At 61.1% G+C, this 81548-nt stretch carries 74 protein-coding genes and 1 pseudogene; 43 read left to right on the top strand and 32 right to left on the bottom strand.

Annotated elements, in window-relative coordinates:
* Positions 1-521, bottom strand: a 521-nt coding sequence (locus D0550_RS26175) for a LysR substrate-binding domain-containing protein (protein ID WP_116812151.1), incomplete at its 3' end; no start/stop codon positions are given.
* Between the two features lie 181 nt (positions 522-702).
* Here D0550_RS26175 and D0550_RS26180 point away from each other — a divergent pair.
* The gene (locus tag D0550_RS26180) at positions 703-1524 is read left to right on the top strand and encodes an MBL fold metallo-hydrolase (RefSeq protein ID WP_161966056.1); all 822 of its coding nucleotides are present in this window, start codon (positions 703-705) and stop codon (positions 1522-1524) included.
* Positions 1521-2363 (top strand): MBL fold metallo-hydrolase, encoded by an 843-nt coding sequence (locus D0550_RS26185; RefSeq protein WP_116812153.1) that lies wholly within the window; start codon positions 1521-1523, stop codon positions 2361-2363. Before D0550_RS26180 ends, D0550_RS26185 begins: the two co-directional genes overlap by 4 nt.
* Before the next feature lie 22 nt (positions 2364-2385).
* On the opposite strand, the gene D0550_RS26190 is transcribed toward D0550_RS26185, so the two are convergent.
* Entirely contained in the window at positions 2386-3840 is a 1455-nt protein-coding gene (locus D0550_RS26190) for a hypothetical protein (protein WP_116812154.1), read from the bottom strand.
* 96 nt (positions 3841-3936) lie between these two features.
* On the opposite strand from D0550_RS26190, the gene D0550_RS26195 reads away from it, so the two are divergent.
* The 11 genes and pseudogenes from D0550_RS26195 to D0550_RS26245 all read left to right on the top strand — a co-directional run bounded on the left by D0550_RS26195 (position 3937) and on the right by D0550_RS26245 (position 17762).
* On the top strand, positions 3937-4722 hold the full coding sequence (locus D0550_RS26195) for an energy transducer TonB (RefSeq protein WP_116812155.1): 786 nt from the start codon (positions 3937-3939) through the stop codon (positions 4720-4722).
* Between the two features lie 553 nt (positions 4723-5275).
* Positions 5276-5716: pseudogene (locus D0550_RS36165) on the top strand (TonB-dependent receptor plug domain-containing protein); the annotation flags it as partial.
* Positions 5717-6503: 787 nt separating this feature from the next.
* Complete coding sequence (locus D0550_RS26205) at positions 6504-8237, top strand: TonB-dependent receptor domain-containing protein (protein ID WP_161966058.1); 1734 nt, start codon at positions 6504-6506, stop codon at positions 8235-8237.
* 193 nt (positions 8238-8430) lie between these two features.
* Entirely contained in the window at positions 8431-10155 is a 1725-nt protein-coding gene (locus tag D0550_RS26210) for a DUF1588 domain-containing protein (RefSeq protein WP_161966059.1), read from the top strand.
* Positions 10156-10173: 18 nt separating this feature from the next.
* Complete coding sequence (locus tag D0550_RS26215) at positions 10174-11508, top strand: DUF1552 domain-containing protein (RefSeq protein ID WP_116812159.1); 1335 nt, start codon at positions 10174-10176, stop codon at positions 11506-11508.
* 18 nt (positions 11509-11526) lie between these two features.
* The gene (locus D0550_RS26220) at positions 11527-12858 is read left to right on the top strand and encodes a COG4315 family predicted lipoprotein (RefSeq protein ID WP_116812160.1); all 1332 of its coding nucleotides are present in this window, start codon (positions 11527-11529) and stop codon (positions 12856-12858) included.
* 31 nt (positions 12859-12889) lie between these two features.
* A complete protein-coding gene (locus tag D0550_RS26225) occupies positions 12890-13951 on the top strand; it encodes a hypothetical protein (RefSeq protein WP_153067355.1) in 1062 nt (353 codons plus the stop codon).
* A gap of 29 nt (positions 13952-13980) precedes the next feature.
* On the top strand, positions 13981-14838 hold the full coding sequence (locus D0550_RS26230; RefSeq protein WP_116812162.1) for a creatininase family protein: 858 nt from the start codon (positions 13981-13983) through the stop codon (positions 14836-14838).
* Positions 14839-14889: 51 nt separating this feature from the next.
* Positions 14890-15993, top strand: a complete 1104-nt coding sequence (locus D0550_RS26235) for a DUF1028 domain-containing protein (protein ID WP_206606554.1) — start codon at positions 14890-14892, stop codon at positions 15991-15993.
* Between the two features lie 120 nt (positions 15994-16113).
* Entirely contained in the window at positions 16114-16599 is a 486-nt protein-coding gene (locus tag D0550_RS26240; RefSeq protein WP_116812163.1) for a hypothetical protein, read from the top strand.
* Between the two features lie 83 nt (positions 16600-16682).
* Positions 16683-17762, top strand: a complete 1080-nt coding sequence (locus D0550_RS26245) for a PQQ-dependent sugar dehydrogenase (protein WP_116812223.1) — start codon at positions 16683-16685, stop codon at positions 17760-17762.
* Here D0550_RS26245 and D0550_RS26250 read toward each other — a convergent pair.
* Entirely contained in the window at positions 17707-18642 is a 936-nt protein-coding gene (locus tag D0550_RS26250; RefSeq protein WP_116812164.1) for a helix-turn-helix domain-containing protein, read from the bottom strand. The genes D0550_RS26245 and D0550_RS26250 overlap by 56 nt on opposite strands.
* Before the next feature lie 299 nt (positions 18643-18941).
* On the opposite strand from D0550_RS26250, the gene D0550_RS26255 reads away from it, so the two are divergent.
* From D0550_RS26255 to D0550_RS26285, 7 genes are all read left to right on the top strand, one after another.
* Positions 18942-21872, top strand: coding sequence for a TonB-dependent receptor domain-containing protein (locus D0550_RS26255; protein ID WP_116812165.1), 2931 nt, complete (start codon positions 18942-18944; stop codon positions 21870-21872).
* Between the two features lie 109 nt (positions 21873-21981).
* On the top strand, positions 21982-22254 hold the full coding sequence (locus D0550_RS35200) for a hypothetical protein (RefSeq protein ID WP_116812166.1): 273 nt from the start codon (positions 21982-21984) through the stop codon (positions 22252-22254).
* A gap of 34 nt (positions 22255-22288) precedes the next feature.
* Positions 22289-23917, top strand: a complete 1629-nt coding sequence (locus tag D0550_RS26265) for an NAD-dependent malic enzyme (RefSeq protein ID WP_116812167.1) — start codon at positions 22289-22291, stop codon at positions 23915-23917.
* Positions 23918-24065: 148 nt separating this feature from the next.
* On the top strand, positions 24066-24551 hold the full coding sequence (locus D0550_RS26270; RefSeq protein WP_116812168.1) for a hypothetical protein: 486 nt from the start codon (positions 24066-24068) through the stop codon (positions 24549-24551).
* Positions 24552-24778: 227 nt separating this feature from the next.
* Positions 24779-25045 (top strand): energy transducer TonB, encoded by a 267-nt coding sequence (locus tag D0550_RS26275; RefSeq protein WP_116812169.1) that lies wholly within the window; start codon positions 24779-24781, stop codon positions 25043-25045.
* 9 nt (positions 25046-25054) lie between these two features.
* Complete coding sequence (locus D0550_RS26280; protein WP_116812170.1) at positions 25055-25285, top strand: hypothetical protein; 231 nt, start codon at positions 25055-25057, stop codon at positions 25283-25285.
* A gap of 242 nt (positions 25286-25527) precedes the next feature.
* Positions 25528-26118, top strand: a complete 591-nt coding sequence (locus tag D0550_RS26285; RefSeq protein ID WP_153067356.1) for a hypothetical protein — start codon at positions 25528-25530, stop codon at positions 26116-26118.
* Positions 26119-26140: 22 nt separating this feature from the next.
* On the opposite strand, the gene D0550_RS26290 is transcribed toward D0550_RS26285, so the two are convergent.
* Entirely contained in the window at positions 26141-27745 is a 1605-nt protein-coding gene (locus tag D0550_RS26290) for an amidase (RefSeq protein ID WP_414717345.1), read from the bottom strand.
* Between the two features lie 424 nt (positions 27746-28169).
* Here D0550_RS26290 and D0550_RS26295 point away from each other — a divergent pair, with 424 nt between their 5' ends.
* Positions 28170-31247: a TonB-dependent receptor gene (locus D0550_RS26295; RefSeq protein ID WP_161966060.1), complete on the top strand. Its 3078-nt coding sequence runs from the start codon at positions 28170-28172 to the stop codon at positions 31245-31247.
* Positions 31248-31319: 72 nt separating this feature from the next.
* Here D0550_RS26295 and D0550_RS26300 read toward each other — a convergent pair whose 3' ends face one another.
* The 5 genes from D0550_RS26300 to D0550_RS26320 form a co-directional block, all read right to left on the bottom strand.
* A complete protein-coding gene (locus D0550_RS26300; RefSeq protein ID WP_116812174.1) occupies positions 31320-33614 on the bottom strand; it encodes an FdhF/YdeP family oxidoreductase in 2295 nt (764 codons plus the stop codon).
* Between the two features lie 185 nt (positions 33615-33799).
* The gene (locus D0550_RS26305; RefSeq protein WP_116812175.1) at positions 33800-34261 is read right to left on the bottom strand and encodes a hypothetical protein; all 462 of its coding nucleotides are present in this window, start codon (positions 34259-34261) and stop codon (positions 33800-33802) included.
* Between the two features lie 47 nt (positions 34262-34308).
* Positions 34309-35517, bottom strand: a complete 1209-nt coding sequence (locus D0550_RS26310; RefSeq protein ID WP_153067357.1) for a hypothetical protein — start codon at positions 35515-35517, stop codon at positions 34309-34311.
* Positions 35518-35522: 5 nt separating this feature from the next.
* The gene (locus D0550_RS26315; protein ID WP_116812177.1) at positions 35523-36029 is read right to left on the bottom strand and encodes a hypothetical protein; all 507 of its coding nucleotides are present in this window, start codon (positions 36027-36029) and stop codon (positions 35523-35525) included.
* Between the two features lie 29 nt (positions 36030-36058).
* The gene (locus tag D0550_RS26320; RefSeq protein WP_116812178.1) at positions 36059-36691 is read right to left on the bottom strand and encodes a helix-turn-helix transcriptional regulator; all 633 of its coding nucleotides are present in this window, start codon (positions 36689-36691) and stop codon (positions 36059-36061) included.
* Positions 36692-36891: 200 nt separating this feature from the next.
* Here D0550_RS26320 and D0550_RS26325 point away from each other — a divergent pair, with 200 nt between their 5' ends.
* The 5 genes from D0550_RS26325 to D0550_RS26345 are packed head-to-tail and all read left to right on the top strand — an operon-like array spanning position 36892 to position 40042.
* On the top strand, positions 36892-37212 hold the full coding sequence (locus D0550_RS26325) for a hypothetical protein (protein WP_116812179.1): 321 nt from the start codon (positions 36892-36894) through the stop codon (positions 37210-37212).
* Positions 37213-37240: 28 nt separating this feature from the next.
* Positions 37241-37810, top strand: coding sequence for a hypothetical protein (locus tag D0550_RS26330; protein ID WP_116812180.1), 570 nt, complete (start codon positions 37241-37243; stop codon positions 37808-37810).
* Position 37811: 1 nt separating this feature from the next.
* On the top strand, positions 37812-38726 hold the full coding sequence (locus tag D0550_RS26335; RefSeq protein ID WP_116812181.1) for an ATP-grasp domain-containing protein: 915 nt from the start codon (positions 37812-37814) through the stop codon (positions 38724-38726).
* 12 nt (positions 38727-38738) lie between these two features.
* Positions 38739-39155: a hypothetical protein gene (locus D0550_RS26340; RefSeq protein ID WP_116812182.1), complete on the top strand. Its 417-nt coding sequence runs from the start codon at positions 38739-38741 to the stop codon at positions 39153-39155.
* Entirely contained in the window at positions 39152-40042 is an 891-nt protein-coding gene (locus D0550_RS26345) for a tyrosinase family protein (protein WP_116812183.1), read from the top strand. The genes D0550_RS26340 and D0550_RS26345 overlap by 4 nt, the downstream gene beginning before the upstream one ends.
* 40 nt (positions 40043-40082) lie before the next feature.
* On the opposite strand, the gene D0550_RS26350 is transcribed toward D0550_RS26345, so the two are convergent.
* The 4 genes from D0550_RS26350 to D0550_RS26365 are packed head-to-tail and all read right to left on the bottom strand — an operon-like array spanning position 40083 to position 43555.
* Positions 40083-40691, bottom strand: coding sequence for an ABC-type transport auxiliary lipoprotein family protein (locus D0550_RS26350; protein WP_116812184.1), 609 nt, complete (start codon positions 40689-40691; stop codon positions 40083-40085).
* The gene (locus D0550_RS26355) at positions 40688-41587 is read right to left on the bottom strand and encodes an MlaD family protein (protein ID WP_161966061.1); all 900 of its coding nucleotides are present in this window, start codon (positions 41585-41587) and stop codon (positions 40688-40690) included. The genes D0550_RS26350 and D0550_RS26355 overlap by 4 nt, the downstream gene beginning before the upstream one ends.
* Positions 41588-41597: 10 nt before the next feature.
* Positions 41598-42407 carry an ABC transporter ATP-binding protein gene (locus D0550_RS26360; RefSeq protein WP_116812186.1) on the bottom strand — a complete coding sequence of 270 codons (810 nt, stop codon included), beginning with the start codon at positions 42405-42407 and terminating at the stop codon, positions 41598-41600.
* A gap of 2 nt (positions 42408-42409) precedes the next feature.
* Positions 42410-43555 carry an MlaE family ABC transporter permease gene (locus D0550_RS26365; RefSeq protein WP_116812187.1) on the bottom strand — a complete coding sequence of 382 codons (1146 nt, stop codon included), beginning with the start codon at positions 43553-43555 and terminating at the stop codon, positions 42410-42412.
* 411 nt (positions 43556-43966) lie between these two features.
* Between D0550_RS26365 and D0550_RS26375 the strand changes: the two genes are divergently transcribed.
* The 3 genes from D0550_RS26375 to D0550_RS26385 all read left to right on the top strand — a co-directional run bounded on the left by D0550_RS26375 (position 43967) and on the right by D0550_RS26385 (position 46788).
* A complete protein-coding gene (locus D0550_RS26375) occupies positions 43967-44437 on the top strand; it encodes a hypothetical protein (RefSeq protein WP_153067358.1) in 471 nt (156 codons plus the stop codon).
* A gap of 93 nt (positions 44438-44530) precedes the next feature.
* Positions 44531-46129 (top strand): endo-1,4-beta-xylanase, encoded by a 1599-nt coding sequence (locus D0550_RS35660; protein WP_206606555.1) that lies wholly within the window; start codon positions 44531-44533, stop codon positions 46127-46129.
* A complete protein-coding gene (locus D0550_RS26385) occupies positions 46114-46788 on the top strand; it encodes a hypothetical protein (protein WP_116812190.1) in 675 nt (224 codons plus the stop codon). Before D0550_RS35660 ends, D0550_RS26385 begins: the two co-directional genes overlap by 16 nt.
* Positions 46789-46826: 38 nt before the next feature.
* On the opposite strand, the gene D0550_RS26390 is transcribed toward D0550_RS26385, so the two are convergent.
* From D0550_RS26390 to D0550_RS26400, 3 genes are all read right to left on the bottom strand, one after another.
* On the bottom strand, positions 46827-47381 hold the full coding sequence (locus D0550_RS26390; RefSeq protein ID WP_161966062.1) for a cytochrome P460 family protein: 555 nt from the start codon (positions 47379-47381) through the stop codon (positions 46827-46829).
* Between the two features lie 225 nt (positions 47382-47606).
* A complete protein-coding gene (locus tag D0550_RS26395; RefSeq protein WP_116812192.1) occupies positions 47607-48371 on the bottom strand; it encodes a LytR/AlgR family response regulator transcription factor in 765 nt (254 codons plus the stop codon).
* Entirely contained in the window at positions 48368-49474 is a 1107-nt protein-coding gene (locus D0550_RS26400; protein WP_116812193.1) for a sensor histidine kinase, read from the bottom strand. Before D0550_RS26400 ends, D0550_RS26395 begins: the two co-directional genes overlap by 4 nt.
* Positions 49475-50066: 592 nt before the next feature.
* Here D0550_RS26400 and D0550_RS26405 point away from each other — a divergent pair.
* Positions 50067-50639 carry a c-type cytochrome gene (locus tag D0550_RS26405; RefSeq protein ID WP_275129286.1) on the top strand — a complete coding sequence of 191 codons (573 nt, stop codon included), beginning with the start codon at positions 50067-50069 and terminating at the stop codon, positions 50637-50639.
* Between the two features lie 10 nt (positions 50640-50649).
* Here D0550_RS26405 and D0550_RS26410 read toward each other — a convergent pair whose 3' ends face one another.
* The 8 genes from D0550_RS26410 to D0550_RS26445 all read right to left on the bottom strand — a co-directional run bounded on the left by D0550_RS26410 (position 50650) and on the right by D0550_RS26445 (position 58682).
* Positions 50650-51453, bottom strand: a complete 804-nt coding sequence (locus tag D0550_RS26410) for a quinoprotein dehydrogenase-associated putative ABC transporter substrate-binding protein (protein WP_161966064.1) — start codon at positions 51451-51453, stop codon at positions 50650-50652.
* A complete protein-coding gene (locus D0550_RS26415; RefSeq protein WP_116812196.1) occupies positions 51450-52031 on the bottom strand; it encodes a c-type cytochrome in 582 nt (193 codons plus the stop codon). The genes D0550_RS26410 and D0550_RS26415 overlap by 4 nt, the downstream gene beginning before the upstream one ends.
* Positions 52009-53877 carry a methanol/ethanol family PQQ-dependent dehydrogenase gene (locus tag D0550_RS26420; RefSeq protein WP_116812197.1) on the bottom strand — a complete coding sequence of 623 codons (1869 nt, stop codon included), beginning with the start codon at positions 53875-53877 and terminating at the stop codon, positions 52009-52011. The genes D0550_RS26415 and D0550_RS26420 overlap by 23 nt, the downstream gene beginning before the upstream one ends.
* Positions 53878-53980: 103 nt before the next feature.
* Complete coding sequence (locus D0550_RS26425) at positions 53981-54424, bottom strand: hypothetical protein (protein ID WP_116812198.1); 444 nt, start codon at positions 54422-54424, stop codon at positions 53981-53983.
* The gene (locus D0550_RS26430; RefSeq protein ID WP_116812199.1) at positions 54421-55053 is read right to left on the bottom strand and encodes a cytochrome c oxidase subunit 3; all 633 of its coding nucleotides are present in this window, start codon (positions 55051-55053) and stop codon (positions 54421-54423) included. Before D0550_RS26430 ends, D0550_RS26425 begins: the two co-directional genes overlap by 4 nt.
* Entirely contained in the window at positions 55046-56986 is a 1941-nt protein-coding gene (gene ctaD, locus D0550_RS26435; RefSeq protein WP_116812200.1) for a cytochrome c oxidase subunit I, read from the bottom strand. The genes D0550_RS26430 and ctaD overlap by 8 nt, the downstream gene beginning before the upstream one ends.
* Positions 56983-57945: a cytochrome c oxidase subunit II gene (coxB, locus tag D0550_RS26440; RefSeq protein WP_116812201.1), complete on the bottom strand. Its 963-nt coding sequence runs from the start codon at positions 57943-57945 to the stop codon at positions 56983-56985. The genes ctaD and coxB overlap by 4 nt, the downstream gene beginning before the upstream one ends.
* Complete coding sequence (locus D0550_RS26445) at positions 57942-58682, bottom strand: cytochrome c oxidase assembly protein (protein ID WP_116812202.1); 741 nt, start codon at positions 58680-58682, stop codon at positions 57942-57944. Before D0550_RS26445 ends, coxB begins: the two co-directional genes overlap by 4 nt.
* A 526-nt stretch (positions 58683-59208) precedes the next feature.
* Between D0550_RS26445 and D0550_RS26450 the strand changes: the two genes are divergently transcribed.
* Positions 59209-59793: a hypothetical protein gene (locus tag D0550_RS26450; protein ID WP_206606557.1), complete on the top strand. Its 585-nt coding sequence runs from the start codon at positions 59209-59211 to the stop codon at positions 59791-59793.
* 29 nt (positions 59794-59822) lie between these two features.
* Here the strand turns inward: D0550_RS26450 and D0550_RS26455 are convergent, their stop codons facing one another.
* Positions 59823-60644, bottom strand: a complete 822-nt coding sequence (locus D0550_RS26455) for an IclR family transcriptional regulator domain-containing protein (RefSeq protein ID WP_116812204.1) — start codon at positions 60642-60644, stop codon at positions 59823-59825.
* 149 nt (positions 60645-60793) lie between these two features.
* On the opposite strand from D0550_RS26455, the gene D0550_RS26460 reads away from it, so the two are divergent.
* The 8 genes from D0550_RS26460 to D0550_RS26495 all read left to right on the top strand — a co-directional run bounded on the left by D0550_RS26460 (position 60794) and on the right by D0550_RS26495 (position 68399).
* Complete coding sequence (locus D0550_RS26460) at positions 60794-61603, top strand: citryl-CoA lyase (protein ID WP_116812224.1); 810 nt, start codon at positions 60794-60796, stop codon at positions 61601-61603.
* A gap of 18 nt (positions 61604-61621) precedes the next feature.
* Positions 61622-62773 carry a CaiB/BaiF CoA transferase family protein gene (locus D0550_RS26465; RefSeq protein ID WP_116812205.1) on the top strand — a complete coding sequence of 384 codons (1152 nt, stop codon included), beginning with the start codon at positions 61622-61624 and terminating at the stop codon, positions 62771-62773.
* Between the two features lie 23 nt (positions 62774-62796).
* Positions 62797-64998: a TonB-dependent receptor gene (locus tag D0550_RS26470; protein WP_116812206.1), complete on the top strand. Its 2202-nt coding sequence runs from the start codon at positions 62797-62799 to the stop codon at positions 64996-64998.
* Positions 64999-65023: 25 nt separating this feature from the next.
* Positions 65024-65560 carry a VOC family protein gene (locus tag D0550_RS26475; RefSeq protein ID WP_116812207.1) on the top strand — a complete coding sequence of 179 codons (537 nt, stop codon included), beginning with the start codon at positions 65024-65026 and terminating at the stop codon, positions 65558-65560.
* Between the two features lie 15 nt (positions 65561-65575).
* A complete protein-coding gene (locus D0550_RS26480; RefSeq protein WP_116812208.1) occupies positions 65576-66727 on the top strand; it encodes a cobalamin-independent methionine synthase II family protein in 1152 nt (383 codons plus the stop codon).
* Positions 66712-67542: an alpha/beta fold hydrolase gene (locus D0550_RS26485; RefSeq protein ID WP_116812209.1), complete on the top strand. Its 831-nt coding sequence runs from the start codon at positions 66712-66714 to the stop codon at positions 67540-67542. The genes D0550_RS26480 and D0550_RS26485 overlap by 16 nt, the downstream gene beginning before the upstream one ends.
* Before the next feature lie 15 nt (positions 67543-67557).
* Positions 67558-68121, top strand: a complete 564-nt coding sequence (locus tag D0550_RS26490; protein WP_116812210.1) for an NADPH-dependent FMN reductase — start codon at positions 67558-67560, stop codon at positions 68119-68121.
* An 83-nt stretch (positions 68122-68204) separates the two neighbouring features.
* Positions 68205-68399 carry a DUF1059 domain-containing protein gene (locus D0550_RS26495; RefSeq protein WP_116812211.1) on the top strand — a complete coding sequence of 65 codons (195 nt, stop codon included), beginning with the start codon at positions 68205-68207 and terminating at the stop codon, positions 68397-68399.
* Positions 68400-68411: 12 nt separating this feature from the next.
* On the opposite strand, the gene D0550_RS26500 is transcribed toward D0550_RS26495, so the two are convergent.
* From D0550_RS26500 to D0550_RS26525, 6 genes are all read right to left on the bottom strand, one after another.
* Complete coding sequence (locus tag D0550_RS26500; RefSeq protein ID WP_116812225.1) at positions 68412-69332, bottom strand: ketopantoate reductase family protein; 921 nt, start codon at positions 69330-69332, stop codon at positions 68412-68414.
* A gap of 351 nt (positions 69333-69683) precedes the next feature.
* A complete protein-coding gene (locus tag D0550_RS26505; RefSeq protein ID WP_116812212.1) occupies positions 69684-70385 on the bottom strand; it encodes a 2OG-Fe(II) oxygenase family protein in 702 nt (233 codons plus the stop codon).
* Positions 70386-70394: 9 nt separating this feature from the next.
* Positions 70395-70880 carry an adenosine-specific kinase gene (locus tag D0550_RS26510; RefSeq protein WP_116812226.1) on the bottom strand — a complete coding sequence of 162 codons (486 nt, stop codon included), beginning with the start codon at positions 70878-70880 and terminating at the stop codon, positions 70395-70397.
* A 77-nt stretch (positions 70881-70957) separates the two neighbouring features.
* Positions 70958-72463 (bottom strand): type I glutamate--ammonia ligase, encoded by a 1506-nt coding sequence (gene glnA / locus D0550_RS26515; protein WP_116812213.1) that lies wholly within the window; start codon positions 72461-72463, stop codon positions 70958-70960.
* A gap of 37 nt (positions 72464-72500) precedes the next feature.
* Complete coding sequence (locus tag D0550_RS26520; protein WP_116812214.1) at positions 72501-73415, bottom strand: ATP adenylyltransferase family protein; 915 nt, start codon at positions 73413-73415, stop codon at positions 72501-72503.
* Between the two features lie 175 nt (positions 73416-73590).
* On the bottom strand, positions 73591-74085 hold the full coding sequence (locus D0550_RS26525) for a substrate-binding domain-containing protein (RefSeq protein ID WP_322109791.1): 495 nt from the start codon (positions 74083-74085) through the stop codon (positions 73591-73593).
* A gap of 332 nt (positions 74086-74417) precedes the next feature.
* On the opposite strand from D0550_RS26525, the gene D0550_RS26530 reads away from it, so the two are divergent.
* The 4 genes from D0550_RS26530 to D0550_RS26550 all read left to right on the top strand — a co-directional run bounded on the left by D0550_RS26530 (position 74418) and on the right by D0550_RS26550 (position 80659).
* On the top strand, positions 74418-74750 hold the full coding sequence (locus D0550_RS26530) for a hypothetical protein (protein ID WP_116812216.1): 333 nt from the start codon (positions 74418-74420) through the stop codon (positions 74748-74750).
* 586 nt (positions 74751-75336) lie between these two features.
* Complete coding sequence (locus tag D0550_RS26540; protein WP_161966065.1) at positions 75337-76935, top strand: peptidoglycan recognition protein family protein; 1599 nt, start codon at positions 75337-75339, stop codon at positions 76933-76935.
* Positions 76936-76952: 17 nt separating this feature from the next.
* Positions 76953-77432 carry a globin family protein gene (locus D0550_RS26545; protein WP_153067359.1) on the top strand — a complete coding sequence of 160 codons (480 nt, stop codon included), beginning with the start codon at positions 76953-76955 and terminating at the stop codon, positions 77430-77432.
* 155 nt (positions 77433-77587) lie between these two features.
* A complete protein-coding gene (locus tag D0550_RS26550) occupies positions 77588-80659 on the top strand; it encodes a glycosyl hydrolase (protein ID WP_206606559.1) in 3072 nt (1023 codons plus the stop codon).
* A gap of 78 nt (positions 80660-80737) precedes the next feature.
* On the opposite strand, the gene D0550_RS26555 is transcribed toward D0550_RS26550, so the two are convergent.
* Positions 80738-81097 (bottom strand): hypothetical protein, encoded by a 360-nt coding sequence (locus D0550_RS26555; protein ID WP_116812221.1) that lies wholly within the window; start codon positions 81095-81097, stop codon positions 80738-80740.
* Positions 81098-81548 lie beyond the last annotated feature (451 nt).

Consider the following 81548-nt stretch of genomic DNA (forward strand, 5'->3'; position numbering starts at 1 on the left):
GGCTCGGAGATGTGTATAAGAGACAGGTCGTTGGGTTCGGCCAGCGGCCGGCGTGCGTCGCTCATTAGTGAAGGCGCGCAGACCGGAAATACCGGCGCATCCATGAGTCGCTCAGCCAAGACGTCCGTGTAGCCACCGGGCCCGTAGCGGATGCTGACATCGATGCGGTTGCGGACGAAATCGGTGAGCTCGTTGCCGGTCTCGATGCGTAACTTGACGTCGCGGCAGTCTTGGTGAAACCGATGCAGTCTGGGCGCGAGCCATTTGGCGGCGAAGGATTCCATGGTGCTGATGCGCAGATCGGCTGCGATCGGCGCTGTCGCCTTTTCCAATGCCAGATCGAGCTGCCCAAACAACTCGCGCAGCGACGCAGCCAGCCTTTCGCCTTCGGCGGTCAGTTCGACCGAGCGGAAGGCACGACGAAACAGCTGCACCCCGAGATAGGCCTCGAGACGTTTCACCTGTTGGCTGACTGCCGCCGGAGTGACGAACAGTTCCGCGGCAGCTGCTTGGAAACTCAAGCTGCGCCCGGCTGCTTCGAAAGCCCGCAGAGCGTTGAGCGGGGCAGGGTGACGGGGCTTCACGGTCGTTGGAGCTTGCCTGTCAAGTTAGTTTTCCTAACGTAGCTGCGAAAAATATCTCGTTTGTCGGCGCCGCGCGGCATTGGCAATGATGAGCCCATCGACAGCGAGGGCAGTCATCATGAGATTCGAAGAGCTGGGTCCGAACGTACTGATGTTCGTCGGCGACGACTACGAGTCGGTCGCCACGGCATTTCTCGACGGCAGTGACGTACTGCTGGTCGACTCGCTCGCCAGCGTGGCAGATGCGCGCTGGTTGCATGGCGTCCTGTGCGGGCAAATGGGCAAGACTGTGCGTGCAATCGCGGCGACTCACTTCATGAGCGACCACATCGCCGGCATGACACTGTTCCCGGATGCACTGACGATCGCACACCGACACTATCGCCAGACTTTCCTGTCGCAGAATCAGCGGGTCGATGAGCTCTACCGCGAGCCGCAAGTGGTCTTCGACAGCACCATGAAGCTCCGTTGGGGTCAGCACGAGCTGCACTTTCTGCACAATCCCGGCAAGACCATGGACCACGTCAGCGTGGACGTGCCCACGGCCGACCTGGTCTGTGTGGGCGACAACATCGTCGGCAACATAGTCTATCTGTCGAAAGCAGATCCAGTGCTGATTCGGACAGCCATCGGTCGGATACGGCAACTCGGTAGAAGCACGATCATCGGCGGGCACATGGGCAGGTTCTCTGCCGCTGTCCTCGACAACGCGATCCATTATCTGGACCGGTTGCGGGAGGCCGTTATCCGCATCCGTGTCGGCGCGCCGCTGCACGAGGTCGCCGATCGTATTGCCTCGATTGCCATCGAAACCTGTGTGGCGCCATCGGTCGAGCCGGCGTCGTTCGAGCGCCAATGGCATCAGAACAATCTGAAGGTCATCGTCGAGCAGTCGGTCTTCGCGCTCGACGCTTTCGCCTCGCAAGCAGGCAACGCATGAACAAGCACATCCGGCGGCGGGAATTCCTGTCGGCTTGCGCAGGTCTGGCGGGCACGGTGATGTTTCCTGGCAGTCGCGCTGTCGCGGCAGGCAATTCAGGGGGCTTGCGCATCCAACGGTTGGCGTGGGCGGGGATTCGTTTGCAGCTTCCGCAGGCGACCTTGTTCATCGATCCATTGATCAATCCCGACGAGTGGGGAGCCGCGCTCAAGGATCCGCTGATTCCCGTCGACGATGCGATCGGCGATACGTATGTTCTGATCACTCACACTCACGGCGATCATTTCGACGCGAAGGCCGCCGCAGCTGCGCTCTCTAAGGGGGGTGTCCTCGTACACCCGGCAGGAACGAATCCGCTGCCGATTCCGCAAGGTGCGCGCGTTCGACCGAGTGCGCCGTGGGAGCCGCAACTGCTTGGCGACTTCACTGCCACCGCGGTCCCCGCATCCGATGGCTACGGCGACCCGCAGTCGTCCTGGGTCGTGTCTGCGGGCGACCGCCGCATCTTTCATGGCGGCGATACGCTGTGGCACGGTCACTGGTGGCGCATCGGTCGCCAGTTCGGTCCATTCGACGCTGCATTTCTGCCGGTCAACGGCGCGCGTTTCGGCTGGCGTCAGCCGGTCAGCGGCCAGCCCGGCGTGCTAACTCCGGAGCAGGCAGTGGCGGCAGCAACCATCCTGGGCGCGCGCCGGCTGGTGCCCATTCACTACGGAGTCTCGGGCATCCCCGAATATGAGGAGGTTCACGATCCGGTCGGCCGGTTGCGCGAAGCCGCCGACAGGAAGTCGATCGAAGTCCAGTCGCTGGAGCCAGGTGAGTGGCTGGACTGGAAGTAACGAAGAGAGCGCAGGTCGGCGATCACTGTGCACCGTTGCCCAGACCGTCCAAGGCAACGGAGACTGCGTGCGAGATCTTCGTTTCGTCGAGCAGCAGCTTCTCGGGCGGGATTCGGTCGAAATCGCCGTTGATGAACAGTGCAGTCAACTCAATGCCGCCGCGCTTGGAATACAGATGCTGCCCCGAGACATCATCCATGCGGACCAGCAGCGACAGCGCTCTTTGCACGCCGGTATAGGGTTTGCCGTTCCAGCCAGCGGCCGTCGCGAACACGCTTTGTGAGGTTCCATCCCAGGTTGCGTTGCCCTGCAGATCGTACGATGCGCCGACGCGGGTGAACTCCGCGGTCATGATGGCATCCACCGCATGTGTTTCTTTCAGTTGCTGGCTCAGGATTGCATCGGCCGCTTTGGCTTTGTCGGAGAGGGTCTTGCCGGTGATCGGGTCGTAGATGCCGCCGACCTCGGTGGCGGCCGCCTGGGCGGCGCGTGTATAGACGCTGGGCGCAATCACGCGGAAACCCAGCTGTGCCAATCGCTCGCTCAGTTGTTTCTCATAGCGCGCCTTGACCAGTGAGTCGAGCGGGTGTCCCGTGGCGTCGACCGGCTTGAGCGCGACGGTCATGACCTGTTCTTTGATTTGTGCGCCGGACGCGGACGCGGGCAACGCTTCCTGCTCCGCCATGGGCAAAGTGCTGCGGGAAGGGCGCTTGCTGGTAGCTGTGCCGGAGAACTGTCGTATCGGCTCGCGCGAGCCTTTCTGAGTCAGCGGCCAGACGATGACATCGACCGCACGCTGCAGCCGGCCGACATCCTGGAGCGTCGCGGGCACATCGACATCGACAAACTTCTTGTTGACCAGCGCAACGGTCGCGGCGATGCCGCCGTATGCCTCGTAGATGGGTTGGCCCTCGACATTGAAGACCCCGATTTTGAGCGAGATGACGCCGAGGCGCCCGCTGTCGTGGATGCCGAAAGCTCGGTCGAGGCCCGAGAACAAGCCTTCTTTGGCGATCACATCTTCGACCACCCCATCCCAGGTAACGCGCTTGGCGTCCTTGAAAGGCACCTGCCGCGGCTCTAGATGGGCGCGAATGAATCCTCGCACCTGCAGGCGCTCCTGCAATGCCTCAATCGTCCGGCCGATGATCACCTCCCGAACCGGCTCCTTTACGTCACCGGTCAGTGGATCGAACCAGCCGCCGACGATGCCGCGGTATTCGTTCTCGACCGACTGATAGACATCCACGCCGTGGACCTTGAATCCCGCCTTGGTCAACGCCGCGGCGAGCTCGGTGTCGATGCTCGTCGCGATCGACTCGGCACCCTCGATGCTCGGTGCCACCAGGCTTGGCAGCACTGCGATGACCGGCACGGCGTCTCGCAGCTCCTGCGGCGGAACATAAAATTGCGCGTGCGCCGATGGACCGGCCATGGTCAACAGCCACAGCGCCAACATTCGAAACAAAGCACGCATACAGCAGGTCCCTGTTGATGGCGGCGATGTTTATGTCACAAATTTCGGCCGCCGCAGCCGCTACTATGCAATGCTGCAACGATCAGGGAGAAAATAATGAGAACGGCATCAAGATTGCTCGCAGGATTGCTGGCGCTCCTGCTCGCGCATTCGGCCTTGGCCGCTGCTCGCGAGCCGACAATTATCGAGCGCAGCTCGGTTGAATATCCGCCGTCCGCGCGGCGGGCCGGTCACGAAGGCACTGTCACTGTCTCGGTGGAGGTGCTCACTGACGGTTCCGTTGGAACCACGACTGTCGTTACGTCATCCGGCTCGCCCATACTCGACCAGGCGGGGGTGGATGCCGTGCGCGCCTGGCGTTTCGAACCGGCCACCGGCGAGGATGGCAAGCCGATCGCCGGCAGCGTTGCCGTGCCAGTCACATTCAAGCTTACCGACGCCAAGATTACGCCCAACACTGCGCTGAGCGAGTACACCGCGACCACCGAAGCGGGTCGTTTGGGCATGATCTGGATGGCGTATCACCGCTACCAGGGCTTCAATCAGGCGTTCCTGGAGAAATGTGAAGCGCTCGGCGTGAGTACCGCGGCGGCGCGTGCGGTCAATCAAAAACTCAACGCGGAGGCGGATGCCAAGGCCGGCAAGCTGGAGCAACTGCTCAAAATCGCACTCGCCAATAACGGCGCCGATCCCGACCGCCAGCTCGCCGATATGCGGCTGCGGCTCGATACGGATATCAAGCTGCGCACGGCCGAATTGGTTGGCAAGGCGACCGGACCGGACGGGCAACGGCGCCAGTGCGAAGATTTCCTGGTATATCTGAGCCGCATCGAGGGCAGCTTCCGCTTCAGCGACTACTACGAGCGCCTGCTGGCGCTTTGAGAAATCGGCCCAGCATCTATTCCATCGTAGCTAACAAAATCGAAGCGTCAGCCGGCAGAATTTTATAAAGATCGGGCCGCCACCCCATGGCGGCCAGGCCCGCCGCACTCTTTCCGCCGCGGGCTGTATGGGCTTGCCACCGCCGCTCGACTGGCAATTCGTAAAAGATGAACCTGAGCTGATGAAACGATGCTCGGCGGACACTTTTTTTCGGAGAAAGTCACACCGCGCGCTTGTTAGAGTCGACTAACTGGTCATCTCCTGGCTTGGAGGAAAGCCTAGTTCGCTGCTTGGGGATTGCGTTTTCGAACGATGCGGCTGGCGGCTACAGGCCTGCGTAAAACGGTGAAAATCTAACGACCGCCGCTCGTTCCCATGTCATCAGACGATGCTGAGGCTCGTCTTTGTTCGATTGAGAAAAGAAAAGAATCGAGGGGGATTTGAACGTATGAGTTCGACGGTAAACCGGTTTGCCACTAACGGCGTTGCAGTCAATGGCTTGGTAAGGGCGGCGATTCGCACGACCTTGGCTGCGGTCTGCAGCACCCCGCTGATGGCGGGTGGCGCGTACGCGCAGGAGCGGGGCTCGACTAACGATTTGGCGGCCCAGTCGCTCCAGGAAGTGACGGTGACAGGTTCGCGCATCAAGCGGGAAGGTTTCGAGGCGCCGACGCCCGTGGCGGTGATCAGCACCGAGGCGTTGCAGGCCAACGCTACATCGAACCTCGCCGACACGCTCAACACCATGCCGAATTTCCAGGGCAGCGCGACCCCGCAGTCTTCGGTGGTCACGGTGACTTCCGGCACTCAGGCCGTCAACGGCCTGAACATCGGTGGCCTGGGCGTGACCCGTACGCTGACATTGGTCAACGGCCAGCGTACCGTTGGCTCGACCCTGGAAGGCACGGTCGACGTGAGTGAATTGCCACAGCAGCTCATTACGCGCGTCGATGTGGTGACTGGCGGCGCCTCCGCCAGCTACGGTTCGGATGCGTTGACCGGCGTCGTCAATTTCGTGCTCGACACCAAGTTCACTGGCTTCAAGGCCGAAGCGTCTGCCGGCACGACCAACTACAGCGACAACGACAACTGGAAGGCATCGCTCACCTACGGCACGACCTTCGCCGATGGGCGGGTTCATCTCATCGTCAGCGGCGAAGCCAGCGACGATGAAGGCCTGCTGGTCGCCAAGCGGCCCTGGAACAATTACGGCTATGGCTTCGTCAACAACCCGGCCTTTACCGCGACCAACGGTGAGCCGCGGCTGATCTACAAAGATCAGTTCAGCCTGGCCACGGCGTCCTGGGGCGGCATCATCAACAACACCCGCGGTCAGATCGGCAGTTTCCAGCCGGGACACACCATCATGTTCGGGCCCAGCGGGCAGCAGATTCCGGTCGAGTACGGATCGCTCATCAGTGGCGCGGTGATGTCGGGCGGGGACTGGAACAATCCGCTGCTGCAGGTTGGCAACCAGAAAGGTGGCGCTGGCCTGACGCCCGATCAGCAACGCCAGAATCTGTTTCTACGCACCAGCTACGATCTGGAAGGCGGCGGCCAGGTTTTTACTTTTTCAGGCTTCCTACGGCCACCTGGAGTCGTTCTCGGCCAGCGTGCCGGTGTTTTACAAGCTGAGCTGGAACGTTCCCGGCGACAACGCCTTCATTCCGGCAAATATCGCCACGGCCGCCGGCTGCAATACCAGCAGCAGCGCGGCGTGTTTCAACTTCGGTACCATCAATGGCGATATCGGCGGCCAGCATCCCATCACCGAGCGTTCGGTGTATCGCTTTCTGACCGGCATCGATGGCGGCTTCAATCTGATGCAGACCGATTGGACCTGGGACGCCTACGTTTCCTACGGCCGCAGTACGCAGCACGTGATCTCGGGCAACACCATCAACCAGGTCAAGTACGACATGGCCATCGATGCGGTCCGCGATACGAATGGGAACATCGTGTGCCGTTCGACGCTGACCAATCCGGGCAATGGCTGCGTGCCGCTGAACTTGTTCGGCATCGGCGTGGCGAGTCCGGAAGCGCTTGCCTACGTCGGTGGCAATCCATGGAGCGCGGCGGAGCTGCGGCAGCTCGTGGGAGCCGTCAACTTCCAGGGTACGCCCTGGCAGGGATGGGCCGGTCCCATTTCGCTGGCCTTTGGCGTGGAACACCGCCGTGAGGAGACCGATGCCTCCGCCAATGACTTGGAGCGCGCGGCGCCAGGCGTATGCGCCCCCGGTTCGACCAAGTCCGATGGCAGTTGCTGGTTCCTGGCCGCGGGCTTGCCGTATTCGGGTTCGTTCGCTGTGACGGATGTGTATCTGGAGACCAATGTGCCGCTGGTCAAGGAGCTGCCGTTCGCCCGGGCGCTGGACTTGAGTGTGGCCGGGCGCGGGACCTACTACGATACGTTCGGTTCGACCGGCACCTGGAAGCTGGGCTTGAACTGGAATCCGTTCGACGATCTGCGTATCCGCATGGTGCGCTCGCTGGATATTCGCGAGCCGACGCTGATCGACATGTACCAGGGCGGTACCACCACGTCGAACAACATCACCGATAAGCGCGTCAACACCTCGAACATCACCTTCCAGTCCACCAACACAGGCAACCCGGATCTGCAGCCTGAGCGTGCGACCAACTCGATCGTCGGGTTCGTGTATCAACCGTCCTGGTTGCCGCGGTTCAACTTCTCCGTCGACTATTACTGGATCGAGATCGAGCGGGGCGTGAACACCCTGTCGGCGCAACAGACCTACGATTCCTGTGTGATGGCAGGGGTTCAGGCGGCTTGCGACGCGTTCACCGTGAGTGGTTATCACCCTGTCACGGGTGCCGACGGAGTCGTGTACCAGGTCCCGGACCAGATCACTGGCATGAGACTGGTGCCGCACAATTCGAACGGCCGCAAAGCCGAGCGCATGGAGATCGCAGCCAGCTACCGGATGTCGGCGGACTCCATCATCAGCGGCTGGAACGGCAACCTGGCCTTCCGGGGTTCGGCAACGAATTACATCAAGGACATCGAAGACGGTGGCATCCCGTACGTGCTGCCCAACGACCGGATTGGTAACAACTTCAGCGGTGGTCTGCCGCACTGGAAGTACCAGCTCCAGGGTATGTACTCGCTGGATCGCTTCAGCACGACGCTCACCATGCGCGGTGTGAGCTCCGGCGTTTACAACAACCTGTGGATCGAGTGCCAGACGAACTGCCCGACATTCCCAGGCGGTCCGGCGGGATCGCAGGCGGCGGTCGATGCGGCAAACTACGTCACCACCACCAGAAATCACATTGCCGGTGCGATCTGGTGGGACTTGGGCGTGAACTACAAGCTCGGCTTCGAGAAGAGTGAGACGGAGTTGTTCTTCAACGTCCGCAACCTGTTCGACAAGGATCCGGCCATCGCCGCGCGTCAGCAGTCCGGAACCGGCTGGGACTTCTCGCCGTCGAACAGCGCGCTGTACGACGTGCTTGGCCGCTTCTACCGCGCAGGCTTCCGTGTGCAGTTCTGAAGCGTGATGTAATGATGTAGTTCAAACGTCCCCGCGCTGCGAACCAGCGCGGGGCGTCTGCGAGGGATGCCGAGCAGTGTCATTGATAATTTGGAGTCGTGCTGTCGAGCACGGCGGAGGGGCGTAGGTGCAATCGAATCAAACTCGACGGACCCGATTTTCGCGGTTGTTGGGCGGTGTGTTCTGGATGGGGATGACGAGTGCGCTCGTCCTCGGCGTCGCGGGATGTGCCAACTACATGACGGAGCAGGGCTCCGCCGATACCCAGCCGGCTGCGGACTTGGGACCGATGGATGCCGCCAGCGTACCTCGCGCGCGTTTCATGACAGCGCAGCAGTACGCCAACATGATCAGCGATGTGTTCGGTAGTGATATTCAGATCGGCACGCCCATCCCGCCGCTGATGCGCTCTCCAGACGGCCTGCTGGCTACCACGGCTGGCTCGGTGGGCATCCCCGGTGGCCAGTTGATGCAATTGCAGCGTACGGCCACCTCCATCGCGCATCAGGTCGTCGACAAAGGCGACATCGGTAAGGAGCTGCCGGCACACCGTTCCTATCTCGTACCGTGCAAGCCGAAGGCGGAAAACGCGCCTGATGACGCCTGCGCGGCGAAGTTCATTCGTTCTACCGGCCGGCTGCTGTTCCGTCGTTCGTTGGACGATGCGGAGGTGGCCGATTGGGTCGGCAAGGCGCGTGAAGGCACCGGGCATCTGAAAGATTTCTACGCCGGCCTGGCGAGCGTGCTCGAGGGCATGCTGATCGATCCGATGGTGCTGTTGGTTGTGGATACCACCGAGCCGGATCCGGCGCGTCCCGGACAGCGCCGTCTCGATGCGTACTCACTGGCCTCGCGCCTGTCCTTCTTCCTTTGGAATTCCGTGCCCAACGATGCGGTATTGAAGGCAGCCGAAAGCGGTGAGATTCAAACGCCCGCCGGTCGTGCCCGCGTGGTCGAGATGATGCTGGCCAGCCCACGCCTGGAACACGGCGTGCGCGCGTTCTTCGACGATATGCTCCACTACGACCAGTTCGACTCTCTGGCGAAGGACGGCATGGTCTACTCCAGGGAAAGCGGCGCCGTGTTGAAGGACGCTCGCGAGCAAACATTGCGCACGGCGTACGACCACCTGGTGGTGCGCAATCGCGACTATCGAGCTTTGTTCACCACCCGCGACACCTTCATGTCGCCGGCACTGGCGTCGGTCTACAACGTCCCCGCAGTTCCGGGCTGGGCGCCTTATTCCTTCCCTGAGAACAGCCCTCGGAAGGGCATCTTGAATCAGATCAGCTTCCTGGCGCTGAATTCGCATCCCGGTCGCAGCTCGCCAACCCTGCGTGGCAAGGCACTGCGCGAGACGTTGCTGTGTCAGGTGGTGCCGCCACCGCCGCCAAATGTCGATTTCTCGGCGGTCGAAGATCCGGATGCGAACTTGCACACTGCACGTGAGCGTCTGACGGCCCATCGCGCCAATCCCGTGTGCGCGGGCTGCCACAAGATCACCGATCCCATCGGCCTGGCGATGGAGAACTTCGACGGAGCAGGACAGTATCGGACCAGCGAAAGCGGTGTGACGATCGATGCCAGCGGCAGCCTGGACGGTAAGGAATTCAACACTCCGCAAGGTCTTGCGGATGCCCTGCACGATCATCCGGGATTGCCCACCTGCCTGGTCAAGCGCATGTACGGCTACGGGGTGGGGGCTCTGACCACCGACGTCGATAAACCGCAACTGGCCTATCTCAACGAACGTTTCGCAGCGTCCGGCTATCGGGTTCCCGATCTGCTGCGGGCCATCGCGTTGAGTCCTGCCTTTGGAAATGTTGCCGAACGACCCGCCAAGCCGCTGCCGGCGATCAAGACAACCCATCTCATCAACAGCCAGGGTCTCGCGGCCCCCGGTTCTGTCGCTCAGTAAGCTTCAGGAGATACTCGAATGACACATATCACTCGACGCCGTGTACTGCGTGGCATGTTCAATGGCACGGCGGTGGCCGTCGGCCTGCCGCTGTTGAATTGTTTCCTGAACGATAACGGCACCGCGCTGGCCAGCGGTGCGCCCATCCCACAGCGCTTCGGCACCTGGAGCTGGGGCTTGGGCATGAGCAAGTCCATTTTCGTCCCGAAGAAGACCGGTCCCGGTTTCGATCTGCCCGAGGAGATCGAAATGTTCGCGCCGATCCGGGACAAGATGAACCTGTACACCAACTACAACGCTTATCGCGACGCTGCGCCCAACCTCTGTCACACCACCGGTTGGGTCATTCTTCGCAGCGGCAGCGCGCCGTTGAATCAGAATGCAAAACCCGGCGAGACCCTCGACGTCACCGTCGCCAAGAAGATCGGTACGACCACACGCTTCCCGATGCTCACCGTGACGGCCACGGGCGATCCGCGCGATACGCAAAGCTATGAGAGCGCCACTTCGGTGAACAACGCCGAAGGCTCGCCGCTGGCGTTGTATTCGAGCCTGTTCGGTGCCGATTATCAGGATCCCAACGCCAAGGACTTCACGCCCAGCCCGAATATTCTGGTGCGCAAGAGCGTGCTCTCCAGCGTCAGCGAAGACGCCAGGAAGCTGATGAATCAGGTGGGTGCTGAAGATAAGGCTCGCATCGATCAGTACTTCACCAATCTGCGGGAGCTCGAGCGTCAGTTGGATCGGCAGTTGGAGAAGCCCGAGCCGCGGGAAGCCTGCGTCAAGCCCAAGCTCCCGCCGGAGCTGGCCACCGGTGTGGACCATCAGTTGGTGTCGCAACGGCATCGCTTGTTCACCGACCTGCTGGTCATGGCCGTGGCCTGCGATCAGACCCGCGTGTTCAACGCGACCTACTCGAAGTCGTTCTCGTCCACGACCAAGTCGGGCTATGAGAAGCCGCACCACACGGCCTCGCACGAAGAGCCGGTGGATCCGAAGCTGGGTTATCAGCCCATGGTGTCCTGGTTCCTGCGGCGTGGCTTCGAGGAGTGGGTGTACTTCATCGAAGCGTTCTCGAAGGTCAAGGAAGGCGACGGAACCCTGTTGGACAACATGCTGATTTATGCGTCCACGGATCAGTCATTCGCCAAGATTCACTCCATCGACGGGCTGCCGATGTTCTCTGCCGGCAGGGCCGGCGGCAGAATCAAGACCGGCCTGCACATCGACGGCGGCGGCACGCCCGGCACGCGCTTGGGGTACACCATGATGAAGACATTGGGCGTCGACATTCCCTCCTGGGGGACGCAGTCGAACAACACCTCGAAGGAAATCAGCGAGATTCTGGTCTGACTTCGAAGGGATGAGCACATGAGACTGACAGTTGCAGTGACAGGAATCCTCCTGGCGTTGGGCATCGGCAGCGCGTCGGCGGCGGAATCGTCCGCCCGCGAACCGTATGTCGATGTGCCAATGCCACCGGGATTCAAGGTGGTTGCCACCGAGCTGGAAGGGCCGGTGTTCGCCGACTCGCGGGGCCGCACTTTGTATAAGTGGCCCATTGCCTCGTTGCGTAACGGGTATGCAGGCGATCCCAAGGACAAGTCGGCTTGTGAGGATGTGGTCACCACCAAGACGGGCGGTTACATGAGCCCTTATCCAGGCGGCTTGGACCTTCCGGATCTCGATACGCGCAAGAGCTGTGTGGCGCTGTGGCCGCCGGTAGTCGCGGATGCGAAGGCCAAGCCGGTGGGCGATTGGACCATCATCAAGCGCAGCGATGGCAAGCTGCAATGGGCCTATGACCATCAGCCTCTGTACACCTCGCACCTCGACCAATCTTCTGGGGACACGCTGGGCGGCACCGGCCTGTTCCGCAGGGGCGGCGATACTCCAGCCGAGCGGATGCCAGTCGGCCCGCCGACGGCCATGCCGCCGGGCTTTCGCGTCGAGGGCACGCTGAACGGCCGGCTGCTGGTGAATGACAAACGTTACTCGGTGTATGTCTCCGACGCGGATGGACCGAACAAGTCCAACTGCACCACTGAGATTTGTTTGCAGCGCTGGCTGCCCATTCTGGCTCCCGAAACGGCGCAGCCGCAGGGAGAGTGGTCGGTGGTCGAGCGCTCGCCGGGCGTGCGGCAGTGGGCGTTCCGTAAACAGCCGCTGTACACCCACATCCGCGACACTCGCGTCATGAGCTATGACGGCAGTGACGAGCCGGGCTGGCACAACGTGTACGCGCAGTCGGGACCTCGGTCTCCAAAGTCATTTACCGTTCAGAACACGACCTATGGTGATGTGCTTGCCGATCGTAACGGCAAGACGGTGTATTTCTACACCTGCGGGGATGACTCGGCAGACCAGTTGTCCTGCGATACCTTGGACAGTCCACAGCAATACCGCATGGCCATCTGCGGCGGCGGCGATCGGGCACGTTGCCATGAACTGTGGCATTTCGTGCAGGCTGCAGCCGGCGAGAAAAGCGACAGCCGGGTATGGTCGATCATCTCGGTTGATCCCACAACCGAGCGTCAAGTGTCTGCCGGGCAGGCGGGTTCGGTGCGTGTCTGGGCCTTCCGCGGCCGGCCGGTGTACACCTATTCGGGCGACCAGCAACCCGGCGAATTCCGCGGTCACTCGATGGGCGAGTGGCAGGGGCGCCGCAACGGTTTCCGGGCATTTTGGCTACGGGTGATCTGATATGAGGCTCGTTATGAACAAGACGTGCGGAATGTTCGCGGCGCTGGCGGCGACGAGCCTGGCAGCCAACCTGGCCTTGGCAGATGGCAGCGGGTCGATCGCAGACACGCGCACCATCGGCTACGTCACCACGGACCTGCACTGGGCGTTTCACCACACCCAGGATGTGGACAAGGACTGCCCGGAAGGGTTGGCCGGCTATGGGCCGCGCGAAACGTTCAAGGAGCTCTATCCCAACGGTGGCCCGGTCGAAAAGACCCAGCTCGCCCGGGAGAGCCTGAAGTTCTTCCCCAACGACAAGGAAATGCAGTTCCCCTACATCTTTGCCAAGGGAACGCTCGGTGAGGGCGTGAACCTCGATGGCAAGGTCGGACCGAACGACTATGTCAGCGCCTCGGGCGAGCAGGGCATCGATAACGCGCTGCAGAAGGTGCTCGGCTGCAACGCGCAGTTCCGCCGGCCCGAGGGCCAGCTGCAACTGTTCGGGAACAAGTTCGTGCGCACCTCGACCTGGAATCGCACGCTGATCGAGATCACCAACGTCGACAGTCTGGCCAGGTCGGACAACGTTGCAGTGACCATCTATCGAGGCCGCGATCCGGTATTGCTGGACGCCACGGGTGAAGGTGTGGCTCCGGGCGGCACTCAGCGCATCGATATGCGCTGGGGCAAGCCGATCATTCAGCACCTGAAGGGCAAGATTGTCGATGGCGTGCTGACCACCGAGCCGATCAAGCAAGGTATCTATCCTTGGGCGATCTATAATGACGTGCCGACGCTGCTGAACTGGCGCGACATGCGTCTGAAGCTGACCCTTACCCCCGAGCGGGCAGATGGTCTGATTGCCGGCTACATGGACGTGGAGAGCTACTATACGTGGCTGATCGCCTGGTCCACGCACCACCTGTCTTACGGGCGTCTGGATCCGGCGGAGTTCTACTGGGCGTTGCGCAAGATGGCCGATGCCTACCCGAACGAGAAAGGCGAGATGACTGCCATTTCCTCGGCGCTCGAGGTCAATATGGTCCAGGCATTCATTTCGCACCCCGACGCCACGGCAGGCGACCAGAAGATGACGGATGCAAGACGTTGAAGTTGATTGACACGAGGAATTTCTGAAACATGCATCGTTATCGTAGTGCGCTCGTTGCTTTGACTTTGTTGTCCGGTGTTGCCGTCATGCAGGCAGAGCCTGCACGCGCGGCCGCGGCCAGCACCTCGGTTGAGCTCGAATACATGACGTGGCCGGAAATCAAAGCGGCCCTCGCGGCCGGCAAGACCACGGCGCTTTTCTATACCGGTGGCGTTGAGCAGCGTGGCCCGCAGAACGCCACCGGCGGCCACAACATGATGGCGCGTCCCATTGTGAAGGCCATCGCCGAGAAGCTCGGCAACGCCATCGCGATGCCAGTGTTGCCGTTCTCGCCAACGGGCATGTCGGCCGACTTGCCCGGCAGCCTCGATCTGCCAGCGGAATTGCTCGGCACCGTGCTGGAGCGTCTCGCCGAGGACGCCATCGTCAACGGCTTCAAGACTGTCATTTTGATGGGCGACAGCGGTGGCGGTCAGGGACCGGACGGTGTCTACGCGGCCGTCGCGAAGAAGCTGGACGAGAAGCACAAGGCCAGCGGCGTGCGCGTGTTCTACGCGGACGAGAGCTACACCAAAGCCAATCGCGAGTTCAGCGACATCCTGGTCAAGGAAGGCTATCCGGCTGGTGCGCACGCCGGCATCCTCGACACTTCGTTGATGATGTATCTCGATACTGAGAATAAATACGTGCGCCGCGATCAGATCGCCAATTCGTTGGGCGATCCTGTGCGCCCGCGCGGTCAGAAGCCCGATCCCGGCTACAAGCCGTTGAACAACGGCATTACCGGCGACGCCCGTCGCTCGAGTGCGGAGATCGGCAAGCGGTTCTTCGATCACAAGGTCGAGACGGCGGTGAAGCAGATCAAGGCGCTGCAGGCCAGCAGCTAAGCCTTGCACCAATGTGACATGCCGGTACATCGAACACGGGCGGATAGTTGAATGAGAGTGAGATCGCGCGTGTTCGAGTTGGCCCTGCTGCTGGCTGCGGCGGCAGGGATGGGGGCGTCAGGGCAGGCGCTGGCACAGACCATCAATGTGCCGTGGGATGAGGCGCCGTCGAATCCAGATCGCTGGTTCTCGACGTTCTCGATCATCGCCTACGATCCCGAGACTCAGGAGTTGGGCGTCGGCGTGCAGTCACGCGCGTTCGGCGCCGGCGCCGCTGTACCTTATGCCGTTGCCGATGTCGGTGCCGTTGCCACGCAGGCGGCGGCAAACCGGCTCTATGGCCCCAAGGCGATCGAGCTGCTGAAGCAGGGGCTAAGCCCGGCAGAAGTCGTCAAGCGTCTCACCGACGAGGATCCAGGCCGAGACACGCGGCAGCTCGCGGTCATCAATGCGAAGGGCGAGTCTGCCGTCTATACGGGCAAGCGGGTCCTCGATCGCAACTCCGACAAAGCAGATCCCCTCCATCTGGGCGGCTATGCAGGCAGTGTGACCGGCAAGACTTTCTCCGTGCAAGGAAACACGCTGGCCAGCGAGGATGTGGTGAAGAGCATGGCTCGCGCCTACGAACAGAGCAAAGGAACGATGGGCGAGCGGCTGATGGATGCGCTCGACGCGGGCCAGGCTGCCGGAGGAGATACGCGGGGGATGCAGTCGGCCGGCTTGCTGGTGGTGCGTCCGGTGAAGCCCGGTTCGAACGAGGTCAACGAGCGCATCGTGGATCTCAGAGTCGATGATGCTGTCGATCCCTTCAAGGAACTGCGCCGGCTGCTGAACATCAGTCTGGGAACACCCCGCAAGCTCACCGACAGTTCCGCTGAGCTCGCCAAGGCCGGCAAATTCGACCAGGCCATCGAAGCACAAAAGAAGGCGCTGGAGATTCAGCCGAACAGCGATGTCTTTCACTATGCGCTGGCACAGCGCTATGCACAGGCTCAGCGGCCGCTGCAAGCGCTCGTACCACTTCGCGAAGCCATCCGCCTGCACCCCAATCTGGCCCGCCAGGCCATCACGGATCCGTTCTTCGCAGCGCTTCAGGACAACCCTGAGTTCAAGCGCATTGTCGCGATGGCAGGGCAGTTCTCCGGCGGGAAATAACATCCAAGCGCCGGAGCCCGCCGTAGCTGCGTAGGCCGCTGATCGCGGCTGCTGCCGGAAAAATCCAATACGCCGGCCGCGGTGCGGGCAATGATTGCAGGCATTGCTCGGGGAGCCGCAATGCCAGTCAACCGCTTCAGCCGTATCGTCTTCGCCTTCTTCGTGGCGGCAGGCGTTGGCTATCTGCTTGCGTCGATTGCGTTCACTGCGGCGAATCTGATCCGTCTGAGCGAAGTCGGCGCGGAGATTTCCCTGGCGGACGCCATGCGCACCGTTTGGTTCGATCTTCGCGGCCTGGCGCCTTCCTTGCTATGGACTCAGTACGGCAGCCTGATCTTCATCGGGCTGGCGATTGCATTCCCGGTCGCCGCGTTGCTGCAACGTCTGGCGATCCGCGCCAACGTCACCACGATTGCGCCATTCCTTTATCCGCTCGCAGGTGCCACGGCGATGGTCGCGATTCTGGTGCTCAGTTTCCAGGAATATGAGGTTTACGCGTTCGCTGGAGCACGCGGCTGGTTGGGAAACCTCGCTCAATGTTTCGCGGGCGCATGCGCCGGTTATCTGTTTCATCTCCTCGGTTCGCCATCGGAGGCACGTCCTTGATTCCACCTTGTTCGTTGTCACTTGCTGCCTTGGCAAGTGTGGCCGTCGCGACCGGCGCTGCCGCCAGTGATGTTGCCCACGACATGCAAGTCGAAGTGTTCTCGCAGGGCTTCGACGCACCGTGGGGATTCGAACTGTTGCCGGACGGTCGTGCATTGGTCACCGAACGTACTGCGGGACTGACTCTCCTGGCTGCCGATGGCGCGCGCCTCGCGACAATCGAAAATGTGCCGCCATCGTTCGTCAAATTGCAGGGCGGCCTGTTCGATGTGGTCGCGCATCCGCAGTTCGCGACGAATTCGACGCTGTATCTCTCGCTCGCGCATGGCACCCAGAAGCACAACACCACTCGAGTGGTTCGCGCGGTGCTACGGGACAACGCTCTGGTCGATGTCACCGTCATCTTCGACTCCACGCCGAAGGGTACGGCCGTGCACTACGGAGGGCGACTCGCGTTCATGCTCGACGGCACGCTGCTGGTGACAACGGGTGAGGGCGCGGACTATCGCGAACACGCGCAGCGTTTGGACAGTCTGCTGGGTAAAGTGATCCGTCTGAATGACGACGGCACCATTCCCCAGGACAATCCGTTCGTCGGTCGTGACCAGGCCCAGCCGGCCATCTGGTCGTACGGACACCGTAACCCGCAAGGCTTGTGCGTCGATGCGAAAACGGGATCCGTATATGTCGCCGAACACGGTCCACGCGGCGGCGACGAAGTGAATTTCATCGAGAGACAGGCCAACTACGGATGGCCGATCGCCACTCACGGCATCGACTATCCCGGCTCGCGTATCTCGCCGTTCGACTCATACCCCGGAATGCGCGAGCCGCTAGTGTACTGGACGCCATCCATCGGCGTGGGCGGCGTCGCTGTCTATCGCGGGGAAATGTTTCCAGAGTGGGACGGCGACATTTTCATCACCGCCCTGGGTGGCAGGCATCTGCGCCGCATCGATGTGGCCGGCGCCGAGGTGGTCAAGCAGGAGCGGCTGTTGGAAGATTTGCAAGCGCGTTTCCGCCAGGTTGAAATCGGCCGCGACGGTGCGCTCTATGTCGTGGTCGAGTCGATCGGCGACCGGCCGCACTCCGGGCGGATCTTGCGAATCACGCGGCCGATACGTCCCGCGCCAACAGTAGATTCGTCACGTCCGTCGACGTAGAGAGGCGTTGCGCGGCCACCTGTCTCGGCGATGATCCGGTGAAGAAACGAAACTCGCGGATGAAATGCGACTGGTCATAGTACCCTTGGAATGGGTCTGCGCCGCCCGTCGCATTGCTTTGACTATCTGGCTCGGCCGTGCAGCGTTGCAGGAATGCTCGATATGCAAGCTTGAATCGTACGATCCGGCAGTAGGCTTTCGCGGACATGCCCGACCATGCGATGAAGTGGCGCTCCATCGTGCGGGGATCGACACCGTATTCCTCAGCGGTGCGCGTTAGTGACGTGCATCCGCGGTCGATACGAATCCGGTTTATCAAACGCTCCACGAGTGAGTTTCGAGCGCGCATCGCCTCCCGCCTGCCGAGCAGGAAACGATCCAGCCGTGCGCCGATCTCTCGAGCCCCAGAGCAGACGGCCAACTCATCTTCCAGCGCGAGCAACCCGCGATCGTTCACATCGCGCAAGTCCACCGTGCGGTCGCGCAGATCCGTCAATGGCACGCCGATCATTCCTCGCAGACAGCCAGGTTCGAGCTTTACGCCGATCACTCTGATACGACCCTTGTCGCGGGTCACGATGGAACGGCTGCGTCCTCCAATCACGTAGCTGTGCCGCATGTTCGCTACAGAGGAAGATGTATCGAGTGGGTGACGCTCATAGCCGGCGCCGAAGACGAACACAATCTCCGCGTAGCCGTCGGGCATGTGCAATTCAAGCTTGTCGATGCTGCGCTCCGTCACGTCGGTGACGAAATACGACTTCACATCAGAGCGCAGCGATGCGTGTGGCTGTAACAGCCAATAGCTCATCTCGCCGCGCACGAGGGAGGGCGCAACTGATTGGTGCACGGTGAGCATTCGATCAGTGGAGCGTCGCATGCGCGAATCATAGGACGGAGGTGCAGGACGCTTCAACGGCTACTTTCCGCCGATGGGCAGGCTGAGAATCGGCAAGTTTCTGCCGAGTTTCATGCTCCCGACTTCGGTGCGTGCGCTTTCACATACGTGGCATGCGGATTGCACCCTCGCTCGTCGGGCACAGACGAACGCAGCCAGCTGGGCCGAGGAGGACTCAGGTTGGAGGCCAGCCGCAGTTTGCGGGCCCAATAAACAAATCAATGATGTGCGCGCCGGCCGCATCATCGGCAGTCGCGCCGAACTGACGAGGGGAACTTTCGATGACTCTATCCGGTATGGCTCGTCGCCGCGCGAAGGTTTTGGCGCTGTCGACGGTCAGTGCCACCGCACTGGCAACCGTTGCTGTCACCAACACGCAGGCGCAAAACATCGAATCTGCGCCGCTCGATCAGGTCGTCGTCACCGGTTCGAGAATCACACGCGATGGCTACGAAGCGCCGACGCCCGTCTCGGTGCTGGGGGCAGATGAGCTCAATGCATTGAACGTGGTGAATGTCGCCGATGCAGTGAATGTTCTGCCGGCTTTCTCAGGCTCGGCGAACCCGCGTTCGGCGAACGGAAATCTCTCCAGTGGCGCAACCGGCGTGAGCCAGCTCAATTTGCGCGGCATGGGGACGAACCGCACGCTGGTCCTGCTGGATGGTAAACGTTACATCAACGCGGCGATCACCTCGGGCAACAGCGCCCCGGACGTCAACTCCTTCCCAAACGCATTGATCGAGCGCGTTGACGTTGTGACTGGCGGTGCCTCGGCGGCTTATGGCTCGGATGCTCTGTCGGGCGTCGTCAACTTTGTGATCGACCACGACTTCACCGGCTTCAAGGGCGAAGTCCAAACCGGCATGACCAAGTACGAAGACGATAAGAGCATCAGTGCTCAGCTCACCTACGGCACGCCGTTCGCCGGCGGCCGTGGACATTTTCTTATCTCGGGCGAACACACGCACAGCGACGGCATCGAGGGTACCAACGATCGGCCGTGGGCCAAATTGCCCGCAGCCGTCATTGTGAATCCGAATTACGGCACGGGTGCCGGGCAGAGTACCAATGTTCCGCAGTACCTCGTGCGACGCGATGTCGGTCTGGTCGCCGGTACGCCGGGTGGCATCATCACCACCGGGGCTCTCAGAGGAACTTATTTTGGACCGAACGGCACCATTCATAGCGGCTATGACTTCGGCACCAATGTCGGCAATAACTTTCAACAAGGCGGCGATTGGCGCTACTCGCGCATCGAAGACGGCATCGACATTGCGGGTAGCGTCGATCGCAACGTCGGCTATCTGCGCACCAGCTATGACTTGACGGACAACGTCAATGCATACATCGAAGGCCAATATTCGCAGACGCGTACCACGAATACTGCCAATCCAAATCGCCGCTTGGGTAACAACACCGTCCGTATCGACAATGCCTATCTGCCGGATTCGCTGCGGCAGCAGTTGTTGGACGCCGGCGAAACGACGTTCAGGATGGGCACCACCAACGCCGATATGGAGCGCTTTTACGGTGACTACCGTCGTTCCTTGTATCGCGTCGCCGGCGGCCTCGATGGCGCGTTCGACGCGTTGGGCACGAGCTGGAACTGGGACACGTATGTCCAGCACAGCAAGACGACTCTCGAACCGCGCACCTACAACAACGGAATCACGCCGAACTATCTGAAGGCGATCGACTCCGTCATGGTCAACAACGTTCCGACCTGCCGCGTGAACGCCGACGCAGATCCGTCCAACGACGACCCAGCCTGCGTGCCGTACAACCTGTTCGGTATCGGTGTGAACGACCAGAGTCAGCTCGATTACGTCGTGGGCTTTTCCTACCGTCACGAAGTGCTGCAGCAGGACGTCGCTGCATTCAACGTGAGCGGCGAGCCGTTCAATTCATGGGCGGGTCCAGTGTCGCTGGCAATGGGGGCCGAACACCGCATCGAAAAAGTATCGGGCTGGGCCACCGACCGCGACGAGGCGACCCAATTCTTCGCTGGCAACTACAAAGCCACCCAAGGCAAATTCAATGTCACCGAAGGCTACGTTGAAACCGTCGTGCCGCTGGCCCGCGATCTGAAAGCGGCACAAGAGCTCGACCTGAACGCGGCCGTGCGTGCGACCGACTACTCGACTTCCGGCTACGTGACGACCTGGAAAGGCGGTCTGACCTGGCGGCCGATCGAAGATCTGCGCTTCCGCTTTACGCGCTCACGCGACATTCGTGCACCAAACCTCGGCGAGTTGTTCACGGGCGGTCAATCGGGTTCGGGGGGGACGTTGCAGGATCCATTCCGTGCCACCAACGGTATTCCCGAGCTGCGCACCCAAGCGTTCTCGACCACCAAGGGCAATCCGAACCTCAAGCCCGAAGAAGCGGACACGACGGGATTCGGCGTGGTGCTGGCTCCCCGATTCCTGCCAGGCTTCCAGATGGCGATCGACTATTACAACATCGACGTCTCAGGTTCGGTGCAGGCACCGATCGCGCAGAAGGTGGTCGACCTTTGTTTCCAGGGAAATGCGATCCTCTGCCAGGCGATTACCCGTGAGCCGCTGGCGCCGGGCGATCCGTTCTCCGTCGGACAGATCTTCGAGGTGATCACACAGCCGCAAAATCTGATCGGACAAAAAGCCAGCGGCATCGATGTCGAAACCAGCTATCGCTTTCCGCTGTCCAGCATCGCTGGCTCCTTGGGCGGAAACATGGTGATCCGCGCGATGGCCAGCCGCGTGCTGAAGCTCGAGACTCAAGATACCGATGGCACGATTTACGATGGCAACGGCGTCGTCGGCGGTTGGGGTGCCATTTCGCCGTTCGCTGGCCTGACCTCGCCGAAGCTGCGCGGCTTTCTTTCGGTCAGCTATCAAGGCGAGGCGCTCACGGTGACCACGATTGTTCGTTATACCGGTCCCGGCGTGTATGCCAATGGCTTCATCGAGTGCGCCACCGACTGTCCTGTGTCGATGACTGCGGCTCCGACAATCGAAGACAACGATATCGCTGGCATGACGACGCTCGATCTGTCCGGCTCCTACAAGTTCGACAGCTTCGAGCTGTTCGGGACCGTCGAAAACCTGACGAATCACCAGCCGCCCATGATTGGCGGCTCTCTGACCAATTCCTACTGGCAGGGTCAGGGCAACGCCGACTACGACCGGGTCGGCCGTCAGTACCGCATGGGTGTGCGGTTCAATTTCTAGAAGAACGGCACCGTCATGCCGGGCAGGCGAAGTCGGATGTCCGACTTCGCTTCCTTCGGCTACGACCAAAGCTCACATTTCGCAGTCATGAAAAGTCGGAAACATTTCGATGTCTGATCACAATTGTCTAGCTCGCACTGCGACGCAATTCAGGAAAGGCGTGTATCCCAATGCATGGGCCGTGGCAGATGTGCGGCGCTTGCGAGAGCTCGCCGAGCAAGGAATATCGCCAGGGCAGGTCGCCAAGCTGCTACGCCGTTCCGAATCGGCAGTCCGCAACAAGGCCTGCCTGCACGGCATTTCTTTTCGGCGGCAGGTGCAGAAAACAGCGACGGTCGAAGCTCAGTTGGAACAGGTCGAGGCTTCCGTCGCTTCCTGCTGAAGGCTATGCGCGCAGGCGGCGAGAGGAGTGAGCCATGTCAGTGGATCTGCCGTCGGGTGAAACACTGCTCAATGAGCCTACCTTAAACAAGGGCACGGCATTCACGGCGGAAGAACGTCAGCGCTACGGCCTCGAAGGCCTGTTGCCTCCTGCAATCGAGACCCTCGACCGACAGCTCGAGCGAGTGCTGCATCATCTGGATGCAAAGCCGAACGATCTGGAGCGCTACATCTATCTCACTGGTCTGGCCGATCGGAATGAAACGTTGTTCTTCAGGACGATCATGTCCGACCCCAACCGATTCATCCCGATCGTCTACGATCCGACGGTGGCCGATGCCTGCCTGGCCTTCGGTCACATTTTTCGGCGGGCGCGTGGCCTGTATCTGACTCGGGATCGCAAGGCCCATTTTGCGCAGATCCTGCGACATTGGCCCATGCAGGACGTGCGCTTCATCTGCGTGTCGACGGGCGGTCGTATTCTGGGACTTGGCGATATCGGTGCCAACGGCATGGGCATCCCTATCGGCAAGCTGCAACTCTACACTGCCTGTGCCGCAGTGCCGCCGCATCAGCTCCTTCCAGTGCTGCTCGACATAGGCACAACCAACGAGGCGCTACGCGCCGATCCTCTTTACCTCGGCCTGCGCGAGACGCCGCCCTCGGACGATGAGGTCGATGAGGTCGCCGACGCTTTTGTCGAGGCGGCGAACGAAGTGTATCCGGGCGTCTGCATTCATTTCGAAGATTGGAAAGGAACCGACGCGATGCGCCTGCTGGAGCGCTATCGAGACAAGATCCTTTGCTACAACGACGACATCCAGGGCACGTCCGCTATCGTGGTGGCGGGGCTGACGACGGCGCTGCAGATAAAGCGCGAAAAATTCGCCGACCAGCGCGTGCTGTTCTACGGCGCCGGTTCTGCCGGTCTCGGCATTGCGAACATGATTGTCTCGGCGATGCAGCTCGAGGGATTGTCCGAAGAGGCAGCGCGCTCGCGCATCGCCATGATGGATATCAATGGCCTGCTGGTGACCGCACGCGACGACCTCAACACCTGGCAGCGACCTTTTGCGCGTGAGGTCGAGCCAGCAAGCGATCTTCTCGAAGTTGTCAGGTGGTTCAAACCCACCGCATTGATTGGCGTAAGCACTCATGGCGGCGCTTTCACCGAGGCGGTAGTTCGGGAGATGGCCAAGCTCAACCGGCAGCCCATCATCTTTCCGATCTCCAATCCGACGGATCGGGCCGAGTGCTCGGCCGCTCAGGCCTATCACTGGACTGGCGGCTCGGCGCTCTTCGCGGCTGGAGTTCAATTCGAAGATGTCGAGCTCAAGGGGAAAAGCCTGCATCCCGGACAGGCCAACAATTTCTACATCTTCCCGGCCATCGGTCTGGCCGTCTATGCGACGAAGCCGAAGCGGATCACGACCGAAATGTTCATTCATGCGGCGCGGGCGGTCGCCGATCAGGTCGATCAGGGCGCGCGCGATCGTGGGATGCTCTTCCCGCTCCAGACTGACATTCTGGAGACCGAAGTCACAACTGCGGTCCGCGTTGCCGACCATATCTTCGATCGCGGGCAGGCCGGCGTCGAGCGACCCGTGGACGTCAGGGCCTGGTTGGAGAAGCTGCTCTACAAGCCGGAATATCTGCCGCTCTGACGAGACGGGATCCTGTCGCTCCGTGGCGAGAGGGGACGTCCAGTTTCCATAAGTTGCTTGATGCCGTTTGGATAGACGGCATGGGTGTCAATTTGCATCGTTGCACGTAGACTTGCTTGGGAATCGCGCCCCAAGTCAGAGGCCGGAGATGCAGACGCAGCGAAGTTTCGCAGTGTTGCTGGCAGCATTGATGCTTGCGGTCGGCTTGCCTCTGTACATCGCCGCTGCGCAGACCGACAGCGACCTCGAGCTTGAACTCCTACCCGGGGAGATCTGGGAGCGCGGCGATGGTCTGGGTTACAACATATCGTTGAACCTGGGTAAGAACGGCCAGTACGTTGCCAGGTGGGTCGGATGCCTCGGCCAGTACGGCCACTCTGAGGGAATGTGGAACGAAGTCGAAGGCGGCATCGATCTCAAGCCCGCTCGTGAGCAAGGCATGATGCAGGGTCACTTGAGGCACTTGAGACGAGTGGCTCTGAGTGGTGAGGTGAGGCTGATCCCTCCTGAAGACATCGATAACGCCAAACGGTTTGATAGGGGCGGGGCCTTCAGCACTTTCTATGCCTTTACCCTTGCTCGCTTGGTCGAGGACACGCCGTCCTCTAACAAAACAACGGAACCGCTGCGGTGAAACCCAGAGGCGTTTGTTCGTCCGCATATCGCCGCGCGGCTCATTCTTGCCGCTATGTGTCCCGGATGGACACAGTACGCTTTCTTTTCGCCTTGATGGCGTGCGCCGGCACTGCAGCTCATGCCCAGGATTCGAGCTGTCAGCAAGCTCTCGAGCCTGTCCATAGGCCCACACCTGAGTATCCCTCGCCACAACAGGCGGAGCCCTATCTAAGGGGCTCATCGTACATGCACGTCTTTGTTGAAGGCACCATCGCAGTGGAGCTCACGGTGAGTCGCGACGGCACGGTCTCGGACGCTCGAATCGTGCAATCGAATTACAAGCCCGTCGGACGCAATAGATACAAGGCGGGTTACTTCGATGGTTTTCTAGAGATGAATGTGCTTCCCACCGTGAAGGCGTGGCGCTTCTCACCAATATCGGAGCCGTGCACAGGTCAGTTCAAATTCACTTGGAAATTCGAAGATCGTGAGCCGTTGCAACCGACCGGATAGTTCCCAAAGATGAAGGAGCTCGAACAGCAAGCGACGTCTCGGCGCAGTTGGCGTTGGTATGGGAAGTTCTTCTTTGGCTTCTATGCAGCTGGATTTGCGTCATGGATGATCGTTCTTGTCGTCGCACTGTTCATTGCGGGGCACTCGTTCGTTGAAGTGTGGGTGGTTCGATTCAACGGGGTCGTCATGCTAGGTTTCGGTCTGGCATGGTCGCCCCTCATCTGGCGGCATCTGAGGTGACGGAGTGAAAGCTAACAACCGGCTCGAACCTTACCCATGATGCGAGAGACCCGCGCGCGTGAGCAGTAGCATGGCGACAGGTCATGCGCCCGTGCCAGAGCCGCCGTCACAGGTGCGACCGTTCTCGTTGTTACACCAACCCTCGTACCGGCCGACGCTTGGCTGAATCCAAGCGATCCTTCGAGCCGATCTATACCCAATCGACCCACTGGCCCCGCCCGTTCATCTTTATGAAACATCCAATGTCGTTGCTATTGCTGATGCTGCCGATGCTGCTGGCGGGCCGCATGGCGCAGTCTGAGGTAACGTCCTGGCTCGATCCGGTTTCGGTCGCCACGATTACCTCTCAGGCCGAGCCGCTAACCCTGGTCCGTGTCGCGACCTCCAGCAGGACCAAGCGCTCGTTCGCGGAGCTTACTGCCATCGAGATCAATCGCATGGGCGCCCGGCGCCTGTACCTGGTGCTGACGCCTCGCATGTCAGACATGGTCACGCCCGATCAGCGGGTCAGCTTCGAACGCTCTTTCGAGCAGGCCGAAATCCGCCTGGACGAGCGCTCTGTCGCCCTCGCTCGATACACGGACAGCGTTGCCGAACTGGGGATCGGTGAGCCGGCACTGCTACCGATCTTTGGATCGCGGCACATCTACTACCCGATCGAGCGCGCGCAGTTGCATGCGATGGCCACATCGACTCGGTTCGAGTTCATAGCGCTCGGCCTGTCGAATCCGCAACCTTACAAGGAAAGAAACGAGGGCCGGCGCAGCCTCGGCGAGTTCGTCAGCCAGCTGCCCGGCGCCACGGCGGATTTGCAGAAGAGCGAAGCACCGTGAGCGCGCGGCCCCAGAGCTGGTGTCAGCTCCCGTCCCGCGGTGTCGCGGTCACCGTAGGCAGGTAGCGGGGCGGCTTACGCGCCTGGGTGACTTGCTCGAATGCGTAGGCGAATTCGATCAGGCGTGCCTCGCTCCAGGGCCGTCCCATAAAAACGATACCGATCGGCAAGCCGAAGCTTTCACCCATGGGTACGGTGATGCTGGGCGTTCCTGCGACTGCCGCCGCTCCATAACCGCCGCCGACGAAGTGGTCGCCGAGCACGACATCCGTCAGCCACGCCGGCGCGGCTGCAGGTGCAATCAGGACGTCGAGCTTTTGCTTGCTGAGAGTCGCTTCGATGCCCTCGGTTCGTGCGAGCCGTCGCGCTTTCTGGCGCTCGTCGTTGTACTTCCGGTCGGTGAGCGAGCCTTTCGCTTGAGCCTGCTCGAGCAGTTCCTGGTCGAAGAATGGCATCTCTGTAGCAGCGTTCTTCCGGTTGAATTCGATGAGCTCTGTGAGCGACTTGACCGGCGCGTCGGCAGCAGCGAGGTAGTCGTTCAGGCCATTCTTGAATTCATAGAGCAGCACTTCGAACTCTGCCTCATCCCACTGCCCGGCGGTGGCAATTTCGGCATCGACCACTTCGGCGCCCGCGGCCCTCATCGCGCCGATGGCGCGTTCGAACGCCTGGTCCACGTCGGGGTGAAAGCCGGCCGACTTGCGCAGGACGCCGATGCGAGCCCCTTGCAGGGCATCCTTCTTCAGGTGAGTTTGATAGTCGAAGGTTGCGTCGCTAGGAGCTGCGGCGCTCGCGCGGTCGGCGGCATCGGGTCCCGCAATCGCCGAGAGCAGTACGGCGGCATCCGCAACGCTGCGTGCCATTGGGCCGGCGGTGTCCTGGCTCTGAGAAATTGGAATGATGCCGCTGCGACTGACCAGTCCAACCGTTGGCTTGATGCCGACCAGGCCGGCGACTGCGGACGGGCAGATGATACTGCCGTCGGTTTCCGTGCCAATCCCGGCTGCGGCCAGGCTCGCAGCAATGGCCGTGCCTGTGCCGGAGCTGGAACCGCAAGGGTTACGGTCCAGTGCATAGGGATTCTTGGTTTGTCCTCCGCGACCGCTCCAGCCGGATGTCGAGCGCGATGAGCGAAAGTTCGCCCATTCGCTGAGGTTGGTCTTGCCGAGGATCACCGCGCCTGCCTCGCGCAGCTTGCGAACGAGGAACGCATCGGACTTGGGGCGATGCTCGGCGAGCGCGAGCGAGCCCGCCGAGTTCACCATGGGTGTCGCATCGACATTGTCCTTCACCAGGATCGGCACGCCGTGCAAAGGCCCGCGCACCTTGCCTGCCCGTCGTTCATCGTCGAGCGCGGCGGCTTCGTCGAGCGCATTCGGATTGAGCTCGATCACCGAACCCAGCACAGGGCCAGCGTCATCGACTTCAGCAATCCGGTCGAGGTAGGCCTGCGTCAGCTCGCGACTGCTCAACTGGCCGCCGGTCATCCGCGCTTGCAGGGTCTCGATGTCGGTCTCTGCAAAGGCGAAATCGCCCGGTGTTGCCGGTGTCGCCGCAGCCTCGGTTTGGACCTGGGCCGGCGGTTTCGGGGTGCAGCCAAGCAAAAGAACAGGCAGCGCAAGCAGCAGCGTCAGACGCACGAGGGCTCCCTCATTGTTTTCGGTGACCACACCATACTGCATCGTCGTGCGGGCGAGAATGGTCCGTCAGCACCACTGTAGGGCATGAGCATTCGACAGGTTGAGCTGCCTTCACCCTCCATGATTTGCGCCAAAGCAACGCCCTGGGTGCATCGCTGTAACAAAGAAAACATCGCATTCACTCGGTGACGAGATTGCGCGCGGACACGAGGCGACGTGGAAAAATAACGCCGCTTTGCTCTGAATTACGAATGAAAAATTTTATTCACATGCAGTACGTTGCATGGCGATCCATATCTCGACGCTGCAGCTCACCGGCCCAAGGCGGACGGTTCGAATGTCGGGATGGCAGATCAGTCGTTTTTTTATCTGATAACAAATTCGGTTCAGGGGGATGGCATTGAATATTCCAATGGCAGCTGCTAGGCAGCGTTCCGACGTCGCCGTTTCGGTGCGACGTGCATTAAGGGGCTCGGGATTCCTGGTGGGATTGGCAACGGTGTTTGCTACGGGGACAGCGATGGCGCAGGACGCCGGCCCCCAGGTCGAGGAAGTCACGGTGACGGGTTCGCGTATTTCGCGTACCGATGGTTTCGAAGCGCCGACGCCAGTGAGCGTCCTGGGCGAGGACACGCTCAAGCAAATGGCGACCACGACCATTTCGCAGTCCGTCATCCAGATGCCGCAATTCTCCGGCAGTCTGACCTCGAGCAATCTTTCCTCGAACGTGGGCACAGGCACCGCCGGCGCGAACCTGCTGAACCTGCGTAACCTCAACGCGAACCGCACGCTGGTGCTGTTCGACGGCAAGCGCCTGGTGCCCTCGATCGTGGGCAGTGGCAATAACGCCGGCGCGGTGGATACGAACTCCATCCCCGGCGAGCTGGTCCAGCGCGTGGAAGTGGTGACGGGCGGTGCGTCTGCGTCCTACGGTTCGGACGCCGTCGTTGGCGTGGTGAACTTCGTTCTCAACAAAGACTACGTCGGCAACAAGATCACGGTCCAGGGTGGCCAGTCCGAGGAGGGCGACGGCGAGACTTTCAGGATGGCTCTGACCCACGGCAGCGAGTTTGCCGATGGCCGCGGCCATTTCCTGCTGGCGGGTGAAATGACCGAGGACGACGGCGTCTTCGGTACCCATCGCAAGTGGGCCGACAACGAAAACTGGCAGCTCATGGCCAACCCCGCCTATACCACCACGAATGGATTGCCTCGTTTCATCATTGCCCCCAATGTCGGTCCGGGCAACGGCACGATGGGCGGCCTGATCATCAATTGCAGGGTCGGCACGTCTACCGCGAATTTGAACGCGAACTCCGTCCCAGGAGCTGCTCCCGGTACTCGCTGCCCAATTCAGAACACCCAGTTCGTCCAAGGTGGCGCAACTGCGCCGTTCAACTTTGGCAGCTTCGTCAACAACGTCCCGGGCACCACCATGCTGGGAGGAGACTGGGAGGATGCGCGTATCGATCAAACCACGAGCATTGCTCTACCGCTCGCGCGTCGCAATTTGTTCAGTCGGCTGAGCTGGGACCTCACCGATACCACCAATGTCTACGCGGAGCTTGGCTGGGCCACCACCCATTCGCACAACCGCTGGGTGGTGCCCAACCTCAACAATGGCGGCACGGGTGCCACGATTCTCTCCGGCAATCCGTTTATTCCAGCGAACTTGCAGGCAGAGATGACTGCCAACAACGTTTCGCAGATCACGGTCGGAACGTTCAATGGCGACATGTCGCCGTTGCAGGGTATCAACGACCGCGAGACGCGGCGCGCCATGCTGGGTGTCGAAGGCAGCTTCAATTTCATCGGCACCAACTGGACCTGGGATGCCTACGGCGGCTACGACCAGACGAACATCGTTTCCAAAACGCCCGGGGTTGCGGTTACGGCGAACTGGACCGCTGCCACGCGTGCCATTCGTGATGGCAACGGCAACATCGTTTGCGATCCGGCCTACTTCGCATCTTTGACGGCATCCAACATCGCCAGAGGGGCAGCTCCGCCGCAAGCAGGCTGTGTGCCCTATAACCCCATGGGCCTGGGGGTCAACAGCCAGGCGGCCATCGACTATGTCTCCTCCACCGGCTGGTCGGACATGACGATCCGGCAGTACCAGGTGGGTGCGAATATGAGCGGTGAGCCGTTCTCCACCTGGGCGGGGCCAGTGTCCACTGCATTCGGTGCGGAGTACCGCAGGCAATGGGTGGATGGCGCCGTCAGCGACCTCGACCAGGCCAATGCTTTCTTCGCCGGCAACTACAAGGCCACGGACGGTTCGTTCAACGTGAAGGAGGGTTACCTCGAGACCATCGTCCCGCTGTTGAGGGATGTGCCATTCGCGGAAGCTGTGGATCTCAACGCAGGCGTTCGTGAGACCAGCTATAGCGTTTCCGGCGATGCCACCACCTGGAAGATCGGTGCCAGCTGGACGCCGGTGTCGGATATTCGCTTCCGTTGGACCCGTTCGCTGGACATTCGCGCCCCGAATCTGGGTGAGATGTTCAACCCCGGCGTGGTGGGCACGGGCAACACCGTTGATCCGTTCGATGGAGCGTTGAATCCTGTCACCGGGCTGCCGACAGGAGCCGCGTACTTGCTGAGGTCCACTACGCCTGGCAGCACTGCGCTGAAGCCGGAGCGGGGCTACACCACTGGCGTTGGCTTGGTCTTCCAGCCGCGCTTCATTCCAAGGTTCAACTTCTCGGTGGACTACTACGACATCGTGATCAAGGACGCCATTTCTTCGTTCAACAACGCCACGATCCTGCAGCAGTGCTTCAATCACTACAGATCCACGAGCTCGCTGACGGGTAACCCGTTCTGCGACATGATCGAGCGTGAAGGGCCGCAGACGGTGAATGGCGTTTTCAATCAGGTGTCCCTGATCACCGGCTCGCCGCTCAACCTGGCTGGCGTGAGTCAAAATGGCATCGACGTGAACGCCAACTACTCCTTGCCTCTGCCAAGGGGTGAGTTGCGGTGGTTTGGCATGACGTCCTTCATCATGCAGTTGAAGACTCAGGATCCAATCAACGGTGAGCTGAATGGTCGCGGTGTCATCAACACGGGTGGCGTATCGGGTATCAACTCCGGCACGATTGCGCCGCGCTATCGTTATCTCACTTCGCTGACCTACGCCCTGGACCCGGTGACAGTGACACTGCAGATGCAAGGCATCAGCTCGGGCACCTACGCCCGCGGCCTGCATGCCTGCGAGAGCAACTGTCCTCCCGAAGTTCTGAGCGGCGCGGGCTTCACGACCATCAATATGAACCGCATCGATTCATATCAGGTGTTCAGGCTCAATATGACCTACAACCTGGGTCGCTGGGGTGAGATCTTCGGGGTGATCGACAACCTGACCAACGAAGATCCGCCGATGATCGCCGGCAGCTTTGGTGCTGGCTATTACCAGGGACAGTCGAACGTGGACTACGACCGCATCGGCCGGCGGTTCACTCTGGGCTACCGCGGGTCCTTCTAACGCGGGCGTCTAGCGATGGAACGAAGCGGGGACCGGGCAATCCGGTCCCCGCTTTTTTATGGGCGCTAAAGCTCAATGGCGAGCTGAGTGGGGCTGTCGAATGCGCACCGGCACACCTTTCGCGGCCGGTGTCTTCGACAACTGCTCATGATGATTCAGAGGCACGAGCGGATTGAGCTCCGGGTAGTAGCCCGCGACGCATCCGTCTGGAAGGTCATAGGGTGTCACCGCGAGACCCGAGACCTCGCGTGCGATCCCGTCGTCGTAATCAGTTGTCAGCGTGACCAACTCGCCCTCTGAGAGCAGTGCGCGCTGCATCTCCCGGGCATTCATGAGAACGATCATTCGATTGCCTTCCAGGCCGCGCAGGCGATCGGCATCGTTGTAGATCGTGGTATTGAACTGATCGTTGGCACGCAAGGTGACCAACCGGAAGCGCCCCGGCGCTTCACCGGTGCCGCCCGCATCGAGCACGGTGGGGGCAGTGAATTCCGCTTTGCCGCTCTTTGTCTTCCAGATCCGGTCGTGCGCCTCGTTGCCACGATAGAAGCCGCCTGGCTGATTCATCCGCGCGCTCATGTCGTGGAATTGGTCAGGATAGGTTCGCGCGATGAGCTCGCGGATGGCGGCATAGTCATCGGTCCAAGCATCCCATTGCCAGCGCGGATTCGGCGGCAGCGTCGCCTTGGCGATGCCAGCGACGATAGCGACTTCGGACTTCAGACGCTCGCTCGCAGGCTCACGCCTGCCGATCGATCCGTAGATATGACTGAAGCTGTCCTCGATCGTCACAGTTTGCGGGCCACTGGCCTGCATATCCTGCTCGGCACGCACCAGACAGGGCAGCAGCCAAGCTTGTTCTCCAGGGAGCAGATGCGTGAAATTGAGGCGCGTCGCAATGTGCACCGTGAGCTCCGTGCTTCTCCATACCTCGTGCACGCGTGTCTGGTCCGGCACCGCGCGCGCGAGATTGCCGCCAAGCCCGATGAATGCTTTTGCTTCGCCGCTGAGCAGCGCTTCGAGGAACTCAACCGTGTTGCGTCCTTTCTCGCGCGGCGGATCGAAACCGAAAATCTCTTTCAGTTTGTCGAGCGGCACGAGCTCGGGCTTCTCTGAAATGCCGACCGTGCGTTGCCCCTGAACGTTCGAGTGCCCGCGGATTGGCTGACAGCCGGCGCCCTGTCTTCCGATGTTGCCGCGTAGTAGCAATAGATTGACGAGCAAACCGATCGCCTGCGATCCATAAACCTGCTGCGTGAGTCCCATTCCATAGATGCCGATCACGTTGCGCGCCTCGGCATACACATCCCCGGCGCGCTCCAGTTCGGCGCGGGTGAGTCCCGAGTGATGCTCGATCTCGTCCCAGCGGGTCGAACTCAGCTTGGTGAGAAAGTCTTCCAGCCCGTGCGTGTGCTCGGCGAGAAATCCTCGATCGAGAACACCGTCGCCCGCAGCAGCCTGCGCGATTGCATCGAGTTCGATGACTCGCTTGCACACGCCCATCAGCGCTGCGATGTCGCCGCCGGGACGTACCTGCAGATATTGATCCGCAATCTTCGTCGCTTTGCCGAACGTCATCTGCCAGGGGTTCTGGGGATCGACGAACTCGATCAGCCCGCGCTCCCTCAGTGGATTGAACGCCACGATCTTGCAGCCTCGCTCCACGGCATCCTTCAGCGGATGAAGGATACGCGGGCTGTTGCTGCCGGGATTCTGGCCCAGATAGAAGATTGCGTCACAATGAGCGAGATCTTCGGACTGGCACGTACCGACTCCGGAACCGACGACCTTATTGAGCCCGACCGACGTGGTCTCATGACACATGTTGGAGCTGTCCGGCAGATTGTTGTGCCCGTACATGCGTGCGAACAGCGCATACAGATATGAAGCCTCCAGTCCGGCTTTGCCCGACGTATAAAACGTCGTCGATCTGGGATCGAGTCGTCTGAGTGCCAGCCCGATGGCGGCGAACGCCTCATCCCAGCTCACAGGCAAGTAGCGGTCGCTGGCTGCGTCGTAACGCAAGGGCTCAGTGAGTCGCCCGACCACTTCGAGATCGTGATCGCTCCATTTCCTCAGCTCGCTCACCGTGTGCTCGGCAAAAAATTCCGGAGTACAGCGTTTGCTCGTGAGGTCCCAGATCGTCGCCTTCGCGCCGTTCTCGCAGAACTCGGCTACGTGCGGGTTGGGTGGCTTGGCCCACGCGCAGGACGTGCACATATGCCCTTCGGGCTTGTTCTGTATCGCGAGGGTTTCGAGCGCGCTCGGTCCGGCCTTGCCTGCGAGCTCGACCTTTGCCATTCCTTCGAGGGAGCCCCAACCACCCGTGGGACGGTCATAGGCCTTGGGTGTCACGGGCTCGGTCATGACGATTCAATGTTTCGGTCGCCGCAGTGTTCCCGCGTGCGATAAGCTCGCCGTTTGCATGTTTTGCCATCGAGAGCCCGACACTGGAGTAGGGGATATCGCCCCCGGGCCGCCGGAGCGATCGTCGAACAGTTGTGGAGCTGGAGCCAAGCGTCTATGAGCAACTTGCACGTCGGCGATGAGGCTCATTCATACGTCGTTCTCTCGTAGCCCGCCATGGCGCAGGCGATCTCCAGCAGTTTCTCCGAGAGTTTTTTCATCGAATCGAAGATGGGGATTTCTTCGCTCTGTACTGCGCTGTACTCACAGGTCGTCTTTGAACGCAGCTGACTCAGCACGCGGAGCATCTGCAGGTCGTATGCTTCCACCCTGATGAGCCTGGCAAGCCCCAGTCTGCTTGCCTCATCGACGAGCGATTCCAGATCGTGACGGCAATCCGGGCTGGCGAACTGTGTCAGCGATGAGTCCATGGCCAGGATATACGACCTGAGAGCCAGATCGATGCATGTTCCGAAGAGGAATGCGACGGGCAATGAAGCATTGAGCAGATACTCATCGCGCTCGCCAAGCAAGCGCTCTGCACCCAGCGCAGCATCGCGGAAGTCCCAGGCGTGCCGCGCGAACTCTGCCGACGTTGCTCCAGTCATATGCACGCTTATTGCGGTGTCGCAGCGCTGGTGATGCAGCGTTCGAGTCAATCGAAAAAGCTGAACGCTTTGCCGACGAACACGCCGACGCCGATGTCGTCATCCTCGCCGGACCAGCCGATCTTCAATCCGGCGGTGAGCGCGCCGTCGGCGTCGGCAATCAGGTACACCGGCAGGCTAACGGCGAACTCGCTCTCGTCGGTGTCGTATTCGATGCGTGGGCTGATCGCGATCGGGAGCTTCGAGAACATGCGCCGGACCTCGATGAACGCGATCTTGGACGTTTTCTCGACGGGGGCGCCCATCGAGGCATTGGAACACTGCATGGCCGTGGTGCCGTTGATGGGCGCGCAGATCTGAGTTTGTTTGCCAGCTTTGTAGCTGCGCTCATACTGAAAGCCGTAGTTCAGGACTCCGCTGCGGCCGACTTGAGTGTAGGACAGCGATACGCCTTTGCCTCTGCGCGTGCTTTGTTTGGTTTCCGTCGGCGCATCGGCCAATACGTAGGAGTAGTCGTTGCTGTTGCCGCTCAACCCCAGCGTGACCATGTGCATTCCTTTGAATACGGCGCTGCCGCTCAGGTTTCTCTTGGCCCGCTTGATGACGCGTCCGAGTTCCCGTGGCGGCGCCAGTGCGAGTTTCTTCGGCGGCGGGGGCGGAGGCATGCCTTCGAGATGCCGCTTATCGGCCTCCTGCTTCCATCGCTCCTGCCGTTCCTGGTTCACGCGCTTGACGATGCCTTCCAGCTCCGAGCGCTCGAACAGCGATTCTTCGCAGGTGCCATTGGTTGACTTGTTGACAATGCCATCCATGTAGCCGTTGCCCTCGACGATCCACTGCGCGCCGATGATGAGGTTGGGAATCTCGTCCACGCACACATCCTCCAGTGGCGCGACGATGGGCCAGAACAGCGTCCCGATCTCCAGTCTGGCGTTCGAGCCCGCGGTGAGGCCCGACAAAGTGCCGAGCTCCACGCTGTCCGCCTTGTCGCTGTCGAACGGTGCCGAAACAGTCAAAGCCGGGCGAAGAAACGTTTCGGCGGTGAATGGCTTCAAAGTGCCGAGGCGCAGCGTTGCGAGGCTTTTGCCTTGCTGGGCTTCGAGCACCAGCTTGCTGGCGAAACCCGCGCCACTGGATCGCGCATCGCCATCGTCCACTTGGCTCAGGCCTGTCTGAATCGTATCCACTTCAACACCCTGGGAGACAGGGGCCACCAGCACCGCCGCTGCCGCCAGCAAACGCAACCAGTTGTTCATCACGTTCACCAGTGCGCGTTGATTGTGGATGCGGCGTCGTGGTTGGTCTTGTTTGCTCCCGTGCCAGGGATGGTCGCCCTGATCGTCGATCGGCTGCCATTGGTCACGGCAATGGTGGCGGTCTGGCCGGGCATTCCGAGCAGGTTGATCCTCACCTGCACGGGTGTTCCTTTGCTGCGCGCCCTGGATGGCCAGGACTGGCCATTGAGCAACACGAGCTCATTGGCACTGTCGAGCGTGACACGCACCATTTCGGGCGCCGCGCCCTGCAGCTTGAAGGTCAGCGGTCGCTGTTCTGGCTGAATGGCGTCCGCAGCGGTATCGGGATTGGCCGCGGTGACCAGGGCGCGTTGCACCGGTGTGCTGGTTACGCTGATCAGCGCGACGTTGCTGCGAGCTCTGGAGCGGCTCCCGGCTGCCTTCTTCTTGGCGGCCTTTTTCCTGATCGCCCGGGGCGTGCGCCGTTTGGCAGATTTCTTTTTGGCGGAGGACTTCTTTTTCTTCGTTGCCATGACGTCTCCTGCGATGCGAATGAGCGGGCTCAGCGAATCTCGGCGACCTTGCTGGCCAGGCCGGCCTGCGAGCGCACGCCGGCTTTCTGGTAGATGCAGCGGACCTGAGTCTTGATGGTGTTGATCGAAGCCCGTCGCATGCGTGCGATCTGCCGTTGCGACGAGCCCCTCGCGATGGCGAAAGCGATCTGGGATTCAGCGGGCGTCAACCGCAGCGATCGTCTCAGTTTGGTGAGCAGGGTCGATGCGGGCCGGGCCACGGTGAGCATCAGATAGCCCTTGGCGTGCGGCCCGAAGCCGATGGCTTCGATACGCGCCGTCTCGGGCCTGCCTTCGGCACGGATTTGGAACACGCCTTCGCTGGCTTGCTCATTCAACACTTTGGCGATGACGGCGCGGTGGGCCTTGCTGCTGAAACTGAGCGTCGAGCCACGCAGCTCGATCTGCCGGGTCCGCTCCAACATTTCGCTTGCGGCGGCATTGGCCAGTAGCACGCGCATGTGACGATCGACAATGACGCTGGCGAACGGCTCGCGTTCGATGAGCCAGGCCGCAAAGGAAGCCAGCGTGTAACACTCCAGATCCTTCGCGCGCCGCGGCTGCAGGCGCCGCTCGGAAGGGAGCTCGCCCATGGTGGCGAGCGCACCGGAACGTAGAGTCATGATCGATGCTCCGTTTCCCTGATCGACGCGCGCGAAAATTACCCGCAATGAACAAACATTGGCATCACCCTTCCAGGTGAGGCCCGCCGAAAGTGACGCCTTGCCGGTGCCATCACCCGCGTGGGTGATTATAAAAGCAAACAGCCGGGATTAGGTTTCTGCTCCACCGGCAGCCCGTTGCCGATGTCACAGGAGGGCACATGCAGACCCGAGACTGGGCGGCCTGGATCGACCGGATGCCGCCGCCACCGGATGGATTTCATGTCGTGGGCGAAGTCGAGCTCGGCAACCCAGGCATGGTTGCGCAATTGGTTTATCGCCAACCGCAAGGCATCAATCCCACCATTCTGCTGCTCGATCTTGAAGTGGAACAGCGTCCCGGTACCTGGCCGGACAAGATCGAATGGGTGAAGGTTCGTTACGACGTCACGGTGACCCCACAAATGCCGCACTACGGCAGCGTCACCGTATTCGCGAACTCGCAGCTCATCGCCGAGATGCCCGTCACCGAAACACACTGATAAATATTCGTCGCTCGAGGAGCTTCGCATGGCCAAGCGCATGATTGTTTCTGTGCAGAGCGTGGAAGTTGCGCTACTCAAGTCCGAGCCTCCGCAACTGTTGATCAATGTGACCGGCTGGGCCGGCAGCACGGGTTGGCACGATCCGGAGCTCGTATTACAAACGCCGGACGCGGAGCTGTCGGCCGACGGCGTGCTCGATCTCGAGTTTCAGGCGGAGCCGCCGCCAGGAGGGCTCAAAGTATTGACGCCGATCAGCGCATCCTACTTGTGGCAGGAGCATGCAGACGATGTGGTCGCTGTCCGGGTCGTCGCGCGCACCAATGAGATCACCGAGCTGGTGAGGAAGCCCGTGTTCACTACGCTGGCGCTCGGCGAAGAAACACCGGTCTGGCCCATGCCGCACCGGCCGCCGACGACCTGGGCGCTGGGTGAGGAAACGCCGACCGGGCCGCAGGGAATGGAGCAGTTCCCGTCGGGTCGGATCGGCGAGCACTTTCCGCCAAGCAGTCCGGTAACCGACGATCCGCGGACTTCGCCATGGGATCAGGGCTGGACTGACCCGGAGCCGTGGCGATCGCCGTTCGGGCGTTGGTAACGTGGGGCGGCGCTTACTCGTCGCGGGCGGCGGTCGCGATCCGAATATCGATTGCCTGTTGCATGCGGCGGAACGAGCCGGTTGTGAAACGCTCACCTTGCGTATCAACTCCGCTCGTCCGCCGATGATGAACTGGACCCTTGGATCGGCGGCGCTCACCATCGACGGCATCGAACGGCAGGTCGATGCCGCTTTCATCCGGCACGACGTGTTCGATGCGCTGGCCAACGGCCGGGCCAGCACGGCCGAGTCTGCTTACGGCTGGTTCTCGGCCTTGAGCGGCTGGTGCTGGTCAGTGCCGACGCTGCGCTGGTTCAACGGCCATCTGTCCATGCAGGCCACCAACAAGATCGCGGTGCTGCATGCTGCTCGGCAGATGGGATTGCCGGTGCCAGCCACGCACGTCAGTAACTCCCAGGAAATCACGCAACGAGCCGGCGAGCATTGCATCGTCAAACCGGTGGCCGGCGGTACGTACTGCGAGACGCAGCAGAAGGCGCTGGATGCCACCGAGTGGCGCGTGGGTCGGGCGGCTACGCCCGCTTTGTTACAGGAACGACTGACCTACCCGGAATATCGCGTGTATGTGGTCGGCACCACCACCCGAGTATTCAAAATCCATTCGCCGATGCTGGACTACCGTTTGGATCGCAACGCGCGCATCGAGCCATCGGACAGCGGCATGCCCGTCAGCATGCGCGCCGCTCTGCTGCGGCTGTGCGCGTCATTGGGGGTGGATTTTGGCGCGGCAGATTTCAAAACCGATCCAGCCACTGGGACCCCAGTGTTCCTGGAGCTCAATACCTCGCCGATGTTTGCGGCGTTCGACGGGGTGTGCGAAGGCCAGCTCGCGACGGCGATGACCGCCGCATTGCTCGATGACGCCGCACCTCGCCGGGCAGCAGCCCTACGTTAACGAGAGACGGACATGGCTGACGACGATAACAAGCCTTTAGCGAAGCTTCCCGATCTGTCCGTGTTGGCGCGGTACTCGCCCACAGATCCTGTGAACTCGCATCCTTCCTGGGTGCGCGATCGGTTCCCCGGCTATGTCGATGCGCATGCGGGCCATGAGGCGACCAGCGTGCGCGAGTTCTCGCACAACGGTCATCAGATCCGGGTGATCACCAGCTACCGTATCGAAGTGGATGGCCAGTCGGTTCGTGCTCATTTGTCTGTCGACGAGGACGGCCGCGTCTATACCCATGCTACGCCATTTGTGACTTACGGCTCCGCGGTGGATCTCATGAAGGCCATCATCGACGGCTATCCCGAATCGTTCGAGGGACAGCACAGCGGGCACGGCCATGGCCACGGCGGGCACGGTCATGGAGATCACGAATGATCCGCAGCAATTTTCTGGCGAACGCCAGCAGTGCGCGCATGTATGTGGAGGGAGTGCGGCGCCTGAAAGATCCGGCCATCTCGCCCTGGCCGGGGCGGCAGGACCTGTCACTGTACGACGTGTTCGTGATGTGGCATCACAACTCCATGATGATGATGACGCCACCGGGGCAGACGGATCGCAACGCCGCCCACTCGGGGCCGTCGTTCTTGCCGTGGCATCGCTATTTCCTGCTCACGTTGGAGCGGCTGCTCCAACAGACGCTCAACGATGAAACATTTCGCATTCCGTATTGGGACTTCTGCGCCGACGCGGCGTTGCCAAACCCGACCACCTCGGAGATCTGGAGTGCGGCGAACCTGGGCCAATTCGTGCAGCCCGAATGGCGCGTGCGTCTGGCCATGAACGGCTCTACTGGCAACTTGATGCAGGTGGATCGAACGTTGCTGAGGCAGCTTGGGCGCGGCGGCAGGCTACCATCGCGTAACGAAGCGCGAGAAGTCCTGCAGCAGGAATCGGTTTATGACCAGGCGCCTTTCAACTCGTCGAGTTCCGGCGGCATGCGCAATCGCCTGGAGGGCTGGGTGGGCCCGGCGCGTCTGCACAACAATGTGCACGTCTGGGTGGGCGGCGACATGAGTCTGTCATCGTCGCCCAACGATCCGGTGTTTTTCCTCCACCACTGCAACATCGATCGCATGTGGGCCGGGTGGCAGCAGAGCCATTCGCAATCCGACTACTTGCCCGACATGACTGCGGGTGCCGAGCTGCAGTTCCACCGCATCGACGACCCGCTGTACAGCGTGTTCGAAGAGATCGTCACTTCGCGCGACATGCTGCAGTACCAGGCGCACTACCTGTACGACTCCTTCTCGGACCTGGTGTAACTGGCAACGGCTCGGTCGATTGGCCGCAGATTCGACGCTCCTAACGTTGTCTGCGGTTCGCAGAAACCCACGCATCGAGCTGCGCAGCCAATTCGTCGGCACATTGAATCAAGGCGGTGACGCCACCCGCCGCATCGGCTTTGGGCGCTGGCTTCTCGATGGTAAACGTTCGCTGTGCCCACACGCCATCACCAGACAGCGTGGCGCGCAGGCGCAGGACGCCACGACTGCGGTCCGGTTCGTCGAAGACTTGCTCGAAGTCCACCAGCTCCGAGCGCAGCGTGAGGAACTCGGGAGTGCCCGCCGCAGCTCGATGCACGTCGCCTGCAATGGATGCTTCAACCGTTGACCTGAGTCGCTGTGTCAACAGATCAGCGGGAGACATCACCCATTGACTGCGCGCGTAGGGGATCGGTTGTGCCGCATTCCGATACGCCAGTCGATAGTACATTGACGGACTGTCGATCCATGCAGGCGCCTTGATATCGGCGATCACGACGCGGGCCGCAGGCGAGTCCGATGAGTGCGGCTGCGATACCTCAGCTCCTAGCGAGCCGAAATCGAAACTCGCTTTGGGATCCTCCTTCGATCCGAGGAAACTACATCCGGCTGATGTCAACAGCGCGATCGCCAACGCGACGTAGTTCATTTATCGGCGCTCTGCGTGGCGACAAACCCGCGTTCCCCGGGCCCGGGCGGAGGCGGAGCGACGCCGAAGATGAAACTCTGCGGACTCGCATTGGCGCGACGTAGCGTACCTCTGAGCTCACGAGCGTCGATGGATACCTCATCGAGCAACGTGTTCACGCGTGGTAGGGTGTCGTTGTGCAGGTCGTTTGCCGCTTGTCCTAGCGTGTCGAGCAGGACAAGCCGTCGTTCTGCACTTTCACCGAGCTCGGAGAGATTGTCCGCGACGCCTGCTGTTTTCTCGATCAGTCCGGGCAGCGCTTTCGTGATCGGTTCGAGATCATGGGCGAGCTTTCCGTAACGCGCGGAGGTCTCTGTGACGGAATCCACCAGGGCGAGTAGCCGCTGCTGGTTACGGTCGCTCAGCACTTCTTCGAGCCGGCCTGCGACTCGCTGAGTCTGCGCGAGCACCTCACGTAAGCTGTCCCCGGCCTGCTCAAACAGACCCGGCCGCAGTTCCATTTCGGGAATGGTTCCTGCGGAGCGTGGCAACGGCTCATTGCTTTGTCCGGGTTCGTCGTCGAGCTGAATGAAGGCAATCCCGCTGATGCCTTGAGTGCTCAGCTCCGCGTACGTTCCACGCGTGATCGGAGCGCTCGGGTCCACAGCGACACGCACCCGAATGCGGTTGGGCTGTTGCGCGTCAAACGCAATCGATTCGACGCTCCCCACGTCGACACCGCGGAGGCGCACCGGCGCATCGACCTTGAGACCCTCAACGCTGTGTGTCGTGAGCAGATCGACGGGGAGTTGTGCGGGACCAGCGGGCTGACCGAGCAACACGGCCCCGGCAATTGCGCAGAGACCGAGCAGGATTACGAACAGTCCGGCAATGAGAGCATGAGAGTGGCTTTCCACGTTTGATCTCCTAGCGATGTTCCTCCGGAAGAGGAGGCATGCTGAGCGCGCCCAGCGCGCGACGGCCGCGCCCCTTTAGGAAATAGTTCCGGATGAAGGGATGCGGCACCTTGATCACTTGCTCGAGTGGAGCCTCTGCGATGACTCGCTGATCGGCCAGCACGGCGACCCGGTCGGAAACCGCAACGAGGGTATCGAGATCGTGCGTCACCATCACTACGCTCATACCCAGCTCCCGATGGAGGTCGCAGATCAACTTCACGAATGTGTCGCCGCTCTCCGGGTCCAGCCCCGCCGTGGGCTCGTCGAGAAACACGACGCGTGGCTCCAGGGCAAGCGCACGCGCGAGCGCCACTCGTTTGGTCATCCCGCCGGAGAGTTCAGCGGGAAGCTTGTCCGCGTCGCTCCCGCTCAAGCCCACCATCTCCAGGCGCATGAGCACGATCTCACGGATCAGCTCTTCATCGAACCTGCGCAGCTCATGCAGGGGCAGCGCCACGTTCTCGGCGACCGTCAGTGCAGAAAAAAGCGCGCCGCTCTGGAAGAGCACTCCGGAGTGCCGCCTCAGCGCCATCAGATTTTCCGCGCCGAGAGCGGTAAGCGGCACTCCGAGAACTTCGATTCGTCCTGCCGGGGGGCGATCCAGCCCCAGCAGGGCGCGCAGCAACGTGGTTTTCCCTGAACCGGATCCACCGACGATGCACAGGATTTCGCCGCGATACACCGACAGGTCGAGGTCCCGAAGCACCACGTTCTTTCCAAACTGTGCGGTGAGCCCGGTCACCTTGATCTCGACGACAGGTGCAGCGGGTGCGGACATGGTCAGGTCCCGACGTGAGAGAAAACTATGGCAAAGAGCGCATCGACCATCAGTACAGCGGTGATACCGACCACGACCGAGCTGGTCGTGCCCGCGCCCAGACTGGCGGTGTCCGGCTTCACGCGCAGGCCAAAATGACACGCCACCAGAGCGATGATTGTTCCGAACACCACACTCTTGCTGAGTCCGATCCAGTAGTTCGCGATCGGCACTACCTCGGGCAGTTGGGTGATGAAGTACCTGAAGCCGATGTCCAACGACACCTTTGCGGAAACCATCCCTCCAAGCAGCGCCATGGCGGTTGTCCACAGACCGCTCAGCGGCTGCGCCAGCGCGAGAGCGATCACCTTGGGCAGGATGAGACGCTGTGTGTACGGGATACCCATGGTCGTGAGTGCATCGAGCTCCTCATTCAGGCGCATGACGCCGAGCTGCGCCGTCATGGACGAGCCTGAGCGGCCCGCCACGAGAATCGCAGCGAGTAGCGGGCCGAGCTCTCGCACCGTCGCGATGCCGAGAAGATTCACGACGAAGCTGCTCGCGCCAAATCGACGGAGCTGGTCACCGGAGAGGTAACTGAAGACGACCCCGATCAGAAAGCCTACCAGCGCAAGAATGCCCAATGCCTGCGCACCGGCGGTGTAGATCGTGGCCGAGATTTCGCGACCGGGGAAACGCTGCGGGTGCCGAGTGAGATCTAGCAGATCGAGCGTGAGCTGGCCGATCAGCCAGATGGCGTCGCGGAGTTGTCCCACGGCCTGCAGAGACCTCTGCCCGAGCTGTACGACAGGCGCAGTGAGATTCCGACGCTGCGTGTCATCGCCCGATACTTCCGCGCCACGCAACCGGGCGAAACAGATTTGCTGTGACGTCGGAAGCAGGAGCTTTTCGGGGAACCTGCGACCCCATGCGCGCCAGAGCACGAGCGCGGCAGTGCGATCGAGTGCTTGTAGCCGGGATAAATCCCACGTGACATTCTTGCGCGCGCCGTAGTCCGCGAGCTCATGCTCGAGATCCGGCCCCAGCTCGGCAAGATCCAGTGTCGTCCATGCCCCCTTCAGGATGACGGTCTCTATACCGCCTTGCGCGCTGTGATGTTGCAGCTCCGGCGCGCTTCCCAACGTATCACTATTTGGACGTGTGGGCATTGAGGGATGCTTCCGTCGAGGCCCGCCTCGATACGGTTCAGATCATCTATCGCTGTCGATGAGATGTTAGAGCATCACCCGTGTGTCGCTGCAATCGGTTGAGCAACCAATCTGGCCACGCTCGTACGTTTGAGTTCAGTCACTCGGGCAATCACCTTCATGGCTGTTCGTGGAATTGTGTCGAATTCGGGCCATGGGGGCATCTTGTGACGCAAGTCACGTTTTGCATTCCAATTGGCCATCGAAAGAAACTCTTTGATCCAGCTTTGCGTGTACGAGATATGCGTGCGGATGCGCAGGCAGCCCAACGCACTGGTTTGAGTCCAATGCTTGATCGGCTGAAAGCGGGGGAGAGAATTGATGCGCGGACCCAAGGAAATGAATGTCGAGGCTGAGGAGCCAGACGCGGAAGTGGAGCTGAGCGCGCAGGATCTTCGCGAGCTTTCGGAGGGCCGCGACAACAACGAGCACGAGCGTTGCGTTCCCGAAGGCTGCGCGGTGGCACAGGCGAACGCAACGACTACGACGGCCGCGCCGAGTGCATCAGAGGCGCTGGCAACCGCTCTGCGACTGCCGTTATCCGGCCTTTCCATCACGCTTGTCTCTCTCTTTGCAGCCCTGGGCACGCTCTACGTTCTTATGCCATTGGCCAACGAGGGCGCTCAGCCGGTGGCACAGAATGTCATGGCACAGGCCCCTCAGGTGGAGAGGCGAGACTCGGAGCCGAAGACCAAGGGCGAGCCGGTTCGATTTTCGAACCCGTTCGATGCGCATGAGGTCTTTGAGTTTGCGGCCGGCACGAGTGAGGACGAAGCGCGCGAAGCCGTCGCCAAGTTGCTCATGGATCGCGCGAGGGAGCGGCAGCAGTTGCGGTACCGCTAACAATGCGCGTATGTTCGGTCCCGCGCGTCTAAGAACGACGCGCAGGAGAGGAAGTAAAGGACTTACTACATCCGTTCATGGAGGGGGACTCTCATGACTATTCGCACGGCCGTCAGTGGCCGAATCCTATCTATTGTCTCGATTCTGGGTGCCGCGGCTTGTTTCGCCCAACCGGCGCTGGCGCAGATGGCCAATGGCAAGCCGAAATTCGTCGGCAATGTCACCGGCAACAGCGTACCGGCCAACTTCAACACGTACTGGAATCAGATCACTCCCGAGAATGCGACGAAGTGGGCTTCCGTCGAAGGTACGCGCAACCAGATGAACTGGAGCGCGGCCGACGCGGCGTACAACCACGCTCAAGCGAATGGCTACAAGTTCAAATTCCACACGTTCGTGTGGGGTTCGCAGTTTCCGAGCTGGCTTACGAGTCTCACGCAACAACAGCAACGCGCCGAGATCGAGGAGTGGATCCGGCTTGCCTGTGAGCGTTATCCCAACACCTGGGCGATCGACGTGGTCAACGAGCCGATCAAGACGGCACTGCCCTGGAAGGCCGCGCTGGGCGGCGATGGCGCGACGGGCTGGGACTGGGTGATTACCGCGTTCCAGATCGCGCGGCAGAATTGTCCGAATGCCAAATTGCTCATCAACGAGTACGGCACCGAGAACGATCCACCGGTGCGCACCACCTACAAGAACATCATCAATCTGCTGAAAGCCCGCGGCCTCATCGATGGCATCGGCATCCAGGCGCATTACTTCAACATCGACAATATGAACCGCAGCGCGGTCACGACGATGCTCAACGACTACGCCACGCTCGCGCTCGACGTGTGGGTATCTGAGCTCGATATCGTCGCCAACGGCAGCGATGCAGGTCAGCTCGCGAAATACCAGGACGTGTTCCCGGGCTTCTGGGAGCACAGCGCCGTCAAGGGAATCACGCTCTGGGGCTACATCGTTGGCCAGACCTGGCGCGACGGCACGGGCCTCGTTACCACTGGCGGACAGGAGCGTCCGGCAATGGTGTGGCTCAAGGAATACGTCTCGGGAGTCACTCCCGGCAACGATACGCAGGCGCCAAGCACGCCCGCTGGCCTCACGGCATCCTCGACGACCAGTAGTTCGATCTCGCTGACGTGGACGGCGTCGACAGACAACGTGGGAGTCACCGGCTATCAAGTGCTGCGAGCGCCCGGCGCGAGCGGCGGCACGTTCACGCAGATTGCCACTGCCACATCCAATTCGTTCGTGAACACTGGCTTGGCCGCGAATACGACTTTCCGTTATCAGGTGCGCGCCACCGACGCGGCGGGCAATCTTTCAGCGGTGTCGAATACGGTGACCGCGACGACCCAGACAGGCGGTGGCACGGGCGGGGGCTGCTCGGTGGTGCCGACCGTGCAAACGCAGTGGCAGACGGGTTACGTCATTGAACCGGCGCGAGTGACCAATACGGGAACGGCCACGATCAATTCCTGGACAGTCACGTTCACGTTGCCAGCAGGCCATACCGTGACCGGATCCTGGAACACCGCGCTCACCATCAGCGGACAGACAGTTACGGCGCGCAACGCGCCGCATAACGGAACGGTCGCGGCGGGCGGGAACACCGCGTTCGGATTCCAGGTGAGTCGTCCGAATGGCAACACGCAGGTTCCGAGCGACTACACGTGCGCATCACCGTAAGCCTGGCAGCGCTCATCGCCGTCTTCACGGCGGTGAGCGCGGCGCGCTTTTCAGATACGAGTGATGAAGACGAGCCGCACCCGCAACCGGTCGCGCGGGTGCCGGCACCTGTCCACTCGCCGATGATGCAGAGGGCGCCATCGGCCAACGAAATCGCTTCCGCAGCTCAAGAGCGCAATCGACAGCTCAACCTGGCGATCGAGCGCGCGCTCGTGTCGCGCGACTTACAACACCGCGAAACAGCGTTCAATTTTGTCCTGCCCGAACTGCTGCGGGAGGAACCCAATCGTGTGATTGCCATGGTAGCGCGGCAGGAGCCAGGGGAGACACGGGATGCCTTGCGCGATGAAGTGGCGCGCCAATGGATCACGATGGATCGCGATGCTGCCATCGAGTGGATGAGTTCACTCGAGCCAGCCGATCGCAGGACAAGTGCGACGATCGCCACGCGAACCTTGGCAGCCACCAATCCGGCGCAGGCCATTGCCGTGGCCGACCAATTTGGCGTCGGCCGCGACGACGGTTCGCTCGAACACATGGTGCAGATCTGGGCTACGGAGAAGCCCGACGAAGCGATGCGCTGGCTCGAAGAGCAACCGCCCGGCGAGCAGCGCACCGGGCAGCTACGAGCACGCATCGAGCATGCGCGCTCGCGATGAACGACGCATAGGCTGCGGTTCGCCAGGCCACGCTCAACCTACATGCGGGCCGGCGCGGCGTTCATGCGATAAACAAAATCGTTTTCAGGCCCCGCTTTGCGATGACACGCGGCGCATTGAACTGATTTTTCGGGCGGCGTCGTGTAGCTGCCGTCCAGCCGATAGCCCGCATATTCCCACTCTCCGGAGCGGTTCGCGCCGTAGGCTTCGCCGAAGCCCTTGCCTCGTTTCATGACGTCGATGTGCTCGACCGCGCCTTTTTTCAGCGCGCCGTTGGCATCACGTACGAGCTGATTGTTCGCATCCCTGAGTGCGTCGCTAAACTCCATGACGATGATGGAGCCTTCCGGAAAGGGCAGCTGCTCGCGGCCAGTCACAGTGGCAGCTTGCTCGTTGCCATAAACGGTGTTCACCTGCAGCTTCTGCTCGTTGACGAAGACGCCGAGCACTTTGAAGCGGGTCAGATAGTCTTGCGGAAAACCAACTCGGTCGGTGGTTGTCGCTGCAGTCGCGCGAGATGCGTGATTCGATTTTTCTGTCGGTGGCTCGCTAGATGCAGCCTGCCCGAGGAGCACGGCGCCGATGACGCACATCGCCTTGCAAGCCGTAATAAGTCGGTCGTTTCCAGATCTGCGAACAAAACGTTGCCATTCCATGTGGGGCTCTCCAGATATTCACCGCCGCGATTACGCCATTGCGCGCGTCTGCGTGAAATCGATCTGCGATGAATCCGGGTATGGGAACGATGAGCGCCCCATTTCGTGCGACGGCGCCGACGGGAAATGAAACGACTTCTGGAAATCTCCGCGGCAGGCGCGTCAAGCATCCGCACCCAGGCGGCGCTGCAGATCCCTCAGGAAGGTCGGGCTGGCATTCAGCCGGACATCGTTCTTGAGCACCACCAGCAACTCCGTGGGCGAGACCGTGATGAACTCCTTGATGCGCTCCAGGTTGACGAGCCGCGAACGATGAATTCGCGCGAAACCCTCCGGTCTCAGCCGCTGCTCCATATCGGTGAGCGTCGAGCGCAGCAGATGGGACTGCTGACCGACGTGCAGCCGCACGTAGTCGCCGTAGGCTTCGACCCAATCGATCTCTGCGGGGCCCACGACGAGCATACGGTTGCCGTTCCTGACGAGCACGCGCGCAGCGTGGCCGCTCGCTTCGGTGGTACGCAGCAGCCCTGCCAAATGATCTTTGAACGATTGCTTTGCATTCCCTTCGAGAAACGTGCGAGCGCGCTCGAGGGCCTGTTGCACACGACCCTGCCCGAATGGCTTCAGCAAATAGTCCAGCGCCTGCGCCTCGAACGCCTGCAGCGCAAATGCATCGAAGGCGGTCACGAAGATCACGACCGGGATACGCTCCACGCCGACGGTGCTCAGCACCTCGAAGCCGTTCAGGTGCGGCATCTGCACGTCCAGAAACACCAGGTCCGGCTCATGTTCCTGAATCGCGGCAACGGCGGCTTTGCCGTCACCGCACTCCGGCAACAACTGGATGTCCGAGGCCGGCTCCAGGAACCGTTGCAGTCGCTGACGCGCCAGTGGCTCGTCGTCGACGATGAGCGTGCGAATAGTCATGGGGTCATTGCCGATGCGGGCATTGCCAAAGGGATTTGAATATTCACAACTACACCGTTGTCATCGAGCAGCTCGAATCGCTGTCCGGATCCGTAGAGTCGACGCAGACGGGCCTGAGTATTCGACAATCCGATGCCGACCTGAACCTTATCTTGCGGCAGGCCCGGCCCCGTGTCGCGCACCTGCAGGTGCAGGTATCGATCGTCGCAGCCGGCCCGGATTGCAAGGACGCCGGGTCGGGCGGTGGCCGCGATGCCATGGCGGATTGCGTTTTCTATCAACGGTTGCAGGACCAGGCTGGGCACTTTGATGGAGAGCGCCTCGGGCGCAATCTCCCAGGTCACCTGCAAACGCTCACCCAGGCGCATTTGCTCTATTTCCACATAGCCTTTGATGAAGGCCAGTTCCTGCGCGAGCGCAACTTCCTGATCGGTAGATGAGCTCAATACCTGCCGCAACAACTCGCCCAGGCGCAGGATCAATTGCTCGGCAAGCTTCGGATTCCCGTGCACCAGCTCGGCGATCGAATGCAGCGTGTTGAAGAGGAAATGCGGGTTCAACTGACTACGCAACGTCTGCAGCTGAGCCTGATGTAGTAGCGATTCCAGCTCCATGGCTTTGACCTGCCGGTCACGCAGCTCCGTGTAATAAGTCATTGCGTGCCAGGCGAGAACCAGGCCGGCATAGACGGGCAAGTTGTATCCGGCGACCTTGACCGCGGCTACGTGCAGCGTGGGCAGGAACGAGCGTGGAGGAGCATTGGCAATCGATAGCAACCATTGCACTCCCTCATTCATATAAATGATGAGCTGGGCGAGCGCCGGTTGCAGCAAGGAGATAACCACCGCTCCAGCCAGCAGGCCGGCTGAGTAGCGCGTCCAGGTACGCGCGCCGCGATACAGCCGTCGGCACAGCCAGAAGACCAGTGGAGCAACGATGCCCCATGACAACCAATGAACGGCCTCCAGCCAGAGCGCCTCCGGCCAGGGGGCATAGCCGGACCAATACAACTGGGAAGCAAACACTACGCTCAGCAGAATCCAAGCCACCACAAAGCACAGCCAGCGCGGCAGAAACTTTGGCAAGCCAAGGGTCGGTTCCATTGGCTCACTCTAGCACCACGTACCATGGCGGAGATTGCCAAACGGACGGGTCCGTGATGGCTACTGCGCCAGCCGCAGGAACCGGGCGAGCGCTGCCTGCATGGGAGTAGCGCCAAGATTGTTAGCGACATTGGACAGCGCTGGTGGTCCTCTTTGCCGTGCAGACCTTGGCACCGCGACCTACTTGTTCCTGATCGGCCGACTGTTCAGCAGGCTCGCCAGGGAACATGCAGTCGTCTACGCTACTGTTCGTATTCTTTGCTTTAGGTGCCGCCTTTCATGGAGTCCACTGAAAGGACAGGCCGCGGAGCAGCAATAGAAAGACACGGTCAGGTGTCTCGCGGAACCCATCAGCTCGTGCCCGCGTTGGCTGGGCATGCGCGGCCCCTTGCTCTTGCAGCTCCTAATCGCGCTGCTCAGCTTCATAGCTCTCGGTGCTTGCACGAGCCGGCAAGCTCCCGTCCCTGTGACCAATGCAGTCTTGAACGCCAATCCGCAGCTCGATCTCGCAGCGGCCGTTCTTCATGAGACTGGGACGCAGCCAGCCGTCGAGCGAGGGCAAAGTGTCGTGATGGGAACTGCAGCGTGCGAGATGGGGCGCACATGTTTCTCCTGCTTTCAGTGCCACGGGATTCGCGGAGAAGGAGGTGCTGCGGCGGCGCTGCCCAGGCTCTCTGGTCAGGATCAGAGGTACTTGACTCGCTCGCTGGAAGATTTCGCATCGGGCGCGCGCGAAAGTGCGACGATGCGTGACGTGGCGCAGGCACTGACGCCACAGCAAAGGCAAGATGTAGCGTTGTACTACTCTGTAGTTGCGGCGCCTCCGGCCCTACTGGCTTCCACATCGGAAGCTGATGCGGGCGCGCAGGCCGGCAGCGAGATCGAGCAGCAGGGATTGCCAGACAAGGGTGTGCCCGCGTGCGCGACATGTCACTCGGTCGAGCTTGGGACGCAGGGACCGCCATATCCCTACCTGTCCGGGCAATTTGCAGATTATTTGGAGCAACAGCTCGAGCAATTCCGTGCCGGCACGCGACGCGGGCCCGATGCTCAGGTCATGCAAGTGATCGCAAAAAACCTCACGACCGAACAGGCGCGTTTACTCTCCGAACATTTCGCATCTCAGGCGCCGCCACGCAGTTTATCGCAACAGGCGCAGCGCTAGAGCGCCAGGCTCACTGGGACGCGAGCGGGACGCCATAGTCGTGCAGGATGCGCCGAATGGCGGGCTGCTCTTTGCGAAGCACTTCATCGATACGCCGGCGTAGCTCGACATCGGTCTTGCGAACGCCCATCGAGATGTCGAAGGACATGGGCCATTGTCCGGCGTCGATAGTGGGCGTGACCTGGTCCAGTCGTAACGGCACTTGCGTGCGTTGACCGAAGTAGCCCGCGAGCGGTCCCCAAACAATTGCCACATCGATCGAGCCGCTCGCCACTGCGTCGATGATGGCGGCAGTGGGATTCGGCTGTTCGTAGTCGCCGTAGACCATGAAGCCCCGAACGTTTTGGGTCAATCCGCGGCGGGCGACGGCGTGGGCGGGTGGGGTGTTGGCCGCATCGTCTCCGATCATCTGCACTCCAATCGAGAGACGACGCAGACGTTCGTCGTCGAGTGTCAGTCCCTTCAAGGGGCGGTCGGCGCGAGTGACGAAGACATAACTGGAACGATAATAGGGGACGGTCGTGGCGAGCGCGTCGACACCTTGCGCAATGCCGGGCCACAAATCGCAACGCGCTTCGTTCACGGTATTGCGTGCATAGCCGCGCCGTTGTGCCCACCAGAGGTAGCGCAAGGTCATTCCAAGATCGCGCGCGACCAACGCTGCAATCTGATTCTCGAACCCGGCAAGTGCCTCATTGGAGAAGGGCAGATTGTTCGGATCTGCACAGACTACGAGCTCACGGTCGGGGCCCGCGGCCTGCGCGGTACCGGCAAGCAGCGCGAGTGCTGCAGCAAACACTTGCGTCCACTTCACTTGGGGCCCTCGAGTACGGCGGTGTAATCGTTCGTTGTATTCGGTGGTGCCGACCAGCCCGGATCCTCATCGACTGACCTGGGAACTGGCGCGGGAGTTTGCGACGGTGTGGGCCCGTTCTGTGCGGCGAGCGTCTCGGGCAGCGACATCGAGCGTACATATGCGGACATTTGCCAAAGCTGCTCATCCGGGATCTTGCCGCCCCAAGCGGGCATGCCATGGGGCCGCCCTTCGACGAGGGTCTGGTGGATTTGTTCGAGGCGGCCCCCGTAGATCCACTCGTTGTCCATCAGCGATGGACCCATGCCGCCGCCCCCATTGGAGTGACATCCCGAACAGTTGTATTGCACATAGAGTCGCTTACCCGTGATGACTGCATCTGCATTGTCGTAGTACGGAGCGGCTCGAGGATTGATCGTGAGGGGCGTATGGCTGAGTCCCGGGACGAGGGCCGAAACGACCACTCCGCGCTGTCCCGACTGCTGCGCCGGCAAGTCCGTATCGTTCCCATGCTTGCCACATCCGGCAAGCACTGTGACAAGCAGAATCGCGAGCTCAGTGCGGTATCGCGAACACATAGAGCGTGCCTCCGGCCGTCGTGTACTTGGGAAGATCGGACATGACATTGACCATGCCGAGTGCGGCGGAGCCGTCGCGAGGGTCGACAGGTCCGGACACGACGGCGCCGGACCAGCCGCCGACGCCCGATAGCACTGCGATGTACTGATGACCATCGGGGCCCCGATAGCTGACGGGCTGACTGACGATTCCGCTGTCGACCTTGTGTTGCCACAGCAGCTCGCCTGTGCGCGCGTTCACGGCTTTGAACCAGCCATCCATCGTTCCATAGAAAACCAGATCGCTAGCCGTGACCATCGTGCCGGACCACACGGGAAACTTTTCTTTGACGACCCACGCGGGTTGACGTGTGACCGGATTCCACGCAGTCACTTCACCGCGATGTCCACCGGGCCCCGGCTTCATGTGCACATTGGCGCCCACATAAGGTGTGCCGACGATGTAGCTCACCTGCATGTTCATCCAATCCATGCACATGTTCTCGTGCGGGATGTAGATCAGCCCCGTTTGCGGGCTGAAACTGCTGGGCTGCCAATCCTTCGAGCCGGATGCCGTGGGACAGATGTTGCGCACGGTGGTGCCGACCTTGGTCGACTTCTCCGGATTGACGATGAGTCGGCCGGTCTTGAGATCGACGCCTTTCGAGGAGTTGACCGGTCCGTAGGGGTCGGCGGACAGCACCGTGCCGTTGGTTCGATCGATCACGTAGATGTAGCCGTTGCGATCCGGATGAACCAGCACTTTTCGCATCTGGCCAGCGAACGGCATGTCGAGCAGGATCTGTTCGTTGACGCCGTCGTAGTCGTGCTGATCGTGCGGCGACATCTGGTAGTACCAGCGCGCCGCGCCGCTGGCTGGATCGCGAGCAAAGATGCCGGTGGTCCATTTGTTGTCGCCGGGCCGTTGCTCTGCATTCCAAGGGCCGGGATTGCCGCTACCGTAATAGAGCGCCTTGAGCTCGGCATCGTAGGTGATCCATCCCCAGACATTGCCGCCGCCGATGCGCCACGCATCGGGCGGCCACGAGCTCACGCCTAGATCTTTGCCTCGATCCGATGCATAGGCGGGCTTGAAGTCTGCGCCGATCAGCACGTCCTGGTCAGGACCGGTATTGAACGCTTTCCACAGCAGCTTGCCGGTCTTCTCTTCGAGTGCGGCAATCCAGCCGCGCACACCGAGCTCGCCGCCTGAGTTGCCGACGTAGACGCGCCCATCCGCGACTAGCGGTGCCATCGTGATCGTCTCGCCGATGTTGATGTTGCCGAGGCGCGTACGCCAGACGGGCTGGCCGGTGTTCACATCGAGTGCGATCGTCTGGCCATCCAGCGTGTTGAAGATGTATTTGCCATTGCTGACGGTGCCGCCGCGATTTACTACATCACAACAGGCAACGCCTTGGCTCGCGGGAATGGGTGAAGGTGCGAATCGCCACTTCAGCGGCGCGCCCGGCTTCGTCAGATCGAGCGCATACACGAGGTTCGGATAGGCCGTGACGACGTACATCGTGTTGTCCACGACGATGGGCGCAGCCTCTTGCCCCTTGTTCACGGCCAGGGAAAAGCTGAAGACGGGCGCGAGTGTGCGCACGTTTGCGGATGTGATCTCATTGAGCGCAGAAAAGCGCGTGGCCGCATGGTTCTTGGCGGGCATCGACCATTGGCCATCGTCTTCCGGCGCATTCTCGCTGCTCGGTTTCGTCTGGCCGACGTCAGGAGTTGGCGCTGCCAGTGCGTGTCCAATCTGTTCACGCGTGAAGACTTCGTTCTCGGGCACAGCGCTCGGAAAAGTCTGGCCCAGCGTGACTAGAGGAACGGCGAGCAGGACAGTCGTGAGGATGAGTCGCATCAGCGCTTCTCCAGCGTGTACAGATAAGCAGCGATCTCGCGTGCCTGCTCGTGCCGTTCAGACCTGCTGCATGCAACAAGCCCTATGAGCAGCGCCATGAGGATCAGCCCACGCATTTCGGCACCGTCGTGAAGGCGATGAACGTAAGGAGCGTCGCGAGCGTGAAGCCTGCGCTGAAGCACACTCCCCAGAGCGCGAGAAAGCGCGTGCGTCCGCTGCCGACCTCGAGCAGGTGGCGATGATTGCCGGTCGTTTCCCGCTTGGTTCGTTGCAAAATACGCCACGACACGAGTAGTGCGGCAAGACCGAGCAGCACGCCGACGACGGAAGCCGCGATCATCGTCGGCCACGGCCATGAGGGCGCACCGGCGGCCGCAACACGCGTACCAGCGGCAAAACAGGGGCCGCTCGCGAGCGCAAAGCCCGCGCAGAGCTGCAAGAACCATCCCGCCGGACCACCGAGCAGCCCAAACGCGCTCTCGATGTTCATCACGCGATCACGATGCGGAGCGGGGTGATGCGTTAGCGTGCTGGCTCGCGAGTTCATCTGGCGAATCCCAGATAAGGGGTCACGTAGTAGGTCGTGAATACGAACAGCCACACGATGTCGACGAAATGCCAGTACAGCACACCCGCGGACACCGACAGGCGACGACGCGGACTGAAATAGTCCAGAGCGGTCCAGGCAAAAAGTGCGGCGAGCACAGCGAGGCCGACGATCACGTGAGCCATATGGAACGCCGTGGTCACGAAGTACAGCGATGCATAGCTCGAGGCGCCGAAACCGTACGACTTCGAGCGCCACTCCAGGAATTGAACGATGGCGAAGCCGAGGCCCATCACGAAAGCTATTCCGAATCCAAGGAGCGCACGGTCGCGACGCTGATGTAGAACACCGTGCTCGCCGAACCAGGCAACGAAACTGGACGCAAGCAGCAGGATTGTGTTGGGTAGCGCGAGCTTGAGCGTGGGATCGGGCTCGAGCAGCCAGCCTCGGGGCGCTACGACGCCGGTGTAGAAATAGGCAAACAGGAGGAATGAGAACAGCGCTGCTTCGCCGGCCACGAGCATTGCCACACCCCAGGAACCGAGGCCATGGCGACCGACCGGACCAACGGGCAGGCGCATCGAATCCGAGGCGGCAAGTTCGCTGCTCGCGACAGCTATCTCAGTCATGAGCCGGCTCCCGCTCTCGCAATGCCACCCGCGGCCACAGCCACGCGAGCAGTGCGATTGCCGTCACTGCGCCGCCGGCGCCGACGACCGGCCACATCTTCAGCAGCAGGCCGACGAACACAGCTGTCATACCCAAGGTGAGAATGAAGGGTGCAGCACTGTCCTCGGGCATTTCGAGAATCATGTCGGGCTCGCCATCGAGTGCCGACGTGCCGATCGTTTCCTTCCTGGTGGCGAGGAGCATGCCGCGCTCGATCGAGGTTCGCGCTTCCTCCTCATCGAGACGATGTTCCCAAAGGGGATGTCGGGAAGCGACCGTTGGAATCACAGCGAAGTTGTAGGGTGGCGGCGGCGATGGCGTCGACCACTCGAGTGTGGGTGCATCCCACGGGTTGTCGCCGGCAGGTGCTCCGGTGCGCAGGCTCTTCCACACGTTGACTACGAACAGCAACACACCCACGCCCAACAGGAAACTACCGATCGTCGTTACCAGGTTCAGCGTGTCCCAGCCCATGCCAGGTGCGTAGGTGTAGATGCGACGGGGCATGCCGTACAGGCCGGTCAAGTGCATCGGCAGAAAGGCGAGGTTGAAGCCCACGAACATCGCCCAGAAATTCCAGCGGCCGAGCCGCTCGTCGAGCAAACGTCCGGTCATCTTGGGAAACCAGAAATAGGTGGCGCCCATGACGGGAAAGACGTTGATGCCGATCAGCACGTAGTGCAGGTGCGCGACGACGAAGTAGGTATCGGTGAGTTGCCAGTCGACCGGGACGCTTGCGGTCATGAAGCCAGAGACACCGCCGATGACGAACAACAGAATCATCGAGGCGAAGAACAGAAATGCCGTCGTGATTACGGGTCGGCCCAACCAGATGGTGGCGAGCCACGCAAATACCGCGACGGCGGAGGGCACGACGATGGCGATCGAGGCGCCGGAGAAAAACGACAGGCTGAGGCTCGGCAACCCCGTGGCAAACATATGGTGTACCCACACGCCGAAGCCGAGGATCATCGTCGCCACCGTCGACAGCGCGACGAGCGAATAACCGACCAGCGGACGGCGGCAGAAGACAGGTAGCCCGTCGGACACCATGCCCATCGCTGGCAGCACGATCGCATAGACCCAGGGATGTCCGAAAATCCAGAACAGATGCTGCCACAGCAGCGGTTGGCCGCCGGCGCTCGCATCGAAGAAGTGCGTCGCGAACTGTCGGTCGAGCCAGAGCAGAAAGAAAGCAAGGCTCACTGCGGGAATCACCACGAGGTTCGCAGCGCTCGCCGTCAGCGTTCCCCAGACCATGATGGGCAGTCGATTGAGCGACATTCCCGGCGCTCGCGTGCGCAATGCCGTCACCAGGAAGTTGGCCGCGCCGGCGCTGGTGGAGATGCCGAGGAACACCATGCCGAGCGCATAGAAGTCCTGATTCAGTCCGGGGTTGTAGTTTCGCGAAGCGTAGGGGACGTAATTGAACCAGCCATCATTGGGGCCGTTGCCGGTGAGAACGCCGACGTAGAGGAAGATTCCGCTCGCCAGATAGACCCAGTAACTCAACGCATTCAGTCTCGGGAACGCCATGTCGCGGCTGCCAAGCAGCAGTGGCCACAGGTAATTCGAGAATCCCGACAGGATGGGCATCGCATAGAGGAAGATCATCGTCACGCCATGCGTGGAGAACAGCTCGTTGTACTGCTGCGGTGTCAACAGCGTGCGATCGGGACCGGCGAGCTGCAGTCGCATCACCAGTGCCTCGATCCCACCGATCGCGAGAAACAAGAATGCCGTCACGATGTAACGGATGCCGATCGCCTTGTGATCGACTGTCGTGAAGAATCCCTTGATCCCCGGCGCGGTCTCCCACAAACGTTGCAGCCTTGCCCGGTGCGCGCTGCTGTCCACACCAACTTCGGGCGTGCGGAAGTCGGCGGTCCTCATTGCAGCGTCTCCAGGTAGGCGAGTGCATCGTTGAGCTCGCTCGACGATAAATACTGGTTCGGCATCAACGAGCCCGGTTTCACGCCCTGCGGATCTTGAATCCAGCCGGCGAGATTGCCGGAGTTGTTGGATAAGGTGCCTGCGGCTATGGTCCGCCGACTCATCAAATGAGTGAGATCGGGCGCGCTGCGTGCTCCTGCGGATGTGCCGCGTACGCGATGACATGCCCCGCAGCGAAACTCCACGAGCTGCAATCCGCGCTGTGCTGCCTCGGTCTGAGGCGGTGAGGCTCCTTTCAATTGTTGAGCCCGCCAGCGTTCGAATTCATCTTGGGGTTGAGCCACGACTTCGAACGCCATCCGCGCATGCTGAAAGCCGCAGAACTCGGCGCACTGACCCCGATAGCGGCCCGGTGAGTCCGCCTGCATCCAGCTGAGATTGGTTTGGCCGGGAATTGCGTCGGTCTTGCCGGTCAGTTTGGGGACCCAGAAGCTGTGAATGACATCGGCCCCGTGCAGTCGAATGAGTACCGGGACACCGACTGGAATATGGATCTCGTTGGCTGTCGAGAATGTCTCGGCGGGCTTGTCCGAGGCGTAGTGCACTTCCCACCACCACTGGCGAGGTGTCACATCGAGCGTGAGTGAAGTCTGGGTCGGTGGGCCGGAAACCGATGCCAGGGCGACCATGGTCCAGACCAAAGTGATGAGCAAGGGAACGGCGGATATGATCAACCCGATGCCGATCCAGCGGACGCCATTGCCACCGCGAGTGACGGGTACGGCGCGCGTTTCGGCAGCTCCGCCGTTGGCTCGGGCTCGCACAACTGCTCGCCAGAGCACCAGCGCAATGATCAAGCACACGAGCGCAGAGATCGCGATGACCGCCCAGGTCAGTGGTAACACAGCGGCTGCGCGTCGGCCCGCGGCATCGAGATAGCTGAGAGGGAACGAGGTCATGCGGCGTTCGCCCTCTCGAGCATGCCGAACAGACGCAGCAATGAGCGGAGCATGGCCCACAAAAAGAGCAGGATGCCCGGTACCCACATGATGATTCCGCCCAGTTGCTGGTCTTGCAGCGGTGTCAGGCCCCACGAAGGCGCCGTCAGGACGTGCGCATCGAACAGCGGATGTCCGGCGAGACTCAGCATTGCGCCGAGCAGACACATCTGGGTGGATGTGAGAAGCCCTGCTACCAGCGCGGTGGTGGTGTGTTCTGTCGCATGATGCAGCAACTCTCGCCACAGCAAGATGCTGCTACCGAAGAGTGTGATGTGCATCAGCCAGTACAGGGGCGTCGAAGTGAAAGTGGCGTCATAGGGACGCGGCATATGCCAGAACCAGAGTGCGACGAAGAACAGTCCCGTTGCGCTCCAGAGCCACTGTGCGCCTCGTCTGGGAATCGATATCGGCAACGCGAGCGCGATGATCGGTGCCGCTATCAGTACCAGAATCATGTGTTGAGCGACGCGAGCGGAGAACAGCGACACGGAGAGTGCGCACAATGGCGAGAGCAAAGCGATGGCGGCGATAGCCCAGCCAACGAACGCATGAGTACGCATGCGGGGATCTCGCACGAGCGCACGGTGACCGACAGCCAGCGCGAGGAGCACGCCGATGAGCACGGGGTCCAGATTGAAGCGAGTGAGCAGCTCGCCAGGAAAAGGAGGGGTCCCGCAATACGGAATCGGAGGCATGGCGGCGCTACGAAAGCTGAGGACGTCTCAGCTGCGTATACGAGCTGAGTTATGAAGTGGTTCCTGCGCGACGATCTGGTCATGAAACGTCGCGCTCTGCGTCGGTGAACCCGGGTGCTCCTGGTGCGCAGAGCGATGCACAAATTCGACGGCTTCGCGCGTCGACATCGATCAAGAGGAGTGAGACTCGTTGAGCGTGGGACGTGCAAGATGCAGAGAAGATCGCTGCTTGTCGTGAGATCGGGCCTTAGCGATGGCCGCGCGCCTGCCGCTCGCAGCGAGTGCTTTGCCGGTGCGCATTGACAGCGTGGAAAACCGATTCTTCAGGAACCCTCTTGTGGCCATCTCGTTGTTTCGATGGAGCGCCCGCTAGTACGCGATGTTTGGTGGCGCGGCGAGGATGTTGGCGTGAAGAGAGATTGCAGCGATGTCTACTGTACTGAATCGGACCGAAACGAAGCGAACTTATGAGATAGAGGCGGGCGGCTCCGCTGGCGAGGGCATCGGCGGAATTGCCGTAGTTGCTTTGAGTATTCTGGCGCTGGTGGGTGTCATGCCGAATCGGTTGGCTCCGATCGCGGGAATTGCATTCGGCGCTGCGTTGCTCATCGAAGGGGCGGCCATGGCCGTGCGGCATTCGGAGCTCATGGCGCAAGCTTCGGCAACCGAGGAGGCCCGTTTCGAGCTCTCGGGCGGGATGTCCGTTGAGGCCGCGGTAGGAATTGCGTGTATCGCTCTGGGAATTTTAGCGCTCGTCGGAATCGCGCCGGCTACCTTGCTTGCCGTTCTGGCGATCACCGGCGGTGCTGGGCTCGTGGTGTCGGCCGGTACCCAACGGCAGTTGAACGAGATTCGTGCGGACGCGCTCGAAATTTCGCCGACACCGCGACGGGTGGCGCGCACGGCAGTGTCGAGCGCCGCGGCAACGCAGGTTTTGGCAGGCATTGCGGCAATCACCCTTGGAGTGATCGCACTCGTAAATGCAACCAGTTTCCCGTCCGTGTTGACGACAACGGCGCTGTTGGTACTTGGAGGCGCTGTTCTGCTGAGTAGTGCCACGCTATCAAGTCGCATGCTGACTGCGCTGAGCCATTCTCGGGCGATTCGCTGATCCGAGTGCATGCGCGCTCAGCGCCCAGGTTACGTCTGGGCGCTGAGCGACAAGCCGGGCACTCGCTGCAGCTCTCGGGAGATTTGCGCGCTCACGCTGAGTAGCAGTTGCAGCCGCTCTGTCGCAAGCTTCGCGCGTGTGATCCTCTTTGAGTGACTGGAGCTGTTGAGTGCGGCGACGACACGACGGGTCTTGTCGAATACGGGGACCGCGACAGCGACTACGCCGTAAGCCAGTTCGTCTTCGACAGCCGAGTAACCGACACGTCGGCATTCATCGATCAGCGCACGTAATTTGCCACGATCCGTCACGGTTCGCTCGGTCAGCGCACTGATCTCCGCCTGCTCAAAATAATTCTGCAACCCTTCCGGAGACAGGCCGGCGAGTAACACGCGTCCCATCGATGTGGGATGGGCCGGCAAACGGCTGCCAACGTGAGCTTCCAATCGCATCAATGTGCGCACCGACGCGCGGGCCACGTACACGATGTGAGTGCCATCCAGCACGGTGAGTGCGGCGGAGTCGCCGGTCTGCCGTGCGAGGTCCTCCAGATAGGTTTTGGTGAGCACCTCGATGTTCATCGAATCGAGATACGCAGCGCCGAGCTCGAGCACCTTGGGACGCAGTAGAAAATTTCGGCCGGACTGCATCACGTAGCCGAGATCCGCCAGCGTGAGCAAACAACGTCGCGCTGTCGCGGCCGGCAGGCCCGCTCTTTCGGCGATCTCGCTCAGCGTCAACGAAGGCGAGTCGTACGTGAACGCGCGGATGACTTCCAGTCCCTTCGCGAGGCCGCCCATCGCCTCACGCCGTGCGTTCGAAGCAGTGGTCGTGGCGGTGTTTCTCTTCATGGAAAAGCGCTCTTTTCGGGTAGCGAAAAAACGCCGCGATGTCGATTGACAGCCCTCACCGCGGGATCCAGCATGATTCGCATGACGAAGTTGTATTCGATATGCGAAAAGCTGTCCAGGCCCGCGCGGTCTGGATGCCGGGCGCGCGTATGAAGATCGGTCGTCAGGCTCATCGCGCGTCGGCGATCTCCACGTCGAACGAAGCGGCCATCGTCGTGCGTGGACATGATTTGTGCGAAGAGCTGATCGGACGCATTTCTTTCACCGAACACCTCTGGTTACTGGTGACTGGAGAGTTGCCGAGCGAAGCACAGCGGCGCGTGCTCGACGCTGTGCTGGTCGCGATCGCCGAGCACGGACTGGTGCCGAGTGTGCAGGCTGCTCGCATGACACTCGCAGCCGCGCCCGAGGCACTGCAGGGTGCGGTCGCGGCGGGGTTGCTCGGGTGCGGCTCAGTCATCCTGGGGGCTGCCGAAGATGCCGGTCGTCTGTTGCACGAAACGGTGACGCGAGCGGGATCAGACAAATCGATGCGTGAGGCGGCGAGTGAGATCGTCGGCGAGTATCGAGCCGCGCAGCGAGCAATTCCGGGCTACGGCCATCCGCTGCACAAAGATTACGATCCGCGCGCTCGGCGGCTGCTTGCAGTTGCCAATGGGCTCGGTGTTCGCAGCCGTTACTCCGAGGCAGCGCAGGCCATCGAGCTCGTGCTGCCGGAGATTACGGGCAAGCCCCTCGCGATGAATGTGTCCGGCGCCATTCCGGCGACGCTTTTGGATGCGGGCTACCCGCTGCTCGCTCTGAGAGGAGTACCACTGCTCGCGCGCACTGCGAGCCTCATTGCGCACTTGCTGGAAGAACGCACTCGGCCCATCGGCTTCGTGCTTTCCCATGCTGGCGCATCGGCGGTCGAGTATGACGGGCCGAAGCCGGAAGGCTTCGTGGCATCCGATCAATAACGGAGCAACCGAGACGTCATGCAATCCGTCCTCTCTGGCATCCGCGTCGTCGAGCAAGGCACCTTCATTACCGGGTCGTGCGCCGGCATGATGCTCGCGGATCTCGGCGCTGACGTGGTCAAGGTCGAAAGTCCGGCGGGCGATCCGTATCGCAGTTATCAGGGCGGCCAGTTCTCGCCTCACTTTCAAGCCTACAACCGCAATAAGCGCAGCGTTGCGCTCGACCTGCAGCAGCAAGCCGACCGAGGCGCGTTCGAATGCCTCGTGCGAAACGCCGATGTCTATATCCAGAACTTCCGACCCGGCACCGCCGAGCGCCTCGGTGCCGGTGTTAGCCGGCTGCACGAGCTGAATCGGCGCCTGGTGTATTGCTCCATCAGCGGGTTCGGGTCGAGCGGACCGTATGTCGATCGACCCAGCTACGACTCGGTGGCCCAGGCGCTGAGCGGCTTTCTGAGTGTCGTCGTCGATGAACAACGCCCTCGGTTCCTCGGACCGGCGCTTGCCGACGCGATCACCGGAATTTACGCGGCGTTCGGCGTGCTCGGCGCGTTGCTGGAGCGTTCGCGCACCGCTCTCGGTCGGCACGTCGAGGTCTCGATGCTCGAAGCGATGGCGCACTTTGCGGTGGAGCCATTCGCAGCGTTCTTCGCGCTCAATCAGGTGCCGAAGTCGAGCGATCGCCCGCGCCTGGCACAGGCGTACATCCTTCGTACTGCCGATGACCAGCTGATCGCGATTCATCTGTCGTCGATCGAAAAATTCTGGCAAGGACTCACGAGCGCGTTGGACAGCGAACAATTGCGCACCGATCAACGCTTCCACACCCGACAGGGGCGCATCGAGCACTATGAGGCGCTGGGCGCCGAGCTCGATGCACTGTTCGCGCGCCATCCCTTGAGTCATTGGGCCGAACAGCTCGAGCGCAGTGACGTGCCGTTCGCGCCAATCAACCGTATCGACCAGGTCGTCGAGGATCCGCAGGTGCGCCATCTCGGTTTGATCGTGCCGGTGGAATCGGCGAGCGGCGGTAAGCGCGCGGTGCGCCCGCCCGTGCAGTTCGACGGTGTGAGATCGGAACGAGTGACCTCGGCGCCGCAGCTCAACGAGCACGGCGCGGCGATTCGTGATGCCTTGGCTGCAAGCGGAGGCTGGCCCGAGAAGAGTTAAAGGCGAGTCAGGGGGGAGCGACAATGACTACCAAGAGGCGAGGGCTGGTGTTAGCTGGCGCGTCCGCGGCGCTGTGCATGAGCCCGTTCGATTTGCCAGCTCAGGATCAGCAACGAGTGCAGGGCGCCAATCTCGAAGAGGTGATCGTGTCGGCGCGCAAGCGCGATGAATCCGTGCTCGACGTGCCGGTTGCGATCAACGTGTTTACGGCCGCCGATATCGCAGCGGCGGGGATCGATCGGCCGGGAGACTTCATTCAGCTCACGCCCAACATGAGTCTGGTGCAGACACAGAACCAGGGAACGTCGTTTGTGACCGTGCGCGGAATTTCACAAGCGCGCAACAGCGAGCCCTCCGTCGCCGTACTCATCGATGGCGTGCTGATGGTGAATCCATCGCAGTTCAACCAGGAGCTGGTCGACATCGAAAGCATTCAGGTGCTCAAAGGGCCGCAAGGCGCGCTCTATGGGCGCAACGCCATTGGTGGTGCCATCATCGTGAACACCAAGCGGCCCTCCGATACCTTTGAAAGCAGTATCACCGCCGGTTACGAATCCGGCCCGGGGCAGCGCTTGCGCGGCAGTGTCAGCGGCCCGATCAGCGATACGTTGAAGTACCGTGTCGCCGCTTCCTACTTTGAAACCGATGGCTATATCGACAACGCGCTCCTCGGCGAGGAGGCGGATCCCTTCCGGGATGTGTCGACGCGCGTGCGCCTGCTGTGGGAGCCGTCCGAAGCGTTCACCGCCGACCTGCGATTCAATTCATCGCAGGTCGATACGCAGGCGCTGTACTTCAACATCACCGAGAGCGTCAACGACACCAGCCTGCCGGTGCGTGTGAACAATCCGGGCGTGAACGAGCGCGACATGTATGGCGTGTCGCTGAAGTTGGATTTCGAGACCCGCGCCGGCACGTTCACCTCGGTGAGCTCCTATGACACGATCAAGGAAATCCTCACCGGCGACCAGTTCAACTTTCTGCCGATCCCCGAGTCGGTGCTGTTTCAGTTCTTCGGCGCCGACCAGGCGCAACACCAATACCTGGACGTGGATGCGATCAGCCAGGAGCTGCGCTTTACCTCGCCCACCGGGCGGCGCGTGCGCTGGATCGCCGGTATGTACGGCATCGCCACCGATCGTTTCATCTCCACGGGCAACGTCTTCGATCTGGGCACCGGTGTAGTGCCCCAGGTGCGCCGGCAGCCACTGCCGCTATTCAACCCGCAGTTCACCTATCTTGCGGACTCGCAGGATAACTTCGCGTGGGCGGTATTCGGCAACGTCGACGTCGACCTCACGCCTCGCGTGGAAATGTCGCTCGCCATGCGTTACGACCGCGACGAGCGCGAGAACACCACCAAGACACCGGCCGAGTTCATTCCCGCGTCCCTGGTCGGTCTCGCGCAGCCGGGGCAGGTTCGCAAGCACACGTGGGATGAGTGGCAGCCGAAGGTTACGCTGCGTTTCAAGCCCACGGACGATTCGATGCTGTTCGCCGGCTACAGCCGCGGCTTTCGCAGCGGCGGCTTCAATCAAACCGGTGTCTCGGCCGCGGGCATCGCTGGCATCCAGGATCTGTTCGACGCGGAGACCGCCAGCACTTATGAGGTCGGCGCCAAGGCCGAATTCTTCGACCGCCGCCTGAGCGCGAGCGTGAATGCTTACTACACGCGCGCCGAGGGCTCGTATTTCTTCGTGTTCGATCCGAACACGAGCACACAGAATCTGGGCAATCTCGGCCGCGTCGACTACCAGGGCATCGAGCTGGAGCTGAAGGCGGCGCTCGCCGACGGTTTCGATGCCTTCCTCGGCCTGGGCTATACGGACAGCGAGATCAAGCAATCCGACCGCGCAGCCACCGATGTGGGCAACCAGGCGCCACTGGTCTCGGAGTACAGTGCGAACCTCGGGCTGCAGTATCGCCGTCACCTCGGCGATGTATTGAGCCTGTTGGTACGCACGGATTTCGAAGCGATCGGGCCGACGTGGTTCTATCCGGATAACGCGACCAAGCGTGATCCGGTGGAACTGCTGAATGCTCGACTGGGATTGGAGGGCGGCCGGTGGGCCGCGACGGTGTGGGCGAAGAATCTCACCAATGAGGAATACAACGCGGAGTGGTCGCCGGGCCCACAGTTCTTTCCCAATCCCGGCTACACCAACAACTTTGTTTTCAAAGCGCTGCCGCGACGCTGGGGCGTCGATCTGACGTACCGGTTCTAGTTGCGCGGATCACAGGAGCACTGACATGGCCACGACCAACAAACTGCCGTCCCGGCTGCATCACACGGCTTACGTCGCCAAGAACCTGGAGGCGACGCGCCAGTTCTACGAGGATGTCATCGGCTTGCCGCTGATGGCGGCCTGGTGCGAGTCTGACGAGCTGTTCGGTGCCGAGCGCACCTATTGTCACCTGTTCTTCGGACTCGGCGATGGCAGCGCGCTCGCGTTCTTCCAGTTCGCACGGCCAGAGGATCAGGCGCTGTTCGGACCGAAGATGCCGGAGACACCATTCCATCACGTCGCGCTCAAAGTGGATGCGGACGTGCAGAAGGGGATTGAGCAGCGGCTGCGCGCGGCTGGTTATACCGAGCCGAAGATGTATGTCCTCGAACACGGCTATTGCCGTTCTTTGTATGCGGTCGATCCGGACGGCATGATCGTCGAGTTCACCGTCGACCATCCCGAGGTTGAACAAATCAACGCCACGCGCCGCGCCGATGCTCATGCGGAGCTCAAGCGCTGGCTGGCGGGCGAGCATCGCTCCAACAACATGTTCCGTTGATCGGGGAGGGGCGTCTTGAAGACCAGCACGGATCGGATATTGGTCACGCTCGTCGGGAGTCTGCCGCGCTCGCAGGCGGTCACCGACGTGCTGTTTGCTCGCGAGCGTGGCGAGCCGCGCGACGATTCGACTGCACGCGCCATCATTGCCGATGCGGTGACAGACGCGGTGCGCCGCCAAGTGGCCAGCGGCGTGGACGTGGTGAGCGACGGTGAGATGAGCAAGATCAGCTATGCCACTTACATCAAGGACCGATTGACGGGGTTTGCGGGCGATACGCCGCGCGAGCCGGGCCAGGATCTGGTGGAGTTTCCGCGAATCTTGAAGCGTCTCGCGGACACGGGGGCAACGGCCAAATACAAACGGCCTCGCTGTGTGGCGGAAGTTCGCGTTGGTGATCTGCGTCCCGCGCAAACCGACGTCGATAACTTGCAAGCGGCCATCGATGCATCCGGGCCCACGGAAGGCTTCCTCAATGCCGCCTCGTCGGGAGTGATCGCGCTGTTTCAACCCAACGATTACTACCGCACGCAAGACGACTATCTTGAAGCGGTTGCCGAAGCGATGCGCGCCGAATATGAGTTGATTACCAGCGCCGGTCTGCTGCTGCAGATCGACGCTCCGGACCTCGCGATGGGACGGCACACGATGTATCGCCACCATACGGCCGATGATTTCCTCCGCAGCGCCTCGCGTCACGTGGAAGTACTGAACCATGCCTTGCGAAACGTGCCTGCCGACCGCGTGCGCATGCACGTGTGTTGGGGCAACTACGAAGGCCCGCATCATCACGATGTGCCGCTGGAACAGTTGCTGCCAATCGTGCTCGAGGCGAACGTGCAGGGATTGTTGATCGAGGGCGCCAATCCGCGCCACGAGCACGAGTGGTCCGTGTTTCGTGAGCAGCGCCTGCCCGATGACAAGGTGCTGATTCCCGGTGTCATCAGCTCCACGACCAACTACATCGAGCATCCGTTGCTGGTCGCGGAGCGCCTGTGTCGTTACGCCGATGTGGTGGGCCGCGAGCGTGTCATGGCCGGCACCGACTGTGGCTTCGGTACGTTCGCCGGGTTCGGGCCCGTCGATCCCGACGTTGCTTATCTCAAGCTGAAATCGCTCTCGGATGGCGCGGCCATCGCCTCGGAAAGGTTATGGGGGCGACACTGAGCGGCGCGCATTACATCGAGGTGGAAGGCGCGCGCCTGCGGGCGCGCAGTGCTGGAGAAGGTCCGGCCGTCGTATTGGTGCATGGATGGGCGCTCGATCTCGAAATGTGGCGTGCACAGATCGATCTGCTCGCCGATCGATATCGCGTGATCGCGTTCGACCGGCGGGGCTTCGGCCGCTCCTCCGGTGTGCCTGGCCTCGAGCAGGATGTGCACGATATCGATCGCTTGCTGGATTCGTTCTCCATCTCGCGCGTGGCGATCGTCGGAATGTCGCAAGGCGCGCGCGTCGCTTTGCGTTGGGCTTTGAGACATCCAGAACGAGTCTCGTGTCTGGTGCTGGATGGTCCGCCGGCGGAAGGATGGTCGCAGTCGGTCGGTGCGAAGGAGATTCCCATCGATGAATATCGGCAGCAGATCGGTGTCGAAGGCATGGATGCATTTCGCAGCATGTGGCTGCAGCATCCTTTCATGAAGCTCCATACAGGCTCGCCCTGTGCGCACACGCTGCTGCGTGAAATCGTCGTTCGGTATCCCGCGCTGGATTTGCTGAACGAGCCGCCCCAGTTGCCGCTGCTTTCCGAGTGGGACTTGCTGCGCGTGAATGTGCCGACGCTCGTTCTCAGCGGCGAACACGACTCCGCGCAACGTCGCTCCATCGCAACTCGGATGGCTCAAGCGCTGCCGGATGCACGCTTGAAGGTGTTGCGCGGCGCTGGTCATCTCGGCGCGTTGGACGATCCGAATTCGTACGTGCAGGCGCTGCGCGATTTCTTTTCGAGCCAGCCGGCAATGGCCGCTGGCACGGTCATGTGATTTTTGGAGGGGCAGATGGCAAAGGTAGGTTTGATCGTCGGTAGCCTGCGCAATGGCGCATTCACACGACTCATGGCCCGCGCGTTGCCGGAGCTTGCGCCGCCATCGCTGCAGTTTTTCGCCATCGAAATCGGTGACCTGCCGCTCTATAACGAGGATCTGGAGACCGACTCGCCACCGGCGCCGTGGACGCGATTCCGACAGCAAGTGCGCAGCGCCGACGGAATTCTCTTCATCACCCCGGAATACAATCGCAGCATTCCTGGTGCGCTCAAGAATGCGCTCGACGTGGGCTCGCGTCCGTGGGGCAGGAGCGCGTGGGATGGCAAGCCCGCGGGCGTAATAAGCCAGAGCCCGGGTGCACTCGGAGGCATGGCTGCCGCACATCATCTGCGACAGGTGCTGTTGGCGGTCAACCTCGTCGCCATGCCTCATCCTGAGGCTTACATTCCTGTCGTGGCGACATTATTCGACGACAGCGGTCGCCTGCAGAATGCGCAGACGCGTGAGCTCATGACCGCCTTCTTGCTGGCGTTCGCGACCTGGCTGGAGCGGTTTCCGCGATCGTCGTTGTCGTAGAAGGCCTACGCAATCCTCCCTAGAGCCCTCGCCGGGCCGACGGCCTATAACGCACCCCGTCTGGCAATCCGGAGGAGACTCAAATGGACCGCGTGTATATCGACTGCAGAGAGTTTCCGAGCGAGTCCCACTGTACCGTCGCCATCTCGGCCGATGATGAGGCTGAGCTGTTGGAAGCCGCCGCACACCATGCCAAAGACGTTCACGGTCACGAGGACACGCCCGAGTTCCGCCAGGAGCTGCGCCGGACGTTCAAGCACGGGGCGCCTGCGCCGTAGGAAGCGGCCGGCTTATCGGGAGACTCGGGCTGAGTAGCTCGACAGATTGGTGTAAGCAGCGCTTAACAGAGGCGTTGCGATGCCGGCTCGTTGCGCGCGTTCTACCATGTCACCAACGATTTGCTCGGACTCGATTGAATAGCCCTGCTGCAGGTCGCGATACATGGAGGAGGTGAGCTGCGAGTTTGTATCGGTGAGCTGCCCCCGAACGAACGTGCAGAACTTGTCGCTCGGTGCCACGCCGACTTTGCGTACCACCGAGAGCACTTCGTCGAGTATCGCGTTGGAGAACGCCAGACCGCCAGGGGCTCGCGCCACTTCACCGATGCTGCCTCTCATGAGGCAGTTGATGGCGCCCAGCGACGCAAGAAATATCCATTTCTCCCACATTTCGCGCCCGATCGCCGGCGAGATACGCGCATCGAAGCCCGCGTTTTGCATGAATGCATCAACGCTCTCCATGCGCGACGAGCGACTGCCGTCCAACTCGCCGTAAGCGAGCTCGTGAAAGTGGGCGAGTTCGACGATCCGACCCTGGTCGTCGAGCGTGCTTGCAATCTTGCAAATGCAGCCCGCAACGTTGCGGGCGGCGAATCGAGCGGCCAGGACATCCATATGCCTCATGCCGTTCAAGACGGGCAGAATGATCGTGTCGTCACCGACGGCGCGAGCGCAATCCTCAATCGCCGACTCCAGTCCGTAGGCTTTTACAGTCAACAGCACCACATCGTATGGCGAATCGATCTCTGCGGCCGTCAGCAGCTTCGGGGCGATAGTGAGATCGCCGCTCGGGCTGAGGATCTGCAATCCCGTCTTGCGCAGCTGCTCTGCGCGACGCTGGCGAACCAAGAAGGTGACATCCCGACCTGCAGCGGCCAGACGAGCGCCAAAATATCCACCAGTAGAACCGGCGCCCACGACAAGCATCCGCATGTAATCACTCCACTTCAGACCGCAAGCATTGCAGCAATGATGCACTTCCATTCGCTGGAGGGTCAATTGCACTGGCGTGTCTCGACTTCGGCTCAATGGATGAGTTGAAGGAGCAACGACTTGCCTCGATGACGAGAAGTGTTGAGGTAGTCGGGGACTGCGAAGCCGAGCATTGCGCGAATGCGCCTGTCATCCGCAAAGTCCCGAATCGTCGGTCAGCCCAGCATCACAGCTCTGCGTCTGTGTCCCTTAGTGAGGTCGCGACTCGGGCTCGAGTATAGGCCGGTGAGAGGGTTCCCGCGGCCATCGCGCGAAATGCGCCATGCGAGTGGCAAAAGCTGCCAAATTGGCTCATGGCCGGCCTGTTCTGGTCTCTGGCGGTGACGTGAGGAACTCGCCCGCGGTCGGAGACCACAGTGGTTTGGCGAGATGCTCGGTGAATGACGAGAACATGATGTTGAAGCTGATGCTGATTCTTTCTGCTTCGCTCGTGTTCGCGCCGACGGAATGCCGCAGCCAGGCGGGGAATAGCAATAGCGTGCCGTTCTTTACTTGCACCACTACCTGGTCGGTGTTTTCGGCGGTGAGTTCGACGACGGGTGGGCGGATGATCCCAGTCTGATCCCGCGGGTCGTGGAAGTTGATTGTGTCCGCACCCGGATAGGTCCACAGGTAATAGACGCCGCTCAGAAAATTGTTGGGGTGAGAGTGCGCTTTGTGTTCAGCGCCCGGAGCCAGGATCGTGGCCCAGCAGGCCGTGATCTCGAACTCGTCATAGCCGATCCGCAAGAACTGCAAGATTCCCGCGACTGTTCGATGGATGCAAACGACCAGGTCCTGGAAATCTTCGAGCCGGTGGAGCGTCTGAACCGACTGCCAGCCCTGACCAGGCGCGAGCGGCGGTAGATCTCGCCTCATGTGCGATAGCGCGGCCGAAGCTTTCGCCTCGATCGTTTCCCGCAACGGCGGCTGGAGCTCGAGCTTCCAGACGAGTGTAGGGAACATCGGAATGACATCCGACGCGGCGCTCCAGCGATCGCCCTGCACGAGCATGGCCGCGGCTCAACGCTTATATCCGATCTTTCGCAACAGGGCGTGGCGCCACTGAATGCCCTCGTCGTTCTCGACCCCCTGCGGCGCAAAGCCGTCGACCACACCCAGGACGGCCCGTCCCTGCTCGGTCTCGGCGAGTACGACTTCGGTCGGATTGGCGGTTGCGCAAAAGATACGGCACACCTCGGGCACTATCTTGATCGCATTCAACACGTTGATTGGGTAAAAGCCGTCACCGAGCAGAACGATGAAGCTGTGACCCGCGCCGAGCGCCATCGCGTTACGGCGCGCCAGCTCTTCCAGGCCACCGTCGGTGCCGGACCAGCGTACGAGGCATGCGCCCGAGGCCTCGCAGAACGCAAGGCCGAACTTGATTCCCGGCACCGTAGCCACCATCGCCTCATGAATGTCTTCGACTGACTTGATGAAATGCGTCTGGCCCAGAATGAAATTCGTCGACTCTGGCTTGTCGATTTTCACGGTAATGAGTTGCATGTCGATCCCCTGCATTTACAAGGTGCGTGTCGTTGCCGACGCCGTGGAGGTCGAACTCTGAGCTGCCATTGCGGCGGTCACATATTGAAGTAGAGCTGGAACTCCCATGGATGCGGTCGCAGCCGAACTGGATCGATCTCGTGCACCCGCTTGTAGTCGATCCAGGTCTCGATCACATCGCGGGTGAATACATCGCTCTTCCTGAGGAAGTCGTGATCATCCTCGAGCGCGCGCAGGGACTCTTCCAGCGAACCGGGCACCTGCGGCACGCCGCGGGCTTGCTCCGGCGGTAGATCATAGATGTTCTTGTCCAGTGGCTCTCCTGGGTCGATGCGATTGCTTACGCCGTCGAGGCCGGCCATCAGCATGGCTGCAAAAGCCAGGTACGCGTTGGCTGACGGATCCGGACAACGAAACTCCACGCGCTTGGATTCCGCCGAGTCCGAGTACATCGGGATGCGCGCGGCGGCCGAGCGATTGCGTTGAGACATCGCCAGATTGACGGGCGCCTCGTAACCCGGAACGAGACGCTTGTAGGAATTGGTGGTCGGCGCGCAGAACGCCATCAACGCCGGTGCGTGCTTCAGCAGGCCGCCGATATACCACCGGCAAACCTCGGAAGTGAGCGCATATCCGGAGGGGTCGAAGAAGAGATTCTTGCCGTCCTTCCACAGGCTCTGATGGCAATGCATGCCGCTGGCGTTGTCGCCGAAGATGGGTTTCGGCATGAACGTCGCCACCTTGCCGTGACGGCGCGCGGCGTTCTTGCTTGCGTACTTGTAGATCATCACGTTGTCCGCCATGCGCAGGAGCGGCGCGAAGCGCATGTCGATCTCGTTCTGGCCGGCCGTGGCAACTTCGTGGTGGTGAACTTCGACCTGGATGCCGGCGCCCATGAGCACAAGCACGATCTCCGAGCGGATATCCTGCAGCGTGTCGTGCGGTGGAACCGGAAAGTAGCCTTCCTTGTAACGCGACTTGTAACCGAGATTGCCACCGCCGAACGCCCCTTCGTCACGACCGGTGTTCCACTCGCCCTCCGCGGACTCGACGTAATAGAAACCGCAGTGCGGGTCCTGGCCGAAGCGGATGGAATCGAAGATGAAGAACTCGAGCTCCGGACCGAAGAAGCAGGTATCTGCGATCCCGCTCGAGGCCAGGTAGATTTCTGCCTTGCGTGCAATGTAGCGCGGGTCGCGCGAGTAAGGCTGACGCAGAATCGGGTCGACCACGTCGCAGATGAGCGCCAGCGTAGGCTGCTGGTAGAAAGGATCGACGAACGCCGTCGTGCAATCGGGCTTGAGCAGCATGTCGGACTCATGAATCTCCTGAAAGCCGCGTATGGACGAGCCGTCGAAGCCGATTCCGTCCTCGAACAGCCGCGTCGAGACCTCTGGCAGCGTGATCGAAAAATGCTGCCAGAGCCCGGGAAGGTCGGTGAATCTGAGATCGACGATCTCGATCCCGTGCCCATCGATCAGCGCAATGACATCCTCGACGCTTTGCGGGCGCGTGTACTGGAATTGACCGGGCGCGACGATCAACGGCGTCGGGCGCTGGCTGGAGAGTTCTGGATCGGGCATGACATCCCCCTTTGGCGAATTTCCAGGCTTATGCTGGTCAGGCCCCTCGGGCGGATTGCAGGCCCGATACCGCGGTAAGTGCAGCCATCGGCCCGGCACCTGCAATGGTTTCGAATTGCCGCTCATCGCGCACGAACAGTGATCCGGCGAAACCGAGCGCGTTGATGGGTACGCCCTGAAAATCTTCACGCTGGCGCGGCACGGCGAGTATCCATCTGCGGGTGACGAGCAGATTCCATGGGGCAGATCGGTGCTGCTGGCCATTGCGCTCGATGGCGTGGATGCCGATACGACGACGAAGCTGCGAGTACAGCGATGCAAGGTGAGGCACCGAATCGCTACCGTGCTCGAATAGCGCAGGCTCGAGCCATGCAAGGGCATGCGGAAATGTGAGACCCGGAACGGTCAGAATTCCCGTCTGAGCTTGCACGCTCTCGATCACTGCATCGATTGGCGTTGGCGGTCCGATGCCTTCGAGCGGAAGTGGCACCATCTGCAGGTGTCTGTGCGACTGACTCGCCCCCGCGGCCGTGCCACAGTTGTGGAAGATCAAGCCATCCACTTGCGCCAGACAAGCCAACAGTGCTTCGAAGTCCGCATCTCGAAGCAGTGCCTCCTGTGCCTCGAAGCGACGCGTGACGATGAGCATATGCTGGGGAATCAAGGCGAACTTGTTCAGCAGCGCCACATGGGTCGGAGAAATGTCGGCTACGAACAGGTTCGAGTCGAACGGCAGAAAGGGATTGGGTGCGGCGCCGACGCCTCGCGCGCGGCGGCTGTCGAGTCGCGCCCGCCCGAGCAGCGAAAGCTGTCGGACGAGGAAGCGCACGTGCGCGTCCTCGATGACGTGAAGTGCGCTCTCGATTGGCTCCAAGGCGCCGCAGGCCAGCGCATGCTGCGTGGCGCGTTGCAGCGCGGACTTCAAGGTGCAGCCTTCGAGCATCGGTTTCATCGTGCCCACCCGGAGGCATATTGCACGCGGGCGGGGCCAAGTTGAAGCAGCGCGCTCCGTGCAGACGTGTCGGAATGCCAGTGTCATACGATGCCGCTCATGGCAGCGGGCGCATTCCACTAACGTGCTGGCTTTCCGGGGTGGTGGGGAATGAAACTGATCGGGTATTCGAACCTTACGACTTCCTCACGATCAATTCCGTCGGCAGCGTCACCGAAGGCGGATGCGCCCCGTCGAGGATCTGCATGAATTTTTCGACCAGCAGCGCGCCGGCCTGGTGAATGTCCTGGCGGACTGTGGTCAGCGGCGGATCGAAGAGCGCGGCATAAGAAATGTCGTTGTAGCCGACCACGGAAACCTGTTTCGGAATCTTCAGGTCATGCTCTCGCAGCGCTGACACCGCCGCCATCGCGAGGGTGTCGCTCGCGGCGAACACCGCATCCGGAGGTTGTGAGGCGGATGAAAGATAATCGCGCACTTTCTGGTGAGCGATCTCGTAAGAAAAATAATCCGTCGGCAAGTCGACAATGACTGCGTCGGAGCCGGCTTCGGTCAGGCCTTTCGCTAGCCCGGTCCGGCGCATTTGAATCTGCGGGTAGGTGCTGCAAACTGCTGGACAGCCAGCATCACCACCGCCTTGTTGCGGACGTTTCCTGAGTTGTCTGAATATGCGTCAGTCACACCGGACTCCTGCCGGGCGTCGAACGCTTCATCGTTGCCTGCCAGCGAGTAGCTGCCGCTTCGGAAGCATGCTCACTCACGCCGAGGCGGCAACGACTCGGGATTGCTCCAATCCCTGATTTTTCTTTCGCTCTGCTTCGGCGCCGTTGACACCCCTGCATTGCAACTGCAACTATCTGACGACAACGCGGCTAGGGGATGGCCTGTCATTTCACTGCCGGTCGATCGCTGATGTCCCGGGCCGGGTCTGAATATCTTGTAACCATGGAGTGGATCAATATGCACAGACTTTGTGATCTATCGAGCCGTGGGCGCAGGCGCATGGCGATCGTCAGTGCCGGATCCGTGTTGCTCTCACTCGTCGTCATGACGGCGGGCGCGACGACGCAGACTCGGATCTACAACCCGAACTACAAGTACATTGCGGGTTTCGTTGAGAATCCCTTAGGCCTGACCGATACCATCTGTGGCATTCAGCTGCCACCGGAGGCGGATTGTTATGGTCGCTTTGAAGCCTGGGTCAGGGAGACCACGCCGGGCGGAAAGGCCATCTGCGCGGCGCTGATGAGTGCAAAGATACAACAGATCACCGTGACGTATCGTGCCGACATCACGTACCCGGGTCAGTGCGAGATAGTTCGCGTGGAGACCTGACTTCCAACAAAACGCTCGAGAGGAGAGCAGGTGGCGGAGAGTCCCTGAATTTGCGTTACGTCGGTTGACAGGTTTGTACGCCAGATCCGAGACTCGATGTAAGAAATATCGTGCCAGATAGGGAAGGTCATGGATAAGCGCTCAAAGAGGATCCTCGGTTTCTTTGCGGCGAGCCGCCGCGTTGACACGCGCATGAGAACGTCGCTCGCAGTCGCTTTGTTGTTCTCGTCGGTCACTGCTGTAAATGCGACGCCAGAGTGCTCCGTTTCAAACGGGACCCTGACGATACAGTTCAAGAACGCAGGGCAGAGCATTCAGCATTGCACAGCGGTGTGTCGCGTCGCCATGAACGATGGAGGTGTGCGGCAGGTGTCCTGTGAAGCGGACGCGCCGAGCAACGCGGTCGTCACCGCATGCAAGAGAGAGATGCCGAAGGCGACCAGCGCGACGCTGTTGTCCGCTGACTGTAAGCCGAAAGAAGCCGATTAACGAGAATGTGCGTGCGTGTATGTGTGGTGTGCGCGTAGCAAGCTAACGGACGGTACAGATGGATTACAGGAAACGGATTTTTTTAGCGGCGGCCCTGATGTTCGTCGCGCCTTACGGCTTGGCTGCCGGCTTCGATGCGAAGTACGAGGTATTCACCGGAGACTTCGATCAGGACGGCGATCTGGATATCTACGTTCGCGAGCGCGCGCCCCTGGTGATGGTGGCCCTCGACGATATCGTCATTCCCGTGTCTCGCGCGCCAAAGGTGCAGCCGTTCGTGCTCGTTCAGGGCCCCGCGGGCGTATTCTCGCTTCGCACGGACTTGACGAATCTAAGTCTGGGGAATCGGCAGCCCTCAGCCATCGAGGTCGTGCCGATCGATGTCAATCTCGACGGATATCTCGATGCCGTCATCAAAGGCATCGGCACGGTGGTTGCCGGCGCGGCCGATCAGATCGTTTACGCGAATGCTGCGCAGGGAGTTAGAAACATTCCGGTAGGAATCAAGGCAATCGATCTGGGAATGAAAAACTTCCTCGCGCAAGCGGCGGGTTGGGTCAACGACAACAACTACCTTGAGATCGCCGCGCTCAATAACGGATGGTACACCGAGGAAGAAGGGGATACCTACGTCGCGTGGTGGAATGCAGATTACCTCTACTTTTGGGGATTTCATGTCGATGGTCAGTATTTAGTTCAGAACAATGAAGACCCCTACCGTCGCTCTCAAGCGCCGGCCAGCTGCTCTTGGGGAACCGTGCCGTGCCGCTTCCAAAACGGCGTTTGGCAGATGTGGGTGAATGTGACGGAGTACAGCATCACCTTCGACTATTCGCATTTCGATAGCAGGGCCGTCTCATTGGTGAGTAGTTTGAGGCCAGCCGCGCGGGCGGATGAGCTCGTGGCGGGTACTGCCGACGCACAGAGTGCCTCGACCATCCTGGCTCAGGTGCTGGGGCGCACCGTTTTGAATGGCGTGCTGGTGAACGGCGGGCGTACCGACTACGAGACGGGCCCGGATGTGAGCCTGGGCAAGCGCCGCCTGGCCGCCATCGAGAACATGCTCGTGTCACTGAACGCAGCCGTCTCGCAGCCGACGCCGCAGCCCTCGAGCTTCGTGAAGCTCGAGGGAGTGAATGTCATTGAATCGCGAGTCATCCAGCTCGAGCGGGGCGCGATGACTGAGGTCAACGGCATTGTGCTGCATAGAACGGGCGGGGCCACGCTGGAAGGGGCGCTGCGTTCGGCCAAGACGTCGCGAGTGGGGACACACTTCTACATCGATAAGAACGGCGACATCCACCAGACCGCGAGCCTCGATCAGTATGCAGCGCACGTGGGCAAGTTGAAGTCCAAATGCGTGGCGGAGCCGACGACCTGTACAGCGACGGAGCGCCAGGATGCCGAAGATGCGCTCGCGGGATGGCGACCGAAGAATCTGCACAATCATGAAGTGAAGAAGCCGTATCCCAAACGATATCCGCAGAACTCCGACTCCGTGGGCATCGAAGTGGTGGCTGCCTACGATTCTCAGGCGGGGACTTATGAAGCAGCGACGCCCGAACAAATTGCGGCCGTTGCAACGTTGGTCGAGGCGCTGAAATCTGAGTACGATCTGACGAATGCGGATGTGTACCACCACGACGTGATCAGCTACAAAGAGGGCGTGGGCGAGGGAGCGGGGTTGGGTTACTGAGCGTGATGGTGTTATCCATGATGAGTCGTCTCCGGGGTGGTTTGTGTTGGCTGGGCATGCTCGTGCCCTTGTGCGCCTGGGCGGGTACACCGCCGGCGGCGCAGCCGCCAAGCGCGAGCACCTCAGAGGATGTGGTGGAGTGGGCTCGGACGTCCGATGCGACTGTGATCTCACTGACGCTGGAGATCGATCCATCGGTGAAGAAAAGCGATGCCCTGTTCGAGCGATGCTCGTCCTGGGTACTGTCGATAGAGGATGCGCGTGCTTTCTTTGCCAACGCAGAACGCATCACAGTCGAGCAAAAGCACCAGGCCTACGACTCGTTGCCTTGTCGCTATCAGGGAGTGATGTCTCATCGCGGGCGAGTGTATGAGTTCAGTATCAATGCAGGCTCTCACGGGTACATCAAAGAGACCGGGGGCGCGGCCGGGAAGGATGTGTCGTACTTCGGATGTATCGAGAAGTGCGCCAAGCTCTTCCCCTTCGACATGTATTAACGCAATGGCCCGCCCCTAGGGCGCCTCGTTCAGTTTGTGCTGCTTGACACATCCCCGTCGCTGGCAGTAGAAATGTAAGCGCTTTCAAGGCCGAAAAGCGTCACAAACTCGAACTCAGGGATCGGAAGCCTGGTGCTTCCGGCGTAGGAGGGGATATGTACGCCACGCGTATCTGCAGGGCGCTGATTGCATTGGTGTCGGGTGTCGCGGGCGTAGCTGCCATGGATGCCGCGGCTTTCAACGGGGAAGTCGCCGCCGGTCGCGGCAGTTACTCCACCGTGCTGCCGCCGGGTGCTGCCGATGTCCAGCCGACGATCTACAAGACGTCCAATGTCACCGGCAAGATGCAAACGAACGATTGGTGGAGCTCCACCGCGTGGCTGCGCTACTCGGAGCGGCAGTATCCGCATCCGCTTGCGGTACAAAACCAGGCGAACGGACTGCGCTTGTTTTACCCAGGCCCGACCATCACGGGCAACTCAGCTTGCGTGTGCGGCTGGATGCCGGCCTCCACGGATGGCAACGGCAATGACGATCTGACGATCGGTCACAGTGCCACGACGAACTTTGTCGACACTCGCGTCGACGGCTTCAGCGACTGGTTCGTTACGAACGTCTCCGCCAGCGGCGCGAGCTCGCTGAAGGTAACGTATGGCCACGGTTCGCCGTACGTCTATGCCGAGTACGCGGGCGGCACGCCCAGGGTGACGTTTCCCTCGGTGCCTGCGATATGGTCCGGCAACGCCAGCACGCCGGTGCTCGGGGTGACGATCAATGGCCGGCATTACGCGTTGTTCGGTCCTACCGGCTCGACATGGTCGGGCATTGGCACGACGGCGCTGGTCAACAATCTCGCTGGCAAGAATTACTTCTCCGTCGCCGTGCTGCCCGACAACTCGGCCGCGACGCTCGCGAAGTTCCAACAGTACGCTTATTCCTTCGTCACCGGCACGCAGGCGAACTGGTCTTATGACAAGCCTGCCGCCGAAGTCGTGACCACTTACAACTACACCACTGTTGCGAAGCAGGGGTCGCAGACCGGCACGCTGTTCGCGCTGTACCCGCATCAGTGGAAGAACAGCACCAAGGCACTGCTCGCCCAGACGTATGGATCGGTGCGAGGTGTGATGAAGCTGGCGGAAGGAACCTCCTTCACCACGCGGATGAAGTTCACGGGCGTCTTGCCGTCGTTGCCGGATCTCGGCACCTACAATCGCACCACGCTGGCCAACTACGTGAACGAAGCGGAGGCGGAGGTGTATGACGGCTCGCCGGATACCTACTGGTTCGGCAAGCGCCTCGGCAAGCTTGCGACTCTCGCGCCGATCGCGGATCAGGTGGGCGACGCCACGGCGGCCTCGAAATTCCGTAACGAGATTCGCGCAGGGCTGCAGAGCTGGCTCAAGGCGAGCGACGCCCAGGGGGCGCTCAAATCCAATCAGGTCTTCTACTACAACAGCAATTGGGGAACGCTGTTCGGTTACCCCGACAGCTACGGCAGCGTGCTGGAGCTCAACGATCACCATTTCCACTATGGCTATTTCATCAAAGCGGCCGCCGAGATTGCTCGCGTCGACAAGACGTGGGCGAGCAATGCCGAATGGGGCGCGATGGTGAAGCTGCTGATTCGTGATTTCGCAAGTTCCAATCGCAGCGACGCGCTGTTCCCGTTCCTGCGCAACTTCGATGTCTATGCCGGGCATACGTGGGCATCGGGGCACGCCAATTTCGGCGACGGCAACAACAACGAGTCTTCGTCAGAGGCCATGAATGCGTGGTCGGGCGTGATCCTGTTCGCCGAGGCAGTCGGGGATACGGCGTTGCGCGATCTTGGCATCTATCTCTACACGACGGAGATGAACGCCATCAACGAGTACTGGTTCGACGTCACGGGCCAGAATCATCATCCGAACTTCACGCGCTCCACGGCGAGCATGGTGTGGGGTGGCAAGACGGTCGGCGATGGCGTGTGGTGGACCGGCAATCCCGAGGAAGTTCACGGCATCAATTGGCTGCCGATCCAGGCCGGTTCGCTCTATCTCACGCAGTTCCCCGATTACACGCGACAGAACTACGAGGCGCTGGTGGCCGAGAACGGCGGCACCAACTGGAACGAGTGGGGCGACATCATCTGGATGTATCGCGCCATCCAGAATCCCGCGGACGCCATCAGCCAGATGAATGCGGGAATCGGTTCGTTGCTGATCGAGCGAGGCAACTCGCGAGCCAACACGTATTACTGGGTCCACAACCTCAACGCGCTCGGAACCACCGATCGCGGAGTGACCTCGGATCATCCGCTATATGCGGTGTTCAATAAGCAGGGCAAGCGGACCTACGTCGCATACAACATGACCGGCGCTCCGATCGCCGTATCTTTCTCGGACGGCGCAGTGGTCAATGTCCCAGCAAACGCATTCAGCAGCGGCAATGGCACTGGTCCTGTTGGCGACACCCAGGCGCCGACGGCACCCAGCGGGCTCACTTCGCCAAGCAAGACTTCCAGCAGCATTACGCTGTCCTGGAATGCCTCGACTGACAATGTGGGTGTCACCGGTTATCGGATCTATCGCGGCGGCGCTGCTGTCGCTACCACATCGAGCACGTCTTTCACCAATACTGGCTTGAGCGCTGGCACCAGCTACACCTACAGCGTTCGTGCGTTCGACGCAGCTGGCAATGAGTCCGCCTCGAGCAACAGCGTAACGGTCACGACCGATGGCGGAGGTGGCAGTGGCTATGGACATACCATCTCCGGCAGCAATGTGCAGTTCTACGTCAACAACGCTCCGTGGGCCGATGTTCACTACACGATCAACGGTGGCGCCCAACAGAACCTGCGCATGACGCAATCGGGCGGGAACAACAGCTATCAGCTGACGAACTTACCGGCCGGTGCCACGGTGACCTATAGATTCACCATTGGGCTTGCCGCTGGTGGCGCGACCGAGACCGCGTGGACCACGTTCACGGTGGGTGGCGGTGCTTATGGTCACACCATCTCCGGAAGCAACGTGCAGTTCTATGTCAACAATGCGCCATGGGCCGATGTTCACTACACGATCAATGGCGGCGCTCAGCAGAACCTTCGCATGACGGTGTCGGGCTCGAACAATACATACACGCTGGCGAATGTGCCGGGCGGCGCGACCGTGACATATCGCTTCACGATCGGGGTCGCCGCGGGCGGTGCGACCGAGACCGCATGGGTGACGTTTACCAAGTGAGGTCAACCGGGCGCGGTGGATGGGTGTCCTCCCTCGCGCCCGGTGTACTAACCTTGTAGTGCGATCAACTCGCCAGCGCTACCAGAGCGGAAACGGACCGATCGACGCAGAAGTCATCGTGCAATAGGAATGGCCGCCCGCAAAGCTCGAGATAGTATCCATTATCCTAAACATTCGAACCTCCTGTCCGCTCGCCTGTGCCGCCACGAGAGTGGCCAGGATTTCTTTGTAGTGGGCGTTGGAGTAGGGCAGGTACACGACAGGGCTGCCGTTGCAGGTCACTCCATTGGTCAAGCCTACGCCGATGCCCTCGAAGAAATTGACCGCGACGCTGCTGATCGGGCCAACATAGTTACCATTTGGATCGATCCAGCTGGCGCCGTTGGCGGTCGTGCTGAGCGCCGTGCTCGCGGCTAGCGCAAGAAATATTTTCTTCATGGTTCATCCTAAACACCTGGCTGTATCGCCAAAGCAAATCTGCAGCCGGAAGCATTGCATTGTCAATGATGCGCGGAGAAATCAGGGATTCCAGCAAGCGCGCGTCTCGGTGCCTGTAGATTGAAGAATCACGCTGCTCGACATCCCGGCCAGCGGTCGTGCGTGTCGAAAGTTTGTATTCGGGACGAACGACATCGAAGATCCGGATACGTCGGTTATGGGTCTCGCCTTTGAGTTGCAGCGGCCAGTCGGACGTTGGGCTTGAGGGCTTAGATGATCCAGCTAGAGTGCAGAGCGGTCTTGTTTTACTCAGCGCAGGACGAAGGCCACTTCCATGCGTAGGCCAAGGTCGCCGCCGATGCAAAGCTGCATCCGGTTATAATCCAGCCTGCTCGTTTGCAGAGTCTTGCGGCACGCTATGGGGCCTGTCTCTTATACACATCTCCGAGCC

Source organism: Steroidobacter cummioxidans, from assembly GCF_003104955.1.

Bases quoted from the DNA above. Each gene is read 5' to 3' on its own strand.
- D0550_RS35660 (WP_206606555.1), top strand. From the start codon at position 44,531: ATGACTATTCGCACGGCCGTCAGTGGCCGAATCCTATCTATTGTCTCG.
- D0550_RS26280 (WP_116812170.1), top strand. From the start codon at position 25,055: ATGAAGGAGCTCGAACAGCAAGCGACGTCTCGGCGCAGTTGGCGTTGG.
- D0550_RS26215 (WP_116812159.1), top strand. From the start codon at position 10,174: ATGACACATATCACTCGACGCCGTGTACTGCGTGGCATGTTCAATGGC.
- D0550_RS26420 (WP_116812197.1), bottom strand. From the start codon at position 53,877: ATGCGACTCATCCTCACGACTGTCCTGCTCGCCGTTCCTCTAGTCACG.
- D0550_RS26340 (WP_116812182.1), top strand. From the start codon at position 38,739: ATGGCTGACGACGATAACAAGCCTTTAGCGAAGCTTCCCGATCTGTCC.
- ctaD (WP_116812200.1), bottom strand. From the start codon at position 56,986: ATGAGGACCGCCGACTTCCGCACGCCCGAAGTTGGTGTGGACAGCAGC.
- D0550_RS26255 (WP_116812165.1), top strand. From the start codon at position 18,942: ATGACTCTATCCGGTATGGCTCGTCGCCGCGCGAAGGTTTTGGCGCTG.
- D0550_RS26390 (WP_161966062.1), bottom strand. From the start codon at position 47,381: ATGTGCGTCATCGGCGCCGTGCTCCTCGGGCAGGCTGCATCTAGCGAG.
- glnA (WP_116812213.1), bottom strand. From the start codon at position 72,463: ATGCCCGATCCAGAACTCTCCAGCCAGCGCCCGACGCCGTTGATCGTC.
- D0550_RS26195 (WP_116812155.1), top strand. From the start codon at position 3,937: ATGAGAACGGCATCAAGATTGCTCGCAGGATTGCTGGCGCTCCTGCTC.
- D0550_RS26190 (WP_116812154.1), bottom strand. From the start codon at position 3,840: ATGCGTGCTTTGTTTCGAATGTTGGCGCTGTGGCTGTTGACCATGGCC.
- D0550_RS26395 (WP_116812192.1), bottom strand. From the start codon at position 48,371: ATGACTATTCGCACGCTCATCGTCGACGACGAGCCACTGGCGCGTCAG.
- D0550_RS26245 (WP_116812223.1), top strand. From the start codon at position 16,683: ATGCAAGTCGAAGTGTTCTCGCAGGGCTTCGACGCACCGTGGGGATTC.
- D0550_RS26185 (WP_116812153.1), top strand. From the start codon at position 1,521: ATGAACAAGCACATCCGGCGGCGGGAATTCCTGTCGGCTTGCGCAGGT.
- D0550_RS26460 (WP_116812224.1), top strand. From the start codon at position 60,794: ATGAAGATCGGTCGTCAGGCTCATCGCGCGTCGGCGATCTCCACGTCG.
- D0550_RS26345 (WP_116812183.1), top strand. From the start codon at position 39,152: ATGATCCGCAGCAATTTTCTGGCGAACGCCAGCAGTGCGCGCATGTAT.
- D0550_RS26305 (WP_116812175.1), bottom strand. From the start codon at position 34,261: ATGACTGGAGCAACGTCGGCAGAGTTCGCGCGGCACGCCTGGGACTTC.
- D0550_RS26265 (WP_116812167.1), top strand. From the start codon at position 22,289: ATGTCAGTGGATCTGCCGTCGGGTGAAACACTGCTCAATGAGCCTACC.
- D0550_RS26275 (WP_116812169.1), top strand. From the start codon at position 24,779: ATGCACGTCTTTGTTGAAGGCACCATCGCAGTGGAGCTCACGGTGAGT.
- D0550_RS26300 (WP_116812174.1), bottom strand. From the start codon at position 33,614: ATGACCGAGCCCGTGACACCCAAGGCCTATGACCGTCCCACGGGTGGT.
- D0550_RS26315 (WP_116812177.1), bottom strand. From the start codon at position 36,029: ATGGCAACGAAGAAAAAGAAGTCCTCCGCCAAAAAGAAATCTGCCAAA.
- D0550_RS26350 (WP_116812184.1), bottom strand. From the start codon at position 40,691: ATGAACTACGTCGCGTTGGCGATCGCGCTGTTGACATCAGCCGGATGT.
- D0550_RS26445 (WP_116812202.1), bottom strand. From the start codon at position 58,682: ATGCCTCCGATTCCGTATTGCGGGACCCCTCCTTTTCCTGGCGAGCTG.
- D0550_RS26500 (WP_116812225.1), bottom strand. From the start codon at position 69,332: ATGCGGATGCTTGTCGTGGGCGCCGGTTCTACTGGTGGATATTTTGGC.
- D0550_RS26285 (WP_153067356.1), top strand. From the start codon at position 25,528: ATGTCGTTGCTATTGCTGATGCTGCCGATGCTGCTGGCGGGCCGCATG.
- D0550_RS26310 (WP_153067357.1), bottom strand. From the start codon at position 35,517: ATGAACAACTGGTTGCGTTTGCTGGCGGCAGCGGCGGTGCTGGTGGCC.
- D0550_RS26365 (WP_116812187.1), bottom strand. From the start codon at position 43,555: ATGCCCACACGTCCAAATAGTGATACGTTGGGAAGCGCGCCGGAGCTG.
- D0550_RS26325 (WP_116812179.1), top strand. From the start codon at position 36,892: ATGCAGACCCGAGACTGGGCGGCCTGGATCGACCGGATGCCGCCGCCA.
- D0550_RS26545 (WP_153067359.1), top strand. From the start codon at position 76,953: ATGATGAGTCGTCTCCGGGGTGGTTTGTGTTGGCTGGGCATGCTCGTG.
- D0550_RS26470 (WP_116812206.1), top strand. From the start codon at position 62,797: ATGACTACCAAGAGGCGAGGGCTGGTGTTAGCTGGCGCGTCCGCGGCG.
- D0550_RS26430 (WP_116812199.1), bottom strand. From the start codon at position 55,053: ATGACTGAGATAGCTGTCGCGAGCAGCGAACTTGCCGCCTCGGATTCG.
- D0550_RS26455 (WP_116812204.1), bottom strand. From the start codon at position 60,644: ATGAAGAGAAACACCGCCACGACCACTGCTTCGAACGCACGGCGTGAG.
- D0550_RS26235 (WP_206606554.1), top strand. From the start codon at position 14,890: ATGAGAGTGAGATCGCGCGTGTTCGAGTTGGCCCTGCTGCTGGCTGCG.
- D0550_RS26330 (WP_116812180.1), top strand. From the start codon at position 37,241: ATGGCCAAGCGCATGATTGTTTCTGTGCAGAGCGTGGAAGTTGCGCTA.
- D0550_RS26250 (WP_116812164.1), bottom strand. From the start codon at position 18,642: ATGCGACGCTCCACTGATCGAATGCTCACCGTGCACCAATCAGTTGCG.
- D0550_RS26465 (WP_116812205.1), top strand. From the start codon at position 61,622: ATGCAATCCGTCCTCTCTGGCATCCGCGTCGTCGAGCAAGGCACCTTC.
- D0550_RS26505 (WP_116812212.1), bottom strand. From the start codon at position 70,385: ATGCTCGTGCAGGGCGATCGCTGGAGCGCCGCGTCGGATGTCATTCCG.
- coxB (WP_116812201.1), bottom strand. From the start codon at position 57,945: ATGACCTCGTTCCCTCTCAGCTATCTCGATGCCGCGGGCCGACGCGCA.
- D0550_RS26485 (WP_116812209.1), top strand. From the start codon at position 66,712: ATGGGGGCGACACTGAGCGGCGCGCATTACATCGAGGTGGAAGGCGCG.
- D0550_RS26425 (WP_116812198.1), bottom strand. From the start codon at position 54,424: ATGAACTCGCGAGCCAGCACGCTAACGCATCACCCCGCTCCGCATCGT.
- D0550_RS26210 (WP_161966059.1), top strand. From the start codon at position 8,431: ATGACGAGTGCGCTCGTCCTCGGCGTCGCGGGATGTGCCAACTACATG.
- D0550_RS26495 (WP_116812211.1), top strand. From the start codon at position 68,205: ATGGACCGCGTGTATATCGACTGCAGAGAGTTTCCGAGCGAGTCCCAC.
- D0550_RS26415 (WP_116812196.1), bottom strand. From the start codon at position 52,031: ATGTGTTCGCGATACCGCACTGAGCTCGCGATTCTGCTTGTCACAGTG.
- D0550_RS35200 (WP_116812166.1), top strand. From the start codon at position 21,982: ATGTCTGATCACAATTGTCTAGCTCGCACTGCGACGCAATTCAGGAAA.
- D0550_RS26520 (WP_116812214.1), bottom strand. From the start codon at position 73,415: ATGAAACCGATGCTCGAAGGCTGCACCTTGAAGTCCGCGCTGCAACGC.
- D0550_RS26270 (WP_116812168.1), top strand. From the start codon at position 24,066: ATGCAGACGCAGCGAAGTTTCGCAGTGTTGCTGGCAGCATTGATGCTT.
- D0550_RS26550 (WP_206606559.1), top strand. From the start codon at position 77,588: ATGTACGCCACGCGTATCTGCAGGGCGCTGATTGCATTGGTGTCGGGT.
- D0550_RS26510 (WP_116812226.1), bottom strand. From the start codon at position 70,880: ATGCAACTCATTACCGTGAAAATCGACAAGCCAGAGTCGACGAATTTC.
- D0550_RS26180 (WP_161966056.1), top strand. From the start codon at position 703: ATGAGATTCGAAGAGCTGGGTCCGAACGTACTGATGTTCGTCGGCGAC.
- D0550_RS26240 (WP_116812163.1), top strand. From the start codon at position 16,114: ATGCCAGTCAACCGCTTCAGCCGTATCGTCTTCGCCTTCTTCGTGGCG.
- D0550_RS26400 (WP_116812193.1), bottom strand. From the start codon at position 49,474: ATGGAACCGACCCTTGGCTTGCCAAAGTTTCTGCCGCGCTGGCTGTGC.
- D0550_RS26475 (WP_116812207.1), top strand. From the start codon at position 65,024: ATGGCCACGACCAACAAACTGCCGTCCCGGCTGCATCACACGGCTTAC.
- D0550_RS26530 (WP_116812216.1), top strand. From the start codon at position 74,418: ATGGCGATCGTCAGTGCCGGATCCGTGTTGCTCTCACTCGTCGTCATG.
- D0550_RS26225 (WP_153067355.1), top strand. From the start codon at position 12,890: ATGTTCGCGGCGCTGGCGGCGACGAGCCTGGCAGCCAACCTGGCCTTG.
- D0550_RS26405 (WP_275129286.1), top strand. From the start codon at position 50,067: ATGGGGCGCACATGTTTCTCCTGCTTTCAGTGCCACGGGATTCGCGGA.
- D0550_RS26295 (WP_161966060.1), top strand. From the start codon at position 28,170: ATGGCAGCTGCTAGGCAGCGTTCCGACGTCGCCGTTTCGGTGCGACGT.
- D0550_RS26490 (WP_116812210.1), top strand. From the start codon at position 67,558: ATGGCAAAGGTAGGTTTGATCGTCGGTAGCCTGCGCAATGGCGCATTC.
- D0550_RS26360 (WP_116812186.1), bottom strand. From the start codon at position 42,407: ATGTCCGCACCCGCTGCACCTGTCGTCGAGATCAAGGTGACCGGGCTC.
- D0550_RS26230 (WP_116812162.1), top strand. From the start codon at position 13,981: ATGCATCGTTATCGTAGTGCGCTCGTTGCTTTGACTTTGTTGTCCGGT.
- D0550_RS26555 (WP_116812221.1), bottom strand. From the start codon at position 81,097: ATGAAGAAAATATTTCTTGCGCTAGCCGCGAGCACGGCGCTCAGCACG.
- D0550_RS26540 (WP_161966065.1), top strand. From the start codon at position 75,337: ATGTTCGTCGCGCCTTACGGCTTGGCTGCCGGCTTCGATGCGAAGTAC.
- D0550_RS26220 (WP_116812160.1), top strand. From the start codon at position 11,527: ATGAGACTGACAGTTGCAGTGACAGGAATCCTCCTGGCGTTGGGCATC.
- D0550_RS26320 (WP_116812178.1), bottom strand. From the start codon at position 36,691: ATGACTCTACGTTCCGGTGCGCTCGCCACCATGGGCGAGCTCCCTTCC.